This is a genomic window from Azotobacter bryophylli, assembly GCF_042643485.1.
GTDB classification, from domain to species: Bacteria; Pseudomonadota; Gammaproteobacteria; order Pseudomonadales; family Pseudomonadaceae; genus Azotobacter; species Azotobacter bryophylli.
The window spans coordinates 427,298-542,640 of the sequence record NZ_JBHRSJ010000034.1; the positions used below are offsets into that span (position 1 = coordinate 427,298).

Genomic DNA, 115,343 nt, shown 5'->3' on the forward strand with positions numbered 1-115,343 from the left:
ACGGTTCTGCTGCCGTCCTGGGCGGCTGGGTTTCCGGCGAGGCAGCCGGGGATTCGGCTCGGCCGTGATCGACGCCAACCTTCTCCCCCGGAGCCCGTTTCGGCTCTTGGACCGTCGGGTCGATGTTCTGGACCACCCGTTTCGGTGGTCGCCGATCCCGTGCTTGGCTACAGCCCTCCAGCAGCGCCCGCATCTGCTCCTGGTCCGGCTCGATATAGCCCATGGTGGTGCTGACATTGGAATGATTCAGCACCTTCATGGCCAGGTGTATGTCGCGCTCCGGCCGGCGCATCAGCTCCGTGGCCAGGGGGTGCCGGCAGCGGTGGGGCGTCAGCTTCGTGCCGATCTTCTCGCTGATCTTGGTGAAGATCGCCTCTACCTGGTTGAGGTTCATGGTCCGCCGTTTGTAGTGCGGCGAGAACCGATTCACGTTGAAGAGTTGATCTTCGGTCTGGAAGCCTGCGGCGACGGCCCGGTTCACCAACTGCTGCAGGTGGGTGTACAGCGTCGCGGTGGCGGGAACCATGAATTCGCGGTGAGTCTTCTCGGTGTCGCCGCGAATCAGCAGCGTGCGTTTCTGTAGGTCGACATCGGCCAGTCTGAGGCAGAGCAGGGCGTTCAGGCGGATCCCCGTGTGGACGAAGGTCTCGAACACGACGAGCCAGAACCAGGCCGGTGTTACGGGGGCACGTCCGTGTGGATTAGCGCCTATAAAACCAGACACCGCCCCCCGTTAAGTTGATGCCTCAGCCAGGCGCCTGAATTCCCAAGGCGAGCGGTATTTCAGTGCGCTGTGCGGGTGCTCCTCGTTGTAGTGCTCGAAGGCGATGGCCAGGTTGCGCAGGGCTGTCGCTCGATCCGGCTTGGGTATGTGGCGGATGTAGTCGCGCTTCATCGTCTTCACGAAGCTCTCTGCCATGCCGTTGCTCTGCAGGCTGCACACCGGGGTTGCCAGCGGCAGCAGGCCGATCTGCCGAGTAAAAGCGCGGGTCTATTCGGCGGTATAGGCCGAGCCGTTATCGCTCAGCCATTGCACCGGCGACGCCGGCAGCGCGTCACCGAAGCGCCGTTCGATGGCCTCCAGCATCACGTCGCGGACATCGTCACCACTGTAGCCATGTGAGCTGGCCACCCAGCCGATGGCCTTGCGGTCGCAGCAGTCCAGGGCGAAGGTCACGCGCAGCCTGTCTCCATCCTCGCAGCGGAACTCGAAGCCATCCGAACACCAGCGGGTATTGCTCGTGTCCACGGCGACACGTCCTTCGTGACGCCGCGCCATACCCGGCTGCTTGCACCGGCGTTCCAGCAGCAGATCGTGGTCGCGCATGACGCGGTAAACTCGCTTCACGTTGACCGGTGGCTGGGCCTGTCGCTCATGCTGCCGACGCAACAGGCCCCAGACCCGGCGATAGCCATAGCTGGGCAACGCACCGACTGCCTGCTTGATCTGCTCGACCAGGGCTACATCGTTGAGCGGCCGGCGATGACGTGACTGCGGCTCCGGAGCGGGCTGTTTGAGTCGGGTCGTCAATTGCGAGCGCGCCACACCGAGACTCTCACTGACCGTTTTCACTGGCCGTCCCTCGGCAACAAGGGTGAGTGCGCAAGCCATTTTAGCGAGCGGGCGATCTCCACCGCTTCCTTGAGGATCTCGGCCTCCATGGTCTTCTTGCCCAGCATCCGTTGCAGTTCGCGGATCTGCTTGAGGGCATCGGCCAACTCGGAAGCGGGCACCACCGCCTCACCTGCACTGACTGCCGACAGGCTGCCTTCCTGGTAGAGCTTGCGCCAGTGGAACAATTGGTTGGGGGTGATGCCGTTACGCCGGGCCACCACCGAGACGCTTTGCCCGGGCTCCAGACTCTCGCGCACCATGGCCAGTTTCTCCTCGACGCTCCAGCGGCGACGCCGCTCCTGGCCGAGTACTTCGATGGTCTTGTCTTTGCTGGTAGTCATAAACACAGTCGTTTGCCTATCCCTTGTGGTAAGGGGGAAACGGTGTCCTGTGTTTCAAGGGGCTCGTTCACACCCGAAACCTGCTATTTGCACCAAGTTGGTGCTCTCTGTCTCGGTGCCCATGATCAAATGTTCTATTTTGGTGCTAATTGAGCTCGTATGTGGTGCGTGTGTCGCTCGCTTGCACCGTTACGGTTGCCACCTGGGCACCGGTACATAACCCTTCGCCGCTAGACGGAACTCGATGCAGCAGGAGTTGAGGATCCGAGAACTCTGCATGGCGGGCGGGCTAGCCAAATCTTGTTTCGTCACTGAGTTCATTAGAGTGCCTGCGAGGATTCCGGCACAGCGCAGGGTGGCATGTCGAAAGATCGCCCTCGCGCCGGCGAAATCATGGTTGGCCTGCATCTTGCGTTGCAGTCCCTGCGATGCCTGCACAGATTCATTTCGTGGATCTCGTGCTGGCCGTAGCGATGACACAACAGAGTAGCGAAGTGCATCGGAGGGATTGCTTACGTGAAACACACCGCCCTTTATAAGACCGTCATATTGGCGTTACTGAGCATGAACTCGGTCGCCGCCTCGGCAGACGAACAGGCGCAGGAGCTGTCTGCAGACCAGTCCACCCCGGAGGCCGAAGCCCCTTCCGCCCCTCCGCTGCCGATCCCCGTTAGCTCGACCCTCTCGGCCAACTCCAACCCTTTCAGCCTGGATCTCGGCCGCATGGGTAAGATCTACGCCTCCGGGCTTGTGACGGGAATGGGCCTGTTCCAGGGCCATTCCCCGGCCGGTGATCGGGACAGTCGTGGCGACCTGAACAATGCTCATTTGTTCATCCAAAAATCGGATGGGCTGGTGCAGTTCTTCGTGCAAGCCGGTTATTACTCCGTGCCTGTCTTGGGCGTGCCTTATACGAAGGCTTCTGATGCCAGGAAACTATTGTTCGACGCTGTTCCCCAAGCCTACTTGAAGATTGCACCCACCAAAGAACTCTCGGTGCAGGTCGGTAAGCTTCCTACGCTGATCGGTGCGGAAAGCACCTTCACGTTCCAGAACATGAACGTTCAGCGTGGTCTGCTGTGGAACCAGGAAAATGCCGTGAATCGGGGCGTACAAGTCAACTACGCCAAGGGGCCCGTGTCCGTTTCGGCGTCTCTCAACGACGGCTTTTATTCCGGGGAATATAGTTGGGTCACCATGTCGACCAGCTATGCCTTCGACAGCAACAACACACTGACCTTGGGTGGCGGAGCGAACACCAAGCACTCCCACGAGAACTCGTTTGCCGCACCGGTCGCCCAGAACAACCAGCAAATCTACAACTTGATCTATACGCATACCGACGGTCCCTGGACGTTCCAACCGTACATCCAGTACACCCATGTGCCGAAGATCGAAGAGGTGGGAATCAACCACAGCGCCTCGACGTTGGGCGGCGCCCTGCTCATGAGCTACGATTTCGGTTCGGATTCCACCCCCGCGGGATTGCGCTTGCCGGGCTTCAAGCTGCCAGTGCGCCTCGAATACATTTCCTCTTCGGGCAATGCAGACAACGGCGCTCCGAACCTGCTGGGTTACGGAGCGGGCAGCGAGGCCTGGTCGTTCACGGTCACGCCGACCTACCAGTACCAGCGGTTCTTCACCCGTGCCGACTTGGCTTATGTCGGCGCATCCAACACGAGTTCGGGCATGGCCTTTGGATCGAGTGGCAACAGACGTTCGGAAACTCGAGCCATGATCGAGGCCGGTATCTTCTTCTAGAACGGGTACGACTCGACTGCCTCTGCAGGCGTTGACGCGCCATCCGTAGGCCAGATTGGCAAACTGGGTGACCCTCTGGAGGGGCCTCTTGGCCAGTCCAAATAGGCTCCATACCTGTTGGGGGCAAACCATGAAGGCTTACGCCCCCTTCCTCCCCCCAGACCAGGCGCCTCGTCCCGCATCCGCGCCAGCCGCTCCCGTTCCGACTGCTTGAGCGGGGCGAAGGGGGCTGGCTCATGCTCTGCTCCGCGGACGATGGGGCGGGAAGCCCAGCGGTTCCAGACTGGTCTTCATTCTTTCGAGCTTCCCCACCCCCCGGCCAAGGCACGAAACAAGCTCACGAGTGCAATCTGTCTCTGGGTGCTGACGTCGATCAGGCCGGACTGATCGCCAAACGCTCTGCGCTGGGCGTCGAGATAGCGCAGGTGGTCGTCCAGACCTCCCTCGAAACGTGCCTTGGCCAGACGCAGGGCTTCCTGGCTGGTGTTGGCCAGGGCCCGACGCGCCGTTTCCTCGCGACGCAGCGTATCGCTGCTGGCCAGGGCATCGGCCACTTCGCGGAAGGCGGTCTGGATGGTGCCTTCGTATGCGGCTACTTCCTGGTCCTTGCGCACCCTGGCCAGGTCGAGGTTGGCCCGGTTGCGACCGCCGGCGAAGATCGGCAGCGACAGCGTCGGGGCGAAGGACCAACTGCGCGATCCGGCGCCGAACAGCCCGGCGATATCGGCGCTGGCAGTGCCGATGTCGCTGGTCAGGGTGATGCGCGGGAAGAACGCGGCCCGTGCTGCGCCGATATCGGCGTGACGAGCTTTGAGCCGGTGTTCGCTGGCCAGGATGTCCGGCCGGCGGTTGATCAGTTCGGACGTTGTACCGGGCGCGATGTCCTGAACCAGTAGCAACCCGCTGCGCGGCTGCGCAGGGAGCCGGTTCGCAGCGTCCGCTGTGCCAACCAGCAGGAGCAGCGCATTGCGGGCCAGTTGTCGCTGGCGTCCGATGCTTTCCAGTTCGGCCTTCGACTGCTCCACCAGGCCCAGCGCTTCCTGGTAGTCCAGGGCGGTGGCTGTACCATTGGCGCGGCGTTGGCCGATCAGTGCCAGCGAGGCCTCACGGGTCTTCAAGGTCTCCCGAGTCAGCGCCAGCTGGCGGCCCGCGCCATCGTAGGTCAGGTAGGTCTGAACCACGTCGGCGATCAGGGTTATCTGGGTGCTGCGCGTGGCTTCCTCCGTGGCCAGATATTGTTCCAGGGCCGCCTCGGACAGATTGCGTACCCGGCCGAACAGATCGATCTCGTATTCTGGCAGGCTCAGGTTCACTTGGTAGCTATGGTAGCTGCCGGAGAAACCGCTACCGCCGTTGCCGGACAGGTTGCCCTGGGTCCCGCTGCCGCTGCCGTACAGATCGGACGGAAGCCGTTGGCGAGTACCGCTGATCCCGGCATTGAGGCCGGGCAGACGGTTGGCACGCTGGATGCGGTACTGCGCGCGAGCGGCATCGATGTCCAGTAAGGCCTGACGCAGCGAGCGGTTATTGTCCAATGCGGTCTGTACCAGTGCGCGCAGATCAGCATCGGCGATGAAGGATTGCCAATCCAATGCGCTGTGCTCGGTCTGGGCCGGCTGGCCGCTCCAGTGCCCGGCGACAGGCGTAGCCGGGCGTTCGTAGCGGGGGGCCAGCGAGCAACTGGCCAATATCAGCGCCAGGGGCAGCAGGACGACGCCGGGTCGGAGTGGTTTGATCACGGTCATTCTGCGCTCCGTGTGGGGTGCGGTTCGGGACGATCGCTGGCCGGGAGCTGGTCGTGCTGCAGCAGGGAGAGCACCCAGACGAAGAACACTGGCACGAAGATCACTCCCAGTAGGGTGGCGCTGAGCATGCCGCCGATCACCCCCGTGCCGATGGCGCGCTGGCTGGCCGCACCGACGCCGCTGGCCAAGGTCAGCGGCACTACGCCGAGGATGAATGCCTGCGAGGTCATGACGATGGGACGGAAGCGCAGGCGGGCCGCCTCGATGGCTGCCTCGCGTAGCGAACGGCCCTGTTCGTGCAGGTCCTTGGCGAACTCGACGATGAGGATCGCGTTCTTTGCCGCTAGGCCGATGACCGTGATGAGGCCGACCTTGAAGTAGACGTCGTTGGGCAGGCCTGCCGTCATCACCGCGAGCACGGCGCCCAGCGCGCCGACCGGCACGATCAGCATGACGGACAATGGAATGGTCCAGCTCTCGTAGAGCGCCACCAGCAACAGCAGTACCACCAGGAGCGCCAGGGCGAACAGTCCCAGAGCCTGGCCACTGGCGATGCGCTCCTGATAGGACAGACCGGTCCACTCGTGGCCGATCCCCGCCGGCAGTTGCGCGGCCAGTCGCTCGATCTCCGCCATGGCCTCGCCGGTGCTGACGCCTGGGCCGGCATCCCCGGAGATGCGTATGCTGGGATAGCCGTTGTAGCGCGCGATCTGTACCGGGCCGGTTTCCCAGGTGGTGGTGACGAAGGCGCTCAGCGGAACCAGCGAGCCGCTGCTGTTGGGCACATAGAGGCGGAGCACGCTTTCCGGCGTCATGCGCGCGGTCTGGGCGGCCTGGATCACTACTCGCTGCTGACGCCCCGCATTGGTGAAGTCGTTGATCACGGACGAGCCGAACGCGGCGGACAGCGTGTTGTTGATGGACTCGAAGCTCACTCCCAGGGTCTGTGCCTTTACCCGGTCGATCTTCAGGCGCAGCTGCGGGGAGTCGGCTAGGCCTTCCATCATCGCGTACAGGAATTTCGGGTTGCCCTGGATCGCACCGAGCAGTTGATCGCGTGCCGCCAGTAGCGCCTCGCGCCCGAGATTGGCGCGATCCTGCAGGCGCAAGGCGAAGCCCCCCGAGTTGCCCAGACCGTCTATGGGGGGCGGGGCGACCGCCATGACGGCCCCGTCATCCAGGTTGGCGAAGCGCTGGTTCAGGACTGCGCTCTCCGCTTCGACGGACTGCCCCGTGCCTCGCTCGGACCAGTCCTTCAGGGTGGGATAGGCAAGGGCGGCATTTTCTCCCATCCCAGAGAAGCTGTAGCCCAGGATGAGGAAGTTGTCTTTTATCGCGGTGCGCGATTGCAGGAAACGCTCGAGTTCCTGGCCAGTGGCCAAGGTGCGCTCGCGCGTGGCATTGGGCGGCAACTGGATGTCGACGATCATGTAGCCCTGGTCTTCCTGCGGCACGAAGGATTCCGGCAGACGCAGGTACAGGTAGCCCAGCAGTGCCAGGAGGCCCAGGTAGATCAGCATCAGGCGACCGCACCTCCCGACCAGCCAGGAATTCAGCGTCGCATAGCTTTCGGTGAGTCGGGCGAAGCGGCGGTTGAAGGCTCCGAAGAATCCGCCTTTGCTCTGGTGCCCGATCGGCAGCGGCTTTAGTAGGGTGGCGCAGAGGGCCGGGGTGAAGGTCAGGGCGAGGAAGCCGGAGAACAGGATGGACACCGATAGCGACAGGGAGAACTGCTGGTAGATCACCCCCACCGAGCCGGACATCAGGGCCAGCGGCAGGAATACGGCCGACAGCACCAGGGTGATGCCGACGATCGCTCCAGACACCTGGCCCATGGCCTTGACGGTTGCCGCCGTCGGCGGCAGACCTTCCTCGGCCATGATCCGTTCGACGTTCTCCACGACCACGATGGCATCGTCGACCAGGATGCCGATGGCCAGCACCATGCCGAACATGGTCATCATGTTCACCGAGAACCCCAGCAATTTCATGATGGCCAGAGTGCCCAGCAGGCAGACCGGGACCACGATGCTCGGGATCAGGGTGTAGCGGATGTTCTGCAGGAAGAGGAACATCACGATGAACACCAGGATCATGGCCTCGACCAGCGTATGGATGACCTTGTCTATCGCCACGTCGACGAAGCGCGAGGTGTCGTACGGCACGGAGAACTCGACACCCTCCGGGAAATTCACCGAGAGCTCGGACAGGCGTTGTCTGACTGCCTCGGCGGTCTTGACCGCATTGGCCCCGGGGGCGAGCTGGACCCCGGCGCTCACTGCCGGCCTGCCGTTCAGGCGCGCCGCGAAGTTGTAGTTCTCGCTGCCGATTTCGAGGCGGGCGACGTCAGCCAGTCGCACGGTGGCCCCGTCCGGGGCCGCTCTCAACACGATGGCGCCGAATTCTTCCGGTGTTTCCAGCGACCCGCGTACGGCCAGGGTCGCAGTGATCTCCTGTTCCAGCGAGCCGGGCGAGCCGCCGAAGCTGCCTGCCGGCACCTGTACGTTCTGGGCGCGTATCGCACCGGCCACGTCGTCGACGGAGAGGCCGTATTCGACCAGTTTCTGCGGATCGATCCAGACCCGCATGGCCGCCTCGGCGTCGAAGAACTGCAGCTTGCCGACTCCGGGTACGCGGCGGATCTCGTTATTGATGTTGCGCGCGGCATAGTCGGCCAGGGCCGTGGTGTCCTGGCGTTGCACGTCCTGCTTGTACCCCAGGGCGTAGAACATAAGGAAGCCGGCGCTGGTCTGCTGCACGCTGATGCCTTGGGTGAGCACGGCCTGGGGAATGCGCGCCTCGGCCTTCTTCAGCCGGTTCTGCACGTCGACCTGGGCGAAGTCCGGATTCGTTCCCGGCCGGAACGTCACCACGATCTCGGCCACGCCGTTGGAGTTGCTCGTCGACTCGAAGTAGAGCAGGCCGTTGGCACCGCTGAGCTCGTCCTCGATGACGCTGGTCACCGAGTCGAGCAGGACCTTGGCCGAGGCTCCCGGATAGCTGGCGGTGATGGTGATCTGTGGCGGTGCCACGTTGGGGTACTGCGCCACCGGCAGGGCCGGAAGGGCAAGCAGGCCGGCCAGCGAGATGAACAGGGCCACGACCCAGGCGAAGTTGGGCCGCTTGATGAAAAAACCGGACATGTCGAATCCTCGCGCGCCTGTTGCGCTCACTCGTGGCGAGCCGCCTGTTGGGTATCATCGGGCTGCATGGCGACGCGATCCCCGGGATTGAGTCCGCTCAGCCCGCCGACGATGACGCGCTCGCCGGCTTCGATGCCGCTGAGGATCTGCCAGCGCGAGTCCTGCATCACCCCGGTCGTCACGGCTCTGACCTGGGCGATGCCGTCCTGCCCGACCACCATCACCGAAGCCTGCCCATCGTTGTCGCGCCGAACCGCGCGCTGGGGCAGCAGGATGGCCTGTCTGTCCGTGCCTTGAGAGGCGCGCACGCGGACGTACATGCCGGGCAGCAGGATCCTGTCCGGATTGGCGAAGCGGCCACGCAGCGACACCTGGCCGGTGCTGCGGTCCACGGTCGCGTCGGTGAACATGAGGGTGCCCTGGGTACTGTAACCGGTACCCTCGATCTGGATGCTCAGCCGATCGCCGTCGCGCTCGGACAGGCTGCCTTGCTTGAGCACCTCGCGCAGTTTCAGTGCCTCGGCGACCGGCTGGGTGAAGTCGGCGTAGATCGGGTCCAACTGATGGATGCGAGCCATCAGCGTGGCCTCGCCCTGGCCGACCAGCGCGCCCTCAGTGACGAGCGCACGCCCGATGCGACCGGAAATCGGCGCACGGACACTGGCATAGCCGAGGTTCAGGGTCGCCGTTTCAAGCTCGGCGAGAGCGCTCTGCCTGGAGGCTTCGGCGCTGCGCAGCGTGGCCCGTGCACTGTCGAATTCCTGTTGGCTGACCGCTTCGATCCTGACCAGGGGCTCGTAGCGGCGGATTCTGGCCTGGGCATCGAAAAGCTGAGCCTCGGCGCGAGCCAGCTCGCCCTGGGCGCGCGACACGGCGGCCTTCAGTGGCGCCGGATCGATCTGGAACAGCAGGTCTCCGGCTTTCACGTCCGCCCCTTCCTCGAAATTCTGTTCGAGCACGATGCCGGCCACCCGTGCGCGCACTTCTGCGATCCGTACCGGCTCGATGCGTCCAGGCAGTTCGGCGTACAGGGGCAGGATCTCGTGCGTGGCCGTCACGGTCCTCACCTCGCGCGGTGCCGGCTCTTGTTCCGTTTGCTCCGGTCCGCCGCAGCCGCTCAAGGCCAGCGTGACCGCTAGCGCCATACTGATCGAGCGCACACGGGGTGGTATGACATGCATGATTTCATCCACAGGAAGGCTTTAAGGTTGTGGATGCTATACAAAAGATTCTATTGAGACAATAAAGTCTCATTGTGGTCCGGTTGATCTCGAATTCTTCACAAAGAAGCGAGGAGTTTTTTGCATAATGCCCGGCCGAAACTGCCTATGGGGCCTCTATGTCAATTGCTAACACAGACGAAAAGCTGCTGAAGGCGCTGGCCACCGGGTTGGTCGTGCGTCCTCGGGCGACTTTGAAGGAGTTGGCCGAGGCGGCCGGCGTGAGTAAGGCTACCCTGCATCGCCTCTATGGCACCCGGGACAATCTGGTCGACATGCTGATGTGCCATACCTCCAAGGTCATGGCGCAGATAATCGAGGAGGCCGATTTGCAAACGGCCGAGCCCGTGGTGGCATTGCGAATGTTGATCGACGGTCATCTCGCGCACCGAGAGTTGATGCTTTTCCTGATGTTCATGTACCGCCCGGATTCTCTGGACTGGGTCGAGGAGGGCAGTCCATGGAAAAGCCTCGTCGATGCCTTGGATGCCTTCTTTCTGCGCGGCCAGCAGCTGGGGGCCTTCCGAGTCGATGTCGGTGCTCCCGTGCTCACCGATCTGCTCGGCGCGCTGATCTGGGGCATGGTCGATTCGGAGCGATTGGGGCGAGCGGCCCCCGCGCGCTCGGCAACGGTCCTCGAGCAGATGTTCCTCTATGGGGCTACTCCAAGAGTCGTTTAGGCTCCAGAGTATCTCAAAAGAAAAGGCCACCCGAAGGTGGCCTTGACCGCCATGCCGCGATGAGTTGCCGGGCGAGTGCCATCTCGACCGAGTCCCCGTCCTGGTTCAGCGCATCGAGCCCCGATTCCGGCACGTCTCCCGACGTGCTCTGGGCCACGGCGATCTTCTTGGCCATCAGCTGCAGGCAGGTGATCTGCGAACTGCCGGCATAGCCGAAGAACACCACCCGCACCGGGTGCTTCTGCCCGATCCGCCACGACCGTCGCGCCGCCTGCTGCGGGGTGTAGACGTTGTAGCCCGTCTGCAGGAAGGCGATGGTCGGGAAGTCCAGCAGATCCAGGCCGGTCTTCACCCGTTCCGGATTGGTAATCCGTACATCGATCCCTCGATCGACCTGGTCGAAAATCCAATCCTCCCGCCGGGCTGTGTCCACCGAGGCGCGCAGCACCGCCACCTTCAAGCCGGCCTGTTCCAGCATCCGCTTGAGTCGACTGGTGGTGTCGCGTGTCCCGCTGTACACGGTGTAGGCCAGGACCTTGCGCTGCCGGGCTTCTCCGCGAGGCAGATGTCGACCAGGGCCCGCTTGCAGCCCAATCCCTCACCGGCATCCAGGCAGAAGAACTCGGCTAGTGCGCCGGTCTGGGCGACCGGTTCGTCGGCACCTGACAAGACGCGTAGACGCTGCCGCGCGGCCGCGGGCAGGTGCCCGGTGCTGATTTCCCAGCATGGCCGGTCTCGAACGTCAGCCGTTGCACTATTTTTATGAGCCGGCAGCCTCATGCCGTAGCCAGTCCCGAAAGGCTATAAGCCTCGGCAAGCTGGCGCACTCGGGACGGTACACGACATAGTAGGCCAGCTCGGAAACGAACCGGATCTCCGGGAAAAGTCGTACCAGCCGCCCCGCTGCCAGATCGTCGTGGGCCATGACGCTACGGGCGAGCGCGACACCCCGGCCCTCGATCGCCGCCTGCAGAACCGCTGCGGAGTTATTGATCTTCATGCCGCGTGAGGTCGCCACGCCCGTTACCCCGACCTCCTGAAGCCACTGATCCCAGGTAGGGAAGCCGGCATGACCATCCATCGACAGGTCGTGGATCAAGGTGACGCGCCCGAGGTCGTTGGGCTCGTGCAGAGGCTGGTTCCTCCGCAGGAACTCAGGGGAGCACACCGGGTAGATTTCCTCCTCCATCAGTTTTTCCGCCGTCACCCCCTGCCAGGTTCCTGTGCCGTAGCGCACGCCGATATCCACCCGCTGGGCAACGAAATCCACCAGTTTGAGGCTGGTCTCCAGGCGCACATCCGTGTCGGGGCAGGTGGCCTGGAATCGCTCGAAGCGTGGTAGCAGCCACTTGGCGGCGAAAGCCGGACTGACGGTCACGGTCAGCACGCCGCTGGCGGTGCTCTCTTTAAGGCGTTCCAGCCCCAGGCTCAACTTGTCGAAGCCGGCTCGAATCTCGGGCAAGGCGCGCAGAGCGGCTTCGGTGGCGACGAGTCTGGCCCGGCCGCTGGTGCTGCGGACGAACAAAGGCATTCCGAGCCATTCTTCAAGGCTTCGTACAAGCTGGCCTACGGCTGCTGGCGTGACGTTGAGCTCCGCGGCCGCTGCCGAAAAGCTCTGGTGGCGAGCACTGGCTTCAAAGGCTCGCAAGGCGTTCAGGTGGCTGGGGGCCTTCATACCAATAAAGTTTTTCTTTCAGTCAGGAAAACTTTATCTCATTTGCCCATCGCCTGCATGGGCGGAAGAATCTCAAGGAAAGGGCTGGTGGCCAAAAAGAAATTCTTTTGGTTTTCCGCCGGCTCATGCATGCCGTTCGATCTTGACCCACAGGAGCTGGCTATGGCTGCTTACCTGCAAATCACCCTCAACATCTCTGCCGCCAACCGGGCTGCCGCTGCCGGCATCTACCAGAAGTACAAGGCGCCGTTCCTCAACACCATCGCCGGCGCGAAGACGAAGGAACTGCTGGTGCGCGAGGAGGACGTGCAGGTGCTGCATGGCTTCGACAGCGCCGAGAACGCACGGGCCTACCTGCAGAGCGAATTATTCACAGCCGACGTGGTTGCCGGTCTTGAGCCTCTGCTGGATGCCAGCCCCGATGTGCGTATCTACCAAGTCGTCTGACCTTCGGACGCAACGCAACCCAGCATTCCCCGCACGAGAGACTGCCATGATGCAAGACTGGAACGCATACCGTGCTTCCTTGATGGAACTGGTAGACGACTACGCCCAAGAAAACCCTGATGTGATGCAGGGGCTGATGACGATCAACAACGCTGCCGCCAAGACCGGCCATCTGGAGCCGAAGATGCACGGACTGATAGCCCTGGCCGTGGCGGCGACGACACGCTGCGATGGTTGCATTTCCGTACACGTCAAGAAGGCCGTCGAACACGGCGCTACGCGGGAGGAAATCGCCGAGGCGCTGGGCGTGGCCATCGCCCTGAACGCGGGCGCCGCGCTGGTGTACTCGGCACGCGTGCTGGAAGCCGTCGGACAACTGCCTGAGGCCTGATTGGCATTGACGGGGTAACGGCTGTCGATCATTCGGCCAGCCGAGCGTTCTTCTTCAATGGCTGGATAATCCGCTTATGCTCATCAATGCAGACTTTTCGCGCCGCGCCATCGTGGCGCCTTGTCAGTACCAATGGGTCGCCTCTCCCCAGCGCGGTGTCGAACGCATGATGTTGGACCGGCAGGGCGGAGAACAAGCTCGGGCGACCAGTATCGTGCGCTACGCTCCCAAGTCCTTCTTCCCGTACCACCAGCATCCTGGCGGGGAGGAGATCCTTGTTCTGTCCGGCATCTTCTCCGAAGGCGACGAACACTATAGGGCGGGCTGCTATCTGCGTAATCCGCCGGGTTCAAGCCATCAACCCTCCAGCAGTGAGGGGGCCGTTATTTTCGTCAAGCTCTGGCAGATGCCGCCGGGCGAGAACCGCCGAGTGCGCATCGATACCTGCGCCCCGTCCTCCTGGCGCGGACATGAGGCGCGCAAGGTATGTCCGCTGTTCTCCGACGATACCGAGCAGGTCAGCCTGCTGCGCCTGGCACCGGGCGAAGCCTTGTTTGCCGGTCCGTTGAGCAGCGCAGAATTGCTGGTGCTGGGCGGGGAGCTGGCTGATGGAGGCCAGTCCTACCCGCGCGGCAGCTGGATGCGCCTGCCCGGCGGCGAGTACCCGGAGATCGCGGCTGGTATTCGGGGAACCACCCTCTACCTCAAGACTGGCCACCTGACCGATATGGCGATGGAGGCATAGGCATGCAGACAGCACGTATTGCCATCATCGGCGCGGGTCTGAGCGGTCTGTATGCGGCCTATCTGCTGGAGCGCAGGGGCATCCGGGACTACGTGATCCTGGAGGCTCGGGATACCCTTGGAGGGCGCATCACGACCGCTCATGCCTCGGGCATGACGCCCCTAGGAGACGATTTCGACCGCTTCGATCTGGGGGCGACGTGGTTCTGGCCCGATTACCAGCGCACGCTTGACCGTGTGGTCAGCGAGTTCGGCCTGGAGCGCTTCGAGCAGGAGGAGACCGGCGACATGGTCGTAGAGCGCTCGCCCGACGATCCGCCCGTGCATGTGCGCGGCTACGTCGATTCGCCTACCCCGATGCGTTTGGTGGGGGGAATGGCATCGCTGATCGATGCCCTGAGTCAACGCCTGGACGCTACGCGGATCATTGCCGGTCAACAGGTTCGGCGCTTGCAATGCGATGGACGGCAGATCGAATTGGAGGCCCACGATCGGCATGGGGATGTCATGTCCTATCGGGTCGATCGTGTCCTTCTGGCCGTTCCACCCCGCTTGGCGATGGCAACGATCGACTTCCATCCCGCACTGCCCGAGGCGTCGATGCGCGCCTGGCAAAGCATCGCGACATGGATGGCGCCGCATGCCAAGTATGTCGCCGTCTATGACAAGCCGTTCTGGCGTGCGTTGGGGCTATCCGGCAAGGCCCGCAGTGCCTCAGGGCCGCTGACTGAGATCCATGATGCGTCAGTACCGGGCGGCAGCGCGGCACTTTTCGGCTTTTTGAGTCTGCCGGCGCACGTACGCCGGAACCTTTCCGAAGACGTACTGCGCTCGCATTGTCGAGCACAGCTCTATCGGCTGTTCGGCCCTTGGGCGGCAGCGCCCAAGGCCGAGTTCATCAAAGATTGGGCCGCAGATCCGTACACGGCGACGGTTGCTGACCAGGATGGTCCGGTCTACCGCAGCATCGCTTCTTTGGCCACGGCATCGGCCGGCATATGGCGTAATCGCGTCATAGGCATTGCCAGTGAATGGTCAAGTGAGTTTCCTGGCTATCTCGCCGGTGCCATCAAGGCTGCCAGCGATGGCGTGGAAGCTTTGCTGCTGGATTCGACCGCAAACCGCCACATCTCGGCATGATTCATACCCCCTTGCCCGCAGGGCTCGCTCCTCAGAGTCAGAGTAAATAGCAGATGCGACACAACCATACCGGCGCGGTGGGCGATTTCCCTACCGAGCTTTCTGAACGCGTTCAACGCGGGAATATATGGCGTCTTGCCATTGCGCAGGCACTGGCCGGCGCGAATGCGATAGTCATTTACGCTACGGGCGCGATTGTCGGGAACACGCTCTCGCCAATCCCGGTTCTGGCAACCCTGCCGATTTCAATCTTTGTGGTCGGGATGGCGGCGTGCATCCTTCCGGTGGGGGCGATGGCTCGGCGTCACGGCCGTCGTGCCGCGTTCCTGGCCGGAACCGCCGCGGGCGTGCTCACCGGCCTGCTGGCAATGGTTGCCGTCATCCTGGGATGGTTCTGGCTCTTCTGCCTGGCAGCCTTCTTCGGCGGAGGTTACGCCGCCGTGGTACTGACGTTTCGGTTCACGGCCGCCGATGGTGTCGCGCCTGAGCGGCGTGCCCGCGCTTTGTCGTCGGTCATGGCCGGAGGCATTGCCGCCGGGGTGATCGGTCCTCAACTCGTGACCTGGACCATGGATTTGTGGCCACCGCATACGTTCGCCGCCACGTTTCTGGTGCAGGCGGCAGTCGCTGCGGTATCGGCGCTCGTCCTGCTCGGGGTGCGGCTGCCGATGCCAACTGCTGCGGAACTGGCGGGCGGCCGCCCGCTTGCGGCGATCTCGCGGCAACCGTGCTTCATCGCCGCCGCGATTTGCGGTGCGGTGACCTACATGCTGATGAACTTCCTGATGACGGCCGCACCACTGGCGATGCACATGTGCGGGCACTCGCAGGAGTCGTCTAACCTGGGGCTGCAGTGGCACGTCATCGCGATGTATGCGCCAAGTTTTTTCACGGGCAAGCTGATCTCCCGTTTCGGAGCTGGGCGCGTCGCGACCGCGGGCCTGCTGTTGACCGGTCTTTCCGCGGCGGTGGGACTGGGTGGTGTCGATATCGCTCATTTCTGGTGGGCGCTTGTCCTGCTCGGGGTAGGCTGGAACTTCGGCTTTCTCGGCGCTTCTGCGCTGGTTCTGGAATGCCACCAGCCTGAGGAAAAAACGCGGGTTCAGTCGCTCAACGACTTCATCGTGTTCGGAGTGATGGCCATCGGCTCCTTCTCTTCTGGTGGCCTGCTGAATGCTTATGGCTGGAATACGGTGCTGTGGGTATCTTTCGCTCCGCTTGCCCTGGCAGTCGTGGCGCTTGCGATGGCGAAGCGCAGAGGAGAGCCCGACCTCATCGAACAGGGCCGAACCCCATAGTTCCCTGTTGGAACGGGACGACCGAGGCCTGAGGAATGGCGGTGGGAACGCTCACGCCGACCTGGTCGGCGAACGAGGAATCAACCATAGCGCCTCGACGTTGGGCGGCGCCCTGCTCATGAGCTACGATTTCGGTTCGGATTCCTCCCCCGCGGGATTGCGCTTGCCGGGCTTCAAGCTGCCAGTGCGCCTCGAATACATTTCCTCTTCGGCCAATGCGGACAACGGCGCTCCGAACCTGCTGGGTTACGGAGCGGGCAGCGAGGCCTGGTCGTTCACGGTCACGCCGACCCACCAGTACCAGCGGTTCTTCACCCGTGCCGACTTGGCTTATGTCGGCGCATCCAACACGAGTTCGGGCATGGCCTTTGGCTCGAGTGGCAACAGACGTTCGGAAAGTCGAGCCATGATCGAGGCCGGTATCTTCTTCTAAAACGGGGGCACGACTCGACTGCCTCTGCAGGCATTGACGCATCATCTATCGGCTGAATTGGCAAACCGGGCGACCAATCGCACTGCACTTTGCCAGTCCAAGTAGGCTTCATATCGGGTGGGGGCAATCCACGCAGGATTGCGCCCCTACTTCCCCCTGAGCACGCGTAGCGCCGGTCCGCTTGTGTGCTGCGCAGACGGCATCCAGTCGGGCAGGCTGCATTAGTTGGTGGTGACGGCTCCGCCTTGTTCGCAAATCGTCTCGCATCCGCGTCGGCCACTCCAGTTCCGACTGCTTGAACTGGGCGAAGGGAAGGGCCTTATGGCGCGGCATGATCCGCAGGCTCCCCAGGGGCCGCGTGACGTATGACGTACAGCAAATTCCGTTTCCGCTGAATCAGACATCAATCACTGTCCCCGAAGGGCAATAGCGGGCGGATAGCCAGTAGGGCGGTCAGTCCCGGATCAACCTGGGCCAGCACCTTCCCGCTTCCGGTGGGCGCCCCCGACCACTGGGCATTTCCTCCTGAACTATTCGAATCGCAGTTCCCTCTACTTCCCAGGGCGGGACATCTGCCTGCCGCTTTCGTGAAGCGCCAGAACGCCAAGGAGCACTCGATAGGGAGATTGCGATCAACCGTGAGGAGGACTCTATGTTCGTCCACAATCAGCGTCTTCAATATACCGTCCGGGTTGCGGAGCCGAATCCTGGGCTGGCCAATCTGCTGCTGGAGCAGTTCGGCGGGCCCCAGGGCGAGCTTGCCGCCGCAATGCGCTATTTCACCCAGGGCCTGGCCGAGGACGATCCGGGCCGCAAGGACCTGCTGATGGACATCGCTACCGAGGAGCTCAGCCATCTGGAGGTCATCGGCTCGATCGTCGGCATGCTGAACAAGGGCGCCAAGGGCCAACTGGCCGAGGCGGTGGAGCAGGAGGCCGATCTCTACCGCTCCCTGACCGGCGGCGGCAACGATTCCCACGTGACTGCCCTGCTGTACGGCGGCGGGCCGTCCCTGACCAACTCCGGTGGTGTGCCCTGGAGCGCGGCCTACATCGACACCATCGGCGAGCCCACGGCCGACCTGCGCTCCAACATCGCGGCCGAGGCACGGGCCAAGATCATCTACGAGCGCCTGGTCAACGTCACCGACGACCCGGGCATCAGGGAAGCGCTCACCTTCCTGATGACCCGCGAAATCGCCCACCAGAAGTCGTTCGAAAAGGCCCTGCATTCCATCCAGCCGAATTTCCCGCAAGGGAAGCTGCCGGGCATGCCGGAGATGGCCAAGACCTACTTCAATATGTCCCAGGGCGCGGCGGACCTGCGCGGCCCCTGGAACCAGGGCGACGAATGGGTCTACGTCGAGTCGCCGCAGCCGGCGGTCGACGGCGGGACCGGCATGGCGGCGGTCGATCTGCCGAGCAAGGACGAACAGGCCCTGAAGCAGATGGCCACGCGCACCTTGTCGGACACCGCGTCCAACCCGGTCACCGGCGCGGATATCGGCTCCGGCACCCTGCATAAGAAGACCGCGTAATCCGCTCCTGCTCTACCCATCCGACCCGGTGCAGGCCGGGGCGGGTGGATCACCTTGCGATTGGCAGCATCGTAGAATGCGCCGCTTGGCAACCCGTTACGGTCGCAAGCCGGCGCATTTCATGGCCCCTCTGGTCTCACCGTCATTGGGAGAGGTGAATGTCGATTCGGCCTAGGGAAGCCACAAGGTTTCCAGATGGTCGAGCCCCCACTTCGCTGGATCCTCGCGCCCGATGATTCTCTCCGTGCAACCCGGCGCCGACAGGTCGACGATTTCCGGCGTGATATGGCTTTTGCTCCGGATCGAGAAGAACACATTGATCCGGGGCTCCAGCAAGCTCTTCGAGGACTGCTCGATGACGATGCCCAAGCGCTCGGACTTGAGGCGCACCAACGAGCCGACCGGGTAGATGCCGATGCTCTTCACGAAAGCCTGGAACACCCGCTTGTCGAAGTGTCCGCCCGTCCACTCGGCCATCTTGCGCAGCGATTCGGCCGGATCCCAGCCGGCCTTGTACGGGCGGTTCGAGGTCACCGCATCGTAGACGTCGCAGATGGCTCCCATCCTGGCATACAGACTGATTTCGTCGCCCTTGAGCCCTTCCGGATAGCCGGAACCGTCCATCTTCTCGTGGTGGTGGAGCACCACGTCGAGCACCAGCTCGCAGACGCCGTTGTCATTGGCCAGCAGGCGGTAGCCCTCTTCGGGGTGCGTCTTGATGAGCTGGAACTCCTCGTCGCTCAGGCGACCGGGCTTGTTGATGATATCCATCGGGATCATGGCCTTGCCCAAGTCGTGCAACAGGCCGGCGACGCCGACCCGGCGCAGGAGCGCCTCGTCCAGATCCAGCTGCCGGCCGAGCGCGATCATCAGCGCGCAGACGGCCACCGAGTGCATGTAGGTATAGTCGTCCGCCGTCTTCAGCCGCGCCAGGCTGATCAGGGCGCCGGGGTTGCGCAGGATCGACTGGGAAATGCTGTCGACCAGCAGTTCGATGCGCTGGCTGTCGACCGCCTTGCCCATCCGCGCTTCCTGGAACATCGTGGTCACGGCCTGGCGCGAGTGCTCGCAGAGCATCGCCGCCCGCTTGTATTCCTCTTCGATGGGCGTCAGCCGTGCCACTCGCCCGGCCCGGGCGGCCTCCTGCAGCGCGGCCTCGGCCTGCCCGCGGGTTTCCGCCTCGGAAACGAACTCGACATCGTCGGCCACATCCAGCCCTTTCGAACTGTCGATCCAAACTTCCTTGATGCTGCTGGCGAGAATGCGCCGGAGGTCATGCGGGTCGTCGATCACGAAAGAGTGACGGCCGAACCAGAAGGGATGCTCGATCCATGAGCCGCAGAACTCTTTGACGAACATGCCCAATCTGAGTTGGGCGACGCTGATTTTTTTTAGCATTGTCGACAGCTCCTCTCGCACGAAGTGGATGAAGCGGGCAGATCAACGGAAGCGCGACCGGGGGTGGTGCTTTCCGTAAATATCCGCGCACGGGCACGATTCGAGGCTGGTTCTAATTTATATTTGTTATATGCAAATAATGTAAAGTAATAAGGCGCGTGTGGCAATGTGCCTCTACCGCGGGATCTTCCGGCTACCGGTGGGGGACGGCGATGAGCGCCATGTGGGTGTGCGGTGAGTCGACGCTGCGCCCGTCTCGCTCAGGCCCCGGCCTCCATTGGCTGGGGTGTGAGCGCTTGTTCGCGGCCTGGGGGACCCGCAGGCGTTGGCGAGACCTGTCCAACCTGTCGATCAGACTACGGGGGCGTCCGGCCGGGGAGGGCAGGGGGAAACGCTGGCTCCGGATTTCCCGTTGGGCTGGTTCTAGCGGTCGAGGTACCAAGGCATGGGGCTGCCTGGTAAAGGCATTTGGCGCCAGGCCTCGTGCAGATTCGCTGCCGAGACCTGGCGTTCTTGCGTACGCTTTACGGAGCCGTTGGAACTGTCGGTGAGTCCCAACGCCGATGGATCGGGAGCGGGCTTTTAGAGCAGGGAAATGGAGTAGTTCACGATCGCCATGGCCTCGTCCATGTCTTGGGTATCGTTGCCGCGCAGCGAGGCATGACGCAGGGTCAGGCCCAGGCCTTTCAACGGGCCGCTCTGCAGCGCGTAGTCGACGCGCAGATCGCGCTCCCACTCGCTGTTGTCCTTGCCCTTGGCATTGATGCCCTGACCGTTGAAATACATCGCACTGGCTCTCAGGCCCGGCACGCCGAGCTGGGCGAAGTCGTAGCTGTAGCTCCCGACCCAGGTCTTCTCGCCGGAGCTGGTGAACTTATTTGACTGGGAGTTGGTGATCAGGTAGAGCGAACGACCGTTGCCCGAGTTGATATGGGGGAAGTCGCTGTTGCCCGTGACCTGCTGATAGCCGACGCCCAGGGCATGGCCTTTCAGGCTGTAGGTGAACATGGCACTCCATAGATGGTTGTCCACCTCCCCACTGTGCTTGTCCCCGGATGCCCAGTAGCCGCCGATGCGGTAACCGTCGGCCCGACCGGCTGCACTACCATTCCTACCGTCCGAGTAGCTCTCGAAATAGCGCAAGTCGGTCTTCAGGGCGCCCACCGGCAATTTCCAGTTATGCACCAGACCGAAGAAGTGCTGGCTGTAGAAATGATTCAGAGTGCCATAGTAGTACTGCAGCAGCAGGTCCTTGTTCACCTTGTAGTCGGCGCCAGTGAAGTAGAACTCGTTGCTGTCCGGACTGGTTCTGGAGATATGCATCCCTTCCCGGTTGGAGGAGTTACGATCAAGGACGTGATCGATCCGGCCTGCGGTCAGAGTTAGGTTCTCGATCTCGTTGGAGGTGACTTGCACGCCCTGCCACATCTGCGGCAACAAGCGCAAATCCCCAGTGCCTAGGACTGGCGTCATCGGTTTCAGGGTGCCGACCCTCGCCACGGTTTTGGAATAGCGGAGCTTGCCGGTCAGTCCGAGCCGGCTGAAATCGCGCTCGGCCGTGCCGGGGCTTTGCTGCGGGAAAACCTGCCCTCCTATTCCGGCCTGCGTCAGGCGGTAACCATACTGAGCCGTGGCATCGATACCGACGCCGACGATCCCCTGGGTGAAGCCGGATTGATAGTCGAGAATGAATCCCTGGCCCCACTCCTTGTCGGACGGGGCGGGCTCATTACGAACATCCCGGCTGTAATACAGATTGCGCAGCGAAAGCGTGGCCTTGCTGTCCTCGAAAAAGCCCCCGGCAAAGGCCGGTTCTGCCATGGGCAGCCCCAGGACCCCCGCTAGAACGGCCAGACTCAGATTGGATTTTTGCATTTTTCTTCATACTCCTAGGTGAGTAACAGCGAGGCGCTATCCCTTGGCGGCCTGCACGAAACGACCGCCCCATCCGGTCGGCATGGCAATCAAACGATTGGAAATGAGCTCCAGCTTCGCTCGTCGGCTTTTGGGTTCTTCGAGTTCTATGTCCTGAGCCTTGGGCAGGCGCGCCGGGATTGTCGCCCGCTGACGGCTGCGCCTGATCACGATCGATGCGCCTGGGTAGTGGCATGCGCCGTCGTCGAGTTCCTGCTGGGTTGCACGGCGAGCCGCACTCCTACAGCGCCTGGCTCAGGTGCTGTTTTATATGCGACAGGCCATACGATCGTCCTTGTTTCTGGACAAGAAGCAAGAAACCCGCCACGTGTCTTTATTTGGCCTTAAAAGCTATATAAATCAATAAGTTGCTATGGGTTTTGCGTTGACGCCCGTCTGCGTTTGCTTGTCACAAAGGCATTAAAAAAGGCCTTTTTTATGTTGCCTTGTATACAACGTGACAAGTGGCAAGGGCTTGGGTAGGCGGGGTAGGGGAAATTCAACCGCTGACATGAATATCTCCACATGCAGAATCTGGCGACGGCTCGGATGATTCCGAGCTGGAGGGCAAAGGCCCCGTTCTCTTCATGCGGCTCAGCGGTTGGCCGTCGAGTGCGCGACAGTATTAAATTTAATGGAATATTAATTTTATTTTAAATAACTTTTAACGATTATCTTATAGTGAGCCACTTGCATGGCAGGTGGTGCTATCTCGAGGCTGAGGCCGGCAGCTTTCTCGCACGCAGGCACACCAGTTCAGGCACCACAGCCGGATGACGGCCGATGCCCCGGGCTGCTAGGCCTATACTGCCTCTGTCGATACGCATGGACCTCGCCTTCCGTGAGGTCCCGGTGGATGAATGACGGAGATCCAGCCATGAAGCCCCAGCACAAGACCCTGCTCGCCACCTCCCTGGCCTTTGGCCTGCTCGCTGCGCAACTGTCGCCGGTCAGCGCGCAGAGCGAGCGTGACGCCCCTCCATCGCAGACTCCCCCGGCCCACGACACCCAGCCGGTCGAGAAGACCCACGACAAGAACATGAAACCCATGAGGGAGCATGTCCCCGAGAAAATGGATCACTCCGGGAGGGGCTACACCCATGAGCAGATGCGCAAGAGCCATGAGCATCAGATGAAGGAAGAGCAAAGGCAGATGGACTCCGGTCAGGGGGGAGGAGACCGGACGAACCACGACTCCGAGGAGGAGCAATAGAAGGGCTGCGCGGGCTCTGAGCCTGGGAACGATGCCCAGCACCGTGCTGCCCAGCCGAAGCGCGCGGAGTGGCCACTCCGGAAGAGGGGCTGCCCGTCCCGGCGTTCGGCTCCCGTATCGATGCCGACCACTCGCGCTTCGGGCAATGCGGACGATCCGCTGCGCATGAGGGCCCGCTGGTCGGCATACCCGTCTGGAGGGGGCTGGTTTCGAGGCGCTGAATGAACGGAACAAGCAAGGCAGTGCTCCTGACCGGCCTGGCCACCCTGGTGGCGGCCGGCATCCTGTATTCGGGGCTGATCAATGTCGGCGCCGACGATCCCCATCTGGCTCCGGTGTATGCGCTCTTGAACATGGCCCGGGAGCGGTCGATCGCCATCCGGGCCAGGGGCATCGTAGTACCCGATCTGGGTAACGAGGCGCAGATCCGGGAAGGAGCCGGCAATTACGACTCCATGTGCGTGGGGTGCCATCTGTCGCCGGGCATGGCCCCGACCGAACTGAGCCGCAACCTCTATCCGGCTCCGCCCAGCCTGGTCCGGCTGGGCGTCGACGGGGATCCGGCGAAGGCTTTCTGGATCATCAAGCATGGGATCAAGGCCACCGGAATGCCCGCCTGGGGCAAGAGTATGGCGGACGAGCATATCTGGGCTCTGGTGGCATTCATCGAGCGGCTTCCCCAGCTCGATCCGCAGAGCTATCGAGCTCTTGTCGCCTCGAGTGGCGGGCATCGACATGGTGGCGGCGAGACGCAGATTCACCATCGTCATGCGGATGACTTGCCCGCCGAAGACCACGATCACTGACAGGCCAGCCTGTCGGGCCGGCTCCAGGTAGGCCATCCCGGCTTGCGCGCCGGAATGGTGGCCAGCAATCCCATGTCTGCCCGATGGCTGAGTCCTACTTCCGCCGATGCCCGGGATGGCTCCGTACCGGCATGGGAAATGCCGACGCCCGGTAGCGGGCGTAGGGAGCGGCGGTCCGAGCGGCGTACCGCCTCTACCGCCCTCGGTCCTGCTCGACACCCGTCCTGGCTACCCGCGTCAATGGTAATCATGGCTTGGTATATTTATTCTTAAATAGAATAAATATAACTTTTCTTATTATTTTTAAACGTTATATATTCTATTTAATCATGCTCCTAAACAGGCTTATGCCATGACGTTCAGGAGCGAACCGCGTGAAAACCCAGAAATACTTGTTGTCGAGTCTGATCGCCTTGGGCTGCGTCGGCAGCTCCAACGCCTTCGCCACCAATGGCTACTTCATGCATGGGTACGGTATCAAAGCCCAGGGCCAGGCCGGGGTCAGCATCGCCCAGCCGCAGGATGCCCTGGCGGCGGCCAACAACCCTGCCGGCATGGCCTGGATCGGCAACCGCTTCGATGTGGGCGCCACGCTGTTCAATCCCGACCGCGAAGCCGAAATCGAGGGAAACCCCGTTCCCGGGGCTAACGGCCACTACCATGGGAACAACCGCAAGTATTTCCTGTTGCCAGAATTCGGTTTCAGCAAGCAGCTCTCCGACCGTCTGGGCGTCGGCATCGCGGTATACGGCAACGGCGGGATGAATACCGACTACAAGAAGAATCCCTATGGCGCCTACGGCAGCACGGGGAGTACCGGGGTCGATCTGGCGCAGGTCTTCGTCACGCCATCGGTGGCTTATAAGTTCACCAACCGGCAGTCGTTCGGCATCGGGCTGAACCTGGTCGGCCAGCGGTTCGCCGCTAAGGGTCTCGGCGGCTTCGCCCCCTTTTCCAGCGACAGCGGCTCGTTCAACGACCGCAACCATGACGTTTCCTTCGGCGTGGGCGTGCGCCTGGGCTGGCAGGGACAGGTCACGGACAAACTGACCCTGGGCGTGACCTGGGCTTCCAAGGCCAAGATGTCGAAACTCGACCGATATGCCGGTCTCTTCGCCAATGGCGGCAGTTTCGACGTCCCCGAGAATTACGGCGCCGGCCTGGCTTACCGGATCACGCCCGCGTTCACGCTTTCGGCGGATGTCCAGCAGATCAAATATGGCCACGTGCGCTCCGTCGGCAACGCGTTCGACATCCAGTCGCTGTTCGCGGGCAATACCTTCGGTTCGAAGAATGGACAGGGTTTCGGCTGGCGGGATGTGACGGTGTACAAGGTGGGCGCAAGCTATGCCGTGAACTCCCGGCTGACTCTGCGCGGCGGGTTCAGTCACGTCGATCAACCGGTGCGCAAGGACCAGACCTTCCTGAACATTCTGGCGCCGGGAGTGGTTCAGGATCACCTGAGCCTGGGGCTGACCTGGAGCCCGAGGCCGTCCAACGAGCTGAGTCTGGCCTATACCCATGCCCTGGAAGACAGCGTGAAAGGACACAACTCCATTCCGCAGGCCTTCGGCGGCGGCGAGGCCAACGTGCGGATGAATCAGGACATGGTGAGTGCCGCCTATGCCTGGAAATTCTGAGGTCTTGGCCTGCTCCTTCGAGCCGGCCCGATGAGGCAGTCGCGGGCGGCGCGGGCGGGCGAGCACGGGCGCGGGTTCGCCGTGGTGGCCGGGGAGATCCGCACCCTTGCCCAGCGCAGCGCGACGGCGGCCAAGGAGATCAACGAGCTGATCGGCGAGTCGGTGTCGCGGGTCGATGTCGGCGCGAAGCTGGTCGAGGAAGCGGGCTGCACCATCGGCGAGGCCGTCCGGGAGGTGCAGCGGGTGACCGATCTGATGGGCGATATCGCGGCGGCATCGGAAGAGCAGAGCACCGGCATCGGCCAGATCAATGCGGCCGTGGTCCAGCTGGATCGGGTGACGCACCAGAACGCCGTGCTGGTGGAAGAGGCTTCGGGCGCCGCCCAATCGCTGGTTCGGCAGGCGGAGGCATTGCGTGACGCGGTCGCGGTCTTCCATCTCGGTGGCCATGACGCGGACCTGCCGTCCGCGGAGCTCGTCGTATCGCCCCGGCCCATCGGCACCGAGGCCGGGCCGGCGATCGCAGATCGCGCACGATCGGGAGCGCTCGAGTCGCAGTGGCAGGCAGTCTGATCGCAATCGTGCTCGTCGACGGGGGACGGCCAGGGGTGTCAATACGACCGAGGCCGTCCTGTCAGGCGAGCGACATTTTGTAAGAATGCACCGCTATATTCAGGGGAGGCGGCCCGGGCGATGTGATGGGGTCCGGCAGGCGTCCTGCCTGGAAACGGTATTCGGGCCAAGTGAATGACAGGTGGACAAGCATGCGTTTTCTGAACACCGAGGCGCTCGATCGGCTCGACGCCGATGCCTTCCGACACCAGCAACCCTTTCCCTGGATCAACCCCTGCGGGTTGCTGACCGACGAGGGCTTTCGGGCGTTGCGCGAATCCCTGCCGTCCGCCGACCGGTTCGAATCCATCTTCGGCAAGTCGCGCGAGTACGGCCAGCAGCCGCATGACCGCCTGTCGCTGTCCTATTGGCCCAAGATGAATCTGTCTCCCGCCTGGCATGAGTTCATGGAGGAGATCAAGGGGCCGGTCTATCACGACTTCATCACCCGCATGCTGGGCACCCGCGACTACGAGCTGCAATGCCACTGGCACTACACGCCGGCCAGCTGTTCGGTATCGCCGCACTGCGACTCCCTGGCCAAGTACGGCTCGCACATCTTCTATTTCAATACCGAAGAGGACTGGCGCCCGGAGTGGGGCGGCCAGACCGTGGTGCTGGACGACGGCGGACGCTTCGACTTCCGCAGCGCGCCCGCGTTCGAGGACTTCGACCGGGCCATCGACTCCACGGCCATGGGCAACTACAGTTTCCTGTTCGTCCGCAACGGCAACTCCTGGCACGGCGTGCGCGAGATCACCTGCCCGGAAGGGCACTACCGCAAGGTGTTCATCGTCGTGATCCGCAAGCGCCGGACGCCCCTCCAGCGGCTCGTGCACGGTGTCGAGCAATGGTACCGGCACTCGGCATGACGGGGTGCCGGCCGGGGCTCTCGCGAGGTCTTTGACGGGGCCGGCCGCGCCGTCGCGTGACGGCCGTCTGGCGTCCAGGCGACGCCCGAACCCTCAAGGACTAGGGCTCAGCGCCTCGCCTGGGGCTGGCAGGCCGTCACTTCGGAGGGCGCGCGCCGCTGGCCGAACAGCAAATCCAGATACCGTTCGGCACTGCGTTCCTGACTGAAGTAGGCGCCACGCCGGCGCAGGGCATCGGCATTGGCTCGCGGCGTGTCGAGCGCACGCAGCATCGCGGCGGACAACGCCGCGGCATCCTTCACCGGCACCAGCTCCCCCAGTCGTCCGCCTTCCAGAATCTCGGCCGGGCCGCTGGGGCAGTCCGTGCTGACGACCGGGCAGCCGGAGGCCATGGCTTCGATCAGGACGTTCCCGAGCCCTTCGTAGTCCGAGGACAGCACGAACAGGGAGGCACGGGCGAAGGCCGCGTAGGGATTGGTCACGAAGCCGGGCAGCGCCACGTCCTCGCCGAGGTCGAGTTCCGCGATCAGGGCTTCGAGCTGCGGCCGCAGCCGGCCTTCGCCGAGGATCAGCAGGCGCGCGGGCCGCTGCCGGCGCAGCAGCGCGAAGGCCTGCAGCAGGAGCGGGAAATTCTTCTGGGGCGCCAGCCGTCCGGTGGCGACGATCACCGGTGCCGCGCCGCCGTCGGCCAGCCAGGGGTGCGGCGCCGCTTCCCCGGCTCGCGCCGCCAGATCGGACTTGATCACCGGGTTGTAGACGGTGGCGATGCGGCTGCGCGCCAGCCCGGTAACGGCGCTGAGGTCGTCCGCGACGCCGTCGGAAACCGCCAGGACAACATCGGCCCGGGCGTAGACCTGCCCGATCAGTGGCAGCCGCGCTAGCCACTGGGCGCCGCCGATGCCGGTTCTGGTGTTCTTGGGCGACAGGGCGTTGTGTTCGGTGACCATGACCCGGGTCGGCACGCCGGCCAGCCGTCTGGCCCACACGGCGTTCAGATTGCAGTAGGTGTTGGCGGCGATCAGCGCCCCCGGGCGCCGTGCGCGCAGGTAGCGGACCAGCGAGGGCAGACGGGACAGTTGCCGGCCGGGCTTGCGCCCCAGCAGTACGGTCCAGGCCAGCGTTTTCCACTCCGCGGGCCTCGTCGCCCGCAGGGCCTGCAGACGGCCGAGCAGCGGGCCGGTCGGCTCGAGCACCCGCAGGCGCACGCCTTCGGGCAGGTGATCCCGATAGATGCCGTCGTCCCGGCTCACCAGCAGATCGACCGCGTGGCCGCGAGCCATGAACGCTTCCGCCAGGTTCAGCATGACCCGCTCCATGCCGCCGTCGGAAAGGTCGGGCATGTACAGGGCTATCGGTGGTGACGCCGTGTCGTCCGCCGCGATGGGGCGAGCGTTCATCGCGCAGGCCTCCCCGACTCCAAAGGCGGTCATGGCGATCTCCGGATGGCAGGCGATGCCCGCCGACTTTTGGCGCGACTGGCGCTTCGGGAGGGCGAGCGCATCTCAGGTCCGCACCGGCCGCTCGGCCGCCATGAGTTCCCGGATCGCCTGCAGAGCCCGTTCGCGGGAAGCGGCGAACAGCTCGGGGGAGAGTTTCGGCGGGCTGTCCAGCCCGTCCGGTAGGGGGGGTACTCCCAGGGTCCGGTGCACCTCGCCGAACAGCGGCTCGCGGGTGATCCTGCCGTTCTCGACGAGTCGGTCGTAGAGGCGTTCGAGCCGGCCCGCGGGCTGCTGCGCATCCCGGCTGGGGAAGACGCCCAGCCAGCCTTCCACCTTGTGTTGCAGGAACTGCAGCGGATGTCGGTGCACCGGCAGGGGATACAGGGCGACCGGCCGGCCGGTCAAGCAGGCCTCGGTGAGCATGGAGACGCTGTCGCAGGTCACGATGAAGGCGTCGGCCAGCGCCAGCAGGGCGTGGTGGGGATTGTCCTCGTCGCTGCCGAAGCGGTAGCTCCACGACGGCACGTCCAACGCGTCCAGCAGTGCCTTGGTCGCGACGTTGCCGGTGCGCGGGCTGGTCGAGATCAGCAGCGAGCCGCCCCGCGCCCGCGCCGCGGCGCTGGCTTCCCGGCCCAGGGCCCGGGCCGAGCCCGGGTGGAGCCAGTAGGGCAGACTGCTGCCGCCCACCAGCATGGCGATCCAGGGCCGCGGCAGATGGGCGAAGCGCTGCCGCCAGCGTTCCAGCTCCTGCTCGTCCAGCGGGTGCTCGACGATGAAGGGGGCGGGCAGGGCGACCACGTTGCGGCTATTCAGCGGCAGGGCATGCTGCGGGGTATTGAGCACCAGGTCGAAGCGCGACAGCGGCATGCGCGGCCGTCCCAGCAGCACCGAGCGGGTGCCTTCCCCGGCCTTCCGCTGGATCGCGCAGGCCAGGGGGGCCGTGCGCCGTCCCGCGCTGAGGATCAGATCCGGCCAGGGCGGTCCCAGCGATTCGATGGGGGTCGAATGCGGCTTGATTTCATAGGGCCAGCCGAGGCCCTCGGCCATGTCCAGCAGCTGGGCGTAGTCGCCGGCATTCTGGCCCTGCAGCACCCAGACCCTGGGCGGCTCCCGGTGCTGGCCGGCGTCCGAGCGGTAACGCCGGGGGCTGCCGTCGCGCTCCGTGCAGTCGAGCTGCCAGCTGCGGTCCGGGTAGCGCCGGGCGATGCGGCGCAACAGCGCCCGCCAGTCCTCCAGGGTGGCGATCAGCGAGCCGGCGGGGCCCGGCGCCGCCTTCACCAGAACCGTGCGGCGGCCGAGCTGGAACAGACGTTCGAGCAGCCAGGGGAGATCTTCCGGCGGCAGTCGCTCCAGGCCGTTGACGGCGATGGCGTCCTGCTGCGGCAGATCCGCCTGGCGCAACTGCGCCAGGGACCAGCGGGTGGCGGCCTGCGTGCCGGTATCTTCCTGGCGCCATGCGCCGACCAGCGCCAGCCGTCGGTCGCCGGGCTCCAGCCACTCGCGGACGAAATGCTCCGGCAGCGTCTGCGGCTCCCCGGCTTCCCGGGCGCAGGCCGGCAGGAAGCCGGGGCTGGGGCTGGCCGCGCTGTAGACCTCGTAGCCTTCCCGGTCGGCCGCCAGTTCCAGGCTGTGGAAGACCTCGGCAACGGGGTTGAAATGATAGGAATAGCGTTCGGGCGTGGGCTGCCAGGGCTGCAGGGCACGGTTGGCGTAGTGCAGGAGGCGGGTCCGGCCGGGCCGGTATCCCTGGTCGCGGGCATGCCAGCGGCAATCGAGGGCGCCCCAGCGTCCGGGCTCGGCGGCTGCCTGATCCTGCAGCGCCTGCGGCGCCAGGCGCTGCACCCGGTCGAGGCTCCAGCAATCGGCCATGCGCGCGCAGTCGATCAGCATCACCTCGGTGTCGATGGGCGAGGGCGACAGGTAGCCATGTCCGTCCATCGGCAGGTCGAACAGCTCGGCGGGATCGGCGAAGTAGATCTGGCCGACCTCGTTGTACAGCGCCCGCCCGCGGCGCCCGGCCAGTTCCGGCACGGCGAAGCGGTCGTTGCCGAAGCCGTCGTGCTTCTCCGACGCCGGGAGACAGGCGATGGGATGGATCTCGTAACGCCGGTCCGGATTGCGCACCCGCTGCAGGGCATAGAAGAACACCCGCTCGGCGCGGTGATGTTCCGGCCGGGTGGCGAGGAAGATGCGCACCGCCGGCATCGCCGGGGCGCCCTTGCGGGCTTCCAGCACGACGGGCGCCGTGCCGGGCTCCGGCCTGAATCCGTCCAGTTCGGAACGGGGCGACCCGAGCGTGGGGCGCAGCAGGCATTCTTCGACCGGTAGACTCATACATGCTCCCATGCAGGATGCGGCTGGCCGACGCCCTCGACAGGCTGCCGGCCGGGCAAGGTTTCTTTCTGCCGTGCGGGCCTTTCCGCCGCCATCAGCTCGCGGATGGCCCGGATGGCGCGTTCGCGGGAGGCGGCGAGCAACTCGGGGGTGATGCCGGGCAGCTGATCCAGCCCCGTCGGCAAGGGCGCGATCCCCAGGGCCAGATGCACCTGGTCGAAGCGCCGCTCGCGGTTGATCCAGCCCGCCTCGACGAGCCTGTCGTAGAGCCTGCCCAGGGTCCGCTGCCGCAGCCGCGCGGCGCCGCCGGTCGGCTCCGGGCCGATGACGCCCGCCCAGTGCTCGAGCGCATTCAGCAGCCAGCCCAGCGGTCTGCGCGATGCCGGCAGGGGTAGCGTGGCCACCCGCCGGCCGGTCATGCAGGCTTCGGTCATCATGGACACGCTCTCGCCGGTCACGATGAAGGCATCGGCCAGCGCCAGCAGCGCCGGGTAGGGATTGTCGCCGGTATCGGCGTAGCGATAGCTCCAGCAGGGCGCATCGATGGCTTCCAGCAGCGCATCGGCCGCCTTGTCCGCGGTGCGCGGGCTGGTCGACACCAGCAGCGAGCCGCCGCGGGCGCTGGCCGCGGCACTGACCTCGCGGCCCAGGGCCGCCGCGGTCCGCTCGTCGAGCCGGTAGGGCTTGCTGGAGCCGCCGACCAGCAGCGCGATCCAGGGCCGAGGCAGATGGGCGAAGCGCTGCCGCCAGGCCTCCAGCTTCGCCGGGTCGAGCTGGCGTTCGTTGGTGAAGGGGGCCGGCAGGTCGACCACGTTCCGCCGCAGCGGCAATCCGTACTGGGGCGTCGTCACCACCAGGTCGAAGTGCGACAGCGGCGCGAACGGCCGCCCCAGCACCACCAGGCGGGTATGCCCCGCCGAGCGGTGCCTGATCCGGCGGGCCACCAGCGACGACAGCCAGCCCACGCTGATCAGCAGATCCGGCCAGGCGTTGGTCGGCTCCGTCAGGCAGGCGCGTAGCGGTTTGATTTCATAAGGCCAGCCCAGGGCCTCGACCAGATCGAGCAGTTGCGCGTTGTCGCCGGAATGGATGCCGCGCAGCACCCAGACCTTCGGCGGCTCGGCTTCGTTCTTGGTGCGCCGGAAGAAGTCGGCCCGGTAGCTCTGCATCCGTCCCTCGCGGTCCGGACAGTCGAGCTGCCAGCTGCGCTCCGGATAGCGCAGCGCCACCCGCCGCAGCAGCGCCAGCCAGCCGGCCTGGCTGTCGATCATCGAGCCGCGCGGCCCCAGGGCCGCCCTGACCAGGACCTGCTGGCGGCCGAGCCGGAACAGACGATCCAGCAGCCAGGGAATGTCTTCCGCCGGCAGGCGTTCGAGGCCGCTCACGGCGATCGAGTCCCGGACCGGCAGGTAGTCGCGACGCAGCTGTTCGGGCGACCAGCGGGCAACCAGACGCTCGCCGCCGTCGCTCCAGGCCTCGATCAGGAGCGCTTCCGAGCGGCAGGCGAGGGCGAAGCCGGGACTGGGATGGCGCACCGTGTAGATGTCGTAGCCTGCCCGGTCGGCAGCCTGTTCCAGGCTGTGGAAATATTCGGCATGGGGGTTGATGTGATACGAGCGGCGCTCGGGCGAGGGGCGCCAGGGCTGCAGGTTCCGGGACCTGTAATGCAGCAGCTTGGAGCGCTCGGGGAGGTATTCCAGGTCGCGGGCATGCCAGAGCGGGTCGAGCTCGCCCCAGCGCCCCGGCTCGGCGTTGGCCTGCGCCTGCAGGGCCTTGCCGGCGCCGCGGCGGGCACTGGCGAGATTCCAGCAGGGGGCCATGCGCGCGCAGTCGATCAGCATCACCGTCGTCTCCTCGGGGTGCAGCGCCAGGTAGCCATGCTCGCCCATGGGCTGATCGAACAGCTCGGCCGGGTCGGCCAGATAGATCTGCCCGACCTCGTTGTAGATCGCCCGCCCATGGCGCCCGGCCAGCTCCGGCACGGCGAAGCGGCCGTTGGCGAGACCGGTCAGTCGATAGACCTCGTAGCGCCGGTCCGGGTTGCGCACCTGCAGCAGGGAATAGAAAAAGACCCGCTCGGCCCGGTACTGCTCGGGCCGGGTGCCGAGGAAGATCCGTACCGCCGGCGCCGCCTGGGCATCCGGTCGGGCTTCCAGTACCACGGGCGCGACGTTCGGCACCGCCGTCAGCGACTCGCCGGCATCCTTGCCACGGCCATCGAAACCGACGCCCACCCGGAGGAAGGGAAAAATCCGCCAATCGTGCGTCTTGTCCAGGCAAAACATGGTCTCTACCTCACATCCGGGGTCATGGGCCGAGCGGCCCATATCCCTCGGGCCGCATTCGGATGGCCCGGAGGATAAGAGGGGGACTGTTAAAGCCTCGTCAGCCGCAGATGAAGAATTTGTTGCCGAACTCCTTGGAACCGACGGATTGGCACGAGCGGCGAGCGATGGCCGACGGCGGGGGGAAGAGCGGGAGGTGGGGCGGCTGGCAGGGGGAAATGGCCGGGCCGGATCGATCTTCGCCGCGGACCGGCAGGGGCGGGGCGGCGCCTTCCCGCCCCGGTCGCCCGGAGGTTTCGTCAGCGGCGCAGCAGGCGCAGGCCGTTGGCGGTGACCAGTAGGCTGACCCCCATGTCGGCGAATACCGCCATCCACATGGTGGCATGTCCGGTCAGGGTCACCGCCATGAACAGCGCCTTGACGCCCAGCGCCAGCGCGATGTTCTGCTGCAGAACGGCCACGGTGTGCCGCGACAGACGGATGAAGGCCGGAATCCGGCGCAGGTCGTCGTCCATGATGGCCACGTCGGCCGTCTCGATGGCCGTGTCGCTGCCCACCGCCGCCATGGCGAAGCCGATGTCGGCTCGCGCCAGGGCGGGCGTATCGTTGATGCCGTCCCCCACCATGCCGACGACGGCACCCCCGTTCGCCATCAGGGCTTCGACGGCGTGCAGCTTGTCCGTGGGCAGCAGGTCGCCCCGGGCCTCGTCGATCCCCACCTGCGCGGCGATGGCGTCGGCCGTGTGGGAATTGTCCCCGGTCAGCATCAGGGTCCTGACGCCCAGCCCGTGCAGCTCCGCAATGGCCGCCCGGCTGCTGTCCTTGACCGTATCCGCCACGGCGAACAGGGCGAGCGCCCGGGTTTCGTCGGACAGGATGTTGACCGATTTCCCCTGCAGCTCCAGGCGTGCGAGGACTTTCTCGATCGCCGGCGAGCAGTGCCCGCGCTCTTCGAGCAGGCGGTGATTGCCCAGGTGGTAGAGCCGGCCGTCGATGCGGCCGCGGACCCCGAGTCCGGCCAGGGCCTCGAACTCCTCGACCGGCTGCAGCGCGATGCCGGCCTCGGCGGCATGGCGGGCGATCGCCCGCGACACCGGGTGGTCCGAGCGGCTGGCGAGGCTGGCCGCCAGCGACTGGTAGAGCGGCGCCTGGGCGGGGGCGGCGGCCAGCATCTCGAAGTCCGTCTGCACCGGTTTGCCGTGGGTGATGGTGCCGGTCTTGTCCAGCGCCAGGTGGCTGAGATGGCGGCCGTTCTCCAGGTAGACGCCGCCCTTGATCAGGATGCCCTGGCGGGCCGCGGCGGCCAGGCCGCTGACGATGCTGACCGGCGTGGAGATCACCAGCGCGCACGGACAGGCCACCACCAGCAGCACCAGGGCCCGGTAGATCCATTCGAACCAGGCCCCGCCCAGGAATAGCGGCGGCAGGACGGCGACCGCCAGGGAGAGGGCGAACACGGCCGGCGTGTAGACCCGGGCGAAGCGGTCGACGAAGCGCTGGGTCGGGGCGCGGGCGCCCTGGGCCTCTTCCACCGTGTGGATGATGCGGGCCAGGGTGGTCCGGCTCGCCTCCGCCGTCACCCGATACTCCAGCGAGCCGGCTTCGTTGATCGTCCCGGCGAAGACGGGATCGCCCGGGCTCTTCTCCACCGGCAGGCTCTCCCCGGTGATCGGGGCCTGGTTCACCGCCGAGCGACCGCCGACCACCTCGCCGTCGAGGGCGATCCGCTCGCCGGGACGGACGCGGACGATGCTGCCCAGCGCCACCGCGTCCGCCGCGATCTCGGCCCAGGTGCCGTCGTTTTGGCGGACGGTGGCCCTGTCCGGGGCCAGCTTCATCAGCTCGCCGATGCTATGGCGGGCGTGGTCCAGGGATTTGGCCTCGATCAGCTCGGCGACCGCGAACAGGAACATGACCATCGCCGCTTCGGGCCACTGGCCGATCAGCAGCGCCCCGGTCACGGCGATGCTCATGAGCGCGTTGATGTTGAGGTTACGGTTCTTCAGGGCGATCCAGCCCTTGCGGTAAACGTCCAGGCCGCACAGCAGCACGGCCGACAGGGCGATACAGGCGACCAGCCACTCGGGCGCCAGCTGCGCGAAGTCGAGGATCTCGGCGGTGGCGGCGGCGATACCGGACAGGGCGAAGCGCCACCAGTGCCGTCCTGCGCCTTTCTCCGGCTTTTCGACTTCGGGCGGTGCGGCCGCATCCGCGACTTCCGGGGTGAAGCCGAGCTCCCGGATGGCGGCGAGGGCGGCGGGAAGGCTTTCCGGGGTATGGCTGAGGGTGAGCGAGCGCTGGAGCAGGTTGAAGCGCATCCCCTCGATGCCCGCCAGCCCGGAGAGCCGCTCCCGGATCAGGCGCTCCTCCGTGGGGCAGTCCATCTGGGCGATGGCGATGCGGGTGTCGACCGTGGCCGTCAGCGGGACCGCGGTCATGCCCAGCGAGGCGATGGAGTCGATGATCGTCCGCATCGGCAGATCGTCGTCGTGGCGGACGGTCAGGGTCCGCTGCACGAGCCGGAACTGCAGATCCCGCACCCCGGGCAATACCTGCAGCCTGTCGCGGATCAGGGCTTCTTCCGTGGGGCAATCCATCTGCTCGATGCGAAAGGCGCTCAGGCGGCCTCCCGGGTCGGGCCGCGGCGGATGGGAAGGGCCCTGGCTTCCGGAGTCCGATGCGCCGGCACAGCAGGCATCGGGAGTTTTCGCAGTGTCGCAACAATTCGCCATGTCGAGTTCCTAGGGGACGGCTGTCCCAATTAAGGCTCTGTAGCCACTATAGGGTCAAAACAGCCCGCGCATGGCACTGCCGCGGGCATCGGTCGCGCCTTCAGGGGGCCGGCGCCATGGCCTTCTCCGGCTCGTCCTCGTCGCGTCGGTGCGCCCAGCGATACAGGGCCGGCAGGACCAGCAGGGTCAGGGTCGTGGAGGAGAGGATGCCGCCGATGACCACGGTGGCCAGCGGGCGCTGCACCTCGGCGCCGGTGCCGGTCGCCAGCGCCATCGGCACGAAGCCCAGGGATGCGACCAGCGCAGTCATCAGTACCGGTCGCAGGCGGGTCAGCGCCCCTTCGGTAACCGCCGCCGCCAGGGGATGCCCCGCTTCGCGCAGATTGCGGATGAAGGCGATCATCACCAAACCGTTCAGCACGGCGACCCCGGACAGCGCGATGAAGCCGACCCCCGCGGAGATCGACAGCGGGATGTCGCGCAGCCAGAGGGCGAGCACACCGCCGGTCAGGGCGAAGGGAATCCCGGTGAACACCAGCAGCCCGTCCTTGACGTCGTTGAACATCAGATAGAGCAGCGTCAGCACCAGCAACAGGGCGACCGGCACCACGATCCGCAGGCGCTCGGCCGCCGACTGCAGCTGCTCGAACTGGCCGCCCCAGGTGATCCAGTAGCCGGCGGGAATCTTCACCTCCCGGTCGAGGCGTTCGCTCGCCTCGCGGACGAAGGAGCCGATGTCGCGCCCCCGCACGTTGGCGGTCACCACCACCAGGCGCTTGCCGTTCTCCCGGCTGATCTGGTTCGGTCCCTGGGCGAGGTCGAGACTGGCCACCTCGGACAGCGGAATGAAGCCCGCCGGTCCGGGAGTCCCGCCGGCGCTCGGCGGAAGCGGGAGCAGCAGGCGGGACAGCCCCGGGATATCGGTGCGCAGGTCCTCGGGCAGGCGCACCACCATGTCGAAGCGTCGGTCCCCCTCGAACAGTGTGCCGGCCTGTCGACCACCCACGGCAATGGCGACGGTGTCCTGCACGTCGGCGACGTTGAGCCCGTAGCGGCCGGCCTTGTCGCGGTCGATGTTCACGGTCAGCACCGGCAGACCGCTGGTCTGCTCGACCTTGACCTCGGCGGCGCCGCCGACCTGTTTCAGGGCGGATGCGATGCGCGCGGCGGTGGCGTTGAGCACCGCCATGTCGTCGCCGAAGACCTTCACCGCCACGTCGCTGCGCACCCCGGAGATCAGCTCGTTGAAGCGCAGTTGGATCGGCTGCGAAACTTCGTAGTTGCTGCCGGGCACCTCGGCGCCGGCCGCCTCCAGTTCCGCAATCAGCTGCTCGCGGGACTTGCCGGGATCGGGCCATTCGGCCTTCGGCCGGAGCATCACGTAGCCGTCGGAAATGTTCGGCGGCATGGGGTCGGCGGCGATTTCGGCGGTGCCGGTGCGGGCGAACACTCGCTTCACCTCGGGCATGCGCTCGACGATGGTCTTTTCCAGGCGCCGTTGCATCGCCACCGACTCCGAGAGGCTGGTGCCCGGTACGCGCAGCGCCTGCAGGGCCAGATCGCCCTCGCTCAGGCTGGGGATGAACTCGCTGCCCATTCGCGATGCGAGCAGGCCGCAGAGCGCCACCAGGGTGACGGCCAGGGTGAAGACCACCGGGCGCTGGCGCATCACCCAGTCCAGCACCGGGCCGTAGGCGCGCCGGGCGGCGTGCATGACGGCGTTTTCCCCTTCCTTCACCCTGCCGGTGATGAACAGGGCGATGGCGGCTGGGACGAAGGTGACCGACAGCAGCATGGCGCCGAGCAGGGCGATCACCACGGTGAAGGCCATCGGGTGGAACATCTTCCCCTCCACCCCGCTCAGGGCGAAGATCGGCAGGTACACCACCATGATGATCGACTGGCCGAAGATCAGCGCGCGGCGCGCCTCCCTGGCGGCGAGGAACACCTCCTGCATGCGTTCGGTCCGGCTCAGGCCGCGGCCCAGCCGGTGTTGCGCCTCGGCCAGGCGGCGGATGGCGTTCTCCACGATGACCACCGCGCCGTCGACGATGATGCCGAAGTCCAGCGCGCCCAGGCTCATCAGGTTGGCGCTGATCCGGTTGCCGAACATGCCGGTGAAGGTGAACAGCATGGCCAGCGGGATCACCATCGCGGTGATCAGCGCGGCGCGGATGTTGCCGAGGAACAGGAAGAGGATGGCGATGACCAGGATGGCGCCCTCGACCAGGTTCTTCTTCACCGTGGCGATGGCGCGGTCCACCAGGTCGGTACGGTCGTAGACCGGGGTCGCCACCACCCCTTCGGGCAGGGAGCGGTTGATTTCCTCCAGACGTTTGGCGACCGCCCGGGAGACGCTCCGGCTGTTCTCCCCGATCAGCATGAAGACCGTGCCCAATACGACTTCCTTTCCGTTGTCGGTCGCCGCCCCGGAGCGCAGCTCCCGGCCGATGCCGACCGTGGCGATCTGGCCGACCCGGATCGGCGTGCCGTTGACGTTGGCGACCACGATGTCGGCGATGTCCTGCTCCGTCGCCACCTGGCCGGGAGCCCGGACGATCAGCTGTTCGCCGTTGCGCTCGATGAACCCCGCGCCGACGTTGGCGTTGTTGCGCTCCAGGGCGCTCATCAGATCGGTGAGGGTCAACTGGTGGGCGGCCAGGCTCTTCGGGTCCGGGGCGATCTGATACTGCTTGGCGAAGCCGCCGATGGTGTTGATCTCTGCGACGCCGGGCACGTTGCGCAGCTGGGGTTTGATGATCCAGTCCTGGATCACCCGCAGGTCGGTCGGCGTATAGGGCGTGCCGTCCTCCTTGCGGGCGTCCTCTTCGGCCTCGACGGTCCAGTGGAAGATCTCGCCCAGTCCGGTGGAGATGGGGCCCATGGTCGCCTGCGTCCCCGGGGGCAATTGCTGGCGGGCGAGCTGCAGCCGTTCGCCCACCTGCTGGCGGGCGAAGAACAGGTCGGTGCCTTCCGCGAAGATCACCGTGACCTGCGACAGCCCCGTGCGCGATAGCGAACGGGTCAGCTGCAGATGCGGCAGGCCGGCCATCACGGTCTCGATGGGGTAGGTGATGCGCTGCTCGGTCTCCAGGGGCGAGAAGCCGGGCGCCGCGGTGTTGATCTGCACCTGCACGTTGGTGATGTCGGGCACGGCGTCGATGGGGAGCTGGCGGTAACTGGCGATACCTAAGCCGGCCATGCCCAGCACGGCGAGCAGCACGACCAGGCGCTGCTCGATGGCGAAGCGAATGATGCGTTCGAACATGGGAGGGACTCGCTGCCGGTGCGGCTCAGTGGGAGTGGGAAGCCGAGGCTTTGCCCAGCTCCGACTTGATGACGAAGCTGCCGGCGGCGGCGACCTCGGTGCCCGCCGTCAGCCCGTCGACGATCTCGACGTACCCGTTCCCGCGCTCGCCAAGGCTGACCGGTTGGGCGACGAAACCCTCGGCGGTGCGCACGAAGACGGTGGGCCGCTCCTCGAAGGTCTGCAGCGCTTCTTCCGGTACGCTGACCGGCACCTCGCGGCTCTCGCTGACCACCCGCACATTGACGAACAGACCCGGCCGCCAGGCGCCCTGGGGATTGTCGAGGGTGACCCGGGCGGTCGCCGTGCGGGTCTGCTCGCCGATCAGGTTGCCGATGTAGGTGACGGTGCCCGCCACCTCGGCATCCAGGTCCGGCGCCGCGACCCTGGCCGACGTGCCGACGCGGACCAGACTCAGATCCCGGGGAGCGACGCTGAAATTGGCCCAGACCCGCGACAGGTCGGCGACGGTAAAGGCACTGGTCGTTTCGTTCACGACTTCGCCGAGCACCAGGTGCTTGGCGACGATCATGCCGGCGAACGGCGCGCGCAGCTCCAGACGGTTGCCGCTGCCGCGGCTGGCATCGCCGCCGAACGCCCTCAGCTTCTGGCGGGCGTTGTCCAGGGCGATCTCCGCGTCCTGCAGCCCCTGACGGGCCTGCTGGTAGTCCTGCTCGGCGGAAATCTGCTCCTTCCACAGGCGCTCTTCGCGCGCATAGGTGGCACGGGCCAGCTCGAGCCGACGTTGCGCCGCTGCCGCCTCGCTGCGCAGATCGGACAGCGGCTGGCTGGCGAGCACCGCCAGGAGCTGGCCCTTCTCCACAGCCTGACCGAGAGTGACGAACACTTCCTCGACCACTCCCGAGGCGCGCGGAACCACGTGAGCGGTGTGATCCTCATCGAAGCCGATCGTGCCGGGATAGCTCTGGTAGACGTCAAGGCGGGCGGGTTGCGCCTTGGCCAGTACGATGCCGGCCGCCCGTATCTGCGCCTCGCTCAGGTGTACGACGTCTTCCTCTTCGTCATGGGCGTGGGCCTCGCCGTCGGTCTCCTCGTGGCCGTGTTCTGCCTCGTTCCCATGGGCCTCGCCTTCGTCCTCGGCTCCGTGGTTATGCTCATGGGGAGCCGCCGGTTGCGGGCTGTGGTTCAGGATCAGGGCGCCGGTGCCCAGGCCGAGGGCCAAGATCAGGGCGATGGCGAGTTTCTGTGATTTGTGCATGGATGCTCCGTATTCGAAACGCTCTGGTTCGCGGTCTACCGGTCGCGGCGGTCTCAGTCCTGACCGTCGGCGGTGGCGTTGCCGTAGAGGCGAACGATCTGGACCCAGGCGCCGGTAACGTCGGCCAGGGCCTGCAGGTATTGGTTGCGTGCCGCGATCAAGGTGCGCTGCGCGTCCAGCACGTCGAGAAAGCCGAACTTGCCCATCTGGAAGCCGCGGGTCGCGGTATCCACGGTCTTCTGGGCCGAGGGCAGAATCTGTCGCTCGTACGATTCCACCGAAATCAGCGCGGTCGCCCATAGGTCGAGGGCCTGCTGCGTCTCCGCGCGCAGACGCAGCTCGGTGGCGTTGCGCAGATCCCGGGCCTGATCGGTCCGCCGGGCGGCTGCGAGCACGTTGCCCTGGTTGCGATCGAACAGCGGCAGCGGCATGGATACTCCGAGGACGCTGACCCGGTCCCTGTTCTGTCCCTCGTACTGGGTGCCCACGCTGAGGCTGAGGTTGGGGATGCGATGGCTCTTCTCCAGCGCCAGCGCAGCTTCGCCTTGCTCGACCTGCAGGGCAGCCAGGCGCAGATCGGCGGACTCGGGAAGCAGGGCGAGCAGGCGCGACGGCTCGGGCCGCGCGGGAAATGCCTGGGGATCGCCCTGCAGATGCGAGAACTCGGTCCGAGAGCCGCCCATCGCCACGGACAGTTGCCGGAAGGCGTTGGTCCGCAGCCGCCCGGCCTCGTTCAACTCCAGTTGGATGGCGGAGAGCTGGATCTGCGCCCGGGTCGCCTCCATGGGCGAGGATTTCCCGGATTCGACGCGTCCCGTCGCCACCCGCATTCCGCGTTCGGCGAGGGCGTACGACTGCTGCGCCAGGTCCAGCCGGGCCTGCGCCCGCAACGCCCCGTAGAAGGCTTCGATGACCGCCGCGGCCAGGAGGTTGCGCTTGCGCTCCAGGCCGACGGCGGCGACGTCCTGCCCGCGCTCGGCCAGCTTGATCCGGGCGCCGCGCTTGCCGCCGAGTTCGATGGGCTGGGTCAGCAGCAGCGTGGCGGTGGTCTTGCTTCGGCGGATGCCTTCCGCCTCCCAGGACAGGGTCGGGTTGGGGATGAGGCCGGCCTGGCGCCGGGAGCCCTGGGCGATCCCGATTTCTTCTTGGGACGCGGCCAGCTCCGGATTGTTCTCGTAGGCGATCGCCAGGGCGTTTCCTATCGAGAGGGATTCGACCTCGGCGGCCACGACGGCCTGCCGGTCGATCGGAAAGATCATGATCGCCAGCGCCAGCCAGGCGCCCGGCAACCAGCGTTTTTTTCGAGAGAGCAACTCGATACTCCTGATGCGTTCCCTGGCTCTGCCGGTCGCTCGGGCGGACCGATCGCTATGGCCGCGGCCGAAGACCGCCCAGTGACGGGGCAGTGTGGGCAGACAAGGGATTGCTGTACCGCCGGCACGGGCTGTCAGAGCGCGGCCGGCTCAGGTCACGCCAGGCACGATGTCGTGCGCCCGGGCGTGGGTCAGGGCGAGGGAAATAGGCCCTCGCCGATCAGGCGAGGCGAGCCCAGTCGGGGCGATCGGGCGGGGAGGCGGGGCGGAACAGGGGATGGGCCTGGAAGCCGGTCGCTCCGGGCGAGTCGGTAGTGGCCACGAGCAGCGACAGTTCGCCGAGGAGCGGGGTGATGCTCGCGGAGAAGCAGGCGTTGCAGTCGCCATGCTGGCTCTTGCCGGTCTGGGGATCGGCGGGGTCGTCCTCGCTTGTCGCACTCGGCTTGTGCTGGTGGGAGTGGTGACCGAGGTGCTTCGTATGTTTGCCGCCCTCGTGCTGGCAATAGCTGCCCAGCGCGGCCCAGCCGAGCTGCATCGGTAGCAGAACCAGAAGAAGGATGGTGATCCAGCGGCGCATACGGAAGGCTTGCCTAAAGTCGGACGGGCAAAGGCTAGCAGCTGCGACGCGAAAAAAAAACGCCGGCCGCAGCCGCGCTCCGCGCTGGGCGGCCGCTGCGCTTTCCGCTAGTCTGCACGACTCGCCACCGGACCGGCGTTCTCCTGCCGGACTGCCCGCAACCCTCGAGACGACACGGCTGTCACATGCGTCCACACCGTCCGATCCCTGCCTGGATCGCCTGCCTGGCCTTGCTGCTGCACCTGCTGCTGATGCCCGCGTCCGGCAGCATGCCGGTGCAGACCAAGCGGCTGATGGGCTGGGGCGGTTATTGCGGCAGCGCCGAAGCGTCGGTCCGGGGCGGGGACGAGCAGTTTTCCCATGCCGAGCATGCCGATCACGATCACCCGGACGCGACCCACCATGCGCTGATGCAGCATTGCTGCTGCGGGGTGTCCGCGGTGTCGCTGCCCGCGCTGCCGCCCGCCGCGCCGCCGCCGATCGCTTCCCGTCTCCTGGCGCATCTGGCGACGTTGCCGCAACCGCCGCCGGCGGCGCTGTCTCCGCGCCGGCAATGGCCCAGTCTTAACCCCCGCGCTTCCCCCTCCGCGTAAGCCGCCCGTGGTCCGGTCCCGACGCGACCGGCTTTCACCGGCCCCGACCCGTCCGCCTGCGGCGGCAGCGACCGCTGCCGCCGGTTGCCGTGCCCGCGCCTGTCGGGCGCATCGGGCGGCCGGGTTCGGGCGACTGTTTCGTCCCGATCCATCGAGGGGTACAGATGTCTTTTTCGTCGTACAGGAGAGGTCGCAGCCTCTCCGCTTCGCGCCTGCCCTGCCTGCTGGCCTCGGGCTGGGCGCTCTGCTGTTCCATGGCCCAGGCCGAAGACCGGGCCGAGTCGGCCATGTCCCTGGGCGCCGTCACCGTGAGCTCCCGCCAGAGCGGCCCGCTGTCCACCGCCAGCGTGCTCAGCTCGGTGGATATCCTCGGCGCCGACATCATCGAGAAGCAGCCGGTCACCTATAGCTGGGAGCTGTTCAACCGCGCGCCGGGGGTGGAGATCACCCAGTTCGGCCAGGGCACCAGCTCGGGCAAGATCTCCATGCGCGGCTTCAACGGGGAGGGCGAGATCAACGCCGTCAAGCTGCTGATCGACGGGATTCCCAGCAACAGCAACGACGGCAACATGCCGTATCTCGACATGATCTTCCCGCTGGAGATCGACAGCATCGAGGTCGTGCGTGGCACCAACGATCCCCGTTACGGCCTGCACAACATCGCCGGCAACGCCAACGTGGTGACCCGCACCGGGGGCGACTACGGCAAGGCACGAGTGCGCTACGGCAGCTTCGACACGCTCGAGGGCCAACTGGCCAAGGGCTTCGAGAGCGAGCGCTGGACGCAGAACTTCTTCGTCGGCTACCAGCGCAGCGACGGCTACCGCGACCACGCCGACATGGACCGCTACACGCTCTCCGGCAAGTGGTTCTACAGCCCGGACGACGGGCGCCACCGGATCGGCCTGATCGCCCGGCACTACCAGGCCGACGCCAAGGAGCCGGGCTACCTGCTGCGGGACGACGCGCACCGCTCGCCGCGCCTGTCCTACGACCTGTCCGACCACGACCAGGGCCGGCGCGCCATGACCCAGCTCAGCCTGCATCTGGACAGCGAACTGACGCCGGATCTGTCCTGGTCGACCAAGAGCTACCTGAACCGTCTCGACGACGACCGCTGGGTCCGGTACTCCCAGAGCGTCTCGCAGCAGCAGCGCAGCACCGGGGAAACCCACTACGGGGCGCGGACCTCGCTGACCTGGCGCCCGGAGATCGGCCTGCTGAACGACTTCGCCCTGGAAGGCGGCCTCGACATGGAACGCCAGGAGAACTCCAGCAAGCGCTGGACCACCCAGGCGCGGGTCAAGCAGAAGCAGACCCGCGATCAGCGTTTCGACTTCGACATCTACGGCGCCTATGCGCAGCTGGTGCTCAAGCCGGTGGAGTCGCTGAAGATCGTTCCCGCCTACCGCATCGACCGGATCTTCGGCAGCCTCAGGGACGGCCTCACCGGCAATCGCTACGACGTCAACGACTACGGGCTGATCAAGCAGCCGAAGATCAGCGTCGTCTATTCGCCCTGGCGGCTCGCCAGCCTGTACGCCAACTGGGGACGCACCTTCCAGGTCGGCACCGGCGCCTCGGCCTACAAGGTGCCGCCGCGCACCACGGACCTGGCGCCCTCGATCAACGACGGCTGGGAGACCGGCATCAAGTTCAAACCGGTCCGCTGGCTGGACGGCCGCGTCGCCTACTGGGAACAGGTGGCTTCGGACGAGGTGCGGCGCAAGCTCAACGACCCGGGCGGGGATTCGGAGAACGTCGGCAAGACCAAGCGCTGGGGCTACGACCTGCAGCTCAACCTGCACCTGCCGCGCGACACCGACCTCTGGCTGGCCTACTCCTGGCAGCACTCGCGCATCGAGAAGCCCGACCCGGCGCTGCCGGCGAGCAAGGGCAAGCAGATCGATCACGTGCCCACGCAGCTCTATTCCGCCGGGCTGAGCCACCAGGCCACGCCGAAGCTGCAGCTGAGCGGCTGGCTGAACGGCCAGAGCGACTACTACCTGGAGCGGGAGAACACCCAGGGCAAGTACGGCGGCTACACGCTGGTCAACGTCGGCGCGACCTATCAGCTGACCTCCAGCCTCGCCGTGGACCTGCAGGTGAAGAACCTGGCTGACCGCTATTACGAATACGTCTGGTACGACGGGACCCAGGCCCTGCACGCCCCCGGCGACCGGCGGGCACTGTACGCCGGCATGACGCTGGATTTCTGAGCCACTCCCGAGCCGGTCGCGGCCGGCTCCTTTCCCCTTCAGCAGGCAGGTCATCATGTCGAATCCTTCCTCGGTCCGCTCCGCCCGCGGCCACCTGGCTCCGCTGCTGTTCCGGCTGCATGGCTACATCGGCCTGTTCGTCGGGCCGTTCCTCGTCGTCGCCGCCCTCAGCGGGGTGCTCTACGCCCTGACCCCGCAGCTCGAGGAGCGCCTCTATGCCGGCGAGCTGTTCGCCGCGAGCCGGGGACCGGCGCTGCCGCTGGCCTGGCAGATCGAGGCGGCCCGGGCGCGCATCGGCGAGGCGGCGCGCCTGGCGGCGGTGCGTCCGGCGCCCGCGCCCGGCTTCACCACCCGGGTGATGTTCGCCCAGGCGGGAGCCGGCCCCTCCGAGCACCGCGCCCTGTTCGTCGATCCGGTGAGCGGCGAGATCCGCGGCGACCTGCCGGTCTACGGCACCAGCGGCGTGCTGCCGCTGCGGACCTGGATCGACCGGCTCCACCGCAGCCTGCTGCTGGGGGAATGGGGGCGGCTGTACAGCGAGCTGGCCGCCTCCTGGCTCTGGGTCGCGGCCGTCGGCGGCCTGCTGCTGTGGCTGACGCGTCGCGGCGGAGCGGCGCCGTCTGGCTTCGCGGCCCGCTGGCACCGCCGCCTCGGCCTGGGGCTGCTGCTCGGGCTGCTGTTCTTCTCGGCGACCGGGCTGACCTGGTCGAAGTGGGCCGGCAGCCGTATCGGCCTGCTGCGCGCCGAGTTCGGCTGGGCGACGCCCGCGCTGTCGACGGCGCTGTCCGCTTCGACGTCCGCCGCCGGCGCCCACGACGAGCATGCCCATCACGGCACGGCGCCGTCCGCGGCTGCGCTCCCGGCCGAGCCGGCGCTGTTCGATGCGGTGCTGGCGGCGGCCCGTGCGGCCGGCATCGACGCCGGGAAGCTGGAGATCGTGCCGGCCACGGCCGCCGGCAGGGCCTGGACGGTGAGCGAGATCGACCGTGGCTGGCCGACCCAGGTCGATGCGGTCGCGGTGGACCCCGTCCGCCTGACCGTCACCGACCGGGTCGACTTCGCCGATTACCCCCTCGCGGCCAAGCTCACCCGCTGGGGCATCGATGCGCACATGGGCGTGCTGTTCGGCCTGGCCAACCAGCTGCTGCTGGCCGGCGTCGGCTGCGGATTGCTGCTGATGGCGGGCTGGGGCTACCGGATGTGGTGGCGCCGCCGGCCGGGGCGGGGCGCTGCCGCGGGGCTCTGGCGAACCCTGCGGCGGCTGCCGGGGCCGATGCGGCTCGGCATCCTGGCCGGCGCCACGGTCCTCGGCCTCTGCCTGCCGGTGATGGGCGCGAGCCTGCTGGCCTTTGTTCTGCTCGACGGGCTCCGGGTGCGCTCGGCGGCGAGGGGCGAACGGGGCTGAGAAGGGCGGCGGATGGCCGCCGGGTGCGCCCCGGCGAGGCGACGTCCCCCCATCACGCCTCAAGAAGAGCGGCGCGCTGCCGATATCAAGGTACCGATCATCGGAAGTGGTACGAGCGTTCCAGCTCTGCTGCGCCCGGTGCAGTGCCTCTGCCCGGCAGGGGTACGCACCGACGCTTCGGTCGGTGTTGCGACGCGCCGGCCAAGAGCGTTCCGCTCGCGTCCTTCGAACACCCACCCTATCGCCTTTGAAGCGGGCCGCTTTTCGGGCTCCAACCTGCGAGGAAATGAGAATGACCGAAGGAGCCGGGTCGGCCATATCGCCGCTGGCACAGCTGGCCGCACTCAGTCGAGTGATGGCCATCGCCGAATTCGAGCCGGACGGCACCTTGATCCATGCCAACGACAATTACCTGTCCCTGTTCGGCTTCACCCGCGAGGAGGCGCTGGGCCGCCATCACAGCAGTTTCTGCCTGCCCGCCTACGCGAACAGCGACGATTACGGCGACTTCTGGGCGCGTCTGCGCGGCGGCGAGGCCCATTCCGGGTTGGCCGAGCGGATGCGCAGCGACGGTAGCAGTTGCTGGCTGGAGGCGACCTATACCCCGGTGCTGGACGGGGCGGGGCGGGTATTGCAGGTGCTGAAGATCGCCACCGACATCAGCGAGCGCCTGCTGCTCGAGCGGGCCCAGCAGGAGCATCTGCAGCGGCTGTCGCTGGTGGCCGACGCCAGCGACACGGCGGTGATGATCAGCGACGGCGACTTGCGCATCGCCTACGTGAACGCCGGCTTCAGCCGCATGCTCGGCTGGAGCCTCGAGGAGATCCACGGCGAGCAGGCCTTGGCGCTGCTCGCCCCGCAGTTGCCCGATGCCGGCATCGCGGAATACGACGCCGCCCTGCGCGAGGGGCATTCCGCGGAGCGGGAAGAAATCGTGGTCGGCAAGGACGGTCAGCGCTACTGGGCGAAGATCATCAGCAACCCCATTTTCGACGAGGCGGGGCGCTGGTCGTACACGGTGACGCTGCTCACCGACATCACCCGCTCGAAGATGCACGAGGCGCTGCAGCACCGGGCGCTGGAGGCGATGGCGCGCGAGCAGCCGCTGACCGAGGTGCTGGAGCTGATCTGCCAGGAGGTGGAGCGCATCGCCCCGGAAATCACCGCTTCCATTCTCGAGGTCGACGACCAGGGACGGCTGCGCCCCCTGGCCGCGCCGAGCCTGCCGCAGGACTATTGCCAGCAGCTGGACGGGGTGCCCATCGGGCCCACCGTCGGCTCCTGCGGTACCGCGGCCTGGCGCAACCAGACGGTGCGGGTCGACGACATCGCCCATGATCCGCTGTGGGCCGACTACCGCCAGCTGGTCCTGCCGCTGGGCTTCATCGGTTGCTGGTCCACGCCGATCCGCGACAGTCAGGGGCGGGTGATCGGCACCTTCGCGTTCTATTTCCGCAAGCCGCGCACCGAGGCGGCGCTGGCCTTCCATCAGCGGCTGGTGGATGCCAGCGCCCATCTCTGCACCCTGGCGCTGGAGCGCGAACGCTCCCGCCAGCGCATCCGGCAACTGGCCTTCTACGACGGCCTGACCGGCATGCCGAACCGCAGCCTGCTGCAGGCCAAGGCCGACCAGGCCATCGCCGCGGCGGCCCGCCAGGAGGAGCCGGTGGCGGTGCTGTTCATCGATCTGGATCGCTTCAAGCAGGTCAACGACTCCCTCGGCCATCCGGCCGGGGACGAGCTGCTGCGGCAGGCGGCCGACCGGATGCAGAGCCAGCTGCGCGCTTCGGACATCGCCGGCCGGCTGTCCGGCGACGAGTTCGTGGCGGTCCTGCCGCAATGCGACGCGGACGGCGCCGCCGACATCGTCGAACGCCTGCAGACCCTCCTGGCCCAGCCGATGACGATCGCCAACACGGTGCTGACGGTCTCCGCCAGCGTCGGCATCGCCATGTTCCCCTCCGACGGGCGCGACATGGAAACCCTGCTGCAGCGCGCCGACATGGCGATGTACCAGGCCAAGAGCAGCGGTCGCGGCTGCTTCAGCTTCTTCAGCAGCGAAATGAACCGGTTGGCCCAGGAGCGGCTGGTGCTGGAAAACGCCCTGCGGGAAGCCCTGCGCAAAGGGCAGTTGCATCTGCACTACCAGCCGCAGGTCGAGCTGGCCAGCGGTCGCCTGTATGGCGTGGAGGCGCTGGCCCGCTGGCGCCATCCGGAACTGGGCGAGATTTCCCCGGCGCGCTTCATTCCGCTGGCCGAGGAGTGCGGTCTGGTGGCGGATCTGGGGCGCTGGGCGCTGAGCGAGGCCTGCCGGCAGCTGGCGGCGTGGCGCGCCAAGGGGTTGGCGGTGCCGGCCGTCGCGGTGAACCTGTCGCCCACCAGCTTCCACAATCTCGACCTGCCCCGGATGATCGCCGATACCCTGCGGGGCAATGCGCTGATGCCCGAGGACCTGACCGTGGAGCTGACCGAGAACGTCCTGCTGGACACCAATCCCAGCACCATGAAGACCATCGAGGAGGTCCATGCCCAGGGGGTGCGCCTGTCGATGGACGACTTCGGCACGGGCTATTCCAGTCTCAGCTATCTGCGCCGCCTGCCGGTCTCCGAGCTGAAGCTGGATCGCAGCTTCGTCGCCGACCTCGACCACGACGAGGCCGCCCGCGCCCTGAGCAACGCCATCCTCGGCATCGGCAAGAGCCTGCATCTCACCGTCGTCGCCGAGGGCGTGGAAACCGCGACCCAGCATCTGATGCTGCGCGAACAGGGCTACCCCGTGGCCCAGGGCTACCTGTTCTCCCGTCCGCTGGCGCCGCTGGATTTCGAACTCTGGCTGGCCGAAGCGATGGAGGGGGTGGCGCCGATGGTCTGACGCCGCTCCCCGGCCTTCGCGGCTTTGCCGCGGAGGGCCGTTTGCCGGGTTCCGCCTGCGCTTCGATTTTTTACGGCTTCTTTACGCCCGCTCCGCCGGGTTCCCGGTGATACTGGCGTCTCATTTTTCCTATGAGTCGGCCCCCCGAATCCCCGCCGAGCGGATGCTCCGGCAGCGGTCTTTTTGGCACCGCGCTCGGTCCGTCATGGCAGTGCCGATGCCTGCTGCCGGACCAGCCGGCCGGCGGGAGATAGGGGCGTGACAGGCAGGCCGGGCGTGCCGTCGTCAGGAGCGAGCGAATGAGTCAAACCAGCGTACTGCAGTCCTCCCACGATCAGGTGCGCGCATCCTCGGGGCTGGGGCTGCTGATCGCGGCCACCGGCGTGGTCTACGGCGACATCGGCACCAGCCCGCTGTACACCCTGAAAGAGGTGTTCGCCGGCCATTACGGCGTGGCCGTCAATCACGACGGGGTGCTGGGCATCCTGTCGATGATCTTCTGGTCGCTGATCTGGGTGGTGTCGATCAAGTACGTGCTGTTCATCCTGCGCGCCGACAATCAGGGGGAGGGCGGCGTGATGGCGCTCACCACGCTGGCCCGTCGGGCGACCGCGGCCTATCCCCGCCTGAGCCGGACGCTGATGCTGCTGGGGCTGTTCGGCGCCGCGCTGTTCTACGGCGACAGCATGATCACCCCGGCGATCTCGGTCCTGTCGGCCATCGAGGGGCTGGATCTCGCCTTCAAGGGCGTCGGCCAGTGGGTGAAGCCGCTGGCCCTGGCGGTGCTGGTCGCCCTGTTCCTGATCCAGAAGCACGGCACCGCGCGTATCGGCATCCTCTTCGGTCCGATCATGGTGATCTGGTTCCTGGTGCTGGGCGGGCTCGGCGTCCACGGCATCCTGCAGCGGCCGGAGGTGCTGAAGGCGCTGAATCCCTGGTGGGCCGTGAATTTCTTCCTGACCCATCCGGGGCTCGGCGTGACCATTCTCGGGGCCGTGGTGCTGGCGCTGACCGGCGCCGAGGCGCTCTATGCCGACATGGGCCACTTCGGCCGGCGGCCGATCGCCCGTGCTTGGTTCTCCCTGGTGCTGCCGGGGCTGGTGCTCAACTACTTCGGCCAGGGCGCGCTGCTGCTGGCCGACCCCGCCGCCGCGCGCAACCCCTTCTACCTGCTGGCGCCGAACTGGGCGCTGCTGCCCATGATCATCCTGTCCACCCTGGCCACCATCATCGCCTCCCAGGCGGTGATCTCGGGCGCGTTCTCTCTGACCCAGCAGGCCATCCAGCTGGGCTACGTGCCGCGCATGCAGATCCAGCACACCTCCAGCGCCGAGCAGGGCCAGATCTACATCGGTCTGGTGAACTGGGCGCTGATGGCCGGCGTGGTGCTGCTGGTGCTCGGCTTCGGCTCGTCCGGGGCGCTGGCCTCGGCCTACGGGGTCGCGGTGACCGGAACCATGCTGATCACCACCCTGCTGGTGGCGACGGTGATCCTGCTGCTGTGGAAGGTGCCGCGCTGGTTGGCGATCCCGGTCCTGCTGGGTTTCCTCTGCGTCGACAGCCTGTTCTTCGCCGCCAACGTGCCGAAGGTCTTCCAGGGCGGCGCCTTCCCCGTCATCGCCGGCATCGGCCTTTTCGTCCTGATGACCACCTGGCGGCGCGGCAAGGAGAACCTCATCCAGCTGCTGGACGAAACCGCCTTGCCCCTGCCGGCCTTCATCGAGAGCGTGCGTCTGCAGCCGCCGCACCGCGTGCACGGCACGGCGGTGTTCCTGTCGGCGCGACCGGAGGCCGTACCGCATGCCCTGCTGCACAACCTGCTGCACAACCAGGTGCTGCACGAGCGGGTCGTGCTGCTCACCGTGCAGACCGAGGACAGCCCGCGGGTGCCGCGGCAGCAGCGCTTCCAGGTCGACAGCTACGGGGAGGGCTTCTACCGGGTGATCCTGCATTTCGGCTTCATGGAGGAGCCGAACGTGCCGGAAGCCCTGCGTCTGAGCCATCTGGAGGATCTGGACTTCAGCCCGATGCGTACCACCTTCTTCCTCAGCCGGGAAACTCTCATTCCGACCAAGCGCATGGCGATGGCCTACTGGCGCGAGACGCTGTTCGCCTTCCTGCAGAAGAACGCCAACAGCAGCATGCGTTACTTCCAGTTGCCGGTGAACCGGGTGATCGAGCTGGGAGCCCAGGTGGAGATCTAGTCGCGGGGGCGCCGGGATCAGGCCGCGGGGAAGTCCTTGAGCAAGGGGGCGAGCGCCTCGTCCGAGCGCCGTTCGGCCTCGGCCAGGGCCTGCTGCCAGGCCGGCCGCAACGCCTGCAGATCGGCTTCCCGCTCGGCCCGGCTCAGCCATTGCACGCGGTCGTGCCAGTCGCCGAGTGCCGCTTGCGCCGCCTTCAGACGTTTCGGGGCCTTGCCCGGCAGATCGGACAGGGCGGGGTAAACCTCGTCGGCATATCGCACCCGCTTGATCAGGACGCGCAGCCGATGCCGGTCATGGCCGGGATCGCGCAGGCATTTCCCCAGCTTCCGTTGCTGCTTGGCCAGTTGCTTGCGGATATGCCGCCGCAGCTCCCTGAGTTGGCCCTCCCGCTTCGCCGTGCGGCAGATCGCCGGCCAGGCGGCCAGGGAACTGCGCAGCAGCAGCCATTCGGAGCTGGACAGGAGGGCATCGTAGCTGTTCTCCAGGGCCTGCCGGCGGGCTGCGCTCAGCTGCGCGAACCCGCGGGAATCGAGTTCCTGGATCAGGACTTCCGTGTCGCGCAGGTGCGTGCTCCGGTGGCCGATCTCGGCTGCGACGCCTTCCAGGGCGCCGATGCCGGGAAATCCCCGCAGGGGGCGCAATACGCTGCGCAGCTGGCGGATGGCGACCCGCAGATCGTGCAACGCTTCGCCGTCGCTGCGGGCCTTCAGCCGTTCGCTACAGGCCAAGAGCAGGGACTCCGAGGTCACGACGTGCTCGATCAGATCGTCGACGATCATCGTTTCCTCCAGAAGAGCGCCCAATGAATGAAAAAGAGAGGCGGTGACGCTGCGGTCATTGCCGGGAGTGCCTCGGCGTCATCTTACCGTTCGGTTGCGAGCCGCGGTAACCCTGCTCGGCCAGCCGGCGCCGGGGGAGTCGACGAGCCCGGCCGCAAGTAAGGAAGCAGGGGGCGATGTCGCCGTGAGCGGGGGGATGGCTAGCCCTTGGCCTTCTTGGGATAGTCGAGCCTGGTCTTTTCGGGCTTCTCTTCGCCCACTTCCGCCCAGGACTTGATGGCGAACCTGAATTCGGCGACGGCGCAGGTGGGCAGGCACTTGATCTTGCGGGATAGGCGATTGGCCATCGCGAACAACTGGGGGTTGTGACCGACCAGCATGACGCGCTTCAGTGTGTCGTCCAGGGCCCGGATGATCTCCAGCATCTCGTCTGCCTGGCAGGCGTAGAGCCGCTCGTTCACCACGATGGCCTTGAGGTCGTAATCGAGCTTCTTGGCGATTCCTTCCGCGGTGGCCAGAGTCCGCAGCGCCGGGCTCGACAGGATCAGATCGGGTTCCACCGAGCGTTTCGCCAGTCGCTTGGCCATCTTCTCCAGAGCCCGTCTTCCCAGGTCGGTCAGCGGGCGGTCCCGATCGGAAAAGGCGGCCCCCTCTTTGCTCGATTGGGCATGTCGAACGAGGTATAGCCGTTTCATCGCCTCATCCTGCGCATGGTAGAAGTTGCTTTCCCGTTTCGGCTCGAACGCTTCTTTGAGAATTAAAATTAGTTCATTGTCAGTGGATTGCAATATGTTTGGGCGTAGGAGCGCTTCGCTGAACTTCCTGCTCATGGATTGTCTGAAGTTTGGACGTGCTCTTTGGTTTTCATGTTGCTGAAATATTGTATTGATATCATGAATCGATGCTGTTTCGATAACGACGTTATCTTGATGGATCCTTGACGGTCTTTTCACCAGTGCTTGTCTAGCTTGTGTGTGCTGGTCTGCACGTACGTGCCGCTGTAGCCGGGTGGCACGTTATTCCCACTTTGTCGGGATATGGAATATTCAAAGAGAAGTAGTGCGGCGTGCTGTCAGGCAAGTTCAAGTATCGGTTAATTATGTATTGATCGTTTTTCGGTAATGCCAATGCTTTGCGCGTTGTAAGAGAAGTTTCTTCTCCTTCTCTCGAAAAGAAGAGTGGGGGATGACTGCCTGAGAGCATGGCGGAGCTTGAAATAATTATTATATTTCTCCGGAGCGCACAGCCTTGATTAATTCCAGTTCGACGACCTACCGCGGTCGCGTCAAATACGACAAGCAGACGGCCCTGAGCTACGAGGAGCGCCGCCATCGCTCCAAGGACTCTGCCGAAATGCGCCTGATCGATCGTGCCTTCGCCAGCATTCCCCGCGACCATCGCGTACTCGATGTTCCCTGCGGCGGCGGTCGGGTGACGGCCCATCTGGCGCATCGGGGTTATGCCGTGAGCGCCGCCGATCTGTCCGATGCGATGCTGGATATCGCACGGAGCAATCTGGCCGCCCAGGGACTCGGCTGCAGCGTCGAGAAGCAGGATATCGAGCATCTGTCGGTGCCCGATCGTGGCTTCGACACGGTCGTCAGTTTCCGGCTGTTCCACCATTTTCCCGAGCCGTGCATCCGTCACCGGGTGATCAGGGAACTGTGCCGGGTTGCCGGCCGCTACGTCGTTCTGTCCTATTTCAGCCCGCTCTCCGTCACCTCGATGAAACGGCGCTTGCGAGAAGCGCGCGGCGGACGCAAATCGGAGAAACACGCCACATCGCTGGCGGAGCTGGAGATTTACTTCCGGCTCGAGGGTTTTCGTCTGGTCGAAGATTTCGCCCGACTCCCGCTGCTGCACACCCTGCATCTGGCGCTCTTCGAGCGCGTCGATCCGTAGGGCTAGAGGAGAGAGGATGCCGGAAGCCGGGCCGTTCTTTAGAGGGACGGCGCCGACTTCACCAGCAGGTCGCGGGAGTGCGCAGGCCACGATGATTGAGGCTGATGTTCGGACAGCCACTGTCGCTGGTCTGCGGGGCACGCGCCGGGATGGCCCTCAGGGTGAAGCTGGTGGCATTCAGATTCTCGGCGATCAGTTGATAGAAGCCTTTGGCGCTGTTTTCGCCCTGGGCCAGCTGCTGGGCGGCCGTGCAGGGGCGAGCCTCCGTATTCAGGTAGCTGTTGTTGCGGCTGAAGCAGCGCTCCAGCCGCTGAGCCGCATCGAGCAGCGCCGTCTGCGCGTCGACCCTGTTGCTGCGCTGCACATAGGACTGGTACGACGGATAGGCCACGGCGGCGAGAATGCCGACGATGGCTACCACCACCATCAGTTCGATCAGGGTGAAGCCCCGGGCTCTGCGGTTCAGAAACATGTGTCTACCTCAATTGCAGCCAGGATTGCCGACCGGACTCGAATCCGCCCTGTTCGTTGACGACTTTGATCGCGCCCGACGTACTGCCCATGTATTTGTATTCGATATTGCCGCCGGAAATGATGCTGGGGGAGCCCACGATGCCATCATCGAAGGGCATGCCCGAAACCAGTCCGTCATTCCCATCGAAGTCGCCATCGCCGTCGGTGTCGAACACCGAGTAGGGCAGGCGTGCCCCGCTCTGGGCGTCGAGCTCCATCAGCCAGCTCCGGCCGCCGGCCACGCAGGGATCCAGGGTGGGGATGGCGGTGACGAAGATGACCCGGTCGTAGCGCAGGCGCGCTTCGTAAATCACGCGCTCGCCCTCGGCTCCGGCGCTGGTCACGAGGGGCAGGTACCAGCCGGGGGACTGGCCCTGGCCGGTGCCGATGGTGAATCTGCCCGTGTCGACCTGACGATAGCTTTGGCCGTTCTGGCTGATCAGGCTGATGCTCCGCTTGTACAGGTCATCCGGCGTCAGCGGTTTGCCGTTGCTCTTGCCGTCGTCCCAGACCGCATAGAAAGCCTGCAGGGACGTGTCGCCCTTGTCCTCGGCGCCGAGATAGCGGCCGGTGCCGAAATAGATCAGCTGGCCTTCCGCGTTCGTGACCGATCCTATGGTCGGTTTGGCCGTGATGGGCTGGCTGTTCCCGGCCTGGAACAGTGGCTTGGGTTGGTTGCCCGACTTCAGGGCCACGCCCCAGCCAGCGGCGGTATCGGTCGACAGGTCGAACTTCCATAGGTTGCCGAGCAGATCCCCGGCGTATGCCGACTGGATGATGCGCCGGGAATCCGGCAGGGCGGCCGGGGAGGACAGGCCGTTGGCGCTGCCGGCCGGATTGGCCGCATCGCCGTTATCGATCTTCGCCAACAGGGCTCCGCTCCCGGCGCTCAGCACGTACAGCATGGCGCGCTGTCTGTCGCTGTTGTATCCGTTGCCGAACAGCACCCCCCAGTCGCCGTTGGCCAGCGGGCCGATCTGCGGCGTACCGAAGGTCAGGCCGAGGTCGCTGTCGCTGTATTCCCAGAGGATGTCCTCGGTGCCGAAGTTCTCGGGATCGGTGACGTCCAGGGCGAAAACGCTGCGTCCCCCGGCGCCCAGGCTGCCCACCAGCAAGGTGTGCCATTGGCCATTGAGGTAGACGTCGGACAGGCTGAGGCCGCCATCGACATAGTAGCGGTGTGCTCCGCCACCATAGCCGGGGCTGGTCAGGAGCGCGAGCTTCTCGGCAACCCCGCGTGGAATGAAGGCGAACAGCTCCTGACCGGTTTCCGCATGGAAGGCATGCAGCATGCCGTCGTTCGCGCCGGCGAAGAGCACCGGGGCGTGTTGGGCCTTTTTCTGCAGGTAGTCGCGATAGCTGCTCTGTCCCAGCTCCTCGGCGCTGTCGCTTGGGTTCAGGTTGCCCAGGCGATCAAAGCCATAGCTTTGTGCGCCGCCCATGAACAGCAGGTTGGAGTTGATCACGTCGCCCATCAGGGTGCTGCGCTTGCGCAGGGTCACGCCATCTTCTCTGCTCCGGTCGCCGCGCAGCCAATCCACTCGCTTCTGCGCCAGACTGCTGTCGCCTCCTGCAGCCAGGGCCGTCTGCACTTCCGCATCGAGGTTGGCGAGTTGGAAGGTCACTCCCCCCTGTTTCCCGGCTGTTGCGCGCCACGTGTAGATATGGCGACCGGCCGCACTGGGGAAGCTGCTCCCGGTGTCCCACACGGCAGAACCGAGACTGCCATCGCTGTTCACCTGGCGGGCGAGGATGCTCCCGGACCAGTCCTTGGGATCGTAGGTGGCCTGATAGAAGTGCGTGCCGCTGTCCAGGGAGCTCGAGTTGGCGGTGGTCGAGGCGGCCGCACCGCTCTGGCTACTGATGGCCGCGATGGCTTGGCCCAAGGCACTCTGCAATTGATCGGCATCGTCGGCCGTGTAGTACTGGCCGCGGCCGTACTCGGCGGCATCCTGGAGCATCTGCTGGGCCGTGGTGAAGCCGACGGTGTAGGTGTGCAGACGGCGGCGCTCGCGGGTGGAGTCGTTGTTCAGGTCCGCGGAGAGCCTGTCGGCGATGTCCAGGTCCCAGGCGAACAAGGCGATATCGTCGACGTACAGGTAATCGCCCACGTTGCTGATGTCGTTACGCGGGCCGTCGGAAAAACGTACGTTCTTGTTGGTGTCGTGCTTGCCGTCCCAGTCCGGCAGGCTGTTGCGGGTCCCGTATTCGTCGGGGCTCTGGCCGTGCATGGTCAATGCATCCGGATCGTTGCTGGGGAAGCGGCTGTCGTATTGCGGCTCGCCGTCGGTGAGCATGATGGTGTAGTTGGCCTGACAGCGGTATTGCAAGGGGCTGCTGTAGCTGACGCCGTTCTGGTAGGCCGAACTCATGCCACGGTAATAGCGAGTCACTTCGTAGAGGGCCTCGGCGACCGGAGTCGAGCCGTTCGCCGTGAGGCTGTCGATACCGCTGAGCAGATTCTGGACGCTCGCGCCGGCCGGCTGGATCAGCCGGGCTCCGTTGTAGGAATTGGCATCATCCAGGTACTGGTAACGTCCGGCCCGGTAGGTCGTGCGCGTGCCATCCAGGCGGAACAGGCCGAAGCGCACGTTGTCGGAGTTGTTGTTGATCAGGTCCTTGGCTATCCGCTTGGCGGCGTCCAGACGCGATTCGCTCGAATTGGGCAGCAGGTCGGCCATGCTCCCCGAGGTATCCATCAGCAGCACGACGTTCGGTGGCACCGTCTCGCTCTTGCTCAACGGAATCTGCGATATCGAAACCGCGGCCTGGGCCGACAGGCCGCCGAACAGCAGGCCGGCCAGGGTCAGCGTCAGCCGACTGGAAATGTTCATTCGCTTGGTCTTCCTTCAGCGCAGATAGGTGCTTTGCAGCACCACCATCGGATCGGCCACGGCATCGCCGTCGGTCCTGGCCGCGGCCAGCACGGTGATGCGGTAGAGCGCCAGTTCCTCGATTTCTCCCAGCTCCAGGCCCTTGTCGCGGGTCAGGCCTGAGCCGTCGAGCAGTTCGATCAGGTAGCGCACGTCGATGCTGTCCGAGCTCTCGCCCGTGCGGCGGGTGAGCCCGCTGGCGGAGAGGGCCATGCTGGAGCAGGGGCCGTAGAACTGCGCGGCATCGGCCAGGGTGTCGAAGCGGCACTGGTCGCGCTCGAACCGGTAACGACCGTCGGCGTTGGCGAAAGCGGGCAGTGCCGCCGCGCTGAGGTAGCGCTCGGCATCCCGCAGTCCGGCTTCGGCGGCCTCGAAGTAGTCGGCGCGCAAGCTCAGGCTGCCGGCCATGCGTTCCTGCAGACCGACCGAATTCATGCCGGAAACGCCGATGAGCGTCAGAATCAGCAGCAGAATCAGGGCGACCAGCAGGGCTGCGCCTCGTTGGCTATGTTGCATGCGTGCGCTCCTCATTTCAGCCGGTTGCGCAAGGCGACGGTGAAGCAGAGCTTCTGCCGGTTGCGCCCGTCGGCGAAGCTGAGCGGGGTGGCGCCGTCCGCCAGAGGCGACTCGCAGCTCTCGCCGTCGAAGGCCAGCCTGACCGCTTCGCCGCCGGAGGTCGGCGAGCGCACCACGGCGCTGATGCGCAAGGCGGTGATGCGCTCCCAATCGGAGCTGCTGGTGATCTGGTCGGCGCGCAGGAAGTCGCTTTCGCTCCCGCGGCGATACCAGACCTGCAGATTCTCGACACCAGGCACCAGCTCCTCCCATTGGTCGCTGCCGGCACAGGGCTGCTCGCAGCGCATCAGGGCGGGCTCGCCCGTGAGGCCGGAAAGCCCGACGAAGTAGCTCGCTCCGGCGATGCGGATCAGCTCGGCTCCGGTGCCGAAGCGCTCGACCTGCTTCTGCCACACGCTGGCGCTATTGCCGGCTCCGCCGGTATTGGCCTCGGAGTGAACCACTTGGGTACAGCTCGCGATGTCTGCGCCGCATCCGCTGACGGTCTTGACGTTGGTGCCGACGAACAGCACGGCCTGGTCGCAATCGGCGGCGATCAGCAGGTCGCCCTCGCATAGGCCGCTGGGAGCGGGAGTGGATTTATTGCCGTTGGCCGAGCTGCATTGGCGATCGCTGTCGACGGCGATCACGCGAAGATTGGCGTTGGCCGTGGCGTCCTTGCTGATGATGCGCAAACCCGGCTGGACGCTGCCCAGGGTCAGGATATCGCTGCGGGGATAGCCATCCGGAGCGTCGTCCGGGCGCCAGGAGGCCACGCCGCCGAGGTCGGAGGGCAGGTGGTCGCCGTCGAAACCGGTAACGCCGAGAAGCCGGGCGTCCGGATCGACGAGGTCGGTCATATTGACGAAGGTGAAACTGAGATCGGTGCTGTCCTCGTCGAGCGCGACGAAGTGCTTGTTGCGCGAGCCGCAGCCCGAATAGCCCAGCTGACGCAGGTCGCGGGTCAGCCACTCCTTGGTGAAGCGGATGCGTTCCTGGCTGCGTGCCAGCTCCTCGTTCAGGCTCTGGCTGCGCTTGGTGGCGAGCAGGACTTCGGTGGCGCCCAGTATCAGAAACAGGCCGATGGCCATCGCTATCATCAGTTCGACCAGCGACAGACCTCGTTGCGAAAAGCGCATACCCATCAGAGCACTCCCACCTTGACGGCCAATTGCAGGCTTTCCCGGGCATCGTCGGCGGCGGTCGAGTCGTCGAGGAAGCTGCGTCCCTGCCAGCTGACGGTCAGGTTGCATAGGTCGGCATCGCACTCGGCCGAACCTTGGCCGTCCGGCAGCGTATCGGCGACCTGTTGTTGCCAGAGGGCTTTTTCGGTCGCGAAGCCGGCATCCAGCTCCGGGTGGGATCGACTGCGTTCGGCCATGTCGTACAGCAGCACGTTCGCCTGGCTGCGGTAGTAGGCGTCCTGATTGAACTGCAGGGTGCGGACCTGCAGGGCCGCGATACCGAGCAGGCCGACGGACAGCACCAGCAGGGTGACCAGTACCTCGATCATGGAAACGCCGCGCTGCGAGCGGGCGAGGGGACTCAGGAGGCGGCGCATAGGGCTTGTACCTTGGCCGGCACTTGGTCGTGGTCGGGGATGAACACCAGGTTCTGACCGGAGCGGCCGAGATAGACGAAGCGCTCGTAGCCGCCGACGCCGCTGTAGCTGAGTCGGACGCAAGCCTCGGGGCGATTCAGTGTCCCCAGCGGCGGTATGAACTGCAGGTCGGCGAAGTCGATCAGGTTGGTTGCGACGTTGGGCTGCTGCCATTCCCGCAGGACCTCGTTGGTGGTTGCATCGAGCATGCGAAAACCGGAGTCGCTAGGAGCGATGCTGATCGCATGGCCGGTCTTGATCGCTTCGTTGCGGGCGAGGGCTGAAAGGCTCAACCATTCGACGGTGGCCGACTGCATGCGCTGGCGGCGGATCAGGTCGGTAAAGCTGGGGGCCGCCAAGCCGAGCAGGATGCTCATCACCGCCAGGGTGACCATTAGCTCCACCAGGGTGAATCCTCGGCTTTGGGGTTTGTTCTTTTGGGTGACGACCATTCATTTACCTGGCGCAGTCAGTACGGCGATCGCTCGTCTACCTCGTTCCCGAATGGCCCTTCATGGGGGCGAATGATTCGGTATATATGGCGTAACTTTTCGTGCGATAGCGGTCTTAACGAGATTTTAACGTCATGATGGCATTTTGTTACAACTTGGGAAAAGTGCTGTGATCTGTATCGCACGATACGGAAATAGTTCGGCAAAGACAGGCGCCTGGAAGCGCTGCCGGCGAAAGACGTGAGTGCCGGTATCCGTATGAAAATATTCGAAGTTGGTAAGAGGAAAGGCCGGCGGGCACGATGATGACCGCGTGTTTGCTCTGTTCGATCTGTCCGGGGATAAGCGGTTTTATCGGCCAGTTGATTGGTTGTTTTCCTGCCGGAGATTGAGTGTTGTAAAGCCGCGATAATTGTTCGTTTATTTATTGGTTGTCCAAGGCAGGAAATGTCCTGGGCTGGGCATCTGGGGCGGACTTCACTTGCTCCGGGTCGGCAGGTGGATCCGTGCCGGTACCTTCTCGCATGACGGGCGGCTACCGGACCGATTCGCGGCTTCAGTCAGTCTTCCGTAGAAATTGGCTTCAGGGGAGCGCGATGTGCTTCCCGCTCCTCGAGGTCGAGGGCGGTTGGCTGATCAAGCCGGCTTCGGCCGAGGGCGCGCCGAGCGAGGCCAGAGCGCTCGAGACGGCGTCGTCCACGCTCCAGTGGATCAGCGATTCACGGGGCAGTTCGGGGGCGTTGGCCCGGGCGAGTACGGCCTTGGCCGGCTCGTGCAGGCGAGCGACCAGCAGGCCGACTCCCCGCGCATGGGCGAAGCGGGCCAGCCCCAGCAGGCACTCGATGCTGCTGCCGTCGAGATCCGGCGACTCCTCCAGGCTGAGGATCAGGAACCGCGGGGGGTGTTCTTCCGGGGCGTCCGAGGGTTGGAGCCGCTGCTGGACCATGGACAGGATCTGTTCGGCATTGGCGAAGAACAAGGGACTTTCCGGGCGCATGATCAACAGGCCGGGAACCGGCTTCGCCTCCGGATGGGCGAGGATATCCACGAAGTCGTGCCCCTCGCCGAGACGGCCGAGCACCGCCACCTTGGGGCGCGAGAGTTCGCGAAGCGTCATCAGCAGGCTGGCGCCGACCGCCGCCAGCAGGCCCGGCAGGATGCCGAGCAGCAAAACCCCGGTGATCGCCAGCAGGACGACCAGTCGGTCACGGCGCCAGTCGAAATAGACGCGCAGCTCGCCCGGTTTCAGGCTGTGCCCGACGGCGTGGATGACGATGGCGGCCAGTACTGGCAGCGGGGTCAGCGCCACGAAGGGCAGCAGGGTCAGGACTGCCAGTAGGACCACCAGGGCGGCGAACCAGGCCGCCAGCCGGGAGCGTGCGCCCGCGGCCTCGTTGGCCGAAGTGGCGGAATAGCCAGCGCCGACGGGCATGCCGCCGAACAGGCCGGAGGCCAGGTTGGCCACCCCCAGGGCCAGCAGGTCGCGGTTGGCGGAAACCGGGTCGCCATGCTTGAGGGCGAAACTCCGGATGCTGCTGTAAGACTCCGCATACAGCACGAACAGCATGGCGAAGGCCAGTTCGCCGAGGCGCAGCCATTCGCTGCTCGAGAGTCCTGGCAGGCTGGGCGCCCTGAACTGGAGATCGATGTTGCCGACCAGCGCGACGCCGAAGCGGTCCAGCCCCCAGCACGACTGGGCGGCGATGCCCAGGACGATGGCCAGTAGGGCGCCAGGGACGCTCCGGTAGGGTCTGAGCACCATCAGCAACCCCAGGGCTCCCAGTCCCAGAGCGACGCTGAGTGGATTCCAGTGGCTGGATTGCTCGTAGAGGGCAAGGCTGAAGCGCAGGATGTCGTCGAACGGCGACGTGACCCCGAGCAGGTGCGGCAATTGCTTGACGATGATGACCACCGCCAAGCCGAAGGTGAAGCCGCGCAGCACCGGCTTGGCGACGAAGGCGGAAAGGGCGCCCATCCGGGCGAAGCCGGCGCCCAGGAAGAACAGTCCGGTGAGCAGTACCAGGCCGCTGGCCAACGCCAACCTCAGTCCAGCATCGTCGGGTGTCAGGCTGGCGGTGGCGGCAGCCAGAACCGCTGCGGAAGACGAGGTGGCCGAGACGACGGCGAAGCGGCTGCGGCCCAGCAGGCCGTAGCAGGCGAGTCCGGCCAGCAGGGCGATCACGCCGAAGCCCGGCGGAAGACCGGCGATGCTCGAGTAAGCGACCGCTTCGGGCAGCAGCAGTCCGGCTACGGCGAGCCCGGCCACTAGATCTTGCCTCCAGGAGGCGGTGGGTCGTGTATCCGCTGTACTCATCCGATCTGCAATCCGATGGGGTGATGGTCCGTGTGCCCGATGCGCTCGGCCTTTCGCTTCGGTGCGTCGGCAGGCGGTGGGAGATGCGCCGAGGTGCGTTGCTGCCGAGGGAGCGTGGGGCTGTCAGGGCTAAGGCAACGCCTCGGCAGAAAGGGGCGGCGCTTGATGCGATAGGGTTATCGTAACACCGGTGCGCTTATGGCAGGCAGGGGCTTACCGGGCAGGCGTCAGCTCTGGTCGGACCGGAGAGTTCTGCCCTCTCTTCAGAGCACGACGCGGGTATGCACGCCGAAGAGCATTTCGTTGTGTGCCCGGTGGTCGTTCTTCTCGTTCAAGCCGCCGCCACCGGGATGGTAGATATACTGGAAATCGGGCTGGACGAAGAACCAGGGGGTGACCTGTGCTTTGTAGGTGACTTCGATATGGTGCTCGTTCTGTCGAATGGGATAGTAATCGTTCGAATACGAGCGGGCATCCCGGTCGGCCTCTCTGGCCTGTTTCCCCGTGTGCCCCATGCCCCAGCCGATACCGAAAGCGTCATACGTGCGGCTTTCGAAAGGGGCATTCAGGTTGAAGCCCGCATCGGCCGCGAAATCGACCACGTTGCGGTCGCTCCTGTTGTCGGTTATGCGGGCGAACACTCCCACGGAGGTCGGGGAGCTCAAGGAGGGCCGCCAGACCATCTGGTCCATGACGGCGTAGAGAATCCAGTTGCCCCTGTGCTCCTTGGGCGTGCCCGTGCTGTCGGGCGAGGCGAGTGGCTTGCCGTCCTTGTCGTAACGCTGATCGGCAAATTGGCCGGTATCGTAGATCCCCCCGATCTTGTAGGTGCCGGGCAGGCCGGGATCAGGACTGTCGTCGCTCAGATTGTCTGGCTGCGGGTTGATGCCGTACTGGAATTCATTGATGAACAGGGCGCCGCCACCGAGATTGAAGTTGTCGCCGTGTGGATGCACGCTCTGATTGGTGGGATCGTTCGCGTTGTAGAAGCTGTGGCCGGGCGGATTGTCGTCGGCCACGGCGAACAGCCAGGAAAGCTGATCGGTGGGCTGGTAGCTGACCCGAGCGCCCAGCGACGCCAGCGGCCAGGACGGGCCGCCGGCATACAGATTGATGGACGGCGCCATGGGCCAGCCGAAGTTCGAGTTGAGGAACAGGTTGGCGTAATCGCTGAGGAGGAATTCGTTGTCCAGCGCCTGTTGTCCTACCTTCACGTTGAGCCGGTCATTCCAGAAGCCTTGCTGATACCAGAGCTCCAGCAGTCGATTCGAGCGATAGGCCTCGTAACCGCTGATGGGGTTGTAGTCGGCGAGCCGGTCCTGAGTGATGGAGCGGCCGCGGATATTGAGCCAGCTGACGTTGAACCAGCCGCCCTTGATGCCGGTGAGCTTTTCCGGATCGATGCCGATCTGGATGGTGCCGATGCCCTCGTAGGCTTCGTGCTGCCGGGTTCCGCCCTGGGCGTTGACCCACAGCTCGTCGTCGCTCTGGATATTCAGACTCACGCCGTATCGGTACAGCCACTCGCGAAATCCCCCCATATCCCCCAGCAGGTTCTCCTTGGCATGGGAGCGGTACTCCTTCGGTAGACCGGTCTGAAGAGAGTGAGCCTGTACCCGCGGGCTATTGCTGCTCAGGAGGACCAGCAGGCCGATTCCGAGGAGGCGCCCGGGGAGCGAGCCGGCGAGCTGGCGCAGACTGATAGCCTCGAATGGCGATTCACCCATTTTTTCGAATTCTCTGGGAAGACCGGCATGCCGGGGAAGGGGCGATGGTGCCCTTGCTGTCTCTCGGTGCAGTCCGACAACTGCATTAATGAGATGATTTACTATATGAGATGAATATTCATTTATCTACGGTTTTTACCGAGCCCTTTTCGTCATCTGAGATCGACTCTTCCCGGATCTTCTGCCCATTGTGCAGCCGCTTTCTTTGTCTCTTGCACCGGCTGGCCGCAGCGAGTTGCAGGCACACAGGGCCTGTCTAGACTCTCCAAGTCGGTTCCGGCTTATGAGGCTCTCGGAGGTTTTCATGGCAGCGACCACCAGCCGTAGGACGAATCTCCTTTCCAAGCAGGCCATGGAGCTGGGCATCGCCGCGCCCCAGGTCATCGTTGCGCGTCTCGCTCGTCTGGCCATGGCGGGGGCGAATCCGAGCGCCAGGGACCGGCACGAGTGTTATCTCATGGGGGCCGAGAAGGCAGCCGCCTTCGGCGAAGCCTGGTTGGCCATGTCGATGCGCATGCTACAGGCCAACCAGCAATTGATGTTGTCGCTCATGTTCAGCTGGAATCCCCTGCTCGGCGGAAATGCCCTGGCCAGATCGGTGCAGGCCTATCAGTCCGCCATGCTGGATGTGCTGGGGAAGGGGCTGGCTCCGGTGCACAAGTGTGCGGTCGCCAATGCCAAGCGTCTGAGGCGAAGGTAAAGCTGACGCCGACCGATGCCGGTTACGCCTAGCCCTCTGGTCGGTCGGGGCGGATTCGCCGAGGGCGAGGTTGTCGATGATATAATCATCCGCCGCGCCCTTAGGACTAGTGAACATGACGCAGATTTCCGAACGCCTCCTTGTCCAGGCTCATCTCGACGCCAAGCAGCTCCGGCCGCTGAGCGCCGAGGAGGAGGCTCGCTATCGCAGCGAGATCGCCGCCGAGCTGAAAAAGCAGAATGCTGTCCTGGTGGCGCATTACTATTGCGATCCCGTGCTCCAGTCTCTCGCCGAGGAGACCGGAGGCTGCGTTGCCGACTCCCTGGAGATGGCCCGCTTTGGCAGTCAGCATCCGGCACAGACCCTGGTGGTCGCCGGGGTCAAGTTCATGGGCGAGACGGCGAAGATCCTCAATCCGGAAAAGCGTGTCCTGATGCCGACCTTGGAGGCGACCTGCTCGCTGGACCTCGGCTGTCCGGTGGAGGAATTCTCCGCCTTCTGCGATCAGCACCCGGAGCGGACCGTGGTGGTCTATGCCAATACGTCTGCGGCGGTCAAGGCGCGGGCCGACTGGGTGGTGACTTCCAGTTGCGCCCTGGAGATCGTCGAGAGTCTGATGGACAACGGCGAGAAGATCCTCTGGGCGCCGGACCAGCATCTGGGCCGTTATATCCAGCGCGAAACCGGGGCGGACATGCTGCTCTGGGACGGTGCCTGCATCGTTCACGAGGAGTTCAAGGCGAGACAGCTGCAGGACATGAAGGCTCTGTACCCGGAAGCCGCCGTGCTGGTGCACCCGGAGTCTCCGGAAGCGGTGATCGAGCTGGCCGATGCGGTGGGTTCAACCAGTCAACTGATCAAGGCCGCGCAGACATTGCCCAATCCGACTTTCATCGTCGCCACCGACCGCGGCATCTTCTACAAGATGCAGCAGCTATGTCCGGACAAGCATTTCATCGAGGCGCCGACGGCCGGGAGCGGGGCCGCCTGTCGCAGTTGCGCCCATTGCCCATGGATGGCGATGAATACCCTCGAGCGCACCCTGCAGAGCCTGCGCGAAGGCAGCAACGAGATCTTCGTCGACCCTGCCCTGATCCCTCGGGCGGTCAAGCCGCTGAAGCGCATGCTGGACTTCACCCAGGCCGCTCGCCTGAAGCTGGCCGGCAACGCCTGACCGCCGACGGCGGTCGGGCTCAACGGAGCATGTCTTCGATTATCCGCTTCTCTTCCTTCAGCTCCTGCTGGCGGGCGTCGAGGCGCGAAGCCATCTGGAAGTTGCCGGAAGCGCGGCGCTTGGCGAAGTCCAGCTGCTCGATGGCCTGGTCGTAATCGCCCACGAGGGCGAAATACTCGGCCCGCGCCTGGTGCACTCCGATGATGTCGCCGGCCAGGCCGCGGGTCTCTGCGACCTGATACCAGATGTCCGGATCGTTCGGGCGATCCTTGACCAGCTCGTTGAGCACTTGCTCGGCATCCTTGGGGCGGTTCTGCTTGAGCAGCAGGTCCGCCTGGGTCAATTTCAGTGACAGGCTTCCCGGGTACAGGTCCAGCATGCGCGAAGTGCGCGCCTGGGCCTCGGGCAGGCGGTTGGCCGTGATATCCAGCGCTGCGGCCGCCAGGTTGTAATGGATGTCGTTGGGCGACTTCTCCAGCAGTGGTTGCAGGTTCTCCCGTGCTTCGTTGAGTTGGCCGCTCTTGGTCAGGGCCAGGACCAGGCCGTAGCGGGCGGCATCCTGCTTGGGATTCTCGTCGAGCATGGCGCGGAAGCGTTTCACCGCCATGCCGGGAGTCTGTTCGAACAATAGCTGCACGCGGGCGCGCATCAGCTGATAAGCCAGGCTGTCGCTGTTTCCGCCTGCCGTGTACTGCTCGGCACGGTTACGGGTGTCGGCGATTCGGGACTCGGTGACCGGGTGGGTTAGCAGGAACTCCGGCGGTCTTCCATCGAAACGATATTGACGCATCAGCCGTTCGAACATGCTGGGCATGGCGCGTGGGTCGTAACCGGCCCTTTCCAGGTTGAGAATGCCGATGCGATCGGCTTCCTCCTCGTTCTGCCGGGAAAAGCGCCTCTGCTCCTGGATTGCCGCCGCCTGAGTTGTGCTGATCGCCGCGATCCCTGCATCTCCGGCGCCGGCTGCCGCGGCGACGATGCCGGCGAGCAGAGCGGCCATCAATGGCACCTGCATCCTTTTTTGCGCCTCGACTCCACGGGCGTAGTGGCGCTGCGACAAGTGGGCGAGTTCGTGGGCGAGCACCGAGGCGTATTCGGCCTCCGTCTGTGCATAGAGGAACAGGCCGCCGTTCACCCCGATGATTCCCCCGGGTGCTGCAAAGGCGTTGAGCTGCGGACTGTTGAGCAGAATGAACTCCAGCCGGCGGTCCTGCAGTTCGCTGGTTTCGGCCAGACGGTAGACGCTGGTTTCCACATACTCCTTCAACTGAGGATCTGACAGGTGGGGAACCTGCCCGCGCAACAGAGAAAGCCAGGCGCGGCCGAGCTGGTGCTCCTTCTCGGGAGAAACGATCGCCGAACTGGCATCGCCGAGCGAGGGCAGTTCGCTGGCAGGTGCCGGTTGGACGAGCAGGCAGGCGAGCATTGTCAGGGTGGTGGGAAGGAGTTTCATCCGGGCAGGCTCGTGAAAACTGGGGCGCTACTGTAGCCTTGCGCTCGGTCGGCAGGCCAGTGACGACTATTTTGGAAGTTTTTCGGGAGATTAACATGACAGACGCCGCAAGCGGGGCCATCGCCTGCGATGCCGAACTGGATGCCAGCGGGCTGAGTTGCCCCATGCCTCTGCTCAAGGCCAAGCTGGAGTTGAACCGCCTGGCAAGCGGAGCCGTGCTCAAGGTGATTGCGACCGATCCCGGCTCGCAACGCGATTTTCGCAGCTTTGCCCGCCTCGCCGGGCACGAGCTTTTGCACGAGGAAGCCGAGGCCGGCACCTATCGCTATTGGTTGCGCAAGGCCTGAATGGTTGGTGCGGGTGGGCAGGGCAGTTGCTCCGCCCGTCCGGCATCAGGTGTGCTGCAGCTCTCGGGCGGCCTTTAGGACCGCCTCGACGTGTCCCGGTACCTTGACTCCGCGCCACTCCTGGCGCAGGACGCCCTTCTTGTCGATCAGGAAGGTGCTGCGGTCGACGCCCATATATTCCTTCCCGTAGAGCTTCTTCAGCTTGATCACGTCGAAAAGCTGGCAGAGCTGTTCGTCCTTGTCCGAAATCAGTTCGAAGGGAAATCCCTGCTTTGCCTTGAAATTCTCGTGTGACTTCAGTCCATCGCGGGAGACGCCGAAGACTGCGGTGTCGGCGGCCAGGAAGTCTGCGTGGTGGTCGCGAAAGCCCTGGCCTTCGGTGGTACAGCCGGGGGTGCTGTCCTTCGGATAGAAATAGAGGACGACCTGCCGGCCCTTGAGGGCGGCGAGGGAAACCAACTGGCTGCTAGTTGCCTGGGCCTGAAAGTCTGGGACGGGCTCGTTCAGTGATACGGACATGCCGAAGTTTCCTTTCCTTATGGGTTCTGCGGGCGCCAAGGCTCGATCAGTGCATCGAGATTGAGGGCGTCGGCGAAGTCCAGGAACTGGTCGCGCAGCCAACTGATCTGGGTGCCCGCAGGCAGGGTGACGGTCAGCGTGGCGGTGAGCATGGTGCCACCGGTCTGCGGCGCCTGGTAGGTATCGCAGGTGAGGTTCTCCAATTCGACCCGGTGGTCGATGAAGAACTGGCACAGCTCGCTGATGATGTCCGGGCGATAAACGGCGCTGACATAGGCTACGTAGGGCAGGGCCTGGGGGCGCTGCTCGAGCGGCTGGCTGCGGGTGACGTCGAAGCTGAAGTCATGGCGCTTGGCCAGAGCCGGCAGGCTGGCTTCCATGCGGGCCAGCCCGTCCCAACTGCCGGTCACCTGCAGCACGAGGGCGCAGACATCGCCGTGGCGGGTCAGGCGCGTGCTGACGACCGAACAACGACTATCCTGGCTGGCGCGGCACAGTACGTTCGTCAGCTCCATGGGGCTGTTGCCGAGGGCGCTGATGACGAGAAACTGTTCGCGAGCGGGTGGGGTGGACATGCAGCATTCCTAAAGCGATGGGTGGTCGGCGCATGAGGCGTCGCGCAAAGCCGGAAGGTTAACGAAAAGCATCGTCGAGGGGAATGCTTGCCCCCTGGTTCCAGCTTGTGCAAGGCAGGTGGCGACAGTACCATTACGGCTCTCTTTTTCCAGCAGGAGTGGTTGCATGATTGCGGGCAGTATGGTGGCGCTGGTCACGCCCATGGATGCACAGGGTGGTCTGGATTGGGACAGCCTGAGCAAGCTGGTGGATTTCCACCTGCAAGAGGGTACCAATGCCATCGTCGCGGTCGGCACCACGGGTGAGTCCGCGACTCTGGATGTGGATGAGCACATAGAAGTCATCCGCCGCGTGGTCGACCAGGTCAACGGCCGGATTCCGGTCATCGCCGGCACCGGTGCAAACTGCACCCGGGAGGCGATCGAGCTGACCGAGCATGCCATGAGCGTCGGTGCGGATGCCTGCCTGCTGGTGACTCCCTACTACAACAAGCCGACCCAAGAAGGCCTGTACCAGCATTTCCGCCACATTGCCGAGTCCGTGGCGATACCGCAGATCCTCTACAACGTTCCCGGACGCACCAACTGCGACATGCTGCCGGAAACCGTCGAGCGTCTGTCCAAGGTGCCGAACATCATCGGCATCAAGGAAGCCACCGGAAACCTCCAGCGTGGCCAGGAAGTGCTGGATCGCGTGAGCAAGGATTTTCTCGTCTACTCCGGCGATGACGCCACCGCCGTCGAGCTGATGCTGATGGGTGGCAAGGGCAACATCTCGGTGACGGCCAACGTCGTTCCTCGGGCGATGAGCGAGCTCTGCGCCGCGGCCATGCGTGGCGAGGCTGCCCTCGGGCGTGCGATCAACGAGCGTCTGATGCCGTTGCACAAAGCTCTGTTCGTCGAGTCCAACCCGATTCCGGTGAAATGGGCTCTGCACGAGATGGGGCTGATTCCGGGGGGGATCCGTCTGCCCCTGACCTGGCTCAGCGCCGGCAGCCAGGAGCCTGTGCGTCAGGCCTTGCGCCAATGCGGTCTGCTGGCTTGATCATCGTTAGGAAAAGTTACGCATGAAGCGACTGGCCGGTTTCTCCTCATTGGCTGTGATCATCGCCACTACCAGCGGTTGTGGCTGGCTCTGGGGGGAGAAGGGCTATTTTCGTGACCGCGGCAGCGATTATCTGGGAGCACGGCAAGTCGCGCCCATGAGGCTGCCTGGCGATGTCCAGGCTCGCCGTCTCGACTCGTTGTTGCCAGTGCCACTCAACGTGGCCGACATGCAGCAAAGGAGCGGCAAGTACGAGGTGCCTCGCCCACAACCCCTGCGCTCCCAGGGCGCGGACAGCGAGTTCAGCCTGCAGAGAAGCGGCGAATCGAACTGGATCGTCGCCCAGCATTCGCCTGCCGGTGTCTGGACGATGGCCAAGCAGTTCCTCGAAAGCAGCGGTTTCCGCATTGCCGAAGAGCGCCCGCAGACCGGCGAGATTCTTACGGACTGGCAAAGGCTCGACGAGCTGTCCGCCCCCTTGGCCGGGCGCCTGCGTAGTCGCATTTCCGAGAAGGACAAGGGCACCGAGATGCGCATCCGTGTGCGGATCGAGCCAGGCGTTCAGCGCAACACCAGCGAAATATTCATAGTCAGTGCCGAGCGTCCGGCCGGTAGCCGGGCCGATATCGATTTCCCGGCCCATTCCGGCCATGCCGGCCTGGAAGCGGCGTTGCTCGACGAGATGAGCGGCAGCCTGGCCCGTACTGCCGAGCACGGGAGTGCGGTTTCCCTGCTTGCGGCGCGCGATTTCGATGCGCCGAGCCGTGTGAGCCTCTCTGCCGATGCCAATGGAAATCCGGTTCTGAATCTCGATACCGACTTCGATCGTGCCTGGTCAGGGATCGGACGAGCCTTGGAAAAGGCCAACGTTCGTGTCGACGATCTGAACCGTAGTCTCGGCGTCTACTACATCAACCTGGCTGAAGAGGCCAAGAAGGACGAGGAACCGGGCTTCTTCGGTCGGCTGTTCGGCCGTAAGCCGGACAAGGCCGAGATAGAGGCGCGCGCCGAGCGCTATCAGGTGCGCGTTTCCCGAGCCACCGATGGCGTTCAGGTTACTGTGGAAAAAGATGTCAACACCTTCGCTCCCGAAGAAGTGGCGAGACGTGTGTTGAGCCTGATCCAGAGGCATATTGGCTGAATGAGTGCTCCGGCGGCGATTGTTTCGGGGCGGTAGATGCCGCCGAAGAGCCCGCAGGGCTGTTTCGACGGTAGTTGGAATCGAAAGGCGAAACCTCAAGGTTTCGCCTGTTTCGTTTGATAGAGGCGGAAAAACCTGATGAGCAACCCCACCACCCTGAGCCTGAAGAAAATCTATTCGGGCAAGGTCCGCGATCTGTACGAGATCGATGACAAGCGCATGTTGATGGTGGCCAGTGATCGGCTGTCGGCCTTCGATGTGATTCTCGACGAGCCGATTCCGGACAAGGGCAAGATCCTCACCGCCATCTCGAATTTCTGGTTCGACAAGCTGGCCGGCATCGTGCCGAACCACTTCACCGGCGACAAGGTGGAGGACGTGATCGCCCCGGACGAGTTGTCTCTAGTCAAGGGGCGGGCGGTGGTAGCCAAGCGGCTCAAGCCGGTGGCTGTGGAGGCGATCGTGCGTGGTTATATCGCCGGCTCCGGCTGGAAGGAGTACCAGAAGAGCGGGACCGTCTGCGGCATCCCGTTGCCTGCCGGGTTGAAGGAGGCAGCCAAGCTGCCCCAGCCGATCTTCACGCCCTCGACCAAGGCTGCGGTGGGCGATCACGACGAGAACATCACCTTCGAGCAGTGCGAGTCGATCATCGGCAAGGAGTTGGCCGCCAAGGTTCGGGATACGGCCATCGCTCTGTACAGTGCTGCCGTCGAATACGCCGCGACTCGGGGCATCATCATCGCGGATACCAAGTTCGAGTTCGGCCTGGACGAAAACGGCACGCTGACACTGATGGATGAGGTGCTGACCCCGGATTCCAGTCGTTTCTGGCCGGCGGACAGCTATGTGGAGGGGCAAAATCCGCCGAGCTTCGACAAGCAGTTCGTGCGCGACTGGCTGGAGTCCACCGGCTGGAATAAACAGCCTCCGGCGCCGGCCTTGCCTGCCGAAGTCGCCCAGAGGACGGCCGACAAATACCGCGAGGCGCTGGCCTGTTTGACCCAGTAATAACCATGCCACAGCATCGCGGGACATTTCCTCGCATGCTGTCTGGCGGTGGCTTAAGCGACTGATAAAAAAATCGAAACAGGGCTTCGCCTAATCTCTCCGAGCTGGTATCATGCGCGCCGCCGTGGGGAGATGCCGGAGTGGTCGAACGGGACGGATTCGAAATCCGTTGTATCCGCAAGGGTACCTAGGGTTCGAATCCCTATCTCCCCGCCATATCGATGAAACCCCGAAGCCGCAGGCTTCGGGGTTTTTGCTTTGGGGCTTCCGCTTCCGCCTGTGGGGGCAAGAGTGCCATTCCCGCCTTCTGCAGGATTCGGGTCAGAACAACGGGAACGCGAGATCGCTTGGTGGCCAGCTGCTACAAACGCCTAGGACTCCCTGCTTCAAGAGAGCGTTTCTCCTCTCGGTTACTGCACGGTAACTATAGATCTCCTATATGCCTCCATTAAGCTGCGAAGAAATCTTGGCAGGCCTACCTTTTCGAGCCTTGAAAAGCCTCTCCTTGAGCAGAGGATAACTGTCTGAATTCATGAATGAATAAGCGGCCATTTTCGACCCGTAAAGGCTTATATGTCCGTGTTCGTCTAGGTTGTACGGAATGTTATCCCGGGTCACGTCGGAGGGCACTCCATTGATGTTGAACAACGCCTCCCTGCGAAGGAATAGTACGTTCGGGTGCTGTTTCGAAAACTGCTCCAATCGTTTATTGGCCTCTCTGGCGGCGCTATCCCTTTCGCGGCCGAACTGGTCGATATCAAAATCGATTCCAAACAGCAGACTTCGCTCGTACATATTTTTCACATTGACATCGAAAGTAGTCGGGGCGGGCATAATAACGACCAGCTTGGTGTTTTCGGCTGCTAGGGAAATCGCATCGTACACTCCCTTCATCTTATTTTGCCGATAGACATTCCCCCACGACCCCGCAAATATCGCGAAATCAAATTGCGCAATATTTTTCGTGAGATATTTTCTGTTTATCAGGCATTGTCTATAGGCTCGGCCGATCGTTCCTGTGAACTCCTGGGTGATGCTCGGATAACACCAGTTGGTGGAAACGGCATTTACTTGGAATGCAGTATTCTTGCCGATCTGATCCCAGAATGGACCGTAATGCCCAGCGAACGAGTCGCCGAACAGGATTCCTTTGAAAGAGGATTTTCTATCCCCTAAAGTGCATTTCAGCCCGTCGCCATTGATCGGTAGTTCAGCGGTTTTCTCTACGTCATAAAAGCACCAGCCATTATTTTTCGAGGGCATGACGAGCTCTTTTGTTGCTGCCTTGAACTCTTCGCTCATACGATGAGTAAATCCGTGTGAATAAAAGATGATGGCTCCCAGGAGCATGGCGAAGATGGATGCTGAGCAGGCCATGAGCGGCGGACGTCTGGCTGAGCGGGTGTTGGCCGATGGCCTGGCAGGACGCTCGATAAAAGAATAGGAGAGATAACCCAGCAGGATCGATGTGGAGATGGCTGCTGTAATCCATGCGGTATCGTCCGCCAAACCAAAATAGTAAATCCAGACGAAGAGAGGCCAATGCCATAGATAAATCGAGTAGGACGTGTTACCGATAAATTGACAGACCCTGTTGCCCAATAGCCATGATTGGCTGCTCGGGGCAGCAATTACCAGGGCCGCCCCGAGAACCGGTATGGTCGTAAACAAGCCTGGCCAAGTGGTTTCTTCCGAAAAATACAAGGCGCTGAAGGCGATCAGGGCAAGCCCGGAAAGTTTCAGAATACTGCCAGTACGGTTGCTGGACTGAATGGGGAGTAGATAAACAAGCGCTCCGGTGAGTAATTCCCAAGCACGTGTGGGGAGCAGATAGAAGGCTGAAGTGGGCCAGCGGCTGGATGCGAGGACCGAGAGCATGAACGATATGAGGGCCGCTGCCAGAATGATCCAGCGGCTTTTTTCTGTTGGGAGGATTCTTTTCAGATAGAGGATGAATAAAGGATAGAAAACGTAAAATTGCCATTCGATGGACAGTGACCAGGTGTGCAGCAGCCATTTATCCTGAGAGGCTTGCTCGAAGTAGCCGGACTCCTTCCAGAATACAATATTGGAAATGAATGCCAGACTGCTTACGGTATGAGTACCAAGCTTTTGATATTCGGAGGGTAAGAGCAGGAACCAGCCGATAATAAGCATGGATAGGCATAAAAAGGTCAGCGCCGGCACTATTCTCCGTATGCGATCCAGATAAAAGCCAAAAAGTGAGAATTTTCCCTTCCGAACGTTCGAGAAGATGATTCCTGTCATCAGGAATCCGGAAATCACGAAGAACACATCGACACCCACGAATCCTCCGTTTGCACCGGGGGCGCCGAAGTGAAAGAAGACGACAAGCAGAACCGCGATAGCTCTTAATCCATTGATATCCGTACGGAAAACCATGTGATCGATTCCTTTCGATAATGCGGGTTGATCTCCTACTGCAAAATAAGAAAAAGCGATGCTATTGGTTCGCTATAGGAAAGATTCAGGATGTTTGATTTATAGACTCTGATGGCGGAAGTTCAGGTCAATGTCTGCAGCCAGCATACCACTGCCTTGGTAGGGAACTACTGTATGCACCAGGCTTGGCTGGTCCACTTATTGGCTAGATGATGCCGTTCTGCCGCGCCTCTGCTCTCGATGATATCAGGCGAGAATCCTGTCGAATAATTTACCGCTCAGTCAACCCTGTTAATCACCGATTGACGGGTAAATCATGTTCGTCGTACGAAGTTTGAAGGCTTCTTGCTATTTAATTTTTGAATTAAAAGTTCTGTAAGTTTGCCAAAATGATATTACTTCTAAAATATCTTACGTGTGTGGCCGGGAAGGGCTTACTGCTACTGTACTAAACTTGAAATGTAGCTTCCTGATAACGCTTTTCCATTGCCAAAAACCGGAAGGGGGCGTCCTTTTGCTCTATATGGCATTCAGAAAAGGTGGCCTGGCTCCTTGCCGCGCCTGCTTTTGCCTTGAGTGGTCTATCGGCAGTTAGGGGAAGGCTCACTCGCTGACTTGGCGAACATCGAGAACGGCCCACACCTCAAGACCTTTCTTGCGTACAGCTTTTTCCGCTTCAAGCCTGGCTTCCAATGTACTGAGCGAGCGTGACTTATGTTCATAACGGAAGGGAGGGCCGCCCGTCACCTTGCGTACGCTCAATTCGACCAAGATGTAACTGAACGGATGTTTGGTCTTTTTCGGAGTGGGTTTGGCCGGGGCCAGACCCAGTGCCTCACGCATTTCGGCTTCGGTGATTTCTTGTGAATTCAACGTTCTAATCCGTGGTTATAAGCGATTATGGGAGCTTCCCTTCCGGCCGGCAATTGGCCTGGAACGAGGCGGGCGTTATTCGTTTTCAGATATATAGAATAGCCTGCATTTCCGAGTGTGTTCGTCTCGGCCGGTAGCTTTGATTCCGGATAAGTACTTAGATTTCAGCCTTGAAAGCGAAACCTGAGGGCCAACAAGAAGTCTGCTGAGCGAGTGGCACGCTCCCTTGCGCCTTGAAGCACGCCATCAGCAGCTTTGTATTCCAGACCCTCATGGGGTGTGGAGCCTGCGCATTATCTCCACTCTTGAATAATAATTACTAAAAAGAGCGGTAATCAAGAGATGATTGAGCCCGAGAGTTACTCACAACCAGAAGTAGATATTCAAGCCTTCGTTTTTTGCAGGTTTCCGAGCAGCCTCCGGTACGCGTCCTTATCTGTCGGCTCTTTATCCAATTTCTTCGAATGGTAATCCGACATGGTTTTCGCAAATCGCCCGCTCGGCTTTGCAGACGCAGAGCAAGGCGAGTCCAAAGAATTATTACGTTGGTGCGATTATCGAAATGCGGTAGCTTGGTTGCGATGCCGAAGGATGGGCCAGTCAGGGGGGGGCGATCTCCCGGTGTCCTAGCTCTACTCAAGCTCTACTGAAAGGGGAGAGGTGTCGGACTGCCGGTATGTAGGCTCCGTGCTGAGGTTGCATGCTGGTGAAACCAAGGCGTATCGGCATGACAATGGTCTGTATTGCATATTTTATCTGCAGAAAAGCTGGGCGATGCCGAGATCGAAGGACTGCGCAGTCGTATAAAATAGGGGGATATCTCCTTTGTGCCCTCATGGTCTCAAGCTTTCCGAGACGGTGGTCGACTATTCGCTGATACCGCCGGGACAATACCAAGGCGAGCTAGCCGAGTCCCATTCCCTGATTCTGCAGTCGGCCTGTCACTCGGGCGCGGCTCCGGCCGGCTTGCGCCAGACACTGGCGAGCCAGGGCTGCTGTTCCCGCGGCAGACCGGCAGGGCGGTAGTAGTGCTCCAGCTCGATGAAGCCGGCGGCGGTCATGTAGCGGCGCCAGGTCTCGAGATCGTGATAGCTGCCATAGCGGCGGCCGTTCCAGCCTTCCTCGTTGTGCCCGCGGGGATTGGAGCTAAACAGCACGCCGCCGGGCTTGAGGGCGTCGAACAGCTTGCCGAGGACCTGGGGGAGTTCCTGGGCGGGAACGTGGAACAGCGAGGCGTTGGCGAAAATTCCGTCGAAGCGTGCCGGTGGCAGCTCCAGTTTCAGGAAGTCCTGTTGCCAGACCTCGCACCCGGAGTCGACCCGGGCCATTTCGACGAGTCTCGCCGAGCCGTCCAGACCGATGGGGTGATGGCCGAGGGCGCGGAAGGCCTTCAGGTCGCGTCCGGGACCGCAGCCGAAATCCAGGATGCAGAAGGGGGGCGGTGCCTCGATGTAGCGTACTAGGGCAGCGATGTTCTGGCTTACGTCATGATGGCGGGTGCCTTCGCGAAAGTCGTCGGCCGACTCGTTGTAGTGCTCAAGGGTCAGCGCCGTGATTTTTTCGAGATCGCTCGCTTCGAGTTTCATTCATCTACCCGTCTGCAGGATTGACTGAGCGTGTGGTGACAAGGCTCAGAGCCGCCATCTATCCCATCTTATCGGCCGAGGCGACGGGCTGCCATTGCTCGGCATTCTGCCGCGAGGGGAGAGATGGTGACATGTGTCCTGAACGGGCTGTGGCTCGCATCGATAGGCATTGCTGGTGAAAAAAACGCCAGTCTGTATCCAGGCCAGGGGCCATCAATGATGGGAAAAGTTCCCTAGAACTTTTGCACTATGTTATCCACAGCTTCTGTGGATTTTTCCGAGCGGGCGTCCTAGCGCAGAAGTTCCATGCCTTGGCAAGGCTTTACCGGTAACCAAAAAAGAGTAAAGTGCGCGGCTTCACAATCAGCGACCCTTCGCCATGAAGCTCCGCGCCGGATCCTCCTCAGCCTCCCTGTCAGACAGCACTCGCGTGCGCCTGCCGGTTCGCGTGGCATCCTGGTTGCTCGATCGGCCGCTGCTTGGGCAGACCCAGAGCGCCAAACGGGTCGCCGGACATCTGCTCAAGCAGCCGGCCCGCCAGGGCGTGGTCCTGGCACAGAGTCGCCTGGGGCAGCTGCTCTGCCGCGATTGCGGCAACTCGCGAGACCGGCGGATCGGCCTGGATCTGTTGCGTCAGGCGGCGCGCGCCGGCGATCCCCTGGCCCAGCTGGAATTCGGCCGCATCTGCGTCGAGTCCGGTCGCGGCGAGGAGGAGCTGGCGCGCCATTGGCTGGAGCAGGCCGCGGCCCAGGGCTCCAGCGAGGCGCGCCGGCTGCTGGGGCGCCTCTCCACCCGATCCTGACCCGCCGGGGCTCCGCTGGTTATACTGCCAGGCGCCTGTCAGGGAGCCGCCCATGTCCATCGATTTGCCTAATCTATTGCTCGGGATCGTCGTGGCGGCCGTGCCGCTGCTGATACTGGTCTGGCAGCAGCAAAGGCGTCAGGCCGCCCTGCAGGCCGAACAGCTGCTGTTCGAAGAGCGCCTGAGCACAACTCAGCAAGGCCAGGAAGGCTTGACCGCCCAGCTCGATGCCTGTCGCGACGAGATCGCTTTTCTCGGCGAGGTCCGTGCCGGCCTGCAGGCCGAACTGGCGGCTCTGCGCCGCGAGAACGAACTCTTGCAGTTGGAGCGCAGCACGGCCCGCGAAGCCGCGCAGGCCTGGAGCCGCGAACGCCAGCAACGCGAGGGGGAGCTGCGCCGGCTGGACAGCGAGCGCGCCGCGCTGGCTGCCGAGCTGCATGAGCAGCAGGCGGCCCATCAGCAACGCCTGAGCGACCTGCAGAATGCCCGCGACGAGCTTCGCGCCCAGTTCGCCGAACTCGCCGGGAGGATCTTCGACGAGCGCGAGCAGCGCTTCGCCGAGTCCAGCCAGCAGCGGCTCGGCCAGCTGCTCGATCCGCTGAAGGAGCGTATCCAGGCCTTCGAGAAACGGGTCGAGGACAGCTATCGGCAGGAGGCTCGCGAGCGCTTCTCCCTGGGCAAGGAGCTGGAGCGACTGCAGGCCCTCAACCAGCGCCTCGGCGAGGAGGCGACCAACCTGACCCGGGCCCTGCGGGGACAGAAGATCCAGGGCAACTGGGGCGAACTGGTGCTGGAGCGGGTTCTCGAGCATGCCGGGCTGGAAAAGGGCCGCGAGTACCACACCCAGGTCAGTCTGAAGAGCGCCGAGGGCGAGCGATTCCAGCCCGACGTGCTGATTCTGCTGCCCGGCGACAAGCAGGTAGTGGTGGACGCCAAGGTCAGCCTGACTGCCTACCAGACGCTGGTGTCCGCCGAGGACGAGGCACAGCGCAGTGCGGCGTTGAAGCAGCACGTGCAATCCCTGCGCAATCATCTGAAAGGTCTGTCGCTGAAGGACTACCAGCGTCTGGAAGGGCTGCACAGTCTGGATTTCGTGCTGCTCTTCGTCCCCATCGAGGCGGCTTTCGCCGCTGCCCTGCAGGCCGATCCCGGTCTGTTCCAGGAGGCCTACGAGCGGCATATCGTTATCGTCAGCCCGACCACCCTGTTGGCCACCTTGCGGGTGATCGACAGCCTCTGGCGTCAGGAGCGGCAGAGTCAGAACGCCCGCGAGATCGCCGAGCGCGCCGGGGCGCTGTACGACAAGTTCGTGGCCTTTGTCGCCGATCTGGACGAGATGGGCAGTCGCCTGCAGCAGCTGGACAAGGCTTATGCCAGCGCCCGCAACAAACTGACCGAGGGGCGCGGCAACCTGGTCGGCCGGGTGGAGAACCTAAAATTGCTCGGTGCCAGGGCCAGCAAGAGCCTGCCGGCGGATCTGCTGGAGCGGGCCGCCGTCGAGCCGTTACCGGAAGGCCTCGTCGATCCCGCCTGAGCGTTGCCGATCCGGCCTGTGCACCGCATCCCTGCCTTGGGCCCGCTTAAAGCAGCCAGAGCGCCACCAGTCCGCCGGCCAGGCCGGCGGATATGAACGGAAGGGTCAGCCAGGCCAGCCGGCGTCCGCCGATCATGACGATCAGCCCGCCCTTCACCAGGCTGTTGCTGAGCGCGGCGAGGAAGATCCCCTGGGTCGCCACCTGACCATTCAATCCCTCCAGGGCGTTGCGGGCGAGGGACAGGGTGATCGCGTCCACGTCGCTGAGCCCGGCCAGCAGCGCCACCAGATAGATGCCGGCGTCGCCCAGCCAGCGCTGAGCCCCGTTCACCAGGAACAAGATAAGCACTAGCAGAGCGCCAAAGCGCAGCGCCGGGCCCAGCTCGAAGGGGTTTTTCAGCGGCGGTTCGGCGTTCTGACCCACCTCCAGACCCGAGCGCCGGTAATACAGGAGTGCGCCGCCGGCGTAGACCAGGGTGGACACGGCCATGGGCATCGCCAGCCGGGCCAGCAGCCCGGGGTTGATCACCCCGACCTCCAGCAGGATCCGCGGAAACATCAGCGCGGAAGTGGCCAGCAGGCCGCTGGCAAGCAGCCGTTGCAGCCGTTCGCCATCGTGCATGCGGGAGAGGGTCAGGGTCATGGCGGTGGAGGAGACCATGCCGCCGAGCAGGGCAGTGAGCAGCAGTCCGGCACGGGTGCCCACCAGGCGGATCGCGACATAGGCGGCGAAGCCGATGCCGGCGATCAGCACCACCATCCACCAGGTCTCGTAGGGGTTGAATGCGCTCCACGGGCCGTAGCCCCGGTTCGGCAGCACCGGCAGCAGCACCAGGGAGATGAACAGCAGCTTCAGGGCGCCGGACAGCTCCTTCGCCGACAGCTTGCGTAGAGCGGCATGCAGAGCGCCCTTGAGACTCAGCAGCAGGGCTATCACCACCGCCCCGGCGGCCGCCAGCTCGGGACCTTCGGTCAGCGCCAGGCTGCCGAGCAGGAAGGTCAGCAGCAGGGCGATCTCGCTGGTCATGCCGCGGTCTTCGCTCTTGAGCAGGTCGCCGATATAACCGGCCAGGACCAGCAGGCTGAGCGCCAGCAGGATGGCGATCCAGGCGGCCAGGCCCAGATGCTGACCGAGCAGCGCCGCAATCCCTCCGAGCAGGCCGCTCAGGCCGAAGGTGCGGATGCCCGCGACCAGGTGGGTGTCGTCGGTGTCGCGGGCGCTCCAGCCGCGCTCGGCGCCGATCAGCAGGCCGACGGCCAGGGACGTGGCCAGGTTGAACATGACCTCGAGATTGGGCATCGCAGAACTCGCTCAGGGAGGAGTGCGCAGTTTACCCATGCCTGATGGCGTTTTGCTCAGCGCAGGGCCAGATGCCGGCTGAGCAGGGCGCGCAGTGCAGCCGGCTTGACCGGCTTGCCCAGGTAGTCGAGGCCGGTGGCATGGATTTCCGCCACCAGCTCGGGACGCGCGTCGGCGCTGATCACCACCCCCGGCAGCGGCTGGCCGAGGCGGGTGCGCAGCCAGGCCATCAGTTCGGTACCGGTTTCCCCCTGGTCCAGGTGGTAGTCCACCAGGGCCACCTGCGGATGCACTTCTTCTTCCAGCAGTTGCTCGCACTCCTGGCGGTTGCGCGCTGTCCAGACCTGGCACCCCCAACGCGACAGCAGGCTGTGCATGGCGGTGAGGATGCTGTCTTCGTTGTCCACGCAGAGCACCTGAGCGCCTTCCAGGGCGTGGCCGCTGGGCATGGAAACGCTTTCCCGGCTCGGCTTGGCCACCGTCGTGGTACGGGCCAGAGGAACGGTGACGCTGAACACGCTGCCCTTGCCCAGCCAGGAACGCACCTCCAGATGATGGCCGAGCACCCGGCAGAGTCCGTCGGCGATGGCCAGGCCGAGGCCGAGGCCTTTCTCGGCGTTGGTGTTGTGGCTGTCCAGGCGCTTGAATTCCTTGAATATCTCCTGCCGCTTGTCCTCCGGGATGCCCGGTCCGCGATCCCATACTTCCAGGCGCAGCTGGTCGCCCTGACGGCGCACGCCGAGCAGCACGTGGCCCTTGGCGTAGCGGAAAGCGTTGGTGAGGAAGTTCTGCAGAACCCGACGCAGCAGTTTCATATCGCTGTTGATGCGCAGCTGGCTGCTGCGCAGGCGGAAATCGATGCCTTGCTCCCGCGCCAGCGCCTTGAACTCGGCACCCAGGGTGTCGTAGAGGGCGCTGACGGGGAAGTTGCTGGGCTCCGGGGCTATGCGCCCGCTTTCCAGGCGCGAGATGTCCAGCAGGTCGGTGATCAGGTCCTCGCTGGAGCGCAGCGAACTGTCCAGATGCTGTACCAGCTTCTGCGCCTCCTCCGGCAGCGGCGGATCCTGGTGGGCCAGGGCCGCGGTGAACAGCCGGGCGGCGTTCAGGGGCTGCATCAGGTCGTGACTGACCGCGGCGAGGAAGCGGGTCTTCGACTTGTTCGCCGCCTCGGCGTTGCTCTTGGCCTCGCTCAGCGCCTGGTTCAGTTGCGAGAGCTCCCGGGTCCGCTCGGCGACCCGCTGCTCGAGGCCCTCGTTGGCGGCCTTGAGGGCGCGTTCGGCCTCGCGGAACTCAGTGATGTCGGTGAAGCTGGTGACGAAGCCGCCGCCGGGCATGGGGTTGCCGATCAGCTCGATCACCCGGCCATTGGGGAACAGCCGCTCGAAGGTGTGTGGGGTGCCCAGGCGCATCCAGTACAGGCGCTTGCTGACGTGCTCCTCCACGTCGCCGGGGCCGAGCAGGCCGCGCTGGGCATTGAAGCGGATCAGGTCGGCGATGGGCCGGCCGACGTAGATCAGGCCCTCTGGATAGTCGAACAGCTCCAGGTAGCGGCGGTTCCAGGCCACCAGCCGCAGTGAGCCGTCCACCACGCTGATGCCCTGGCTGATGTTCTCGATCGCCCCCTGCAGCAGGGCACGGTTGAATTCCAGCACCTCCGAGGCTTCGTCGACGATCCGCACGACGTCCTCGACCTGCATTTCCCGCCCCTCGATGGCCGCCTTGACCACCGCCCGCGTCGAGGAGGCGCCGAGTACGCCGGCGAGCAGCCGCTCAGTGTGGTCGATCCACTCGCTTGTGGCGGCCTGATTGGGGTTGAAGGTCATGCCGTTGCGCAGGGCGAAGCGCTGGAAGCTCCTGTGCGCGTGGTCCTCACCGACGAAGCGGGCGGCGAGCATCAGCAGGTCGTTCACCTGGACGGCCAGCAGGGAGCGGCCGCTCGGGCGAAGGGTGGCCTCCTGGCCGATGAAGCGGCTGGCCTGCCAGTGTTCGGAAACGCGGGTCCGCGAGAGCATGGAGACGCTGGCGAAGACCGCCCAGTTGCCGGCCAGGGAGATGACCACGCCGAGGGTGAGCGGATCGATCGGCAGCCCCAGGGGCTTGTTCGCCAGCCAGTCGAGGCCGGGGAACTGCTCGAGCGGCCAGCCGAGCCGGCGGGAGATCAGCGGCACCATCAGGGTATAGCTCCACAGCAGCGCCCCAGTGGCAAGGCCGGCGAACACGCCGCGGCGGTTGGCCTGCTTCCAGTACAGCGCTCCGAGCATGGCGGGCGTCAGCTGGGTGATCGCGGCGAAGGCGATCTGGCCGATGGTGGCCAGGCTGGTGGTCGGACCGAGCAGTCGATAGATGACATAGGCCAGCAGGAGAATGGCGACGATGCTGACCCGCCGCACCGAAAGCATCCAGTGACGGAAGTCCTCGAAGGGCCGTTCGGCGTTCTTGCGGCGCAGCAGCCAAGGCAGCAGGATGTCGTTGGAGAGCATGGTCGACAGCGCCACGCTGGCGACGATCACCATACCGGTGGCCGCCGAAGCGCCGCCGATGAAGGCGAGCAGGGCCAGTGCCGGATGCTTTTCCGCCAGCGGCAGGTTGATCACGAAGGAATCGGGAATCATGCCGGACGGCAGCCTGAGCTGCCCGGCCAGGGCGATCGGCACCACGAACAGTGCGGCGAGCACCAGGTACAGCGGAAACACCCATCGCGCCAGACGCATGTCCTGCGGGTCGGTGTTCTCCACCACGGTGACGTGGAACTGCCGCGGCAGGCAGATGATCGCCATCATTGCCACGCCGGTCTGCACCAGCAGCGACGGCCAGTTCACCGACTGCGCCCAGAAGTGCTCGAGCTGCGGGGCGACCGCCGCCTTGTCGAGGAGATCGCCGAGACCGTCGTACAGGCCGTAGCAGACGAAGGCGCCCACCGAGAGGAAGGCGAGTAGCTTGACCAGGGACTCGAAGGCGATCGCCAGCATCATGCCGCGGTGGTGCTCGGTGGCGTCCAGGCTGCGGGTACCGAACAGGATGGTGAACAGCGCCAGTATCACGGACACGATCAGCGCTGTGTCCTGGCCGCGTGTGCCGCCGCTGTCCACGCCGGCGCCGATCAGCAGGTCGACGCCGAGGACGATCCCTTTTAGCTGCAGGGCTATATAAGGAAGGACGCCCACCAGGCAGATCAGCGTCACCACTACCGCCAGCGCCTGGGACTTGCCATAGCGCGCGGCGATGAAGTCGGCGATGGAGGTGATGTTCTCCTGTTTGCTGATCATGATGATCTTCTGCAGCATCCAGGGGGCGAACAGCAGCAGGAGCATCGGACCGAGGTAGATCGGCAGGAAGGCCCAGACCTGTTCGGCGGCCTGGCCGACCGCACCGAAGAAGGTCCAGCTGGTGCAGTACACTGCCAGCGACAGGCTGTAGACCCAGGCACGCACGCGCGGCGGCAGCGGTGCCCGCCGGTCCCCGTAGAAGGCGACGGCGAAGAGAATGGCCATATAGGTCAGGGCGACTGCAGCGATCAGCCCGATGGACAGCGACATGCTAACTCCGAACAAGACAGAAACTCCCGGGCCGGTTAATGTGTGGATGCACTGGCGTGGCGCAATTCGTCGGCAGTGGCGCGACCCCGGGAATCCGAAGTGTCGCAGCAAAAAAACGGGCCTGCGACGAAGGTAGCAAGGCTTTCGGGCGCTCTGCGCGAATATGTCGCAGAAATGCTCGCTATCTCCCGGCCTTGCCCGCTTCCGTATTCCGCCGTTCAATGGCGGCCCCGCCGTCAGCCGACCCTTCAGGAAAACCACGGAAGATGAACCCGCGTTCGCCATCGGCCCTGCTGCTCAAGCGGCGTTTTCTGCCGTTCTTCATTACCCAACTGCTGGGTGCGTTCAACGACAACCTGTTCAAGCAGTCGCTGGTGCTCATCATTCTCTACCGCCTCGGCGGGCAGAGTCAGAGCCTGCTGGTCAATCTCTGCGCACTGCTGTTCATCCTGCCATTCTTCCTGTTTTCGGCCCTCGGTGGCCAGTTCGGCGAGAAGTTCGCCAAGGATGCCCTGATGCGGGCGTTAAAGCTGGCCGAGATCGTCATCATGCTGGTCGGTGCCGTCGGCATATGCTGGGGCAACCTGCCGCTGATGCTGGCTGCGCTGTTCTGCATGGGCAGTCATTCGGCGCTCTTCGGTCCGGTCAAATACTCGATCCTGCCGCAGCACCTGCATGGCGACGAACTGGTCGGTGGCAATGCCCTGGTGGAAACGGGCACCTTCCTCGCCATTCTCGCCGGCACCATCGGGGCGGGCCTGCTCATGTCGCAGGAACGCTACGCTGCCGCCGTTTCCGTCGCTGTGGTGCTGGTGGCGCTGTTCGGCTATCTGGCCAGTCGCGGCATCCCGCGCGCCCATGCGGCTTTGCCGGAGCTGCAGCTGGACTGGAACATCCTCCGCCAATCCGGAGAAACCCTGCGTCTCGGTTTGTCCGGGCAGCATGTCTCGGTATCGAGATCGCTGCTGGGAAACTCATGGTTCTGGTTCCTTGGGGCGACCTACCTGACGCAGATTCCTGCCTATGCCAAGGATTGGCTGCACGGCGACGAAAGCGTGGTGACGCTGATTCTCACGGTATTTTCGGTGGGTATCGCGCTGGGCTCGATGCTCTGCGCGCGGCTCTCCAAGGGGAGGCTGGAGCTCGGCCTAGTACCGCTCGGTGCCATCGGCCTGACCCTGTGCGGCCTTCTGCTCTACTGGCATTCGGATGGCTTTTCTGCAGGTCATCCTCCCCAGGACTGGCTTGCATTGCTGCTTCAGGGCAAGGCCTGGTGGGTGCTGGTGGATATCCTGGGGCTCGGCGCCTTCGGCGGCTTCTATATCGTACCGCTCTACTCCCTGATCCAGGCACGCACCGAGGAGGGCCAGCGGTCCCGGGTGGTGGCAGCTAACAACATCCTCAATGCCCTGCTGATGGTCGTCTCCGCAATAGCGGCAATTATCCTGCTGAGTGTAGTCGGCCTGTCGATACCACAGCTGTTCCTGGTCGTCTCGCTGCTCAATCTGGCGGTGAACGGCTATCTCTTCCATGCCGTTCCCGAATTCACCATGCGCTTTCTATCCTGGCTGTTCGGACGTTTCCTATCGCGTCGAGCATCGAGGGCTGGAGGCGACTCCTGAGGAGGGGCCGGCCTCGCTGCTTTGCAGCCCGCTGTCCGCGCTCGATGAGCGGCCAATCGGCGATGCGTTGCGTCGACCGGGGGGCGTTGCCCCGCCGGGGAAGGCGAGAGTCGGTCGGCTCGGGAGTCGGTCTGGAAGGTCGCCGAATGGCTGGATGCCGGCGAGCTGATGTGCCTTTTTCCAACGGCAAGCTGATAGCAGAGCGAGGCGCAGGTCGCGGCGTTGCGCGGCGACCTGCGCCGATTCGCTGGCTTGAGAGGATTTCAGAGGCCTTGGGGAATCTCTTCGCCACCCAGGGCTTCGAACAGCTTGGGCAGGAACTCGACAAGGGTCATCATCATCAGGGTGAAGCTGGCGTCCTGCTGGCTCAGTGCATCGTCGCCACCTTCCTGCTCGGCCTGTTCTTGCAGCAGGTCTTCGAAGCGCAGGCGCTTGATGACCAGCTTGTCGTCCAGCACGAAGGACAGCTTGTCCTGCCAGGCCAGCGCCAGTTGGGTGACCTGCTTGCCCGTGGAGAGATGCAGCTGGATCTCCTCGCTGGTCAGGTCCTGGCGTTTGCATCGCACCACGCCGCCATCCTCATGGGTATCGCGCAGTTCGCACTCATCGAGCACATAGAACTCATCGGCGGCTTTCTGCGTCTTCAGCCAGTCGGTGAGGGTGGCGCTCGGGGCGATCTTCACGCTCAGCGGGCGGACCGGCAGCGAGCCGATGGCTTCGCGCAGGGTGGAAAGCAGGTCTTCGGCCTTCCTGGCGCTGGCCGAGTCGACCAGGATCAGCCCCTGCTTGGGCATGATTGCGGCATAGGTCGAGGCACGACGGATGAAGGCGCGTGGCAGGAAGGTCTGGATGATCTCGTCCTTCAGCTGATCACGCTCCTTCTTGTAGACCTTGCGCATCTGCTCGGTTTCGATCTCGTCCACTTTCTCCTTCAGTGCATCCCGCACCACACTGCTTGGCAGGATACGCTCCTCCTTGCGGGCGGCGATCAGCAGGAATTCCTGGCTGGCGTGCACCAGAGGAGCATCTTCGCCCTTGCCGAAGGGGGCGACGAAACCGTAGGTCGCCAGCTCCTGACTGGCACAGGGGCGGGCCGGTTTGGCGGCGAGCGCGGTTTCCAGCGCCTCGGCCTCGAAGGGAACGTCCTGGGTGAGACGATAGACGAGCAGGTTGCGGAACCACATGGGGGCTGGTATCTCCATTGCGCAAAGCGGGCATTATTCTCTTGCCGGCCTTCCCGGCCAACCCCGAGCTAACCCTTTGGAACATCTGAGAATTTTTTTCGTCAGGGGGCTTGCCAAGGCACATCGGCATCTCTAGAATGCGCCCCACTTCGAGAGCAAATGGGTGGTTAGCTCAGCCGGGAGAGCATCTGCCTTACAAGCAGAGGGTCGGCGGTTCGATCCCGTCACCACCCACCATCTCGTGGTAATGCGCAGCGGTAGTTCAGTCGGTTAGAATACCGGCCTGTCACGCCGGGGGTCGCGGGTTCGAGTCCCGTCCGCTGCGCCACATAGATTCCTGTAGGCTGGACAGAGCCTGCTGGAGGACGAAGAAAGCGGCCAGTGGCCGCTTTTTTTGTTTCTGCCTTCATGCGATCGCTTGTCCCGCCGGATAAGATCGATTCCTGCCGGTCTCGTCCTTCTTCCCCTTTCGCCGCCTGAACTTCTTTACCGACTCTTTGCTCCTATCGCAATAGCCAGTGATCGTAGCGGCCTGCTAAGCTCGCGTCTTCACTAGATAGACCTATGGCGTATGAACAAAGGAAACAGCATGAGACAACATCGGTTGGCTGCGGCTATAGCCCTGGTGGGTCTGGTTCTGACGGGTTGCGATTCGCCAACCAGCGTCGAGCTGAAAACCCCCTCGCAGAAGGCTTCCTATGGCATCGGCCTGAACATGGGCAAGAGTCTTGCCCAGGAAGGCATGGATGACCTGGACCCGAAGGCCGTCGCTCTGGGTATCGAGGATGCGATCGGCAAGAAGGAGCAGCGACTGAAGGATGAGGAGCTGATCGAGGCCTTTGCTTCCCTGCAGAAGCGAGCCGAAGAGCGTCTGGCTGCGATGGGCGAGGAAAACGCCAAGGCCGGCAAGAAATTCCTCGAGGAGAATGCCAAGCGCGCAGGCGTGACCACCACGGCTTCCGGTCTGCAGTACGAGGTGCTGAAGAAGGCCGATGGCGCTCAGCCCAAGCCCAGCGATGTGGTTACCGTGCATTATGAAGGGCGCCTGATCGACGGCACCGTCTTCGACAGCTCCGTAGAGCGCGGTAGTCCCATCGATCTGCCGGTCAGCGGCGTGATCCCCGGCTGGGTCGAAGGCTTGCAGCTGATGCACGTCGGCGAGAAGTTCAAGCTGTACATTCCCAGCGAGCTGGCCTATGGGGCGCAGAGTCCGAGCCCTGCGATTCCGGCGAACTCGGTGCTGGTGTTCGACCTGGAGCTGCTCGGCATCAAGGATCAGCCTGGCGAACTGGCTACTCCCGGCGACGAGCCGGCAGCTGAGCCGGAAGCCGAGTAAGCCTGCCGCGGTAATGGAACGCCCCACCTTGGTGGGGCGTTGTCGTTTCAAGCGGGGGACATAAAGGCCTGTTCTACGGTGGTGTCAGGGAGTTGGCGCCATAAGCTGACATTGTCGCAGGGTTATTCACATCATCCGGTTATTTGCAAGTTCGACCTGAGAACCTCATGGCCTATTTCTCAGAAAATTTCAACCTTTTGATTTTTTTGAGATTTTTTTAATGAACAAAAAATGCCCGATTTGTGCCAGGGCCGCACGGAACGGGCCTTTGCCCGGCTGATTCATACTCTGTTCACAAGGTTATCCACAGGAACCGTGGATAACCTCGGGAAAGCCACGGTTGGCGCGGCGTAGAGGGGAGTGACCATGAAAACACCTTGGGTTTTTGCCCGCTATCTCCGTTTGGCTCAAAGCTTTGTAAGCAAAGGTCGATTGCCGACCCTCCTGCTCGCCGTCGCTCGCAAGATCGCCAGGCGAGAGGGGCGGCTGGGCGGGCTACGGGAAGATCTCCGCCTGCTGCAGGCCTTGTGCCTAGCCTGGTGGCGCGGAGAGTACCGACAGGTCAGTCGCCAGGCCCTGCTCGCCTCAGTGGCCGGGTTGCTGTATTTCCTCTCCCCGCTGGATGCCCTGCCGGACTGGCTGCTAGGGGTAGGTTTCCTGGACGATGTTGCCGTGCTTGCCTGGGTGATGCGTACCTGGCGAGGTGAATTGGATGCCTTCCGGTCCTGGCGTGCGGAGCAGTCCGTCGAGCGAAGGGCGAGTCTGGAGCGTTTGCCGTCCGACGAAGAGTTGGATGCAGATACTCCCAGGCACTGAGAGGTTGGCGGGTACCCGAAATGCGATATCCGGATATCCGCCATGGCTACCCTGCCCATTTCGCCTGTTACCATTTATTTGAGGATGCAGTTCTGGCAGGGGGTTGGAAATGAACGTTCAAGTGATCATGCGCGACGGTGAGGCGGAATATGCGGTGCTGCCGTGGAGCGAATATCAGGCACTGCTGGAGGCTGCCGGAATCGGCAGTGGGGCGCCGGCGAAGGCTGACACCCCGGTGGCCACCGCGGCGCCTCCGCGCCCCGCTCAGCTGAGTGCCCTGCGTGAGGCCCAAGGGCTGTCGCTGGAGCAGCTCGCCAGGTCGGTGGGAATCAGCCCGTCGTACCTGGGCATGATCGAGAGAGGCGAGCGAGAGCCCGATAGTGCCATTCGTCGTGCCCTGGCCCGGGCGTTGGGCTTCACGGAGTGGGGGGCCTAGCCTTGAGCATTCGCATTAGTCGTCAGCACTGGCAAGCGCTGCTGAGCGAGTTGGACGATGCGCGCCAGAGCCGCCATCTTCTGACCTACCGAGCCCTGATCGAACGATTGCAGCTACCCCCGCCGGCCATGCAGACCCTGGCGGCAGCCCTCGAGCATCTGGCGGTGCTGGATGCGCGCGCCGAGCGTCCCTTGCGCAGTTCGCTGGTCATCAGCCAGGGAGCGAGTCGCCTGCCGCGCCCTGGTTTTTTCGACTGCGCGGCGCAGCTGGGACGCTTCTCGGGGGCCCCCGACGGGGCTGCCGCCGCTTCCTGGCATGCGGCAGAGGTCGTGCGAGTCTTCGAGTTCAGCTACGAGGGGTTGTGAATGCTTTTTTTACGCTTGCGAGCCATGCTCGGCTATCAGCTGTCCCGACAGCTTTTCCACCAGAAGTGGCTGATGCGCCAACCTCGCATCTGGCGCTGGATGGAGGGGCAATTCGCGCGGATGGCGAATCTCGGTAACATCCAGGCCCAGAGTTTCTACGGACATCTGCTGTTGTTCCGTGGGCAGGGGCTGGGCGCTCGCCAGGAGGGGAGACGTCTGCTCGGCCTGGCTGCCGCGAGGGGGGATGGTAAGGCTGCCTATCAATTGGGCGTGCTCAGTCTCGCGGGGGATTCCCAGCAGGAGCCGGATGCGGTCGCTGCGGCCCGTTGGTGGGAAGCGGCCGCGGCAGCGGGGCATCCGCTGGCGGCCCATCGGTTGGCCAAGCTATTCCGTGAGGGCGGTCATGGCTTCAAGGCCGATGCCGAGCAGGCGCAGCGTTACGAAGGGCGCGCCCGAGAGCTCGGCTTCCGGTAAGAGAAAAAAAGAAGGGGCCGCATGACGGCCCCTTGGTCTTGAGTGAGTCTTTCGTGTGGACTCAGTGTTTGGCCACCGCCTCCTTGCTCAGGCTGAGGTAGTCGAGCAGGATGCGCCCGGTTTCCGCCAGGTAGGCATCGTCCTCGGGTGGCGTCTTGTCGTCCGCGGCTGGCAGGGTGTCCTCGTCTTCTTCCTTCAGTTCTTTCAGCAGCTCCTCGCCCTTGGCCTGACGGCGGGCGTTTTCGATGGCCAGCTGCTTGGCCTCGATCTCGTCGTGCTGGGCGCGGCGTTTGCCCTCATTGAGGCTGAGCGTGGTTTCCTGCATCAACTGGCGGCTCAGGTCCAGACGCTTGCGGGTGAAGACGAAGTCCGGGTCCGTTTCCGTCCGCTGGTTGTGTTTTGCCTTGAGCTCGGCCAGGAATGGCTTGAAGGGGTTCTTTTCTGGCTGGATCGCCGGGCGGATGCTGTCCCAGGGCATGGCCTCGGGCAGGGCGCTTTCGCCGATTTCCTTCGTATCCACCACGTCCGGATAGCTGATGTCCGGAATCACGCCCTGATGCTGGGTACTTTGTCCGGAAACCCGATAGAACTTGGCCAGGGTCAGCTTCAGCTCGCCATGGTTGAGCGGCTGGATGGTCTGCACGGTACCCTTCCCGAAGGTCTGGCCGCCGATGATCAGGGCGCGATGATAGTCCTGCATGGCGCCGGCGAAGATCTCCGAGGCCGAAGCCGACAGGCGGTTGACCAGCACGGCCATTGGCCCGGTGTAGTAGGTGCCGCTGTCCTCGTCGGCGAGTACGTCGACCCGACCATCGCTGTTGCGCACCAGCACGGTCGGTCCCTGGTCGATGAACAGCCCGGTCAGTTCGGTGGCTTCCTGCAGCGAGCCGCCGCCATTGTTGCGCAGGTCGATGACGACGCCGTCGACCTTTTCCTTCTTCAGCTCGCTGAGCAGGCGCTTCACGTCGCGTGTGGTGCTCTTGTAGTCGGGATCGCCGGCCCGGAACGCCTTGAAGTCCAGGTAGAAGGCCGGGATCTCGATCACCCCGAGCTTGTACTGGCGGCCATCGTGGGACAACTGGAGCACGGACTTCTTCGCCGCCTGCTCCTCCAGCTTGACCGCTTCGCGGGTGATGGAAACGACCTTGCTGGTTTCGTCGTTGGGGGCGTTCTTCGCCGGGATGACTTCCAGGCGTACCACCGAGCCTTTCGGTCCGCGGATCAGCTTGACCACCTCGTCCAGGCGCCAGCCGATCACGTCGACCATTTCTCCGTCGCCCTGGGCGACGCCGATGATCCGGTCGGCAGGGGCGAGCTGCTTGCTCTTCTCGGCGGGGCCGGCAGGCACCAGGCGTACTACCTTGACGTGCTCGTTATCGCTTTGTAGCACGGCGCCGATGCCTTCCAGCGACAGGCTCATGTTGATGTCGAAGTTTTCCGCGTTATCCGGCGACAGGTAATTGGTGTGCGGATCGTAGGTCTGGGCGAAGGCGTTGATGTAGGCCTGGAAGACGTCTTCGCTACGGGTCTGCTCAAGGCGCGCCAACTGGTTCTTGTAACGCTTGACGAGCAGTTCGCGGATGGCGTTGGGCTGCTTGCCGGCGATCTTCAGGCGCAGGACCTCGTCTTTCAGGCGCTTGCGCCAGAGGTCGTCGAGGGAGGCGGTGTCCTTGGCCCAGGGGGCATTCTCGCGGTCGATCAACAGGGTTTCGTCGCCGCTGAAGTCGAACAGCTCATCACCCTTCTGGAGTTGGGCGAGGGTGAAGTTGAGGCGCTCTTCCTGGCGGGTGAGATAGCGCTTGTAGATGGTGAAGCCCGGACGCAGATCGCCGCTCTTTAGAAAGTCGTCGAACTGGGTCCGCCAGCGGTCGAATTCGGCGATGTCGCTCGCAGTGAAATAGCTGCGACTCGGGTCGAGCAGCTTGAGGTAGCTCTCGTAGATCTTGACCGAGCGGGCGTCGTCCAGCGGCGGCTTGCTGTAGTGGTGACGCTTGAGCAGCTCGACCACGTTCAGGCTGGCGATCACCTGATCGCGATCCGGTTGCAGGGCTTCCCAGTTGGCGGCGGCTGCGGCGAAAGGCGCGAGCAGCGAAGCGCTGAGACCAAGGCTGAGGGCGAGAACGGTGCTGGGGAGGAAGCGCTTCATTATGATTCGACTACTGGGAAGTGATAACGCATATATTAGGCCAACCAGGCAGAGGGCGGGTTCCGTTTCAGCTTGACGGCAAGCGCCGATACTGCATCGGACGAGTCAAAAACCTACTATGGAGGTAGCATGAAGGCATTGCAAGGCGTCGAAGGTAATGTGGAGTGGAGGGAGCGCCCGGCTCCGACCTGCGATGTGGGACAGGTCAGAATCCGGGTAGCCGCCGCCGGCCTGAATCGGGCCGACCTGTTGCAGCGTGCCGGCCTCTATCCGCCACCTCCGGGGGTTAGCGATGCGCTCGGCCTGGAATGCGCCGGCGTGATCAGCGAAGTCGGCGCAGGTGCCAGCTGGAAGGTCGGCGACCGGGTCTGCGCGCTGCTGGCAGGCGGTGGCATGGCGGATGAGGTGGTAGTGGACGCGCGGCACGTTCTGCCGGTGCCGGAGGGCCTGTCGCTGGCCGAAGCGGCCGTCCTGCCCGAGGTTTATGCCACCGCGTGGCTCAATCTGTTCAAGCTGGGAGCCCTGAAACCGGGCGAGAAGGTCCTGATCCATGCCGGTGCCAGTGGCGTCGGTTCGGCGGGCATCCAGCTATGCAAGGCCTTCGGCAATCCCTGCTGGGTCAGCGTCGGTTCCACCGAGCGCCTGGCCTATTGCGAAAGCCTCGGGGCTCAAGGCGGCGTCGTGCGGACCCAGGATATGGAGAGTCTGCGCGACTTCGCGCCTTTCGACGTGATCCTCGACCCGGTCGGTGCCCGTTATGCCGCGCTCGACCTCGATATCGTCGCCCGTGACGGCCGCTGGGTGGTGATCGGGCTCATGGGCGGGCGCGAAGCGACCTTGGACCTGGCCAAGCTGCTGGGCAAGCGGGTGCAGCTGATCGGCTCGACGCTGCGCAATCGTGACGATCTATTCAAGGGCGAACTCATCGGTGAGCTGTGCCAGAATGTCTGGCCGCTCTTCGCTGAGGGGCGCCTGCAGCCGCGGCTGGAGCGCAGCTTCGCGGCTAAGGATGTCGAGGAAGCGTTCGAATCGCTGGCGAGCAACCAGGTCGCCGGCAAGTTGGCGCTGCTGATCGACGAGAGTCTGCACTGAGTGGCTGACGAGGCCGGCAGCGGTCAGGCGCCGGTCTCGCCAGTAGTTGTGGCGTCAGGGTAGCTCGGGGCTGGAATAGAACGCCGTGAGCACCTTGACCAGATGCGACAGATCCTGGCTGCCGGCCAGTTCCCGGATCGAGTGCATGGCGAAGGTCGGCAGACCGATATCGACGGTGCGCACTCCCAGCTGGCTGGATGTGATCGGCCCGATGGTCGAGCCGCAGCCCATGTCGCTGCGGGTGACGAAGCTCTGCACCGGAACCTCCACGTCGAAGCACAGGTGGCGGAAGAATCCGGCGGTCTCGCTGTTGGTGGCGTAGCGCTGGTTGCTATTGATCTTGATCACCGGGCCGGCGTTGAGCTTGGGTCCGTGATTGTCGTCATGGCGATCAGCATAGTTGGGGTGCACGCCATGGGCGTTGTCGGCCGAGACCAGCAGGGACTTCTGCATGATGCGCACGAAGTCGTCGCCCTCGGGCAGCAGGCGGTGGAGTACCTGGTCGAGGAAGGGGCCGTCGGCGCCGCAGGCGGAGCTGGAGCCGACCTCTTCGTGATCGGTGCAGACCAGTACGCAGTTTTCCTCCTCGCCGGTGGAGAGCAGGGCCTGCAGGCCGGCATAGCAGGACAGCAGGTTGTCCAGGCGGGCGCCGGCGATGAAGTCGCCGTTCAGGCCAATCAGCGCCGCTGGCTGGGTGTCGTAGAAGCACAGCTCGAAGTCCAGCACCACGTCGGCATTGATGTCGTGCTCGCGGCGCAGTTGCTCGGCCAGCAGGGCACGAAAGTCGGCGCGCTCGTCACCGGCAATTTGCGCCAGGATCGGCGGTAATTCGGACTGAGCGTTGATGTTCCAGCCTTCGTTGGCGCTGCGATTCAGATGGATGGCCAGGTTGGGAATGATGGCAATCGGCTGCTTGAAGTCGATCAGTTGGCTCTCGACTTTGCCGCCGTGGCGGAAGGTGACCCGCCCAGCGAGGGACAGGTCGCGATCGAACCAGGGGGCGAGGAGCGCACCGCCGTAGACTTCCACGCCGAGCTGCCAGAAGCCCTGGCGCTGCAGTTCCGGCTGGGGCTTGACCCGCAGGCAGGGGCTGTCGGTATGCGCCCCTACCAGTCGCAGGCCGGTTTCCAGCGGCGAGTGCCGGCCGAGCTGAACGGCGATGATCGACGAGTCGTTACGGGTGATGTAGTAGCGTCCCCTGGGATAGGTCGACCAGGCTTCTCGCTCGTCCAGACGCTGATAGCCGGCGGCCTCGAGCTGCCGGGCCAGGCTCGCGCAGGCATGAAAAGGGGTGGGCGATGCCTTGAGGTAGTCGATCAGGCCTTGATTGAGTTCTTTGCGCATAAGTGACTCCGGACAGCGATGCCTCGGAGTGTATCCCATCGAGCGTGACGGGCGTAATTAGACGCTCGACGGGCTCGACCCGTTACCGGTTTTCGCGCCGCCGGAGAGGGGCGCGCGACGCCGCCGTTCCCCGGCTCTATCCATTGGGTGGGATACTGTTGCCCGCCAATCTGCCGGATGTGTCCCTAGAAGGGGGCCGGGCTCTCGAAGCGCAGGCGCTGGCCGCTCTGCGGATGGCTGAAGGCGAGCATGCTGGCATGCAGGCAGAGGCGTTCGAAGGCGGCAAGGGCCTCGGCGTGGGCATACAGGCGGTCGCCCAGCAGCGGATGGCCGATGGCGAGCATGTGCACGCGCAACTGGTGCGAGCGACCGGTGATCGGGGTCAGCTCGACCCGGCTGTACTGGCCGCAACGCTCGAGCACACGCCAGAAGGTCAGGGCGTGACGTCCGAGTTCATGATCGACCACGTGTCGCGGCTTGGTCGGCGGGTCGTAGCGCAGCGGCAGCTCGATGCGCCCGCTGTCCGCTTCCGGTTCGTCCCAGCAGAGCGCGGTATAGGCCTTCTCGGTCTCGCGGTCGTGGAACTGGCGGGACAGTTCGCGATGGCTGTCGGCATCGCGGGCGAGGACGATCAGTCCGGATGTCTCCCAGTCGAGGCGGTGCACGATGCGTGCCTCCGGATAGCCGTTCTCCTGCAGGCGGGTGACCAGGCAGTCCCGGTTGTCCTCGGCACGGCCGGGCACCGAGAGCAACAGGGTGGGCTTGTTGATCACCAGCAGGGCGTCGTCTTCGTGGACGATTTCGATGTTCGACAGGGGCATTTGGCTATCCGGAAACGAAGACGGCGGCCGCAGCCGCCGTCTTGTGGGGGTGAATCGATCAACGCTCCGGCAGGGTGACGTTGAGTTCGAGGATGGAGCAGTTGCCCTGGTTTTCCAGGATCACCTGCACCTGATCGTTGTCGATATTGACGTATTTGCGGATCACTTCGACCAGTTCCTGCTGCAAAGCCGGAAGGTAGTCGGGCTGGCTGCGCTGACCGCGTTCGTGGGCGACGATGATTTGCAGACGCTCTTTCGCGACAGCGGCAGAAGATTGCTTCTTGCGTTCGCGAAAGAAGTCGAAAATGTTCATTCACGACCTCCAAACAGGCGTTGCAGGAAGCCCTTCTTCTGCACGTCGAGGAAACGGTGCGGCACTTCCTTGCCGAGCAGGCGATCGACCGCATCGCTATAGGCCTGCCCGGCATCGCTCTCTTCGTCGAGGATCACCGGGATACCCTGGTTGGAAGCCTTCAGCACCGCCTGGGACTCCGGGATCACGCCGAGCAGACGGATGGCGAGGATCTCCTCGACGTCGCCTACGCCGAGCATTTCGCCCTTGGTCACGCGTGCCGGGTTGTAACGGGTCAGCAGCAGATGCTCCTTGATCGGCTCGGCGCCGGTTTCGGCCCGCTGGGACTTGCTGGCGAGCAGGCCGAGCATGCGGTCGGAGTCGCGTACCGAGGAGACCTCGGGGTTGGTCACGATGACCGCCTCGTCGGCGAAGTACATGGCCAGATGTGCGCCTTTCTCGATGCCCGCCGGCGAATCGCAGACGATGTATTCGAAATTCTCGCGCAACTCTTCCATGACCTTGCCGACGCCCTCCTTGGTCAGGGCGTCCTTATCGCGGGTCTGGCTGGCCGCCAGCACGTAGAGGTTCTCGAGGCGCTTGTCCTTGATCAGGGCCTGGGTCAGGGTGGCGTCTCCGTTGATAACGTTGACGAAGTCGTACACCACACGGCGTTCGCAGCCCATGATCAGGTCGAGATTACGCAGACCGACGTCGAAGTCGACGATGACGGTCTTGTGCCCGCGCAGAGCGAGGCCGGTACCGATGGCGGCGCTAGTTGTGGTTTTGCCTACGCCACCCTTGCCGGAAGTGACAACGAGAATCTTGGCCAAGGTGATTCACCCCAAATGAAGGAATATCGGGAGCTTCATGCCGCGTCCACAGGCAGAGAAAAAGCCGGTGAAAGCCCCCCAAATCGCGGCAGTATCCGTTAAAGTCGGGTGATGTTCAACACATCGCCCGACAGATGTATGTGTACCGCTTCACCCCAGAGCGGATCGCGTCTGAGGTCCTCGGCGACCTTGTAATGGCCGGCGATGGAAACCAGTTCCGCAGCCAGTTGCTTGCAGAAAATGCGGGCCTGGGTATTGCCCTTGATACCCGCCAGCGCGCGACCGCGCATCGGTGCGTATACATGGATGTTGCCATCGGCCAGCAGTTCCGCTCCGGCACTCACCGGGGCCAGGACCAGCAGGTCCCCGCCCGGGGCATAGACCTGCTGGCCGCTGCGCACCGGAGTGCTGACGACCTTGGTCGGCTTGGTTACCGGTTCGGCCGGTTTTTCCGGTTTCTTCTGCTCCGCGGGGGGGCTGCCGGCCGGATTGAGCGGCCTTTCCCGGGCCCCGGACGGGGGCAGGACCGGAAGATCCAGGATGCGCGCGGCGGCGATGTGCTCCGCCCGGCTGGCGCGGATCGCCAGGGTGCGCAGGCCGTGCCGCCGGCAGACCGCCATCAGTGCGGCCAGATCGAGTGCTTCGGCTCCCTGCTCGAGCTTGTCCAGCGCTAGGATCAGGGGCGTGTTCTGGAAGAAGTTCGGAGCCTGCGCCACCTTGACACTCAACTGGCGTTCAAGACGGTCGAGATCGTTCTGCGCCAGCTCCAGCACGGTGATGGCCAGCATGCTGCCCTTGAGCTGGAAGACGGAGGCTTGGTCGAGGGGTTCGGCTTGACTCATGATCTGCCCATTGCATTCGGTGGCGGGACTTATAGCGGGAAAAACTGCCGGAAGCTAGAGCCTGTCCTCCAGGCGGTTCCCAGCCTTCCGGGGCGGGCTCGCCCAGGCTGACACCCGGGGCGGGTTGGAGCGGCGGTTTCGCTTCGAGTTCCGATGGTCGGCGGCATTTCCCGATAGAATGCCGCGTTCCGCCGCCTCCGAGTCTGAGAATGGATCGCCCGCGTTTTCGAGCCCGTTTCCTCCATCCGCGCTTCTGGCTGCTCTGGCTGGGATTGGGCTTGCTCTGGCTGCTGGTGCAGTTGCCTTATGTCTGCCTGCTGTGGCTGGGACGCGGGCTGGGGGCGCTGATGTTCCATCTGGCCGGGTCCCGGCGCCGGATCGCCAGGCGCAATCTCGAGTTGTGCTTTCCCGAGCTATCGGAGGCCCGGCGCGAGCAGCTGTTGCGGGAGAACTTCGCCTCGACCGGCATCGCCTTCTTCGAAATGGCCATGAGCTGGTGGTGGCCCCGGCAGCGCTTGGCCCGACTGGCGCGCATCGAGGGCCTGGAGCACCTGCAGCGGGCGCAGGCCGAAGGCCGGGGGGTGATCCTGATGGCTTTCCACTTCACCACCCTGGAGATCGGCGCTGCGCTGCTCGGCCAGCGCCAGACCATCGACGGCATGTACCGCGAGCATTCCAACCCGGTGTTCGACTACGTGCAGCGACGCGGCCGCGAACGGCACAACGCCGATGCCACGGCTATCGAGCGCGAGGACATCCGCGCCATGCTCAGGGTGCTGCGGGCCGGGCGGGCGATCTGGTACGCGCCGGATCAGGACTACGGGCGCAAGCAGAGCCTGTTCGCGCCGCTGTTCGGCATTCCCGCGGCGACCGTGACCGCGACCACCAAGTTCGCCCGGCTGGGCAAGGCGAGGGTGGTGCCTTTCAGCCAGTCGCGGCTGGCTGACGGCTCGGGCTACCGCCTGGTGATCCATCCGCCGCTGGAGGATTTCCCCGGCGAGTCGGAGGAGGCCGATTGCCGGCGGATCAACCAGTTGGTCGAACAGGCGATTCGCCAGCAGCCGGAGCAGTACCTGTGGGCGCACCGGCGCTTCAAGACCCGGCCGGACGGCGAGCCGAGCCTGTACAGCTAGCCCCGTCCCCTCAATAGGGGCCCTCGACGAAACTGCCGTTGCGGTAGTCGCGCAGCGCCTGTTCGATTTCCTCCTGGCTGTTCATCACGAAGGGGCCGTACTGCACGATGGGTTCGCCGAGCGGCCGGCCGGCGATCAGCAGCACGCGGGCGCCGCCTTGGCTGTGCAGCCGCAACTCGCCCTGGTCGGACAGGCGCAGCAGGCGGCCGGCGGATGCTTCGGTCCGAGCGTCACCGACGCCGAGACTGCCCTCGTAGACGTACAGCATGACCCGCAGGCCCTCTGCCAGTTTCGGGGTCACCTGGCTGCCGGCCGGCAACTGCAGGTCGAACAGCTGTGGCTCGGTCTGCGGGCGCTGCACCGCGCCGTCCGCACTGATCCGGCCATCCTCGAAGCGCCCGGCGATCACCTTTACGCCGACGCCCTCGGCGGTGCGCAGGCTGGGGATTTCCTCGGGAGCGAAGTCGCGGTAGCCGGGGGCGCACAGCTTGTCCGCGGCCGGCAGGTTGAGCCAGAGCTGGAACCCCCGCATGGTGCCTTCCTGCTGTTCCGGCATCTCGCTGTGGATGACGCCGCGGCCGGCGGTCATCCATTGCACGCCGCCGCTGCCCAGCAGGCCGACGTGGCCCATGTGGTCCTCATGGCGCATGCGCCCTTCGAGCATGTAGGTGATGGTTTCGAAACCCCGGTGCGGGTGCGACGGGAAGCCGGCGATGTATTCGCCGGGATTTTCCGAGCCGAACTCGTCGAGCATCAGGAAGGGATCGAAGCGCTCGAGGCCGGGGCCGCCGATCACCCGCAGCAGGCGTACGCCGGCGCCGTCGGAGGTGGGCTGGCCGACGTGGGTGGAGAGGACGGAGCGGTAGGCGGTCATGATGGGGTTCCCTGCAGAAAAGGAAGGTGGCTGCATCCTAGTCCGAGTCGTTCGGTGAATGGTTGCGACTTTCGCGGGTTATTCATCGAGCCGGTCGATCGATCTCGATCACTCGGCGATCTGCAGATCGCGGGCGCGGCTGTAGACGAAGCGGATCTGCTCGTACTCGAACGGCGAGTTCAGCTGGCCGTAACGGAAGTCGGCGCCGTAGCGGGCGTCCACCCCGCGCAGTATCAGCAGCTCCGGCTGGTCGCTGCTGGTTTTGGCGAAATCCAGGTAGTTGATCTGGTAGGCGCTGAAGAAGTCCGTCACCAGGCCGCCGGCGTCGCGCAGGTTCGAGGGGCCGAGGATCGGCAGCATCAGGTAGGGACCGCCGGGTACGCCGTAGTAGCCGAGGGTCTGGCCGAAATCCTCGCTCTGCCTGTGCAGGCCCATGCGGCTGGCGGGGTCCCACAGGCCGCCGACGCCGAAGATGGTGTTGAACAGCAGGCGTGCGGTGATGTCCAGGGAGCGCTTGCCCTTGAGCTGCAGCACGCTGTTGAGCAGGTTGGACACATCGCCGAGGTTGGCGAAGAAGTTGCCGATGCCGCTGCGGACGAAGCGGGGGGTGACCCGCCGGTAGGTGCGCACCACGGGCAGGAACACCCATTCGTCGAAGCGGTAGTTGAAGTGGTATATCCGGCGGTTCCAGGACTCCCAGGGATCGTAGACGTTCAGCGTGGCGAGGGAGGAGCGCTCGAATTCGCGCTGGCCGAGGGCGGGGTTGAAGCGCAACTGCTCGAGCGGTCGCTTGAAGCCGTCCGGATCCGTTCCCGCGGCGGAGCAGACCAGGGGCGCGCACAGCAGGGCGGCGACCAGCAATGCTCCCCTAGCCACGGAAGAACTCCACCATGGCCCGGCCGTTGACCCGGTAATTGAGGTTGCCGCAGTGTCCGCCGGACGGGTAGAGCGTCAGTCGGTCGCCGAAGGTCCGGCGCAGGAAGCCGATGTCGCCGGGGCCGAGGGTCAGGTCGTCGGCGTTGTGCATCACGGCGATCTTCCGGCTCCTGCTCAGGTAGTCCTGCAGGTCGTACAGGCTGATCCGGCGGACCAGCTGCTCCAGGTTGCCGCCGCCGTTGCGGGCGCGCCACAGCGGCACCAGCTGTTCTTCCAGATAGCACTGGAAGTTGCACAGCAGGGCCCGGGCGAAGAAGGGTTCGAGCGGGGTTCCTTCGTCCATGGGATAGCCGGCCGGGGTGATCAGCCCGCGCTGGTTGAGCAGGTCTGAGGTGAAGGCGATGTCGGCCACCGAGAAGCGGAACACGGAGCCGATCAGCATGGCCATCTCCTCGTTGCTCAGGCGCTCCCCGGACTGCTGGAGGTCGTAGAGCAGGGCGTCGTCTAGGCTGATGTAGCCCCGCTGCTGGAAGTAGCGCGTCAGTTTGCCGAGGATCAGCTCGTAGAAGGTCCGGTTGTTGGTGATGCCGGACACGTCGGTCTGCACCAGGCGGTCGAGGGCGCGCACCGCGGTGTAGAGGTTGACCGGCGGGTTGATCAGCAGCACGCGCTTGAAGTCGAAGCGCCTGGCGGTTTCGTCCAGCCGGCTGACGAAGGCCGCATCGAGCGCGCCGAGACTGTAGCCGGTGAGGTAGTACTCGCTGACCGGCAGATCCGCGTGCTGCTCGCGCACCGCCTGCATGACCCGGTAGAGGTCCTGTGCGTCGTCCTGACTGATGCCGGGCGTGGCGGTGCGCGAGGCGGCGGCCATGAAGTCGTAGCTGGTCGGCGAGGAGAGCTGCACCACGTGGTAGCCGGCGCCGTAGAACAGCCTCTTCAGGTATTCGGTCTTGCCGTTGGCGTAGCTCGCGCCGGTGCCGGAGATGATGAAGATCAGCGGGGCGGTGCCGGCCTGGCGGGCCAGGCGGTAGTGCAGCTCCTTCACCGGCCAGAAGTTGCCCGGCAGCGTGAAGGTCCGCTCCGGGCGCAGGCGCAGGCTGTAGTCGCGCTGCACGATATCGTCGTCGTCCGGCAGGTCCGGGCGCAGCTCCGGCGGCGTGGTGGCGATGGTCGCTTCGAAGGGGTTCTGCAGCGGAAAGCCGTAGCTGGCGGCGTCGATATCGCCAGCCGCTGCGCCGGTGCAGAGGAAAAGCCCGACGAGCAGGGAGACGAAGCGGGATGAGCGTGGCATGGGCGGTGCGACCGGTGTCCGATATGGCCATACGACAGTGACCAGCGCAACGAGTGCCTCCGTCCCTTGCGTCTCCGACGATGGGCGAGGTCGAATGAGGGGCGCCTGCCTCCCTGGAGTGTCCCGATGAACGCCCGTATGCCGCCGATCCTGCTTCTGACTCTACTGTCGCTCTGGCTGGCAGCCAGTTACGGACTGCGTTTCGCCCTGATGGAGGACAGCCGCTGGATCGGTCTGTGCGTCGACGAGGCCCTGCGCTGGGAATGCCAGCTGCGTGCCGGGCTGGGCCTGATGATCCACTTCCGTATCCTCGCCTGGTGCGCCCTGATCCCGGCCCTGGTCGGCTTCTTCCTGCCGGGGCGTGCGGGGCGCTGGCTGGGGCTGCTGGCACTGATCCTGGGTATCCCGGCGCTGGTGCTCTACACCGCCACGCTGGCGGTGTTCGCCCTGGTCATCGCCGGATTGCGCCTGGTCCGCGAGACCTGACTGGAGGCTAAAGGGCGGGCGCTCTCGTCGACGGCGCCGTGGCGCCTGCGGGGCGGCGTTTCCGGCCCAGTCGCAGGCTGCGCCACAAGGCGACGACCAGCAGGCCGCTGACCAGCGCCCAGATGAGCGCCTGGCGGTTGAGCAGGGTTTCCTGGTACAGCTGCGGCAGGATGCCCGCGCCGATCAGACAGGCGAGCAGGGCGATTTCCCGCCGCGGGCCAGGCACCGGGCGGCAGCCGTAGAGGAGCGCCGGCAGCAGCAGCGCCGCGCTGGGGAAGCTGCGGTAGCGGGCGTCGAACACCAATCCCAGCATCAACACCGCGCCAGCGAAGCCGACCGCCGTCAGCCACCAGCCGCCGCGTGCCTCCAGCCAGGCGAACAGCCGAGCGCGGAAGCCCCGGCGGGCCGAGAGCAGCAGGGTGCCGTGCAGCAGCACCATCAGGTTCAGGCCGACTAGCGCCGCTGCCCACAGCCATTCGCCGATGAAGCGGCTGCCGGTGCGTGCCATCTCGCCCCACAGGCCGATGCAGGCGGCGCCGAGCGCGGCCTGTGCTGGCAGCAGCAAGGCCGCCGTGGCGGAAGCCGGGCGGCCGCCCAGGACCAGCATGGTCGTCAGGATCAGCCAGCTCGCGCCGAGCCAGAACGGCCAGTCCGGCAGGTTCGAGACCGGCCCGGCGAGGACGCTCTTCTCCCGGCGGTCGGCATCGAACAGCCCCCAGTAACCGCCCACCGCGCCTTCGCTTTCGCGCTTCCACGGCTGGTCGAAGGCCTCGATCAGGTTGTAGCGCCAGCCCTGCTGCTCGGCCAGGGCGACGAAGCCGCGGATGAAGCGGGCCTGGTTGACCCGGCTGGGCAGGGCGGTCTCGCGCTGGCGGCCCTCGCTGGGCCAGCCGGTTTCGCCGATGAGGATGTCCTTCGGCGCGAAGCGGCTGCCGAAAAGATGGCGAACCTGCGCGACCCGGGCCAGAGCCTGGTCGATGCCCGCCGGCTCGTCTTCCCAGTAGGGCAGCAGGTGGATGGTGAGGAAATCCACCGCCGGGGCGACTTCCGGATGCTTCAGCCAGAACTCCCAGACATCGGCATAGGTGACCGGCTGCCCGATGCTGCGCTTCACCCGCTCGATCAGCGAGGCGAGGTGCTGGGCGGTGACCTCCTTGCGCAGCAGGGTCTCGTTGCCGACCACCACTGCCTCGACCACGTCCGGGTTGGCCCTGGCAGTTTCGATCAATAGTTCGATCTCGATCTCGGTGTCCAGCTCGTTGGCATTCACCCAGGCGCCCAGCAGCAGCTTCAGACCGTGCTTGCGGGCCAGCGCGGGGATCGCCTGCAGACCGGTCATGGAGTAGGTGCGCACGCAGTGGAAACGCCTGGCGAGAACGGCGAGATCGGCGTCCATGCGCGCCTCGCGCAGCACGAAGGGCTCGTCCAAGGGCGACTGGTCCTTGTCGAACGGGCTGTAGGAGACGCATTGCAGCTTGTGCGCGGCGCTGACCACGTCCGGCAGGCCCACCGGCCTGCTGATGCCGTACCAGAGACCGGCCAGCGCCAGCAGGGCGAGGAGGGTGGCGAACAGGTACGGCAGCAGCGGAAAGCGGGGGGCGGCGGGCATGGTCGCAGGCTCCGGGCAGCTGGACTTGCATCTTAGCCGCTCGCCGTCCTGCCTGGCTCGCCCTCAGGCGTGGCGCTGCCGAAGGCGATGCAGAGGTGCATCAGGGGGGGGCAGAGGCTTGGGCATGGCGCACTCGGGCAAGTCGCTTCCTGGGGGGGGAGTTGAGCCTAACGACCGGCCACCTGCGCTGAAAATTGTCGTTCTCGATACCTTCGCTAGGGATCTTCGGTCCGCTTCCGGATGTCTACCAAGGGAGGTACCAGTCAGTCGCGATTCAAGGCACTAAGACTAAAGTCGTCTTCCAGTGTAGGAAGTCTGCATCTGATTATGTACTTACCGGCAAAACTGTGTTGAGAGGACGACAATAAAATGAATAATGAAGCTATATACAAGCGGATCGAACAGAATCCGCGCTTCAAAGAACTGGTAGCTCGACGTGAGCGCTTCGCGTGGTTGCTCTCCAGCATCATGCTCGGCCTCTACGTCGGCTACATCCTGCTCATCGCCTTCGCCCCGCACTCCCTGGGACAGCAGATCAGCCCCGACTCCAGCATCACCTGGGGTATGCCCATCGGCATCGGCCTGATCGTGGTCGCTTTCCTGCTGACCGGCGTCTACGTGCGCCGTGCCAATGGCGAATTCGATCGCCTGAACCAAGAAATCCTCAATGAGGTACAAGAATAATGAAGCGTCTACTGACTGCCGCTGCCTTGCTGACAGCCTCTCCGATGCTGCTGGCCGACGCCATCACCGGCGAAGTCCAGAAGCAGCCGACCAACTACACGGCGATCGCCATGTTCGTGGTGTTCATCATCATGACCATGGGCATCACCAAGTGGGCGGCCAAGCGCAACACCTCCACTTCCGACTACTACACCGCCGGCGGCAGCATCACCGGCTTCCAGAACGGCATGGCGATCGCCGGTGACTTCATGTCCGCGGCTTCCTTCCTGGGGATTTCCGCACTGGTGTTCACCTCCGGCTACGACGGCCTGATCTACTCCATCGGCTTCCTGGTGGGCTGGCCGATCATCCTGTTCCTGATGGCCGAACGCCTGCGCAACCTGGGCAAGTTCAGCTTCTCGGACGTGGCCTCCTATCGCCTCGGTCAGACCCAGATCCGCATCCTCTCGGCCTGCGGCTCGCTGATCGTGGTGGCCTTCTACCTGATCGCCCAGATGGTCGGCGCCGGCAAGCTGATCCAGCTGCTGTTCGGCCTCGACTACTACGTCGCGGTGATCCTGGTGGGCGTGCTGATGGTGATGTACGTGCTGTTCGGCGGCATGCTGGCGACCACCTGGGTACAGATCATCAAGGCCATCCTGCTGCTCTGCGGTGCCACCTTCATGGCGCTGATGGTGATGGTGTCGGTCGGCTTCGACTTCGGCACGCTGTTCGACAAGGCCGTGAGCCTGCACGCGAAAGGCCAGGCCATCATGAGCCCCGGCGGCCTGGTGTCCGACCCGATCTCGGCTATCTCCCTCGGTCTGGCGCTGATGTTCGGTACTGCCGGTCTGCCGCACATCCTGATGCGCTTCTTCACCGTCGGCGATGCCAAGGAAGCGCGTAAGAGCGTGTTCTACGCCACCGGCTTCATCGGCTACTTCTACATCCTCACCTTCATCATCGGCTTCGGCGCGATCCTGCTGGTGAGCACCAATCCGGAGTTCAAGGATGCCTCGGGGGCCATCATCGGCGGCACCAACATGGTCGCCATCCACCTGGCCAAGGCCGTCGGCGGCAACCTGTTCCTCGGCTTCATGTCGGCCGTGGCCTTCGCCACCATCCTCGCCGTGGTCGCCGGTCTGACTCTCGCCGGAGCCTCGTCGGTGTCCCACGACCTGTACGCCTGCGTGATCAAGAAGGGCAAGGCCAAGGAAGAGGAAGAGATGCGCGTGACCAAGATCACCACCCTGACCCTGGGCGTGGTCGCGATCCTGCTCGGCATCACCTTCGAGAAGCAGAACATCGCCTTCATGGTCGGCCTGGCCTTCTCGGTCGCAGCCAGCTGCAACTTCCCGGTACTGTTCCTCTCCATGTACTGGAAGAACCTGACCACCCGCGGCGCGCTGTACGGCGGTGCCCTGGGCCTGTTCACCGCGATGCTGCTGACCATCCTCAGCCCGACCGTATGGGTCGACGTACTGGGCAACGCCCAGGCGATCTTCCCCTACAAGTACCCGGCGCTGTTCTCGATGATCGCTGCCTTCACCGGCGTGTGGTTCTTCTCCATCACCGACCGCTCGAACTCGGCGGCCAAAGAGCGCGCACTGTTCTTCCCGCAGTTCGTCCGCTCGCAGACCGGCCTGGGCGCCACTGGCGCCGTAGCCCACTGATCCGTCGCAACGACGCGGTCGAAAGGCAGCCTCCGGGCTGCCTTTTTTCATTCCGTGGGTATCGCTCTTGAGTCGGGGCGATCACGCACCCGCCCGGAGTGCTATGGTGCCTACACCACACCCTGGCACTGCGGGGGGATTTCATGGATCTGGGCCTCATCCTGCTGCTGATTCTGCTCAACGGCGTGTTCGCCATGGCGGAAATCGCCGTGGTGTCCTCGCGCAAGGCCCGTCTGCAGCGGCTCGCCGACGAAGGCCGGGCCGGCGCCGCCGTGGCGCTGGCGCTGCAGGAGAGTCCCTCGCGCTTCCTCTCGACCATCCAGGTCGGCATCACCACGGTCGGCATCCTCAGCGGCGCCATCGGCGAAAGCCTGCTGGCCGATCCCCTGGCCGCCTGGCTGGCGCAGACGCCCATGGCCGTCTATGCCGAGGGTATCGCCCTGGGCTGCACGGTGCTGCTGATCACCTATCTCTCGGTGGTAGTCGGCGAGCTGGTGCCCAAGCGCCTGGCACTGCTCTCGCCGGAGGCCATCGCCATGCTTATCGCCCAGCCGATGAACCGCCTGGCGCAGATCGCCGCGCCGCTGGTCTGGCTGTTCTCCTCCTCCTGTTCCCTGCTGGTCCGCCTGATCGGGGTGAAGCACAAGGAGGAGCCTCCGGTCACCGAGGAGGAGATCAAGGTGCTGATGGAGGAAGGCGCCGAGGCCGGCGTCTTCCACGAGAGCGAGCGGGCCTTCGTCGCCAACGTTCTGCAGCTGGACGAGCTGTCGGTCGGCGCGATCATGTGTCCGCGTCAGGAGATATACGCCATCGACCTGCAGGACGAGCCGCAGGAGCAGCTCAGGCGGCTGGCCGACAGCCCGTACTCGCGGGTGCTGGTCTGCCGCGGCGGCATCGGTCAGGTGGCCGGCGTGCTGCAGCGCAGCGACCTGCTCAAGCCGGCGCTCGAGGGCGCCCCCATCGATCTGGAGAAGGCCATCCATCCGCCGCTGTACGTTCATGAGGGGGTGGCCTGCACCTCCCTGCTCGAGCGTTTCCGCAGCCTGCGCCGGGAGTTCGCGGTGATCGTCGACGAGTTCGACGACCTGCAGGGCATCGTCACCCTGCGCGACGTGCTGACCGCCATCGTCGGCAACTTCCCCAACGAGCGGCAGGAGGGCGAACCGGAGATCGCCCGCCGCGAGGACGGCTCCTGGCTGATCGACGGCGGTCTGGGCATCGAGCGCCTGAAGCAGGCGCTGGACCTTCGGACCGATCTGCCGGGCGAGGAGGACAACGCCTATCACACTCTCGCCGGGCTGGTGATGCACTGCCTGCAGCGGGTGCCGGCGGTCACCGACCGCTTCGAATGCGGCGGCTGGCGCTTCGAGGTGGTGGACATGGACCGCACGCGCATCGACAAGGTCCTGGCCGTGCCCCTGGTGCCGCCGGAGAGCTGAGCGCCGGCATGCTCTACCGGATCGCCGCCGATGCCCTGATGCTGCTGCACCTGCTGTTCATCCTGCTGGTGCTGTTTGGCGGGCTGCTGGTGCTCAGGTGGCGCGGTCTGCTCGGCTGGCATCTGCCTATGGTGGTCTGGGGCGCGGCGGCCGAACTCTTCCAGTTGCCGTGTCCCCTGACCGGCTGGGAGAACGCCATGCGTCGGGCAGCCGGGCAGACCGGCTACGGCGGCGGCTTCATCGAACACTACCTGTATCCGCTGATCTACCCGGCCGGCCTGACGCCGCGGCTTCAGCTGTGGCTGGGCGCGCTGGTGCTGGCGGTCAATGCGCCGGTCTATCTGCGACTGCTCCGGTCGCGCCGAAGGGCCTGATGCCCGGGGGCGCCGGCCCGATATCAGTCCAGCCATTCCTTCGGCACGTCCTGCTTGAGCATCAGCTGGCACTGCTGGCTGTCGGGATCGAAGGCGATCACCGCCTGGCCCTGGTCCAGGGCGTGGCGCACGCGCTCCACGCGCACCGGCAGCGGAGTCTCGTCGCCGTTGTCGGTGCCCTCGCGGGTGACGAAGTCTTCGATCAGCCGGGTCAGGGTGTCGGCTTCCAGCATCCGATGGGGGATGAGCATGGGCAGTTCTCCAGTACGACTTGGGGCCGGCATCGGCCGGACCGCTCTTCGGAGCGCTAATTATCGGGCAGAGGCTGTCGCGCCAGATAGCGGTCCAGCGTGGCGTAGAGCCGCTGGATGTCCAGCGGCTTGCCGAGGAAGTCGTTCATGCCGACCTCGGTCCCGTAGGCCCGCTGTTCTTCGAGAACGTGGGCGGTGAGGGCGATGATCGGCACCGACGGCCACTGGTGCAGGCGCTCCAGCAGGCGGATCTGTCGGGTGGCCTCGAAGCCGTCCAGCTCGGGCATCTCGCAGTCCATCAGGATCAGCTGGAAGTCCGACGGATTGCGGTGGTACTCGGCCACCGCCGTGGCGCCGTTGCTGGCCAGGCGTACCCGGTAGCCGCGTTTCTTGAGCAGCCCCTGGACCACCAACTGGTTCACCGGATTGTCCTCGGCGATCAGGATGCAGGGCTCGTGGCTGTTTTCGCGGCTGTTTTCCTCCGGCGGCAGGGTTTCGCTGGGGGCGGTCCGGTACAGCTCCAGGAGTTTCTCCCGCAGCGGCAGGACGGTGACCGGCTGGGCCAGCACGCGCAGGGACAGATCGGATACCGACGGCAGATGCTGGCCCTGTCCGGGCGGACAGAGCAGCAGCACCAGCTGGCCGGAGGCAGGCGGCTGGAGGGCGTCCAGCCACTGCTCGATCTCGCCCGGCCAGGGGGCGATCAGCACCAGCAGCGGCGGCTCGCTGAAGCTCTGCAGGCACTCCGGCAACAGCTCCGCGGCCCGGCAGCACTCGATACGCATGCCCCAGCGGCCGAGCAGGCGGCCCAGGCTCTCCAGCGCCAGTCCGTCCAGCGAGGCCAGCAGCGCGGTACGCCCGGCGAGCAGTCGGGCCAACTCGTCGGTCCTCTCCCGCCCCGGGCGCAGGGGCATGTCGAAGGTGAAGCGGGTGCCGAGGCCGGGCGTGCTCTGTACCTCGATGTGCCCGCCCATCATTTCCACCAGTTCCTTGCTGATCGCCAGACCCAGGCCGCTGCCGCCGTAGCGGCGAGTGGTGCTGGAGTCGACCTGGGAGAAGGACTCGAACAGCCGGGCCTGGGCCTTGCGGTCGATGCCGATGCCGCTGTCGCTGACGGTGAAGCGCAGGGCGGGCGAGCCGTCGGCCTTGTCCTGGCGCTCGACGGAAAGCCTCACGTTGCCGGCCTCGGTGAACTTGAAGGCGTTGCTCAGCAGATTGGTCAGCACCTGCTTGAGGCGCGTGGGATCGCCCATGATCCGCCGCGGCACGCCCGGCGCCAGACTCAGGTAGAGCTGCAGGCGCTTGTTCAGCACCTGGGCGGTGAACAGGCCGAGGGTGTTGGAGACCAGTTCCTCCAGATCGAACTCGATGGATTCCAGGTTGAGCTTGCCGGACTCGATGCGCGCGTAGTCGAGGATGTCGTTGATCACCGTCATCAGCATGCCGCCGGAGCTGGAGATGGTGTCCACGTAGAAGCGCTGGCTATGGTCCAGGCGGGTTTCCTTGAGCAGATGGAGCATGCCCAGCACGCCGTTGAGCGGGGTGCGGATCTCGTGGCTCATCTTGGCCAGGAAGCGACTCTTGGCCTGGCTCTGGATGCGCGCCTGGAGCGCCGCCTGGCGCGAGCGGAAGCCCTCTTCCTTGATCAGGTTGATGCAGTCGAGCAGGCCCAGGGCGAGGATCAACAGCTTGAGCAGCAGACCGATTTCCAGCACCGCCAGGCCATGGGGGACGAACGGCGTCTGCCCCAGCGCTCCGCTGACGGCGATGAACAGGGAGAACAGCATCAGCCCCGAGGCGAGGATGGAGTAGGCGCCGGAGTTGCGGTCCGAGCGCAGGACGTAGACGCCGCACAGGACCAGCAGCGCGGAGTTGAGCACGGTGGCGGCGACGGCGAGGCTCAGGCCGACCGGCCGGTCGAAGCGCGCCGCGCCGAGCAGGAGCAGCGCCGCGAGCGGCACCCAGACGCGCAGGGCCAGGTCGACGCTGGGCACCGAGTTGCGCCGGGTCTGCAGGATGTGCCGGCTGAGCTGGGTCGAGGCGAGGCAGTGGGTGAACACCAGGGTGTACAGCAGCTCGTGGTGGTGGTCGTGCAGGCTAGGCAGCCACTGGAGCAGGATGCCATCGAACAGCAGGGCGAGGAGGAAGGCGTTCAGGGTGAGGACGAGGAACCAGGCGTAGCTCGATTCGCGCAGGGACAGGTAGAGGATCAGGTTGAAGCAGAACAGGGTGAGCAGCACGCCGTAGAAGGCGCCGTTCAGCCAGTGGGGTTTTTCCTCCGGGGTCAGGCCGTTGTTGTAGATCTGCGGATCGGTGGCCGCTCCCTGGAGAGCGCTGCCGTCCTCCGGGCGTGCCGAGGCCTGCCGGTCATCGGCCGACAAGGAGGCGTCGGTGGGCGCGGTATCACCCTGGAGAAGGGCGACGGACTCGCGAAACGGCTGGAACACCGGGTGCTCCGGCGTCGCGAACGAAGTGGCCCAGGCCGGCGTCGCGCTCCATAGCAACAGCAGCATCCAGACAAGGCGAGCCATCCCGCTCCCTCAATTTTCGTTCCCGGAACCCCGGAGTCTAGACGCGGTTTTCCAACTCGGCACGGTGCGACAGGAGTGTCCCATCGGTAGGACACTGCCCCCGACGAGAGGGGCGGCCAGCGGCTTCATTCCGGCTCGCGCGTGCCGACCAGGCTGTCGACGGTCGGCACGCGGGTTTCGCTCTCCATCTGCGCATCATGCTCCAGCTGATGGCTGAAGCGTTCCAGGGAGGCCTTTTCCGGCTTGGCGTCGCTGGCGAACACCGGCGGGCTGAGCAGATAGGCGCAGATCAGGCGAGCGAGGGCGGCGAGGCCGTCGATGTGGGTGCGTTCGTAGCCATGGGTGGCGTCGCAGCCGAAGGCCAGCAGAGCGGTGCGGATGTCGTGCCCGGCGGCCACCGCCGATTGGGCGTCGCTATGGTAGTAGCGGAACAGGTCGCGGCGCACCGGGATGCCGTGCTTCTCCGCCTGCTTCAGCAGATGGCGGGACAGGTGGTAGTCGTAGGGCCCGCCGGAGTCCTGTAGGGCGACCGTGGCCGTCTGTTCGCAGGACTGCTGGCCGGGGGCGACCGGGGCGATGTCGATGCCGACGAACTCGCTGACGTCCCAGTGCAGCGCGGCGGCCGCCCCGGAGCCGGTTTCCTCGGTGATGGTGAACAGCGGATGGCAGTCGATGGGCGGCTCCCGGCCGCTGTCGACCACCGCCTTGAGCGCGGCGAGCAGGGCGGCGACGCCGGCCTTGTCGTCCAGGTGGCGGGCGCTGATGTGGCCGCTGTCGGTGAACTCCGGCAGCGGATCGAAGGCGATGAAGTCGCCGACTTCCACGCCCAGGGCGAGGGTCTCGTCGCGGCTGGCGGTCATGGCGTCGAGGCGCAGTTCGATGTGGTCCCAACTGATCGGCAACTGGTCGACCTGGGTGTTGAAGGCATGTCCCGAGGCCATCAGCGGCAGCACGCTGCCGCGCAGCACGCCGTGATCGGTGAAGACGCTGACCCGGCTGCCCTCGGCGAAGCGGCTCGACCAGCAGCCCACCGGGGCCAGGGCGATGCGGCCGTTGGCGTGCACTTCGCGGACGATGGCGCCGATGGTGTCCAGATGTGCCGACACCGCCCGGTCCGGGCTGTAGCGACGACCCTTGAGGGTGCCGCGGATGGTGCCGCGGCGGGTCAGCTCGAAGGGGATGCCGATCTCCTCCAGGCGCTCGGCGACGTAGCGCACGATGGTGTCGGTGAAGCCGGTCGGGCTGGGAATGGCGAGCATCTCCAGCAGCACGCGCTGCAGGTAGTCGAGATCGAGATCGGGCAGCTTGCCGGGCATGGGCGACTCCAGGGCGCATGGCCTGCGCGGGAAGCAGAGGTGGAGGCGGATTCCTTCGCTGGCCGGGGCCTGTGCGGCGCAAGGCTCCGGCCGACCGTGGACCGGGCGGCCGGCCGTTCAGCCGGGGCGGTCGGCGCCGACCCGGCTGAGCGGGAACAGCAGGTCGACGAAGCGCTCGGCGGTCGGCTGCGGCTCGTGGTTGGCCAGCCCGGCGCGCTCGTTGGCCTCGATCAGCACGTACTCGGGACGGTCGGGCGCGGACACCAGCAGGTCGAGGCCGACCAGCGGGATGTCCAGGGCGCGGGCGGCGTGCACCGCGGCCTCGCCCAGCGCCGGGTGCAGCCGGGCGGTGACGTCCTCGAGGCAGCCGCCGGTGTGCAGGTTGGCGGTGCGCCGCACGGCCAGGCGTTCGCCCGCGGACAGCACGCTGTCGTAGCCATGGCCGCTGCGCTGCAGGGTGCGCAGGGTCTCGTCGTCCAGCGGAATGCGGCTCTCGCCGCCGGTAGCGGCCTGGCGGCGGCGGCTCTGCGCCTCGATCAGTTGGCGGATGCTGTGGCGGCCGTCGCCGATCACCTCGGCCGGGTGGCGGATGGCGGCAGCGACCACCTCGAAGCCGATCACCAGGATGCGCAGGTCCTGCCCCTCGTGGAAGCTTTCCAGCAGCACCCGCTCGTCGAAGCGGCGGGCCGCGCGGATCGCCCGCTCCAGTTCCTCGACGGTCTGCAGGTCGACCGCCACCCCGTGGCCCTGCTCGCCGTTCAGCGGCTTGACCACCAGGCGCCGCTGCTCGGCGAGGAAGGCGGCGTTCTCCGCGCGGCAGCCGGCCAGGCGCTGCGCCGGCAGGTTCAGCCCGGCGCGGGCGAGGCAGCGGTGGGTGAGCTGCTTGTCCTGGCAGAGGGTCATGCTCACCGCGCTGGTCAGGTCGGAGAGCGATTCCCGGCAGCGGATTCGCCGGCCGCCGTGGATCAGGGTGAAGAGGCCGGCGGCCGCGTCGTCCACCTGCACTTCGATGCCGCGGCGGTTGGCTTCGGCGACGATGATCCGCGCATAGGGATTGAGCTCGTCCGTGGGGCCGGGGCCGACGAACAGCGGCTGGTTGATGCTGTTCTTGCGCTTAACGGTGAAGGTCGGCAGCTCGCGAAAGCCCAGCTTGGCGTAGAGGCTCTTGGCCTGGCGGTTGTCGTGCAGCACCGACAGGTCCAGGTAGGCCAGCCCGCGGGACATGAAGTGCTCGACCAGATGGCGCACCAGCGCCTCGCCGACGCCGGGGCGCGCGCACTGCGGATCGACCGCCAGGCACCAGAGGCTGCTGCCGCGCTCCGGGTCGCGGTAGGCCTCGACGTGGTTGAGGCCCATGGCCCCGCCGATCACCGCCTTGCCGTCGAGATCCTCGGCCAGCCAGTAGACCGGCCCGCCTTCCTCGCGTGGCGTCAGCCGCGCCGGGTCGACCGGGAGCATGCCGCGGGTGCGGTAGAGGCGGTTGAGCGCCGTCCAGTCGGACTCGCTCTGCACCCGGCGGATGCCGAAGCCGCGGAAGGTGCGGTGCGCCGGACGGTAGTCGGAGAACCACAGGCGCAGGGTGTCGGACGGATCGAGGAACAGCTGCTGCGGCGCCTGGGCCAGCACCTGCTGCGGCGCGGCCACGTAGAGGGCGATGTCGCGCTCGCCGGGTCGCTCGCGCAGCAGGTCAGCGGCCAGGCCGGCGGCATCGGGATAGGTGTGGCCGATCAGCAGGCGGCCCCAGCCGCAGTGCAGGGCCGCCGGGGCCTGGTGGTCGCCCTGGTGGTCCTCGGCCAGACGCGCCTGCAGCCGCTGGTAGGAGGGTGTCTGGCCGCGCAGCAGGCGCTGGCCGTAGGCTTGTGACTTGGGCATGGACGGGCTCCTGGTCATAGGCCCTGTTCGCTGAGCCAGAGGTTGAGCGCGGCCAGCTGCCAGAGCCGGGAGCCGCGCAGCGGGGTCAGATGGTCCTGCGGGGCGCCGAGCAGCCGCTCGACCTCGGCCGGCTCGAACAGGCCGCGGTCCTGGCTGGGGTCGAGCAGCAGCTCGCGCACCCAGTCCAGGGTCGCACCCCGCAGGTGCTTGAGGCCGGGCACCGGGAAATAGCCCTTGGGTCGGTCGATGACTTCCGCCGGGATGACCCGGCGGGCGGCCTCCTTGAGCACGTGCTTGCCGCCGCCGGGCAGCTTGAAGCCCGGCGGGATGCGCGCCGAGAGCTCGACGGTGCGGTAGTCGAGAAACGGCGTGCGCGCCTCCAGGCCCCAGGCCATGGTCATGTTGTCGACCCGCTTGACCGGGTCTTCGACCAGCATCACGGTGCTGTCCAGGCGCAGCGCCTTGTCCACCGGATCAAGCGCGCCGGGCTGGGCGAAATGCTCGCGGACGAACTGCCCGGCATGGTCGGCGCCGCGCCACTTCTCCCGCACCGTGGCCAGGTACTGGTCGTGCTCGCTGTCGAAGAAGGCCTCGCGATAGGCCGCGTAGGGATCGGCGGCGCCGACCAGGGGCGGATACCAGTGGTAGCCGGCGAACAGCTCGTCGGCGCCCTGGCCGCTCTGCACCACCTTGCAGTGCCGGGCCACCTCCCGGGCGAGCAGGTAGAAGGCGATGCAGTCGTGGCTGACCATCGGCTCGCTCATGGCGCGGAAGGCCGCCGGCAACTGCTCGATGATCTCCCGCTCGGCGATGCGCAGCTGGTGGTGGCGGGTGGCGTAGTGGCGGGCGATCAGGTCGGAGTACTGGAACTCGTCGCCGCGCTCGCCGCCAGCGTCCTCGAAGCCGATGGAGAAGGTCAGCAGATCCTCCACCCCGGCCTCGCGCAGGAGGCCGACCAGCAGGCTGGAATCCACCCCGCCGGAGAGCAGCACGCCGACCTCCACCGCCGCCCGCTGACGGATCTCCACCGCCTGGCGCAGGCTGTCGAGCAGCACGTCGCGCCACTCCGGCAGGCCGAAGCCGCGCTCGTCCTCCCGCGGGCCGTAATCCAGCCGCCACCAGGTGCGCTGCTCGCGCCGGCCGGCGGCGTCGACGCGCAGCCAGGTCGCCGGCGGCAGCTTCTCCACCTCGGCCAGCAGGGTGCGCGGCGCCGGCACCACGGCGTGGAAGTTCAGGTAATGGTTGAGCGCCACCGGGTCCAGGGCGCCGCCGATGTCGCCGCCGGCCAGCAGCGCCGGCAGGGTCGAGGCGAAACGCAGGCGCTGGCCGCTGCGCGACAGGTACAGCGGCTTGACGCCGAGGCGGTCGCGGGCGAGGAACAGGCGCTGGGCATCGCGCTCCCAGACGGCGAAGGCGAACATGCCGTTGAGCCGCGGCAGCAGCGCCTCGCCCCAGGCGTGATAGCCCTTGAGCAGCACCTCGGTGTCGCCGTCGGAGAAGAAGCGGTAGCCGAGGCT

At 64.9% G+C, this 115,343-nt stretch carries 89 protein-coding genes, 3 tRNA genes and 4 pseudogenes (1 of these 96 cut by a window edge); 44 read left to right on the top strand and 52 right to left on the bottom strand.

Features of this window, described 5'->3' with window-relative positions; translation table 11 throughout:
• The coding region (locus ACFOJE_RS18125) for a site-specific integrase (RefSeq protein WP_377816107.1) at positions 1–655 on the bottom strand (655 nt) is incomplete at its 3' end.
• 78 nt (positions 656–733) lie between these two features.
• Positions 734–1,956, bottom strand: a pseudogene (locus ACFOJE_RS18130) (IS3 family transposase).
• Between the two features lie 516 nt (positions 1,957–2,472).
• On the opposite strand from ACFOJE_RS18130, the gene ACFOJE_RS18135 reads away from it, so the two are divergent.
• On the top strand, positions 2,473–3,717 hold the full coding sequence (locus ACFOJE_RS18135; protein ID WP_377816108.1) for an outer membrane beta-barrel protein: 1,245 nt from the start codon (positions 2,473–2,475) through the stop codon (positions 3,715–3,717).
• A gap of 290 nt (positions 3,718–4,007) precedes the next feature.
• On the opposite strand, the gene ACFOJE_RS18140 is transcribed toward ACFOJE_RS18135, so the two are convergent.
• From ACFOJE_RS18140 to ACFOJE_RS18150, 3 genes are read right to left on the bottom strand one after another with little or no spacing between them, the layout of a single operon-like run.
• Complete coding sequence (locus ACFOJE_RS18140; protein ID WP_377816110.1) at positions 4,008–5,462, bottom strand: efflux transporter outer membrane subunit; 1,455 nt, start codon at positions 5,460–5,462, stop codon at positions 4,008–4,010.
• Complete coding sequence (locus ACFOJE_RS18145) at positions 5,459–8,605, bottom strand: multidrug efflux RND transporter permease subunit (RefSeq protein WP_377816111.1); 3,147 nt, start codon at positions 8,603–8,605, stop codon at positions 5,459–5,461. Before ACFOJE_RS18145 ends, ACFOJE_RS18140 begins: the two co-directional genes overlap by 4 nt.
• Positions 8,606–8,631: 26 nt before the next feature.
• A complete protein-coding gene (locus ACFOJE_RS18150) occupies positions 8,632–9,750 on the bottom strand; it encodes an efflux RND transporter periplasmic adaptor subunit (RefSeq protein WP_377816338.1) in 1,119 nt (372 codons plus the stop codon).
• Positions 9,751–9,944: 194 nt separating this feature from the next.
• Between ACFOJE_RS18150 and ACFOJE_RS18155 the strand changes: the two genes are divergently transcribed.
• On the top strand, positions 9,945–10,505 hold the full coding sequence (locus tag ACFOJE_RS18155) for a TetR/AcrR family transcriptional regulator (RefSeq protein WP_377816113.1): 561 nt from the start codon (positions 9,945–9,947) through the stop codon (positions 10,503–10,505).
• Between the two features lie 13 nt (positions 10,506–10,518).
• Here ACFOJE_RS18155 and ACFOJE_RS18160 read toward each other — a convergent pair.
• Positions 10,519–11,090 (bottom strand): annotated as a pseudogene (locus tag ACFOJE_RS18160) (DEAD/DEAH box helicase); the annotation flags it as partial.
• Between the two features lie 175 nt (positions 11,091–11,265).
• Entirely contained in the window at positions 11,266–12,180 is a 915-nt protein-coding gene (gene gcvA / locus ACFOJE_RS18165) for a transcriptional regulator GcvA (protein ID WP_377816115.1), read from the bottom strand.
• A gap of 87 nt (positions 12,181–12,267) precedes the next feature.
• On the opposite strand from gcvA, the gene ACFOJE_RS18170 reads away from it, so the two are divergent.
• The 7 genes from ACFOJE_RS18170 (at position 12,268) to ACFOJE_RS18200 (ending at position 18,170) form a co-directional block, all read left to right on the top strand.
• Positions 12,268–12,627 (top strand): hypothetical protein, encoded by a 360-nt coding sequence (locus tag ACFOJE_RS18170; protein ID WP_377816116.1) that lies wholly within the window; start codon positions 12,268–12,270, stop codon positions 12,625–12,627.
• 49 nt (positions 12,628–12,676) lie between these two features.
• On the top strand, positions 12,677–13,018 hold the full coding sequence (locus tag ACFOJE_RS18175; RefSeq protein ID WP_377816340.1) for a carboxymuconolactone decarboxylase family protein: 342 nt from the start codon (positions 12,677–12,679) through the stop codon (positions 13,016–13,018).
• 76 nt (positions 13,019–13,094) lie between these two features.
• Positions 13,095–13,763 (top strand): cupin domain-containing protein, encoded by a 669-nt coding sequence (locus ACFOJE_RS18180; RefSeq protein ID WP_377816118.1) that lies wholly within the window; start codon positions 13,095–13,097, stop codon positions 13,761–13,763.
• Positions 13,764–13,765: 2 nt separating this feature from the next.
• Positions 13,766–14,902, top strand: a complete 1,137-nt coding sequence (locus tag ACFOJE_RS18185; protein ID WP_377816119.1) for a flavin monoamine oxidase family protein — start codon at positions 13,766–13,768, stop codon at positions 14,900–14,902.
• 53 nt (positions 14,903–14,955) lie between these two features.
• Positions 14,956–16,200, top strand: coding sequence for an MFS transporter (locus ACFOJE_RS18190; protein WP_377816120.1), 1,245 nt, complete (start codon positions 14,956–14,958; stop codon positions 16,198–16,200).
• Positions 16,082–16,633, top strand: coding sequence for an outer membrane beta-barrel protein (locus ACFOJE_RS18195; RefSeq protein WP_377816342.1), 552 nt, complete (start codon positions 16,082–16,084; stop codon positions 16,631–16,633). The genes ACFOJE_RS18190 and ACFOJE_RS18195 overlap by 119 nt, the downstream gene beginning before the upstream one ends.
• Before the next feature lie 652 nt (positions 16,634–17,285).
• A complete protein-coding gene (locus ACFOJE_RS18200; protein WP_377816122.1) occupies positions 17,286–18,170 on the top strand; it encodes a manganese catalase family protein in 885 nt (294 codons plus the stop codon).
• Positions 18,171–18,341: 171 nt separating this feature from the next.
• Here the strand turns inward: ACFOJE_RS18200 and ACFOJE_RS18205 are convergent, their stop codons facing one another.
• The 3 genes from ACFOJE_RS18205 to ACFOJE_RS18215 form a co-directional block, all read right to left on the bottom strand.
• Positions 18,342–19,568 (bottom strand): HD-GYP domain-containing protein, encoded by a 1,227-nt coding sequence (locus ACFOJE_RS18205; RefSeq protein ID WP_377816124.1) that lies wholly within the window; start codon positions 19,566–19,568, stop codon positions 18,342–18,344.
• A gap of 582 nt (positions 19,569–20,150) precedes the next feature.
• Positions 20,151–21,443: an OprD family outer membrane porin gene (locus ACFOJE_RS18210; RefSeq protein WP_377816126.1), complete on the bottom strand. Its 1,293-nt coding sequence runs from the start codon at positions 21,441–21,443 to the stop codon at positions 20,151–20,153.
• 36 nt (positions 21,444–21,479) lie between these two features.
• Positions 21,480–21,653, bottom strand: a complete 174-nt coding sequence (locus ACFOJE_RS18215) for a hypothetical protein (RefSeq protein ID WP_377816128.1) — start codon at positions 21,651–21,653, stop codon at positions 21,480–21,482.
• Between the two features lie 706 nt (positions 21,654–22,359).
• On the opposite strand from ACFOJE_RS18215, the gene ACFOJE_RS18220 reads away from it, so the two are divergent.
• From ACFOJE_RS18220 to ACFOJE_RS18240, 5 genes and pseudogenes are all read left to right on the top strand, one after another.
• A complete protein-coding gene (locus ACFOJE_RS18220) occupies positions 22,360–22,695 on the top strand; it encodes a hypothetical protein (protein ID WP_377816130.1) in 336 nt (111 codons plus the stop codon).
• 221 nt (positions 22,696–22,916) lie between these two features.
• Positions 22,917–23,492, top strand: a pseudogene (locus ACFOJE_RS18225) (c-type cytochrome); the annotation flags it as partial.
• A gap of 422 nt (positions 23,493–23,914) precedes the next feature.
• The gene (locus ACFOJE_RS18230) at positions 23,915–25,141 is read left to right on the top strand and encodes an OmpP1/FadL family transporter (protein WP_377816132.1); all 1,227 of its coding nucleotides are present in this window, start codon (positions 23,915–23,917) and stop codon (positions 25,139–25,141) included.
• A 30-nt stretch (positions 25,142–25,171) separates the two neighbouring features.
• Positions 25,172–25,714: a methyl-accepting chemotaxis protein gene (locus ACFOJE_RS18235; protein ID WP_377816134.1), complete on the top strand. Its 543-nt coding sequence runs from the start codon at positions 25,172–25,174 to the stop codon at positions 25,712–25,714.
• 191 nt (positions 25,715–25,905) lie between these two features.
• Complete coding sequence (locus ACFOJE_RS18240) at positions 25,906–26,625, top strand: hypothetical protein (protein ID WP_377816136.1); 720 nt, start codon at positions 25,906–25,908, stop codon at positions 26,623–26,625.
• A 107-nt stretch (positions 26,626–26,732) separates the two neighbouring features.
• Here the strand turns inward: ACFOJE_RS18240 and ACFOJE_RS18245 are convergent, their stop codons facing one another.
• From ACFOJE_RS18245 to ACFOJE_RS18280, 8 genes are all read right to left on the bottom strand, one after another.
• Positions 26,733–28,055, bottom strand: coding sequence for a glycosyltransferase (locus tag ACFOJE_RS18245; protein WP_377816138.1), 1,323 nt, complete (start codon positions 28,053–28,055; stop codon positions 26,733–26,735).
• Between the two features lie 72 nt (positions 28,056–28,127).
• The gene (locus ACFOJE_RS18250) at positions 28,128–30,398 is read right to left on the bottom strand and encodes an ELM1/GtrOC1 family putative glycosyltransferase (RefSeq protein WP_377816140.1); all 2,271 of its coding nucleotides are present in this window, start codon (positions 30,396–30,398) and stop codon (positions 28,128–28,130) included.
• Positions 30,395–32,683, bottom strand: a complete 2,289-nt coding sequence (locus tag ACFOJE_RS18255; protein WP_377816141.1) for a mitochondrial fission ELM1 family protein — start codon at positions 32,681–32,683, stop codon at positions 30,395–30,397. Before ACFOJE_RS18255 ends, ACFOJE_RS18250 begins: the two co-directional genes overlap by 4 nt.
• Positions 32,684–32,982: 299 nt before the next feature.
• On the bottom strand, positions 32,983–35,415 hold the full coding sequence (locus tag ACFOJE_RS18260; protein ID WP_377816142.1) for a heavy metal translocating P-type ATPase: 2,433 nt from the start codon (positions 35,413–35,415) through the stop codon (positions 32,983–32,985).
• A 100-nt stretch (positions 35,416–35,515) separates the two neighbouring features.
• A complete protein-coding gene (locus ACFOJE_RS18265) occupies positions 35,516–38,683 on the bottom strand; it encodes a CusA/CzcA family heavy metal efflux RND transporter (RefSeq protein ID WP_377816144.1) in 3,168 nt (1,055 codons plus the stop codon).
• Positions 38,684–38,708: 25 nt separating this feature from the next.
• Entirely contained in the window at positions 38,709–39,941 is a 1,233-nt protein-coding gene (locus tag ACFOJE_RS18270) for an efflux RND transporter periplasmic adaptor subunit (RefSeq protein WP_377816146.1), read from the bottom strand.
• 53 nt (positions 39,942–39,994) lie between these two features.
• Complete coding sequence (locus ACFOJE_RS18275) at positions 39,995–41,200, bottom strand: TolC family protein (RefSeq protein ID WP_377816343.1); 1,206 nt, start codon at positions 41,198–41,200, stop codon at positions 39,995–39,997.
• A gap of 274 nt (positions 41,201–41,474) precedes the next feature.
• On the bottom strand, positions 41,475–41,831 hold the full coding sequence (locus ACFOJE_RS18280) for a DUF2946 domain-containing protein (RefSeq protein WP_377816148.1): 357 nt from the start codon (positions 41,829–41,831) through the stop codon (positions 41,475–41,477).
• A gap of 185 nt (positions 41,832–42,016) precedes the next feature.
• Here ACFOJE_RS18280 and ACFOJE_RS18285 point away from each other — a divergent pair, with 185 nt between their 5' ends.
• From ACFOJE_RS18285 to ACFOJE_RS18305, 5 genes are all read left to right on the top strand, one after another.
• Positions 42,017–42,424, top strand: coding sequence for a DUF2946 family protein (locus ACFOJE_RS18285; RefSeq protein ID WP_377816149.1), 408 nt, complete (start codon positions 42,017–42,019; stop codon positions 42,422–42,424).
• 254 nt (positions 42,425–42,678) lie between these two features.
• On the top strand, positions 42,679–44,643 hold the full coding sequence (locus ACFOJE_RS18290) for a TonB-dependent receptor (protein ID WP_377816344.1): 1,965 nt from the start codon (positions 42,679–42,681) through the stop codon (positions 44,641–44,643).
• A 55-nt stretch (positions 44,644–44,698) separates the two neighbouring features.
• Positions 44,699–46,048: a PepSY-associated TM helix domain-containing protein gene (locus ACFOJE_RS18295; protein WP_377816151.1), complete on the top strand. Its 1,350-nt coding sequence runs from the start codon at positions 44,699–44,701 to the stop codon at positions 46,046–46,048.
• A gap of 292 nt (positions 46,049–46,340) precedes the next feature.
• Positions 46,341–48,920: a sensor domain-containing protein gene (locus ACFOJE_RS18300; protein ID WP_377816152.1), complete on the top strand. Its 2,580-nt coding sequence runs from the start codon at positions 46,341–46,343 to the stop codon at positions 48,918–48,920.
• A gap of 299 nt (positions 48,921–49,219) precedes the next feature.
• Positions 49,220–51,124, top strand: coding sequence for a potassium transporter Kup (locus ACFOJE_RS18305; protein WP_377816153.1), 1,905 nt, complete (start codon positions 49,220–49,222; stop codon positions 51,122–51,124).
• A 17-nt stretch (positions 51,125–51,141) separates the two neighbouring features.
• Here ACFOJE_RS18305 and ACFOJE_RS18310 read toward each other — a convergent pair whose 3' ends face one another.
• Both ACFOJE_RS18310 and ACFOJE_RS18315 read right to left on the bottom strand, forming a co-directional pair.
• Positions 51,142–51,903, bottom strand: coding sequence for a CHAD domain-containing protein (locus ACFOJE_RS18310; RefSeq protein WP_377816155.1), 762 nt, complete (start codon positions 51,901–51,903; stop codon positions 51,142–51,144).
• Positions 51,904–52,103: 200 nt separating this feature from the next.
• Entirely contained in the window at positions 52,104–52,733 is a 630-nt protein-coding gene (locus ACFOJE_RS18315) for a SixA phosphatase family protein (RefSeq protein ID WP_377816156.1), read from the bottom strand.
• A 523-nt stretch (positions 52,734–53,256) separates the two neighbouring features.
• On the opposite strand from ACFOJE_RS18315, the gene ACFOJE_RS18320 reads away from it, so the two are divergent.
• Complete coding sequence (locus ACFOJE_RS18320; RefSeq protein ID WP_377816157.1) at positions 53,257–53,805, top strand: class I SAM-dependent methyltransferase; 549 nt, start codon at positions 53,257–53,259, stop codon at positions 53,803–53,805.
• 58 nt (positions 53,806–53,863) lie between these two features.
• On the opposite strand, the gene ACFOJE_RS18325 is transcribed toward ACFOJE_RS18320, so the two are convergent.
• From ACFOJE_RS18325 to ACFOJE_RS18360, 8 genes are all read right to left on the bottom strand, one after another.
• The gene (locus ACFOJE_RS18325) at positions 53,864–54,277 is read right to left on the bottom strand and encodes a type IV pilin protein (RefSeq protein WP_377816158.1); all 414 of its coding nucleotides are present in this window, start codon (positions 54,275–54,277) and stop codon (positions 53,864–53,866) included.
• 4 nt (positions 54,278–54,281) lie between these two features.
• Positions 54,282–57,152: a PilC/PilY family type IV pilus protein gene (locus ACFOJE_RS18330; RefSeq protein WP_377816159.1), complete on the bottom strand. Its 2,871-nt coding sequence runs from the start codon at positions 57,150–57,152 to the stop codon at positions 54,282–54,284.
• A 15-nt stretch (positions 57,153–57,167) separates the two neighbouring features.
• A complete protein-coding gene (locus tag ACFOJE_RS18335) occupies positions 57,168–57,707 on the bottom strand; it encodes a pilus assembly PilX family protein (protein WP_377816160.1) in 540 nt (179 codons plus the stop codon).
• A gap of 11 nt (positions 57,708–57,718) precedes the next feature.
• Positions 57,719–58,891 carry a PilW family protein gene (locus tag ACFOJE_RS18340; RefSeq protein WP_377816161.1) on the bottom strand — a complete coding sequence of 391 codons (1,173 nt, stop codon included), beginning with the start codon at positions 58,889–58,891 and terminating at the stop codon, positions 57,719–57,721.
• Positions 58,891–59,307 (bottom strand): type IV pilus modification protein PilV, encoded by a 417-nt coding sequence (gene pilV / locus ACFOJE_RS18345; RefSeq protein ID WP_377816162.1) that lies wholly within the window; start codon positions 59,305–59,307, stop codon positions 58,891–58,893. Before pilV ends, ACFOJE_RS18340 begins: the two co-directional genes overlap by 1 nt.
• On the bottom strand, positions 59,292–59,798 hold the full coding sequence (locus ACFOJE_RS18350; RefSeq protein ID WP_377816163.1) for a pilus assembly FimT family protein: 507 nt from the start codon (positions 59,796–59,798) through the stop codon (positions 59,292–59,294). Before ACFOJE_RS18350 ends, pilV begins: the two co-directional genes overlap by 16 nt.
• 583 nt (positions 59,799–60,381) lie before the next feature.
• Entirely contained in the window at positions 60,382–62,112 is a 1,731-nt protein-coding gene (locus ACFOJE_RS18355) for a SulP family inorganic anion transporter (protein ID WP_377816164.1), read from the bottom strand.
• A gap of 263 nt (positions 62,113–62,375) precedes the next feature.
• Positions 62,376–63,839, bottom strand: coding sequence for a carbohydrate porin (locus ACFOJE_RS18360; protein WP_377816165.1), 1,464 nt, complete (start codon positions 63,837–63,839; stop codon positions 62,376–62,378).
• Positions 63,840–64,143: 304 nt separating this feature from the next.
• Between ACFOJE_RS18360 and ACFOJE_RS18365 the strand changes: the two genes are divergently transcribed.
• On the top strand, positions 64,144–64,539 hold the full coding sequence (locus ACFOJE_RS18365; RefSeq protein WP_377816166.1) for a polyhydroxyalkanoate granule-associated phasin: 396 nt from the start codon (positions 64,144–64,146) through the stop codon (positions 64,537–64,539).
• Between the two features lie 115 nt (positions 64,540–64,654).
• Complete coding sequence (gene nadA, locus ACFOJE_RS18370; RefSeq protein WP_377816167.1) at positions 64,655–65,713, top strand: quinolinate synthase NadA; 1,059 nt, start codon at positions 64,655–64,657, stop codon at positions 65,711–65,713.
• Between the two features lie 19 nt (positions 65,714–65,732).
• On the opposite strand, the gene ACFOJE_RS18375 is transcribed toward nadA, so the two are convergent.
• Positions 65,733–67,166 carry a M48 family metalloprotease gene (locus ACFOJE_RS18375; RefSeq protein WP_377816168.1) on the bottom strand — a complete coding sequence of 478 codons (1,434 nt, stop codon included), beginning with the start codon at positions 67,164–67,166 and terminating at the stop codon, positions 65,733–65,735.
• A 95-nt stretch (positions 67,167–67,261) separates the two neighbouring features.
• Here ACFOJE_RS18375 and ACFOJE_RS18380 point away from each other — a divergent pair, with 95 nt between their 5' ends.
• A complete protein-coding gene (locus tag ACFOJE_RS18380) occupies positions 67,262–67,513 on the top strand; it encodes a sulfurtransferase TusA family protein (protein WP_377816169.1) in 252 nt (83 codons plus the stop codon).
• 45 nt (positions 67,514–67,558) lie between these two features.
• Here ACFOJE_RS18380 and ACFOJE_RS18385 read toward each other — a convergent pair whose 3' ends face one another.
• Entirely contained in the window at positions 67,559–68,032 is a 474-nt protein-coding gene (locus ACFOJE_RS18385; protein ID WP_377816170.1) for a peroxiredoxin, read from the bottom strand.
• A 17-nt stretch (positions 68,033–68,049) separates the two neighbouring features.
• Entirely contained in the window at positions 68,050–68,607 is a 558-nt protein-coding gene (locus tag ACFOJE_RS18390) for a glycine cleavage system protein R (RefSeq protein WP_377816172.1), read from the bottom strand.
• Positions 68,608–68,773: 166 nt separating this feature from the next.
• Between ACFOJE_RS18390 and dapA the strand changes: the two genes are divergently transcribed.
• The 4 genes from dapA to ACFOJE_RS18410 all read left to right on the top strand — a co-directional run bounded on the left by dapA (position 68,774) and on the right by ACFOJE_RS18410 (position 72,017).
• On the top strand, positions 68,774–69,652 hold the full coding sequence (dapA, locus tag ACFOJE_RS18395) for a 4-hydroxy-tetrahydrodipicolinate synthase (RefSeq protein WP_377816174.1): 879 nt from the start codon (positions 68,774–68,776) through the stop codon (positions 69,650–69,652).
• Positions 69,653–69,674: 22 nt separating this feature from the next.
• Positions 69,675–70,793: an outer membrane protein assembly factor BamC gene (gene bamC / locus ACFOJE_RS18400; protein WP_377816175.1), complete on the top strand. Its 1,119-nt coding sequence runs from the start codon at positions 69,675–69,677 to the stop codon at positions 70,791–70,793.
• 138 nt (positions 70,794–70,931) lie between these two features.
• Positions 70,932–71,801: a phosphoribosylaminoimidazolesuccinocarboxamide synthase gene (locus ACFOJE_RS18405; RefSeq protein WP_377816176.1), complete on the top strand. Its 870-nt coding sequence runs from the start codon at positions 70,932–70,934 to the stop codon at positions 71,799–71,801.
• A 126-nt stretch (positions 71,802–71,927) separates the two neighbouring features.
• Positions 71,928–72,017, top strand: a tRNA-Ser gene (locus tag ACFOJE_RS18410).
• A gap of 219 nt (positions 72,018–72,236) precedes the next feature.
• Here ACFOJE_RS18410 and ACFOJE_RS18415 read toward each other — a convergent pair.
• From ACFOJE_RS18415 to ACFOJE_RS18425, 3 genes are all read right to left on the bottom strand, one after another.
• The gene (locus tag ACFOJE_RS18415) at positions 72,237–74,204 is read right to left on the bottom strand and encodes an acyltransferase family protein (RefSeq protein ID WP_377816177.1); all 1,968 of its coding nucleotides are present in this window, start codon (positions 74,202–74,204) and stop codon (positions 72,237–72,239) included.
• A 603-nt stretch (positions 74,205–74,807) separates the two neighbouring features.
• A complete protein-coding gene (locus ACFOJE_RS18420; RefSeq protein ID WP_377816345.1) occupies positions 74,808–75,047 on the bottom strand; it encodes a hypothetical protein in 240 nt (79 codons plus the stop codon).
• A 971-nt stretch (positions 75,048–76,018) separates the two neighbouring features.
• The gene (locus tag ACFOJE_RS18425) at positions 76,019–76,663 is read right to left on the bottom strand and encodes a class I SAM-dependent DNA methyltransferase (RefSeq protein ID WP_377816178.1); all 645 of its coding nucleotides are present in this window, start codon (positions 76,661–76,663) and stop codon (positions 76,019–76,021) included.
• A 379-nt stretch (positions 76,664–77,042) separates the two neighbouring features.
• On the opposite strand from ACFOJE_RS18425, the gene ACFOJE_RS18430 reads away from it, so the two are divergent.
• Complete coding sequence (locus tag ACFOJE_RS18430; RefSeq protein ID WP_377816179.1) at positions 77,043–77,465, top strand: tetratricopeptide repeat protein; 423 nt, start codon at positions 77,043–77,045, stop codon at positions 77,463–77,465.
• A gap of 52 nt (positions 77,466–77,517) precedes the next feature.
• On the top strand, positions 77,518–78,999 hold the full coding sequence (gene rmuC / locus ACFOJE_RS18435; RefSeq protein WP_377816180.1) for a DNA recombination protein RmuC: 1,482 nt from the start codon (positions 77,518–77,520) through the stop codon (positions 78,997–78,999).
• A gap of 46 nt (positions 79,000–79,045) precedes the next feature.
• On the opposite strand, the gene ACFOJE_RS18440 is transcribed toward rmuC, so the two are convergent.
• Together ACFOJE_RS18440 and ACFOJE_RS18445 are read right to left on the bottom strand one after the other, a co-directional pair.
• The gene (locus ACFOJE_RS18440) at positions 79,046–80,299 is read right to left on the bottom strand and encodes an MgtC/SapB family protein (RefSeq protein ID WP_377816182.1); all 1,254 of its coding nucleotides are present in this window, start codon (positions 80,297–80,299) and stop codon (positions 79,046–79,048) included.
• Between the two features lie 56 nt (positions 80,300–80,355).
• Entirely contained in the window at positions 80,356–83,835 is a 3,480-nt protein-coding gene (locus ACFOJE_RS18445) for a hybrid sensor histidine kinase/response regulator (protein WP_377816184.1), read from the bottom strand.
• A 266-nt stretch (positions 83,836–84,101) separates the two neighbouring features.
• Here ACFOJE_RS18445 and ACFOJE_RS18450 point away from each other — a divergent pair.
• Positions 84,102–85,640 (top strand): annotated as a pseudogene (locus ACFOJE_RS18450) (glycerol acyltransferase); the annotation flags it as partial.
• Positions 85,641–85,720: 80 nt separating this feature from the next.
• On the opposite strand, the gene rdgC reads toward ACFOJE_RS18450, so the two are convergent.
• A complete protein-coding gene (gene rdgC / locus ACFOJE_RS18455; RefSeq protein ID WP_377816186.1) occupies positions 85,721–86,641 on the bottom strand; it encodes a recombination-associated protein RdgC in 921 nt (306 codons plus the stop codon).
• Positions 86,642–86,802: 161 nt separating this feature from the next.
• Between rdgC and ACFOJE_RS18460 the strand changes: the two genes are divergently transcribed.
• The 7 genes from ACFOJE_RS18460 to ACFOJE_RS18490 all read left to right on the top strand — a co-directional run bounded on the left by ACFOJE_RS18460 (position 86,803) and on the right by ACFOJE_RS18490 (position 90,068).
• Positions 86,803–86,878 (top strand) — tRNA-Val (locus ACFOJE_RS18460).
• A gap of 14 nt (positions 86,879–86,892) precedes the next feature.
• Positions 86,893–86,969, top strand: a tRNA-Asp gene (locus ACFOJE_RS18465).
• A gap of 261 nt (positions 86,970–87,230) precedes the next feature.
• Positions 87,231–87,977: an FKBP-type peptidyl-prolyl cis-trans isomerase gene (locus tag ACFOJE_RS18470; RefSeq protein WP_377816188.1), complete on the top strand. Its 747-nt coding sequence runs from the start codon at positions 87,231–87,233 to the stop codon at positions 87,975–87,977.
• Between the two features lie 366 nt (positions 87,978–88,343).
• On the top strand, positions 88,344–88,793 hold the full coding sequence (locus ACFOJE_RS18475; protein ID WP_377816189.1) for a YkvA family protein: 450 nt from the start codon (positions 88,344–88,346) through the stop codon (positions 88,791–88,793).
• A gap of 109 nt (positions 88,794–88,902) precedes the next feature.
• The gene (locus ACFOJE_RS18480) at positions 88,903–89,229 is read left to right on the top strand and encodes a helix-turn-helix domain-containing protein (RefSeq protein ID WP_377816191.1); all 327 of its coding nucleotides are present in this window, start codon (positions 88,903–88,905) and stop codon (positions 89,227–89,229) included.
• Between the two features lie 2 nt (positions 89,230–89,231).
• Complete coding sequence (locus ACFOJE_RS18485; RefSeq protein ID WP_377816193.1) at positions 89,232–89,594, top strand: hypothetical protein; 363 nt, start codon at positions 89,232–89,234, stop codon at positions 89,592–89,594.
• Positions 89,595–90,068, top strand: a complete 474-nt coding sequence (locus ACFOJE_RS18490) for a sel1 repeat family protein (RefSeq protein WP_377816194.1) — start codon at positions 89,595–89,597, stop codon at positions 90,066–90,068.
• A 61-nt stretch (positions 90,069–90,129) separates the two neighbouring features.
• Here the strand turns inward: ACFOJE_RS18490 and ACFOJE_RS18495 are convergent, their stop codons facing one another.
• The gene (locus tag ACFOJE_RS18495) at positions 90,130–92,214 is read right to left on the bottom strand and encodes a carboxy terminal-processing peptidase (RefSeq protein WP_377816196.1); all 2,085 of its coding nucleotides are present in this window, start codon (positions 92,212–92,214) and stop codon (positions 90,130–90,132) included.
• Positions 92,215–92,343: 129 nt separating this feature from the next.
• Between ACFOJE_RS18495 and ACFOJE_RS18500 the strand changes: the two genes are divergently transcribed.
• A complete protein-coding gene (locus tag ACFOJE_RS18500) occupies positions 92,344–93,306 on the top strand; it encodes an NAD(P)H-quinone oxidoreductase (RefSeq protein ID WP_377816198.1) in 963 nt (320 codons plus the stop codon).
• A 54-nt stretch (positions 93,307–93,360) separates the two neighbouring features.
• Here ACFOJE_RS18500 and ACFOJE_RS18505 read toward each other — a convergent pair whose 3' ends face one another.
• The 5 genes from ACFOJE_RS18505 to minC all read right to left on the bottom strand — a co-directional run bounded on the left by ACFOJE_RS18505 (position 93,361) and on the right by minC (position 97,438).
• Entirely contained in the window at positions 93,361–94,650 is a 1,290-nt protein-coding gene (locus tag ACFOJE_RS18505) for a M18 family aminopeptidase (RefSeq protein ID WP_377816200.1), read from the bottom strand.
• 185 nt (positions 94,651–94,835) lie between these two features.
• On the bottom strand, positions 94,836–95,504 hold the full coding sequence (locus tag ACFOJE_RS18510; RefSeq protein WP_377816347.1) for an RluA family pseudouridine synthase: 669 nt from the start codon (positions 95,502–95,504) through the stop codon (positions 94,836–94,838).
• A 25-nt stretch (positions 95,505–95,529) separates the two neighbouring features.
• Positions 95,530–95,784 (bottom strand): cell division topological specificity factor MinE, encoded by a 255-nt coding sequence (minE, locus tag ACFOJE_RS18515; RefSeq protein WP_377816202.1) that lies wholly within the window; start codon positions 95,782–95,784, stop codon positions 95,530–95,532.
• On the bottom strand, positions 95,781–96,596 hold the full coding sequence (minD, locus tag ACFOJE_RS18520) for a septum site-determining protein MinD (RefSeq protein WP_377816204.1): 816 nt from the start codon (positions 96,594–96,596) through the stop codon (positions 95,781–95,783). Before minD ends, minE begins: the two co-directional genes overlap by 4 nt.
• A 98-nt stretch (positions 96,597–96,694) precedes the next feature.
• Positions 96,695–97,438 (bottom strand): septum site-determining protein MinC, encoded by a 744-nt coding sequence (gene minC / locus ACFOJE_RS18525; protein WP_377816206.1) that lies wholly within the window; start codon positions 97,436–97,438, stop codon positions 96,695–96,697.
• Between the two features lie 209 nt (positions 97,439–97,647).
• On the opposite strand from minC, the gene ACFOJE_RS18530 reads away from it, so the two are divergent.
• The gene (locus tag ACFOJE_RS18530; protein WP_377816208.1) at positions 97,648–98,571 is read left to right on the top strand and encodes a lipid A biosynthesis lauroyl acyltransferase; all 924 of its coding nucleotides are present in this window, start codon (positions 97,648–97,650) and stop codon (positions 98,569–98,571) included.
• A gap of 10 nt (positions 98,572–98,581) precedes the next feature.
• On the opposite strand, the gene ACFOJE_RS18535 is transcribed toward ACFOJE_RS18530, so the two are convergent.
• From ACFOJE_RS18535 to ACFOJE_RS18545, 3 genes are all read right to left on the bottom strand, one after another.
• Positions 98,582–99,445 (bottom strand): pirin family protein, encoded by an 864-nt coding sequence (locus ACFOJE_RS18535; RefSeq protein ID WP_377816210.1) that lies wholly within the window; start codon positions 99,443–99,445, stop codon positions 98,582–98,584.
• 108 nt (positions 99,446–99,553) lie between these two features.
• Positions 99,554–100,321, bottom strand: a complete 768-nt coding sequence (locus tag ACFOJE_RS18540; protein ID WP_377816212.1) for an MlaA family lipoprotein — start codon at positions 100,319–100,321, stop codon at positions 99,554–99,556.
• The gene (locus ACFOJE_RS18545) at positions 100,314–101,612 is read right to left on the bottom strand and encodes a serine/threonine protein kinase (protein WP_377816214.1); all 1,299 of its coding nucleotides are present in this window, start codon (positions 101,610–101,612) and stop codon (positions 100,314–100,316) included. Before ACFOJE_RS18545 ends, ACFOJE_RS18540 begins: the two co-directional genes overlap by 8 nt.
• A 126-nt stretch (positions 101,613–101,738) precedes the next feature.
• On the opposite strand from ACFOJE_RS18545, the gene ACFOJE_RS18550 reads away from it, so the two are divergent.
• Complete coding sequence (locus tag ACFOJE_RS18550) at positions 101,739–102,098, top strand: hypothetical protein (RefSeq protein ID WP_377816216.1); 360 nt, start codon at positions 101,739–101,741, stop codon at positions 102,096–102,098.
• Between the two features lie 7 nt (positions 102,099–102,105).
• On the opposite strand, the gene ACFOJE_RS18555 is transcribed toward ACFOJE_RS18550, so the two are convergent.
• Positions 102,106–103,707, bottom strand: coding sequence for a glycoside hydrolase family 17 protein (locus ACFOJE_RS18555; protein ID WP_377816218.1), 1,602 nt, complete (start codon positions 103,705–103,707; stop codon positions 102,106–102,108).
• A gap of 369 nt (positions 103,708–104,076) precedes the next feature.
• Here ACFOJE_RS18555 and ACFOJE_RS18560 point away from each other — a divergent pair, with 369 nt between their 5' ends.
• The 4 genes from ACFOJE_RS18560 to ACFOJE_RS18575 all read left to right on the top strand — a co-directional run bounded on the left by ACFOJE_RS18560 (position 104,077) and on the right by ACFOJE_RS18575 (position 107,856).
• Positions 104,077–104,391, top strand: coding sequence for a DUF485 domain-containing protein (locus ACFOJE_RS18560; protein ID WP_377816220.1), 315 nt, complete (start codon positions 104,077–104,079; stop codon positions 104,389–104,391).
• On the top strand, positions 104,391–106,043 hold the full coding sequence (locus ACFOJE_RS18565; RefSeq protein WP_377816222.1) for a cation acetate symporter: 1,653 nt from the start codon (positions 104,391–104,393) through the stop codon (positions 106,041–106,043). Before ACFOJE_RS18560 ends, ACFOJE_RS18565 begins: the two co-directional genes overlap by 1 nt.
• Before the next feature lie 143 nt (positions 106,044–106,186).
• The gene (locus tag ACFOJE_RS18570) at positions 106,187–107,482 is read left to right on the top strand and encodes a hemolysin family protein (protein WP_377816224.1); all 1,296 of its coding nucleotides are present in this window, start codon (positions 106,187–106,189) and stop codon (positions 107,480–107,482) included.
• Positions 107,483–107,490: 8 nt separating this feature from the next.
• Positions 107,491–107,856: a DUF2784 domain-containing protein gene (locus tag ACFOJE_RS18575; RefSeq protein ID WP_377816226.1), complete on the top strand. Its 366-nt coding sequence runs from the start codon at positions 107,491–107,493 to the stop codon at positions 107,854–107,856.
• 23 nt (positions 107,857–107,879) lie between these two features.
• On the opposite strand, the gene ACFOJE_RS18580 is transcribed toward ACFOJE_RS18575, so the two are convergent.
• The 5 genes from ACFOJE_RS18580 to ACFOJE_RS18600 form a co-directional block, all read right to left on the bottom strand.
• Positions 107,880–108,107 (bottom strand): YheU family protein, encoded by a 228-nt coding sequence (locus ACFOJE_RS18580; RefSeq protein WP_377816228.1) that lies wholly within the window; start codon positions 108,105–108,107, stop codon positions 107,880–107,882.
• Between the two features lie 56 nt (positions 108,108–108,163).
• Positions 108,164–110,638, bottom strand: a complete 2,475-nt coding sequence (locus tag ACFOJE_RS18585; protein WP_377816230.1) for an ATP-binding protein — start codon at positions 110,636–110,638, stop codon at positions 108,164–108,166.
• Positions 110,639–110,763: 125 nt separating this feature from the next.
• Entirely contained in the window at positions 110,764–111,954 is a 1,191-nt protein-coding gene (locus ACFOJE_RS18590) for an osmoprotectant NAGGN system M42 family peptidase (RefSeq protein WP_377816232.1), read from the bottom strand.
• A 117-nt stretch (positions 111,955–112,071) separates the two neighbouring features.
• Positions 112,072–113,826: an N-acetylglutaminylglutamine synthetase gene (ngg, locus tag ACFOJE_RS18595; protein ID WP_377816234.1), complete on the bottom strand. Its 1,755-nt coding sequence runs from the start codon at positions 113,824–113,826 to the stop codon at positions 112,072–112,074.
• A 14-nt stretch (positions 113,827–113,840) separates the two neighbouring features.
• Positions 113,841–115,343, bottom strand: the 3' portion of a protein-coding gene (locus tag ACFOJE_RS18600) for an N-acetylglutaminylglutamine amidotransferase (RefSeq protein WP_377816236.1). The gene runs 267 nt beyond the window's last position; 1,503 of the gene's 1,770 nt are visible here — the last part of the coding sequence; its start codon lies beyond the right edge, outside the window; it ends in the stop codon at positions 113,841–113,843.

Bases quoted from the DNA above. Each gene is read 5' to 3' on its own strand.
- ACFOJE_RS18140 (WP_377816110.1), bottom strand. From the start codon at position 5,462: ATGACCGTGATCAAACCACTCCGACCCGGCGTCGTCCTGCTGCCCCTG.
- ACFOJE_RS18145 (WP_377816111.1), bottom strand. From the start codon at position 8,605: ATGTCCGGTTTTTTCATCAAGCGGCCCAACTTCGCCTGGGTCGTGGCC.
- ACFOJE_RS18150 (WP_377816338.1), bottom strand. From the start codon at position 9,750: ATGGCGCTAGCGGTCACGCTGGCCTTGAGCGGCTGCGGCGGACCGGAG.
- ACFOJE_RS18155 (WP_377816113.1), top strand. From the start codon at position 9,945: ATGTCAATTGCTAACACAGACGAAAAGCTGCTGAAGGCGCTGGCCACC.
- gcvA (WP_377816115.1), bottom strand. From the start codon at position 12,180: ATGAAGGCCCCCAGCCACCTGAACGCCTTGCGAGCCTTTGAAGCCAGT.
- ACFOJE_RS18175 (WP_377816340.1), top strand. From the start codon at position 12,677: ATGCAAGACTGGAACGCATACCGTGCTTCCTTGATGGAACTGGTAGAC.
- ACFOJE_RS18180 (WP_377816118.1), top strand. From the start codon at position 13,095: ATGCTCATCAATGCAGACTTTTCGCGCCGCGCCATCGTGGCGCCTTGT.
- ACFOJE_RS18185 (WP_377816119.1), top strand. From the start codon at position 13,766: ATGCAGACAGCACGTATTGCCATCATCGGCGCGGGTCTGAGCGGTCTG.
- ACFOJE_RS18190 (WP_377816120.1), top strand. From the start codon at position 14,956: ATGCGACACAACCATACCGGCGCGGTGGGCGATTTCCCTACCGAGCTT.
- ACFOJE_RS18195 (WP_377816342.1), top strand. From the start codon at position 16,082: ATGGCTGGAATACGGTGCTGTGGGTATCTTTCGCTCCGCTTGCCCTGG.
- ACFOJE_RS18200 (WP_377816122.1), top strand. From the start codon at position 17,286: ATGTTCGTCCACAATCAGCGTCTTCAATATACCGTCCGGGTTGCGGAG.
- ACFOJE_RS18205 (WP_377816124.1), bottom strand. From the start codon at position 19,568: ATGCTAAAAAAAATCAGCGTCGCCCAACTCAGATTGGGCATGTTCGTC.
- ACFOJE_RS18210 (WP_377816126.1), bottom strand. From the start codon at position 21,443: ATGCAAAAATCCAATCTGAGTCTGGCCGTTCTAGCGGGGGTCCTGGGG.
- ACFOJE_RS18220 (WP_377816130.1), top strand. From the start codon at position 22,360: ATGAAGCCCCAGCACAAGACCCTGCTCGCCACCTCCCTGGCCTTTGGC.
- ACFOJE_RS18235 (WP_377816134.1), top strand. From the start codon at position 25,172: ATGAGGCAGTCGCGGGCGGCGCGGGCGGGCGAGCACGGGCGCGGGTTC.
- ACFOJE_RS18240 (WP_377816136.1), top strand. From the start codon at position 25,906: ATGCGTTTTCTGAACACCGAGGCGCTCGATCGGCTCGACGCCGATGCC.
- ACFOJE_RS18245 (WP_377816138.1), bottom strand. From the start codon at position 28,055: ATGACCGCCTTTGGAGTCGGGGAGGCCTGCGCGATGAACGCTCGCCCC.
- ACFOJE_RS18250 (WP_377816140.1), bottom strand. From the start codon at position 30,398: ATGAGTCTACCGGTCGAAGAATGCCTGCTGCGCCCCACGCTCGGGTCG.
- ACFOJE_RS18255 (WP_377816141.1), bottom strand. From the start codon at position 32,683: ATGTTTTGCCTGGACAAGACGCACGATTGGCGGATTTTTCCCTTCCTC.
- ACFOJE_RS18260 (WP_377816142.1), bottom strand. From the start codon at position 35,415: ATGGCGAATTGTTGCGACACTGCGAAAACTCCCGATGCCTGCTGTGCC.
- ACFOJE_RS18265 (WP_377816144.1), bottom strand. From the start codon at position 38,683: ATGTTCGAACGCATCATTCGCTTCGCCATCGAGCAGCGCCTGGTCGTG.
- ACFOJE_RS18270 (WP_377816146.1), bottom strand. From the start codon at position 39,941: ATGCACAAATCACAGAAACTCGCCATCGCCCTGATCTTGGCCCTCGGC.
- ACFOJE_RS18275 (WP_377816343.1), bottom strand. From the start codon at position 41,200: ATGATCTTTCCGATCGACCGGCAGGCCGTCGTGGCCGCCGAGGTCGAA.
- ACFOJE_RS18280 (WP_377816148.1), bottom strand. From the start codon at position 41,831: ATGCGCCGCTGGATCACCATCCTTCTTCTGGTTCTGCTACCGATGCAG.
- ACFOJE_RS18285 (WP_377816149.1), top strand. From the start codon at position 42,017: ATGCGTCCACACCGTCCGATCCCTGCCTGGATCGCCTGCCTGGCCTTG.
- ACFOJE_RS18290 (WP_377816344.1), top strand. From the start codon at position 42,679: ATGGCCCAGGCCGAAGACCGGGCCGAGTCGGCCATGTCCCTGGGCGCC.
- ACFOJE_RS18295 (WP_377816151.1), top strand. From the start codon at position 44,699: ATGTCGAATCCTTCCTCGGTCCGCTCCGCCCGCGGCCACCTGGCTCCG.
- ACFOJE_RS18300 (WP_377816152.1), top strand. From the start codon at position 46,341: ATGACCGAAGGAGCCGGGTCGGCCATATCGCCGCTGGCACAGCTGGCC.
- ACFOJE_RS18305 (WP_377816153.1), top strand. From the start codon at position 49,220: ATGAGTCAAACCAGCGTACTGCAGTCCTCCCACGATCAGGTGCGCGCA.
- ACFOJE_RS18310 (WP_377816155.1), bottom strand. From the start codon at position 51,903: ATGATCGTCGACGATCTGATCGAGCACGTCGTGACCTCGGAGTCCCTG.
- ACFOJE_RS18315 (WP_377816156.1), bottom strand. From the start codon at position 52,733: ATGAGCAGGAAGTTCAGCGAAGCGCTCCTACGCCCAAACATATTGCAA.
- ACFOJE_RS18320 (WP_377816157.1), top strand. From the start codon at position 53,257: ATGCGCCTGATCGATCGTGCCTTCGCCAGCATTCCCCGCGACCATCGC.
- ACFOJE_RS18325 (WP_377816158.1), bottom strand. From the start codon at position 54,277: ATGTTTCTGAACCGCAGAGCCCGGGGCTTCACCCTGATCGAACTGATG.
- ACFOJE_RS18330 (WP_377816159.1), bottom strand. From the start codon at position 57,152: ATGAACATTTCCAGTCGGCTGACGCTGACCCTGGCCGGCCTGCTGTTC.
- ACFOJE_RS18335 (WP_377816160.1), bottom strand. From the start codon at position 57,707: ATGCAACATAGCCAACGAGGCGCAGCCCTGCTGGTCGCCCTGATTCTG.
- ACFOJE_RS18340 (WP_377816161.1), bottom strand. From the start codon at position 58,891: ATGGGTATGCGCTTTTCGCAACGAGGTCTGTCGCTGGTCGAACTGATG.
- pilV (WP_377816162.1), bottom strand. From the start codon at position 59,307: ATGCGCCGCCTCCTGAGTCCCCTCGCCCGCTCGCAGCGCGGCGTTTCC.
- ACFOJE_RS18350 (WP_377816163.1), bottom strand. From the start codon at position 59,798: ATGGTCGTCACCCAAAAGAACAAACCCCAAAGCCGAGGATTCACCCTG.
- ACFOJE_RS18355 (WP_377816164.1), bottom strand. From the start codon at position 62,112: ATGAGTACAGCGGATACACGACCCACCGCCTCCTGGAGGCAAGATCTA.
- ACFOJE_RS18360 (WP_377816165.1), bottom strand. From the start codon at position 63,839: ATGGGTGAATCGCCATTCGAGGCTATCAGTCTGCGCCAGCTCGCCGGC.
- ACFOJE_RS18365 (WP_377816166.1), top strand. From the start codon at position 64,144: ATGGCAGCGACCACCAGCCGTAGGACGAATCTCCTTTCCAAGCAGGCC.
- nadA (WP_377816167.1), top strand. From the start codon at position 64,655: ATGACGCAGATTTCCGAACGCCTCCTTGTCCAGGCTCATCTCGACGCC.
- ACFOJE_RS18375 (WP_377816168.1), bottom strand. From the start codon at position 67,166: ATGAAACTCCTTCCCACCACCCTGACAATGCTCGCCTGCCTGCTCGTC.
- ACFOJE_RS18380 (WP_377816169.1), top strand. From the start codon at position 67,262: ATGACAGACGCCGCAAGCGGGGCCATCGCCTGCGATGCCGAACTGGAT.
- ACFOJE_RS18385 (WP_377816170.1), bottom strand. From the start codon at position 68,032: ATGTCCGTATCACTGAACGAGCCCGTCCCAGACTTTCAGGCCCAGGCA.
- ACFOJE_RS18390 (WP_377816172.1), bottom strand. From the start codon at position 68,607: ATGTCCACCCCACCCGCTCGCGAACAGTTTCTCGTCATCAGCGCCCTC.
- dapA (WP_377816174.1), top strand. From the start codon at position 68,774: ATGATTGCGGGCAGTATGGTGGCGCTGGTCACGCCCATGGATGCACAG.
- bamC (WP_377816175.1), top strand. From the start codon at position 69,675: ATGAAGCGACTGGCCGGTTTCTCCTCATTGGCTGTGATCATCGCCACT.
- ACFOJE_RS18405 (WP_377816176.1), top strand. From the start codon at position 70,932: ATGAGCAACCCCACCACCCTGAGCCTGAAGAAAATCTATTCGGGCAAG.
- ACFOJE_RS18415 (WP_377816177.1), bottom strand. From the start codon at position 74,204: ATGGTTTTCCGTACGGATATCAATGGATTAAGAGCTATCGCGGTTCTG.
- ACFOJE_RS18420 (WP_377816345.1), bottom strand. From the start codon at position 75,047: ATGCGTGAGGCACTGGGTCTGGCCCCGGCCAAACCCACTCCGAAAAAG.
- ACFOJE_RS18425 (WP_377816178.1), bottom strand. From the start codon at position 76,663: ATGAAACTCGAAGCGAGCGATCTCGAAAAAATCACGGCGCTGACCCTT.
- ACFOJE_RS18430 (WP_377816179.1), top strand. From the start codon at position 77,043: ATGAAGCTCCGCGCCGGATCCTCCTCAGCCTCCCTGTCAGACAGCACT.
- rmuC (WP_377816180.1), top strand. From the start codon at position 77,518: ATGTCCATCGATTTGCCTAATCTATTGCTCGGGATCGTCGTGGCGGCC.
- ACFOJE_RS18440 (WP_377816182.1), bottom strand. From the start codon at position 80,299: ATGCCCAATCTCGAGGTCATGTTCAACCTGGCCACGTCCCTGGCCGTC.
- ACFOJE_RS18445 (WP_377816184.1), bottom strand. From the start codon at position 83,835: ATGTCGCTGTCCATCGGGCTGATCGCTGCAGTCGCCCTGACCTATATG.
- rdgC (WP_377816186.1), bottom strand. From the start codon at position 86,641: ATGTGGTTCCGCAACCTGCTCGTCTATCGTCTCACCCAGGACGTTCCC.
- ACFOJE_RS18470 (WP_377816188.1), top strand. From the start codon at position 87,231: ATGAGACAACATCGGTTGGCTGCGGCTATAGCCCTGGTGGGTCTGGTT.
- ACFOJE_RS18475 (WP_377816189.1), top strand. From the start codon at position 88,344: ATGAAAACACCTTGGGTTTTTGCCCGCTATCTCCGTTTGGCTCAAAGC.
- ACFOJE_RS18480 (WP_377816191.1), top strand. From the start codon at position 88,903: ATGAACGTTCAAGTGATCATGCGCGACGGTGAGGCGGAATATGCGGTG.
- ACFOJE_RS18490 (WP_377816194.1), top strand. From the start codon at position 89,595: ATGCTTTTTTTACGCTTGCGAGCCATGCTCGGCTATCAGCTGTCCCGA.
- ACFOJE_RS18495 (WP_377816196.1), bottom strand. From the start codon at position 92,214: ATGAAGCGCTTCCTCCCCAGCACCGTTCTCGCCCTCAGCCTTGGTCTC.
- ACFOJE_RS18500 (WP_377816198.1), top strand. From the start codon at position 92,344: ATGAAGGCATTGCAAGGCGTCGAAGGTAATGTGGAGTGGAGGGAGCGC.
- ACFOJE_RS18505 (WP_377816200.1), bottom strand. From the start codon at position 94,650: ATGCGCAAAGAACTCAATCAAGGCCTGATCGACTACCTCAAGGCATCG.
- minE (WP_377816202.1), bottom strand. From the start codon at position 95,784: ATGAACATTTTCGACTTCTTTCGCGAACGCAAGAAGCAATCTTCTGCC.
- minC (WP_377816206.1), bottom strand. From the start codon at position 97,438: ATGAGTCAAGCCGAACCCCTCGACCAAGCCTCCGTCTTCCAGCTCAAG.
- ACFOJE_RS18530 (WP_377816208.1), top strand. From the start codon at position 97,648: ATGGATCGCCCGCGTTTTCGAGCCCGTTTCCTCCATCCGCGCTTCTGG.
- ACFOJE_RS18535 (WP_377816210.1), bottom strand. From the start codon at position 99,445: ATGACCGCCTACCGCTCCGTCCTCTCCACCCACGTCGGCCAGCCCACC.
- ACFOJE_RS18545 (WP_377816214.1), bottom strand. From the start codon at position 101,612: ATGCCACGCTCATCCCGCTTCGTCTCCCTGCTCGTCGGGCTTTTCCTC.
- ACFOJE_RS18550 (WP_377816216.1), top strand. From the start codon at position 101,739: ATGAACGCCCGTATGCCGCCGATCCTGCTTCTGACTCTACTGTCGCTC.
- ACFOJE_RS18555 (WP_377816218.1), bottom strand. From the start codon at position 103,707: ATGCCCGCCGCCCCCCGCTTTCCGCTGCTGCCGTACCTGTTCGCCACC.
- ACFOJE_RS18560 (WP_377816220.1), top strand. From the start codon at position 104,077: ATGAATAATGAAGCTATATACAAGCGGATCGAACAGAATCCGCGCTTC.
- ACFOJE_RS18565 (WP_377816222.1), top strand. From the start codon at position 104,391: ATGAAGCGTCTACTGACTGCCGCTGCCTTGCTGACAGCCTCTCCGATG.
- ACFOJE_RS18570 (WP_377816224.1), top strand. From the start codon at position 106,187: ATGGATCTGGGCCTCATCCTGCTGCTGATTCTGCTCAACGGCGTGTTC.
- ACFOJE_RS18575 (WP_377816226.1), top strand. From the start codon at position 107,491: ATGCTCTACCGGATCGCCGCCGATGCCCTGATGCTGCTGCACCTGCTG.
- ACFOJE_RS18580 (WP_377816228.1), bottom strand. From the start codon at position 108,107: ATGCTCATCCCCCATCGGATGCTGGAAGCCGACACCCTGACCCGGCTG.
- ACFOJE_RS18585 (WP_377816230.1), bottom strand. From the start codon at position 110,638: ATGGCTCGCCTTGTCTGGATGCTGCTGTTGCTATGGAGCGCGACGCCG.
- ACFOJE_RS18590 (WP_377816232.1), bottom strand. From the start codon at position 111,954: ATGCCCGGCAAGCTGCCCGATCTCGATCTCGACTACCTGCAGCGCGTG.
- ngg (WP_377816234.1), bottom strand. From the start codon at position 113,826: ATGCCCAAGTCACAAGCCTACGGCCAGCGCCTGCTGCGCGGCCAGACA.